The sequence below is a fragment of the Chryseobacterium sp. GP-SGM7 genome (assembly GCF_049166575.1).
Taxonomy (GTDB): Bacteria; Bacteroidota; Bacteroidia; order Flavobacteriales; family Weeksellaceae; genus Chryseobacterium.
The window spans coordinates 173015-288357 of the sequence record NZ_JBMHFF010000001.1 but is presented as its reverse complement, the minus strand read 5'-3'; the positions used below and the strand labels follow the sequence as shown (position 1 = coordinate 288357).

The window sequence follows — 115343 nt, the reverse complement described above, 5'->3', positions numbered from 1 at the left end:
GAGACAGGTGATGTTTTTTTTGCTTGGTTTGCTCCTGAATTTGTTACTACTGAGGGGCCTTTTCGTTTTAAAGGGTTGTCTGGGCTTATTCTTGAAGTTTACAACAAAAATAAAACAATAGAGATTAGTGCAATAGAAATAAAGAAGAGCTCAGAAGAAATAAAAAAAATTCCATATTTCAGATTAGTGAAGATAGAGAATAAAAGTAAATTCTTAAAAGCAAGGAAAGATTTTATGGAGAACCCCTATATTTATATGGGAGAGATGCAAGTTTTAGATTCTAATGGAAATAATATAACAAGAAAGAAGATGGAGAGGTTTACAAAAGAAAATGTTTTTTTAAATTAAATATATAACTAATCACTTAAATTTTTATTATGAAAAAAGTAGCAATTTTATGTACTTTGATGTTTGCGTCATTCTCGTTTGCTAACGAAAGTGTTTCAACAAAAAATAGTTTTTACACAACTGTAACATCTAACAACTCTTCGCAATATGAAGTAAAATTAAAAAATGGCGATATTATTAGGGTAACTGTGACCGCTGAATTTACTTCAAGAGGAAGATGGAGAGTAGAATTTGTAAATGCTTGTGGAGATTTTATTAATGTGGGTTTCTCATCCGATTACGCTGATGGTACTCCTGAATTTATTAATGATTTAGCAAATGTTGTAAACGCTAACTACGAGTGTTAAAATTTTAAAACATTCATAAAAAATTAAATCGTCCAAACATGGGCGATTTAATTTTTGTTATTTTATATATAATTTGCTTCAGATTTTCTAAATGATAAATTTATATAACCGAATTGCTAATAATTTCAATAATTTATTTTAACTGATCTTATGCCTTATTTGTATATTACCCAATGATAAAATATTGCACAAAAATTATCTACTATACATATGAATAGCCTTTTCTCACCGGGAAAGCTGATGCTTACTTCAGAATATTTCGCTGTAGATGGGGCTCTTGTCTTGGCGGTACCCACAAAGCTAGGACAAGAGTTTTTTTTTGAAGAAAAACCAGACGGAAAATCGATTGTTTCCTGGGAAGCTTATCATCAGAATAAATTATGGTTAAAAGCGGTCATCGATTATAAAAATTGGCAGATTCTGGAAACCAATATCACTTCAAGCGCAGAGTTTATTCTTAAAACGCTCAAAAACGTTCAGAATCTTTCTGAAATTAAATTTAAAAATTCTTATTCTTATCATTTAAAAACCAACCTTCAGTTTCCTGCAGATTATGGTTTGGGAAGCAGCTCTACTTTGATGAACAATCTCGCAGAATGGTCTCATATTGATCCCTTTCAGTTAAATTCAATAAGTTTGGGCGGAAGTGGATATGATATTGCTGTCGCTCATGCTAAATCGGCGGTCTTGTTTCAAAACAAACCCGAAATACATTTTGAAAAGGTAGACTTTAATCCGAAATTTAAAAATGAACTGATTTTCATCCACTTAAATCAGAAGCAGGATAGTAGAGAAGGAATCAATCTTTATAAGTCTAAAATAAAGTCTCAAAAATTAATCGATGAATTTTCTGATCTCACAAAAAATATTTTATTGTGTGATGAATTAGATAAATTTTCTGATTTATTTGTGATACATGAGCAAATAATTTCAGATTTTATTGGGATTCCGACAGTTAAATCAATTTATTTTGAAGATTGTGTAAAATTTGTTAAAAGTTTAGGTGCGTGGGGCGGAGATTTTGTAATGAGTGCAAAATTTGAGGGGTTTGAAGACTATTTTTGGGGCAAAGGTTTTCATACTATTTATGAATGGAGTGATTTAATAGACTGTTAATCAATGCATTAAAAGGTCTATTTTTTATTTGTCATTTTCGCTTATATGTTTATATTTATTGAAGTTTAACAAATAGTTAATATTACTATTGTTATGCCAACAAAAAGAAACAGAAAATATAAGTAAAATGAAAAACGTTAAAATCATCCAGGATTTACAAAAATTAGGGATTAAAGGAGATTACGAATTAATTTATAATCCTTCTTATGAAGAATTATATCAAGCGGAAATGTCGCCTGAAAATCAGGGTTTTGAAAAAGCTGAATTAACAGAATCTGGCGCAGTATCTGTAAAAACAGGAATTTTTACAGGCCGCTCTCCTAAAGACAGGTATATTGTAGAGGATGATATTACTAAAAATACTATTTTCTGGGATGGTAAAGTAAATTTACCTACAACACCCGAAATTTTCGAATCTTGTAAAGATTTAGTTTTAAATCAACTTTCAGATGCCAAAAAAATATATGTTGTCGATACATTTTGCGGTGCCAATGATGATACAAGACTTAAAGTAAGATTTATCGTGGAAGTTGCGTGGCAGGCTCATTTCGTTACAAATATGTTCATCCGTCCTTCTCATTTCGATTTAGAAAACTACGGAGAGCCGGATTTCACTGTAATCAACGGTTCAAAAACAACAAACCCGAATTGGGAAGAGCAGGAATTGAATTCTGAGAACTTCGTAATGTTCAACCTTACTGAAAAACTTCAGATTATCGGCGGAACCTGGTACGGTGGAGAAATGAAAAAAGGAATGTTTGCGATCATGAATTATTACCTTCCGCTGAAAGGTATGGCATCAATGCACTGTTCTGCAAACGTAGGTGAAGAAGGAGATGTAGCATTATTCTTCGGACTTTCGGGAACAGGAAAAACAACTTTATCTGCAGATCCTAAAAGATATTTAATTGGTGACGATGAGCACGGTTGGGATAACAACGGAGTTTTCAATTATGAAGGTGGATGTTACGCTAAAGTAATTGATTTGTCAGCAGAAAAAGAACCGGATATTTTCAGAGCAATAAAAAGAGATGCACTTCTTGAAAATGTTATGGTAAATGACGGAATCGCTGATTATACAGACGGTTCAATTACAGAAAACACCAGAGTTTCTTATCCTATCTATCATATCAACAAAATTGTTTTACCTTCAAAAGCAGGTCACGCAAGCAAGATTGTTTATCTTTCTGCTGATGCGTTTGGAGTGTTGCCTCCGGTTTCAATCTTAGATGAAGATCAGGCTCAATACCATTTCCTTTGCGGATACACTTCGAAATTAGCAGGTACTGAAAGAGGAATTACTGCTCCTGAACCATCATTTTCTCCAGCTTTTGGTGAAGCATTTCTTACCTTACACCCGACAATGTACTCGAAAACATTAATCGGGAAAATGAAAGAGCACGGTGCTAAAGCTTATCTCGTAAATACAGGTTGGAACGGTACAGGAAAAAGAATTTCTTTAAAAGATACAAGAGCTATTATTGATTCTATCATCGACGGATCTATTGAAAATGCTGAAAAAACTATAATTCCGGTGATGAATTTAGAGATTCCAACTTCATTGCCAAATGTCTCTGAAGGTATTTTAGACCCGAGAAATACTTACAGCGACGTTGCAGAATGGGAAGAAAAAGCAAAAGATCTTGCTTCAAAATACATCAAAAACTTCGAGCAGTACTGCGGTAATGACGAAGCTAAAAAGCTGATTGCTTCTGGTCCTCAATTGCAGGAACAGACCATTTAGAAATAGTGAAGAGCCTCATCAATTGATGAGGCTTTTTTTATTTGAATTATTATCTGCTTTTATTATTATTTCCAAAAGAATTTCTGTTAAATCTGCAGAAAACTAACTAAAACTCAGAACAGCCAACCGATATCCATCCATTCCAAAACCAGATAATACTGAATCAGTATTAGCGGCTGTTACAGATTTTTGTCTAAATTCTTCACGCTTATAAATATTGCTGATATGAACTTCCACTTTTGGTTTCTGAATATTCTTTAAACAATCTGCAATGGCATAAGAATAATGGGTGAAAGCTCCGGGGTTGATTACCAAAGCATCAAAATCATCTTTCTGAAGACGATTAATTATTTCCCCCTCTATATTTGACTGATAATATAAAATTTCATGCAAAAAAAATTCAGATTTTATTTCCTCTAAATAATCTTCCATAGAAATTGTTCCGTAAATTTCAGGTTCTCTTGTTCCCAAAAGATTGAGATTTGGGCCGTTTATAATTAAAACTTTCATACAGTAAAAATAATGATATTTATTATAAACGAATTTATGATCACTTCAAAATCTTTCACTAAATTATAGTCTCATTTCGGCTCATAAAAACATGAATAAACATATTGAAAACAAGCTCATCGACAAGAATACCAAACCCACAAGTATGAGGATTTTGGTATATGATTTACTGACATCCCAGGAAGCAGCATTATCATTATCTGAAATTGAAAATAATTTTGAAAATGCAGATCGAACAACCATTTACAGAACTTTAAAAACCTTTGAGGAAAAAGGAATTGTTCACAGTATTCAAGAAAATACAACCACAAAATATAAGCTTTGTCATGATGGCTGCGATGAAAATACACACAAAGATTGGCATCTTCATTTTTACTGCAAGATCTGTAAACAGACAACTTGCCGGGAAAATATTTCCTTTCCGGAAAATATTCAGACTGATTTCAGGATTGATGAGATAAGATTTTTTGCAAAAGGAATCTGTGAGAATTGCCTTGAAAGTTTGCAATAGCATTGCATTTGATTAAGGCTTACATTCGAATAAAATTTTAAATTATGAAAGAAAATCTCAGTAAAAAGCCAAATAACGAGCATAATCATAACGAACACAATCATGAGCATTCACATGATGTGAAAGATCAATCTGTCTTCCGGATGTTTTTGCCGGCGGTAATCTCTTTTTCAATATTATTGTTTGGAATTGTTTTCGATAATTTTATAGAAAACACTTGGTTTAATGGCTGGGTTCGTTTTGTCTGGTATTTAATCGCCTATATTCCCGTTGGTTTGCCTGTTTTGAAGGAAGCTTACGAAAGTATAGTTCATGGTGATATTTTTTCCGAATTTTTTCTGATGGGAATTGCCACTATCGGAGCTTTTGTTATCGGCGAATATCCTGAAGGAGTTGCTGTTATGCTTTTTTATTCGGTGGGAGAAGTTTTTCAGGCAATGGCAGTTACGAAAGCCCAGTCAAATATTAAATCTCTTTTAGATCAGCGTCCGGATGAAGTGACAGTTTTAGAAAATGGGCAACCCAGAGTTGTAAAAGCGGTCAATGCAAAAGTTGATGATATTATTCAGCTTAAATCAGGCGAAAAATTAGGTTTGGATGGCAAATTATTATCTGAAAAAGCATCATTCAATACTTCAGCTTTAACAGGAGAAAGCAAGCCCGATACGAAAATAAAAGGTGAAACCGTTTTAGCGGGAATGATTAATCTTAATTCAGTAAGCCAGGTAAAAGTTACAGCAACATATAAAGACAGCAAACTGAGTAAAATACTGGAACTCGTTCAGAATGCAACTGCTCAAAAAGCTCCTACCGAATTGTTTATCAGAAAATTTGCAAAAGTTTACACACCAATTGTTGTATTTCTGGCAATAGGAATAACCTTCTTACCGTACTTTTTCGTTGAAGGATATGAGTTTAAAAATTGGTTATACAGGGCATTGGTTTTTCTGGTAATTTCTTGTCCTTGTGCACTGGTTATTTCTATTCCGTTGGGATATTTTGGAGGAATCGGAGCCGGAAGCCGAAACGGAATCTTAATCAAAGGAAGCAATTTCTTAGATATTCTTGCCAACATTCAAAATGTGGTAATGGATAAAACCGGGACAATGACGGAAGGTGTTTTTAAAGTTCAGGAAGTTCTTTTTAACAATGATTTTAATAAAGATGAAATTTTACAATGGATTAATGTTCTGGAGAGTAAAACCACTCATCCTATTGCAACTGCCATTCATGATTTCGTTGGTGAAATTGATCATTCCATACAGCTGGAAAATGTAGAAGAAATTGCCGGACAAGGTTTAAAAGCAGAAATCAACGGAAAAGAATTGCTCGTAGGAAATCTGAAATTAATGAAGAATTTCAATATCTCTTATGATTTAAATACTGAAAATATTGTTTACACATTAATAGCAATTGCTGTTGACAAAAAGTTTGTTGGATATCTTACCATTGCAGATTCAATTAAAGAAGATGCACAGCAAACGATCAGTAAACTTAAATCATTAAATGTAAAAACCACCATGCTTAGCGGTGACAAAAGTTCTGTTGTTGACTTTGTTGCTGAAAATTTGCAGATAGAGAATGCATTTGGAGATCTGCTTCCCGAAGATAAAGTAAATAAAGTAAAAGAAATAAAAGCTAAAAATCAATCTGTGGCTTTTGTTGGCGATGGAATTAATGATGCTCCTGTTGTAGCTCTCAGTGATGTGGGAATTGCAATGGGCGGATTAGGTAGTGACGCCACGATTGAAACCGCAGATATTGTTATTCAGGATGATAAGCCGATAAAAATTCCAATGGCAATCAATATAGGAAAGCAGACCAAGAAAATTGTCTGGCAGAATATTACTTTGGCATTTGTTGTAAAAGCAGTTGTATTAATTCTCGGAGCAGGAGGTTTGGCAACAATGTGGGAGGCTGTTTTTGCTGATGTCGGTGTCGCTCTGTTGGCAATTCTAAATGCTGTGAGAATCCAGAGAATGAAGTTTTGATGAGGCTGGATGATGGAAGCTGGATGTTGGAAGTCGACAATCAGACTACAAGTTTCTAATAATTTCTATCAAAAGGAATGGGCTTTAGCCCATCTTTCAGTTTTAAAATATTTTCAGCCTTTAGCCAAAATCTGTTTCCCACAGATTACTCAGGTTTTCACAGATGATTGTGTGAAAATAGAGTAATTAATTCGTGTAAATTAGTGCGATTAATGGCTTGTATATAAGACATATTAAAAAATCTGTGTAAATCCGTGCGATCTGTGGGAAAAGCAATTCCAACTGACTTTCATCATAATTAAGCTCCAAATCAAATTTGTACACTATATTTGTACTAAAGATTTGATATTTGAAATTTTTCATGTCCTTTTTCATCATTTTTACCATTGCAATTCGTCCTGTTTTGCCAATGTTAAATTATATGATCAATTATGATTACATTGTGAAAAACCTTTGCGAGAACAGAAAAGTTATAGAGTCTGATTGTAAAGGAAAGTGTTTTGTAAAAAAAGAGTTGGCAAAAACAGAGAAGGAATCTAATAATGCTCAGAATATTAAAATCGCTGGTTTAGATCTTTTCTTATCTCATGAAATCTTGTCTTTTTCAAATATCGGTAAAGCTGATTTAAAGTCAGAAAAACCCAAATCAAATCAAATTCAATTACATTCTTCAGAATATTTTTCCAGAATATTCCACCCTCCTTTAGTTTAATTTATTTAACCTGAAACTTTAGTTTTGATTTTTATCAAGGCTTATATTTATATTGATTAAACTTAATTTTAAATTCTATTTAATGAAATCTAAAGTTATCTTAACAGCATTATTGTCTGTTTCATTATTCGCCTGTGCGCAGGAAACACCTAAAGTAAAGCATAAAAAGAAAAATACTACTACAAAAACAACTGTTCAAAAAGTAAAGTTTGCGAATGCTGTAGACCCGATTTGTAATATGCCAACTGAATCCGACATGAAAGATACGGCAGTCTATAAAAATAAAACGTACGGTTTTTGCAGTAGCTACTGTAAGGATGAATTTAAGAAAAATCCTGAAAAATATGCCCAGAAATAAAAAGCCAAACAATACGAAAAGTAAAATCATCATTCCGATTGTTGTCATTGCTTTGTTGTTTTTCGGAATAGGTTTTGGGATGAGTTATTTTAAAAACAGTCTTTATACGGTAATGAAGGTTCCGGATTTTAAGCTGACCAATCAGAATAATAAAAAAATTACCAATAAAGATTTGCTTGGAAAGGTGTATTTAGTAGAATTTTTCTTCAGTAAATGTCCCACGATTTGTCCCGTAATGAATACGAATATGAGGTTTATTGAAGATAAAATTAATAATCCTGATTTTGGAATTGTTTCCATCAGCATCGATCCTGAAAATGATACGCCTGAATTACTGAAACAACATGCAGAGAGAATAGGGGCAAAATCTCCGAACTGGCATTTTCTGACAGGCGACAGAGACTATATAGGAAATCTAGCCGATAAATTTGATATTTATGTAGGAGATAAAGAAGATGAAAGCGAAAATCTTAATCATAGCGGGATGATAGCTTTAGTTGATCAGGAGGGAAACATCCGTTGTCGATACAATAAAGAAAATATGCCTATTCTTTATTATTCAGGATTGAATTATGAAGATAAGGAAGGAAAAATTCCTAAATTGAACGGAAAATTTCATCCCGACAGAGAAATTTTGATTGAGGATATCAGGAAACTGTTGAAGTAAGGCAGGAAGTCTGAAGCTGGGTGTTGGAAGCCATAACAGATCAAAAACTTCCATCTTCCATCAAAAGAATCAAATATTCAACCATATAAATAAAAAATTATGAAAATTTTTAAAGTAGCTGCATTTACCGCAGTTTTTGCAGCGCAGTTTGCGTTTGCCCAGTTTAAGCAAACTCCTTTGCCATATGCTTACAATGCACTTGAAGGAAATATTGATGCCCAAACAATGGAAATTCATTATTCAAAACATGCTGCAGCGTATGTTTCTAATCTGAACAAAGCCATTGCCGGAACTCCACAGGAAAAATTTACTTTATTCCAGATTTTATCTAAAGCAGGAACTTTACCAATGGCGGTAAGAAATAACGCAGGCGGTCATTATAACCATGAACTCTTTTGGACGGTTTTAACACCGCAAAAAGATACAAAACCTTCTGCTAATTTAACAAAAGCAATCAACGATGCTTTCGGAAGCATGGATGCTTTTAAAGAAAAAATGAGCAAAGCAGGAGCAGACCGTTTTGGTTCGGGATGGGCGTGGCTTTCTGTAGATAAAAACGGTAAATTGTTTGTTTCTTCAACGCCAAACCAAGACAATCCTTTGATGGATGTTGTGGAAGAAAAAGGAACTCCAATCTTTGGAATCGATGTCTGGGAACACGCTTATTACCTGAAATATCAGAACAAAAGAGCCGATTATTTAACTGCTATCTGGAATGTAACCAACTGGAAGGAAATCAGCAGAAGATACGATGAAGCGATAAGCAAAAAATAATCTTTTGAATTTAATTTGCAGCATATTTCTTACCTTTTTTACGGTTTTCAGGCCTCTGATTCCGTTGGTAGAATATGCTGTAAATTATCAATACATCAGCGAAGAACTCTGTGTCAACAGGAAAAATATTACCCTAAACTGCAACGGAAAATGTTATTTGGCCAAAGAATTATCCAAAACGACTGATACAGATTCTTCACCTTTACACAAAACAAAAAATTCGGGGCAAAAACTGCTCGATATTTATATCCTTCCCGAAATTACAACAGTAATAATCACCGAGAAATCACTTTTCTCTCCCTTTAGTTTTCTATATAAAACAGACTACTCGTTTCTGTTTTTAAAACACATTTTCAGACCACCGGTTTTTAAAGTTATTTTCTAAATCTTGTTTTAACTGGAAGAGTTTTCACCATTAATTTTAAGCATAGTTGTCATCCGCAAGATTCTCAACTCATATTTGTACTGAATGAATTTTAAGTTTCGCTTAAATTTCTGAGGAATGATAAAGTTGCTTTTTTATGCAGTGCAAACTCTATAGTTTAAAGAGTTGAGTGTTCTAGCATTCAAACATTAATTCAATTTTAAAAAATTTCAACTTAAAAAATCAACAATGAAAATTTATAAATTTTTATCATTATTCTTTATTGCCTTTATTTTTCTCACTTTTACATCATGTAGAAACAATGATGAAGTCGATTCATCAGAATCAAACGGTAAACTTCAGCTCAAATTTGAAAACGGATTCAATAATCTCGGAAATATTGTTCTTAATCAAACGGTTCAAACTTCTTCCGGCGGACAAAAACATCAGTTTTCAACTTTAAAATATATTATCAGCAACATCAGTTTAATCGATGAAAACGGAAACGAATTCAAATACCACGAAAATAATCCAGACAAAGGTGCTTTCATTATCAATCAGGAAAATGCAATTGCAGGAATTGTGTATTTTAATTTAGATGATATTCCGAAAAATAATTATAAAAAAATAAGATTCGGATTGGGAATCAGTCAGAAAGCTTATTTACTCGGACAAAACGGACAAGCGGAATTCTGGGATAAAGCCAAAAAAGAAAGCCTTACCTGGTCTTGGGCTGCAGGTTATATTTTCATAAAATTAGAAGGGAAATACGGTACAAATTCTACCAGTACAGAATTTATGAATCACACCGGAAACATGGGAAATGTAACGGCAAATAATACTCCGGATTTATATCGTGAGGTGACTTTAGACCTTCCTACCACTGCAAGAGTTTCTGCATCTACCCAACCTTCCGTTCATATTTTAGCAGATTTGAATCAGTACTTAAGTGGAGAAACAGCTTTAAGCCTTTCTACGGTTAATGATATGGCGATGGGTTCGAATCAGCATTTGGTAAATGTGACGAATAATTTAATGAAAATGTTTAAAGTAGACCACGTTCACAATGATTAAACAAATTATTAAAACCGGTTTTATTTTAACTGTTTTTCTGAATTTCACATCGTGTTCCGATGATGTTATTCAACCTTTGGAAAAAGACGAAGCGGTTAATCTTCAATTCCCATCTTACTTCCCTGAAATGACTTTTGACAAATCAGAAAATCCCATCACAAAAAATGGCGTGGAACTCGGAAGAAAATTATTTTATGAAGGCAGGCTTTCCAGAAATAATACGATTTCATGTGGCTTCTGCCATATTCAGGAAAATGCGTTTACCCATCATGGTCATATTGTAAGCCACGGAATTGATGACACATTAGGGATCAGAAATGCTCCACCAATTCAGAACATGATTTTTCTGAAGCGGTATATGTGGGACGGTGTCATTCATAATTTAAATGAGCAACCGATTATTCCGATTACGGATGCTAATGAAATGGATAGTTCTATGCCTGAAGCAATTGCCAAGCTCCGCAAAGACGATTTGTACAAAAAATTATTTAAACAAGCTTTTGGCGATGAAAATATGACCGGAGAAAGAGTTTTGAAAGCATTGTCTCAGTTTATGGCAACTTTAATTTCTGCAGACTCAAAATATGACCGTTTTAAACAGGGAAATGAGCATCTAAACTCTGAAGAATTACTGGGAATGGCCTTATTTCAACAAAAATGTGCCTCTTGTCACAGCGGAGAATTATTTACCGACGAAAGTTTCAGAAACACAGGAATGTATTACAATACGCAGTTCAAAGATGCCGGAAGATATCGGGTAACACTTAACCAAAACGATTGGATGAAATTCAGAGTTCCTGGCTTGAGAAATGTAGAATATACCGCACCTTATATGCATGATGGAAGATTTTATACTTTGGATGCAGTGCTTAATTTCTATTCTGATAATGTGGAAGATAATCCCAATCTTGATCCACAGCTGAAGCAGAATAATCATATCGGAATTTCAATGAACAGCCAGGAAAAGCAATTCATCATTCAGTTTCTGAAGACCCTATCCGATAAAAACTTTATTACTAATCCCAAATTTGCAGAATAATTTTAATTAGAATGAGGAAAGTAATTTTTATCATTAGCCTGATTTCGCTCAATAGTTTTCAGGCTAAAACAATCAGCGACAGTTTATATATATCCAATAATTATTATAATCGAATTTTATTTAATGAATGTGATGCTTGCGGATGTGCTGCAGGCAATGGATCGTCAGGTTTTGAATCTCTCCTGAATCCACAATTTGTAGGAATTAAATATTTTGCCCAACATTACAAGGCGAAAGAAAATTTATTTGTAAATGATTTTACGCAGGATCAATATTTTAATACGATCCAAATTTGGACTAAAATCCCTTTGACCAATAAATTGAGTGTCTATGGAAGTTTACCATTTCATTTTCATGAGAAAAAAACTTTACAGGGCGACATCAATATCAACGGAATCGGAGATTTTAATCTAATGGGAATTTATAAATTAATCAATTCAAAAGACAAAATTCATGAACTGAATGGAGGAGTAGGCATAAAAGTTCCGCTCGGAAAATTTGATGAAAAAGGAATTTCCGGTGTCAATCCGGGTTTTCAGTTGGGAACAGGAAGCTGGGATTATCAGGCTGTTTTGAACTACAGATTTCAAAAAAATAGATTGGCGATTCTTTTTAACACTGATTATACTATTAAAACTGAAAACAAAAAACATTATCAGTTCGGTAATCAATGGAATTATTCGGCAACCGGATTCTATCAAATTTTTAGAAATGAAAAATCTAATATTTCTGCAAAAGCAGGTTTTCAGGGTGAAGCTTATGGCCAAAATCGGCAATACGGAGAAGATCTTCCCAAAACTGCAGGTAGTGCCTTGTACGGAAAAATAGGTTTTGAAGTTTCTTATAAAAAAATAAGTTTAGGAACAGAGTTAATGCTTCCAACTTACACCAATTTAGCAGGTGGAGATATTGAAGCGAAATCCAGATTAGGTATTTTCCTGAATTTTGGAATCTAAAAATTAATCTTTGTCAGGGTTTTAAACTTTGACAAAGATTGGATCAATCACAAAACCTGGGGAGAATTGTTGAAAGTTTTTAACTTTTCTTCATGTCTCAAGATCAAGAATTATTAAAACTGTTACTTCCCGAATATTTAGTGGCGTATTTCGATTTCGTAAAATCTGAAGAAAAAGAAGGACTTCTTCATCTTTACTTTGAAGAAAAAAACAGTGTTCCTAAAGAGTTTTCCTCATTAAATCTTCAATCGAAAGGATTTCACGAAGAAATTGCCGTTGATGATTTTCCGCTTCGTGGCAAAGCCGTAAAACTCAACATTAAGCGTAGAAGATGGACGGATATGAAGTCTGGAAATATTGTTCAACGAGATTGGAATCTCATCGCTAAAGGCACTCGCATGACACAGGATTTTGCAGAGTTCTTAAAAAAAATCAGCCGATACTAAAGCGCTTCCTTTGGAAATCATTGGCGAGATGTATGGTGTCAACGGAAAGAAATTTCGCAGACAGTACAAAAAATCCCTCAGTGAATTTAAAGACTGGAACCAGAAATCCCATGCCGAAGATTACATTTTATACCCCGCAAACTGCCTCTCACAACTCTCTTTAGACGAAGTAGCCTTGTCTCAGGGCGAACTTTACACCGTGCTTACATCCAAGCATGCCAAGGGCAGGAAAGGCAGTATTGTTGCCGTCATTAAAGGAACAAGAAGCGAAGATGTTATTGATAAACTCTTAAAAATAAGCAGAAAATTAAGGCAAAAGGTAAAGGAGGTTACCTTGGATATGGCGGGCTCTATGAAGCTTATTGCCAAGCGGTGTTTTCCCAATGCCGTGCAGGTTGTCGACCGTTTCCATGTACAAAAACTAGCCATCGAAGCTGTTCAGGAATTAAGAATCAAACATCGTTGGGCAGCCATAGACAAGGAAAATGAAGCATTAAAAACCGCAAAAGAAACCAAAGCAAGAGCGAAAATCGAAATCTTTGAAAATGGCGATACCCAAAAACAACTTTTAGCCAGAAGCCGATATTTGCTCTACAAAAGCAGAGAAAAATGGACTGAAAACCAATCTGCCAGAGCCAAAATTTTATTTTCTCAATATCCGGACTTGGAAAAAGCTTACAACTTATCGGATAATCTCAGGAAAATTTACAACCAAAACATGACAAAGTCTGTAGCCATGCTCAAATTGGCTCGTTGGTTTAAAGACGTAGAAGAATCCGGTTTTAAATCATTTTCTATACTCAAAAATACTATTATGAATCATTATAATGATATCCTTAACTATTTTGAACAAAGAAGTACCAATGCCTCTGCAGAAAGCTTTAACGCTAAAATCAAAAACTTCAGAATGCAACTTCGAGGAGTAAGGGACAAATCATTTTTCTTATTCAGATTGTCAAAACTTTTTGCTTAGTCCCCAGATTTTGTTACTGATCCCAAAGATTTTTTAATACAATTAACAACAAAAAAGTCATTGAAATTAATCAATGACTTTCGTAGCCCGTAGGGGAGTCGAACCCCTCTTACCAGGATGAAAACCTGAGGTCCTAACCGATAGACGAACGGGCCATCTACCAATCTGCAAATGAATTTACAGGGTTAACTTTTTTGTTTTTATAAGTTTCAACTCTTATTTAATTATCCGGTTAGTAATAATTAAAATTTTGTAGCCCGTAGGGGAGTCGAACCCCTCTTACCAGGATGAAAACCTGAGGTCCTAACCGATAGACGAACGGGCCTACTATATAATTACGCTAATTTATTAACGTGCTTAGTTAATTTACTTTTCAAGTTAGCTGCTTTATTCTTGTGAATAATGTTTTTCTTAGCTAATTTGTCTAACAATGCGATAACTTTAGGCAATTGCTCAGTAGCTGCTGCTTTGTTTTCTTCGTTTCTTAAAACTTTCAGAGCTGTTCTAGCAGTCTTGTGATAGTATCTGTTACGAACTTTTCTAACTTCGTTTTGTCTTATTCTTTTAAGTGCTGATTTATGATTAGCCATATCGTTTTAAATGTGAGTGCAAATTTATATACTTTTTTGTTACCCACCAAATTTATTTTTAATTTATTTAAAATATTTTTAGTTTTCTTCTGAAAGGTACTTTTTAAGCTTATCTAAGGCCAGTTGTACTTTATTATTTTCAGTTTCTTTCTCCATTTTATGGATGATGTTTTCCAACATAATTATTGCATTGTTCCATTCTCCAGTAGAATTAGAAAAAGTAAGTCCGTCAATGGTGACTTCAAAAAAACTTCTTTCTCCGTTCCTGTAAAGTTTGAAACTAATTTTATCATCCTTGCCTGTAATCCCTTCCGTACTAGTTTTTAAATCATAACTTTTAGGGTTAGAGCGAATCTTATTAAAAAGCAATTGTGCTTCTTGAATTTTTAAATTCGGCATGATATAAAATTTGGTAGCTTTATAAGGACTGTATTATCTACAATTGAAATAAATGTAGATGTTTATCAGTTTTTATCCTGTCGACTGATGTTTCAGTCATCTAAACTTTTGCAAAAGTAATATTTTTCAGATGTTAAACAAAATCAAAATTTAAATTTAAACAAAATATTATATAATTACTTGAAAATCTTTTTAATTACATTTCCTATTTCCATAAAATCATCATGATTTCCTACTGATCTTTTCTCCGAATTGGCACTGTCAAACTCTGAAAAAGGGAAAATTAATAGATAATTTTTGTCATGCAGATACTTGTTCATCAATTCAGGAATCAATCTCATTTGTGGAATATAAGATTTCATTCCTCTTTTTGCCATAAAAACAATTAAAGCTTCATTGTCTTTCAGCTGGGTTGCTGTTTTTTCACCATCTTTCCAGGTGTTCATGATGATAAATTCGGCTTCGATATTGGCTTTTTTAATGATTTTCTGTAATATGTCCAAAATCTGTTCAGTAGCATAGAAAGTAATTGTAGCTCCCGAATTTCTCGCCATATTCCAGACTCTCAACAATGCATGAAAAAATCCTGCTTCTTTATGGGCATTTCCCGGAATCATTACTGCATATCTTTTTATAGTAGATAAAGGCTGCGCCGCATGATACACCAAAACATTTACATCATCGCTCTGTAAATATCCGTTGTAAAGATTGTAGGCAAAGGAAGGAGAAAAGCCTTTTTCATCTTCTAATCCGATAATTAAATCGGTGATATTCTGTTCTTTAATGACATTGTTTACGCCATTTACAACATCATTGTCGTACCTTTTTAAAGATTGAATCTTCACGTCAGCCGCGGCAGCCGCATCCGTAGCTTGGTGCAAAAGTTTTTCAGCATTTTTTACGGAAGATTCATTTTTATCTGCATTAATCACATTTAAGGCAAATAAGTTTTCTGTATTTGAATGGGCTTTAATTAAAATCCCAAGATTGACCATTCTGTCCACTGTCGCTTCATAATTTAAAGCTAAGAGAATATTTTCCTGTTCGTGACTGTTTCCGGAAACGGTTTCCTCATTATCCTGCTCTGCAATTTTCTGCGCGCTTGCCATTGAAATAAATGATGAAATGGTACATGAAATAAGAATTAATAAGATACTTCCGTTTAAAACATGTTCATTTAATAATCTGATCGGTTCTCCGGTTTCTGTTTCTGAAAGAATAATGTTGTAACCAACCATCACGGTAGCCAATGTGGCAGCTGCAGAGGCAGAACTGAGTCCGAACACAAGTTTGCCTTCTTCTTTGGTGAACTTAAAGGTTTTTTGTGCAATCACAGCAGAAATGTATTTTCCACCGATAGAAGCTACAAGCATAATTGAAGCAACTTTTATGGTTTCAAAACTCTTGAAGAATACTTTGAAATCAATAAGCATACCTACACTAATTAGGAAAAATGGGATAAAAATAGCATTTCCTACAAATTCTACACGGTTCATTAAAGAAGAAGTATGAGGAATGAGTCTATTTAAAGCTAGTCCGGCAAAGAAAGCTCCAATTATTGCTTCTACTCCTGCTAATTCAGCTAAGACTGCTGCAAAATAAATCATTACAAGCACAAAAATATATTGAGAAATCCTATCATTGATTTTTTTGAAAAACCAACGACCTATTAGCGGGAAGATCATGAGAACAACCAATCCGAAAACCAAAAAAGAGATAGATAGTTTCACCCAAAAGGAAACTCCTACATCTCCTTGAACCATTCCTACAACAACGGCTAAAACCAATAATGTAGCAACGTCAGTAATCATTGTTCCTCCAACGGTAATATTTACGGCTTGATTTTTTGCAATTCCCAACTTGCTGATAAGGGGATAGGTTATTAATGTTTGAGACGAAAAAAGACTTGCGAAAAGAACTGACGTAAGCACGGAAAAATCGAGAATGTAAAAAGCGCCGCAGTACCCTAGAATAAAAGGGAAGATAAAGGCATAGCCTCCATAGCCTAAACTTTTCCATTTATTTCTCTTGAAATCTCCCATATCGATTTCTAAACCGGCGAGAAACATGATATAAAGCAGCCCGGTAGTTCCTGTCACTACAATGCTGCTGTCTCTTGCTAAAACATTAAATCCGTTTGGTCCGATGACGGCTCCCGCAATAATTAATCCCAATAAATGCGGAACTTTGATTTTGTTGAGTAAAAGTGGGGCTGCCAAAATAATGATGAGCACCAAAAGAAACTTCAGTACCGGATCTTCGATGGGAAGACTCAGGTTGTGTATGCTTAGTAATGTCATTTGTGTCTATTTTTTAGAACGTACTAATTCTACGGAGAATTTCGCCATACAGTTATCAACGGCGATGGTTCTTATGCCTTTCATTTTTGTATCTGAAATGTCGTTCAGCAGAACATTCATGTCAACCTTCTTTTTTGCAGTGGAATCTGTTTTAAAATTAAGCTTGATTTCATTGTTTTCAAACTTTCCGGAATATAATCGTACTAAATTGTTATTGTTGATGATTTTGGAGAATAACTGTAGCGAATCACTGTCAAATTCCCAGGTATCGGTTCGTTGATCGCCGACAACATAATCGCTGCAGTTAGATTCTGTGCAGATGACTTTTCCAGTCCACGAGCCGGTAATTTCATCGGGCCATTTTACGATTTTTATGGAATCTGAATGTTGCAGAGCAAAAATACTGTCTCGCATTTTTATAAGCGAGTTGTACTCGGCTTCTTTCACTGCGAATGATTTTTCTTTATCTAATAATTGTTTTTCTCTTTGTTCTAAGTCGTTTGCCTTGTCTTTATTGTCGCAGTTTACGAGTAATAATAAGAGGAAAATGAAGAGTACAGGATTTTTCATAAATATAAGTTGTTCCCTAAATATAAGGAAAACTTACTGATAAAACCTAATTTTCCCGCATAGAAAAGAAGTCTTAACAATTAATGAAAAATAAAATCGTGATTGAATCTAGTTGGAATAATCTTTTAAAAGCTGCCTGTAACTCATTAGAATTGTTGATTTTGAAATAAAGCCAATAAACTGATTTTTCTCGTTTACAACAGGCAAATTCCAGACTCCGGTGTCATCAAATATTTTAAGAATTTCCAAAGGTTGATTTTCGGGATGAATAATCGCAACAGGAGTTTTCATCATTTGAATCAAATTAGCCGAAACTTCATCATTTGAAAACAAGTAAGGTCGAATGTCATCTAATGTTAAAACTCCTTTCAATGTTTTGTCTTCATTGACGACGGCGAAAATATTTTTACTTCCGCTTTTCACCAAATCAAAAAGTTCTGTGACAGGAGCATTGATGGAAATGGTCTGTGAATATTTATCGATAAAATCTTCCGTTTTCAGAGAAAATAATAAATTTTCATCATGCTTATTGGTGAAGATTTTTCCCTGGTCTGCCAAAGATTTTAATTCCGGGGAAATAGGAGAGAACCATTTAGCAATCAGATAAGACATGATAGAAACGATCATCAAAGGAATAAATAAATCATACCCAAAACTGGATTCCGCAATCAGGAAAATGGCTGTTAAAGGCGCATACATTACGCCGCTCATCGTTCCCGCCATTCCGACTAAAACCAGATTCGTCATGGGAACGTTTTCAAAACCCAGTTGCTGACAAATGATGGCAAATAAATATCCAACGGTACCTCCGGCAAAAAGAGAAGGTGCAAAATTACCTCCATTTCCCCCGCTGAAAATGGTGAAAGAAGTTGCAAACGCTTTCAGTAAAAGAACTAAAACCAGGAAAATAATGATTGTAAAATTCTTAATCTCAAAATATCTGAATAAGCTGTTTTCTATGATGAAATGTGTGTTTCCGTTGGTAAAAGCTTTTACGGTATCATATCCTTCCCCGAATAATGGTGGAAAAAGTACGCAAAGCAGCGATAAAACGGCTCCGCCAAACATTGCTTTTCGAAGTCGGGAAAATTTTAAATTTTTAATAAAATGTTCGACTTTCTGAGAAATTACAACAAAATATCTTGCATACAAACCACTGAAAATCCCCAAAATCAAATAATAAGGAACATTAAAATAATTAAAAGCTTCTCTCGTATAAAATCTGAAAAGTACCTCTTCCTGCAGTAAAATTCTAGAAAGTAAGCTTCCACAAACCGCAGCCACAACCAAAGGGATGAAATCTGTAAAAACCACTCCTGTCAATAAAATTTCGAAAGCAAACATAATTCCTGCGATTGGTGCGTTAAAAGCTGATGCAATTCCGGCCGTTGCTCCTGCAGCCAACAAAAGGGTTCTTTCTTTATAAGTTAAACGGTACGTTTGTGCGTAATTGGAACCAATGGCAGCTCCGGTTACAGCAATCGGACTTTCCAGACCCGCAGAACCTCCCAAACTTACGGTAATTGCACTTTGGATAATCTGAGAATACATTTTTACGGAAGAAACGATGCTCGAATTTTGGGCAATTTCATATAAAATGGCACCAATTCCCTTTCTGTCCTGTCCTTTAAATATGCTTAAAACAACCAGTGTGGTGAGAACAATTCCTAAAAACGGAAATATAATGTAAAATAAAATCTGATATTCAAAATGTACTTTCGTTGTGATGAAATTATGAATCGTATGAACCAGAGTTTTTAAAATAACACCCGCCAAACCTGCAGTACAGCCCACAAGAATTCCCGAAAGCACAAGAAATTGATTTCGGCTCAGACGGTTGTTTAGCCAGTGAAGGATAAGTTCGTAGCTTCGTGCTTTTTCCAGGCCGTACTTTTGAAAGTCTCTTTTAAACTTCAGAAAGCTCAGAAACTTTTTTTTATTATGAATGTTCACTTGCTTAGATTTTGAAAGTGATTTGAAATAAGAAGAATGGCAAATTTAGTGAATATTTTTCCGTGACGTTACGTTTTGCAATTTAATATGATAAAATGGAAAAAAGCTCTCTGAAACAGAGAGCTTTTAAGTAGTCTATAGGTTAAATAATAGGCTAATTTTCTTTGCTCAAAGAATTTTGAGTTGGCACATATAACAAGTATTTGTTGATTTTAGCTTCTTTTACTTGATATTCTCCCCATACACGTTTTGTCGAAATTTCGTAGATGTGCCTTTTTGATTGTGATCTTTTGTTTATTGATGATTTGTTTTCAGAAGATTTCAAATTTAACAAGGGTATGAATGTATCTGCTCAAAACAATGTATTTATTTACAATAAATTAAACATACTATTGGGCTTGAAGTTTGGAAAAACAAAATTGAAACAAGATTAAGATGTAACCCGTCAAGTTTTGTCGCTACTCGTATCTACATTTGGCTCATAATAATTAAAATTCACTGTTATGATGCAAAGATTAGAGTATGTGTTGAGCAGGAATCTCGACAATCCTTACGGGAAAAGAAGTGTATTCTTTGAAACATTTGTTGTTCCTCCCGAAGATTTCGGTAAAATCCCAGAAACGAATGAAACAGAAGGAATTAAATATACTTTTATATTGTGTAAAAGTGGAGTTGAAGTATTTTACAGATACGAGAAAGATAATATTGAAGATAAAGAGTTTAAGGTCTTTTATGAAGAAGATACACTTGAAAAAAGCAATTTCTTTGGTACAGCTTGCCGTGTGAAAATGGGTAAAGGTGCAAAAGATTTCTTCAAAAGAATATCAAACATTGACCAAAATGTAAATTTCAGAGGTACTTTGCATGATTATACTGTCAATGGTTTTGATAATCTAATAAAGGTATTGGCAAATGAGAAAAGAATAGATGAGACAATTCTAAAAGGAGCAATTTATTTGGAGGTTGCAGAACAAAGCAAACTCAATGAAGCCTTTAAAAAGGTTTTTTCTTTAAATAATCAATTGGCTGATTGGCTTAGAGGAGGTATCGAAACTGTTGAAACTTGGAAATTTACGGAAGAAAATTATGATTACGAGAAGTATTTTGTATTACCTATGTACAGTACATATCAAAATAAATTTGGTACAAGTGGATTTCAGAAACAAGAAGCAAAATATAAGCCCATCATTCATGTTCCTATTTCTGCCAGAGAATACAAAACTATGCAGAATGCTTCTGAAATAGCAAGTGAAGGATTTAACAAGCTCAAAGATTTTGTAGATTATTTTGATGAAATCTCACTAGCAATAGTTTCAACTGTTGTTAAAGCAACCCCAACAATAGCAGACGATATTTTCTTTGCTGTAGTCTTCTATTTAAAGAATTTCATAGAAGATAATATCCCTGAAAGTATTAAAAATGTATATAATAAACTCAAATCATTCTTTACGGATGTTTTAAATGTCATTTCTGGGATTGGAGCGTTTATAGGAGAAAAAATAAATCAGGAAGTAGCAAAAATCAATGCTTTTTTATGTGGATTAATTAACGGTCTTATTTCATTGGCTCAAACAGTAATTATGTTATTAGCAATGATTACTGACAACCTTCCTTTTTTAGATATGGAGAAATTAAGCCCCATAGAACTTACAAAACATCAAGAAAAGTTAGAGTTTATTGAAGATTTTGAAGATTTATTTGCTGAAAACTCAAAAGAGTTTCTTAGTGGGATTAAAAATATTTTTAGCAAAGGTAAAATTTGGAAAGAGATTTCACAATTTACTGACATGCTAAAAAAGAAATTTTCAGAGCTTAATGACTATTTTTGGGCATACTTTGTAGGTGCTATTGCTTTTGAACTTATTTTGGATGCTATTATTGCCTATTTTACAGGAGGCGCATCTCTTGCTGGAAAAATCTCTGAAAAAATAGCACAGGCAGCAGGTAAAATTAGCAGAGTATCTCAAAAATCAGCAAAATTAGGAAAAGCGATAAATTTTTCTAAAAACATAGGTAAGAAAATTGGTAATTCATTGGCAGACCTGTGGAAATGGTTAAAAAAGGAATTTTTAGAATTAGTAGAAGCAGTAAAAAGTGGGAATTTAGGTAATTATTTGAAGAAAAAATTCTATGAATTAACAGATGATGTAGAAGGATTGCGTAAATTGGCTTTTGGAAGGTGGCTCAGTAAATTTGATAAAGGTTTTTTCAATCATTTAGACGGAGAATTTAATACAAGTTTGCTTGAACGTATGCAACCTTCTGGGTTTAAATATCTTGATGAATTTTTGGTTTCGCAAGGAGGGCATAGAGGTTCGGCTATTCTTGACGGAATTATTGATGTAGAGAAAATATTAGACCCTGAAGGAGTTTATTCTATGACACAATTGGCAGATGATGTACCTTTTAAAGCTAAAATCAGCATTAAATACAAAGATGGTTATTTGGTAAAAAATGCTGAATCATCCATGTTTCCCAAAAATTGGGATCTTAAAAGAATACAGGAGGAAATAGCATATGTGTATGAAAATACTGTAGCGAAAGGAAAGGGACAGCTACCAAGAAATCCCAATCATAAATTCAATCAATTTCAGTCGGAATCAACAGTCGGATTTGATATTTTGATTGAAGTTGATGATGCAGGAAATATTATGAATGCATATCCGAAAATTAATTAATATTAAATCAATCCTTATGAAATATAATTTTAAAACATTTCAAATCTCTAAATCAAAATATTTTAATATTGAAATTCAAGAAGAAAAATATTATGTCCTTAACAATTTTAGAGATTCAAGTTGGACTCCACAAAAAATTCAAAGTTTAACTGATGGTGTAGAGCAAAGCAAAGACAAAGAACCTGACGAGTCTTTTGATTGGCAAAATGAAGATGTTTTCTTCCGAAGCAATAAATATGGAGTTTTCTTCGTAGACCTTATGAAACAAAGGGCAGGAGAAAAGTCTAAAAAGCAGGATTTAGATTTAGAACATAATGTTTTTATTAAGTTTTTACAAGACTTTAAAAAATTTGTAGAGGAAAATAGTTGATACATTTGAGTAATAACAAGTAATTTTTAGTTTATTCTTAACATAAAGAGACAGTCTTAATCAAAAGCAGTCTCTTTTTGGTTTCCGAAATTTATAAATCTTGAAGCTGTTAAGTTGTAAAAAACAAAAGTTAAAGAAAGGAAATAAAAATTTTAATGAACAAAAAAAGATTTTTGAAATTCGCTCTGTACAAAGCGTGTAGAGGCGTTCTTTTAAAATTCGTGGAGATACCGTTGACTTTTGTAATAAAAAAATCCCTGAACCTTGTATTGATCAGGGATTGAATCATGTAGTTTGGTAGTCTATAGGAGAATCGAACTCCTGTTGCAAGGATGAAAACCTTGAGTCCTGACCACTAGACGAATAGACCAAATTTTGAGTTTGCAAAAGTATTAATAAACTTTTAAAATTCAAAATTACAGAGTCTATTTAAAATTTTTCTGAATAACGGTGTTTTTTATTCCTTTGCCTTCCAGTTCTTTCTGAAGTTTTACGGCATCTTCCAGGGTGTAAACTTTTCCGTACGTGTAATAGAACATTCCGTTTGATTTGTTTCTCTCTACATCTTTTAATGTCTGAAGAATAAACGAATTGCTGCTCAATTTATCTTTTCCTACATACACTTCGATGTTGTAATATCCAATACTCAGTTTCTGATTTGGCATGAATCCTACTGCGTAAGAATTTCTGAAACCAGCATCTTTGGCAGTTTTCAGGTTAATGTCTTTTACAGACGCCATATTGGTAACTCCATAATAGTATTTGTACAATCCGTTTTCTTTAATGGGTAAAATATAGTTTAAACCTCTCAATTCGGGATCTCCATCGTTGTATTTTACAGGCATTGTCATCAGTAAGATTCTGAAATCATTTTTCAAAGCAACTTCTGCAGGTTTTTCCGGCTCAGCTTTTTTAACAATAAGAGGCGTTCCTGCTTTTCTGTCAACCGCTTTTTTATAGTCAATAATAGCTTTATAAATATTTTCGGCGGTTTCTTCCTGTCCTTTTTCAGAATTTAAGAAGGCTGCATCGTCATAGTTATTTACAAATCCTGTTTCAATTAAAACTGAAGGCATTGCACTTCTTCTTAAAATGTGAAGGTTTTCCTGTTTTACACCTCTCGAAAAACGTCCGCTCTTTTCGAAATTTCCTTCCACGAAGCTTCCGACAATTAAGCTGTTCTCAAGGTATTTACTTTGCTGAAGTTTTAAGGCGATTAAAGATTCGGGGGAAGAAGCATCATAAGAAGCAAAGGTTTCTTTATCTTTTTCATCCAGATAAATTACGCTGTTTTCCTGCTTAGCGACTTCAAGATTTTCTCTGTTCTGAGCCGGCCCCTGTACGAATGTTTCCGTTCCTCTTGCTGTTGCAGATCTGCTTGGCGAAGAATTGACGTGCACTGAAATAAATAAATCTGCTTTACTTCGGTTTGCCGTATTTGTTCTGTCGGTTAATGAAGGGTATTCATCAATTTTTCTGGTATAGATTACTTTAAAATCTTTATTTTTTTCAAGCATCGCTCCCAATTTAAGAACAATTCCCAAAGTAACGTACTTCTCCTGAACGAGACCGAGATCCGGATAATTTCGGTTGGCTCCGTTGTCGCTTCCTCCGTGTCCTGCATCCAAAACGACCGTGAATTTTTTTTGAGCGAAGATAAATGTGGAAGAGAATATAAGGAGAAATGCTAAAATTGTTTTAAAATTTAGTTTGTACATCTTACAGTTTTAAAAATTATATTAATTTTGAGCCAAATTATACAGAATAAAATTGGACAAAACCGTCTTCAAAAATATATTACAAATTTTAATTATCCTAATTTTTAACAGTTTTTTAGCACAGGAAAGTCCTAAAAGACCAATTAAAGCTACGATAATTAATGATACCATTTCCAAAAAGGATACCACAGTTGCAGCAAAAGAATCTCTGGAGGATGTTTTAGATTACAAAGCTGATGATATTCGCAGAGATGTACCGAAAAAAATGATTTATCTGAACAAAAATGCTCAGGTAAAATATCAGGATATGCAGATTGATGCAGATTATATCTCCATCGATGAAGAGCGAAATATTTTTTTTGCCCGCGGAAAGCTGGATTCTCTAGGGAAAGTATTTGAGTGGGCTCAGGTAAATCAGGGTGGCAAAAAGTATGAAGTAGAAAGTTTTAGCTACAATACTAAAACCAGAGAGGCAATCGCTTACAATGCAAGAACAGAAGAAAGTGAAGGTTTAATTGTAGCCGACAAAACCAAAAAGTACAATGATTCTGTTTTTGTAATGCGACACGCAGAATTTACGACAGATACTTATTACATCGATAAGAAAGATAAAAGACCCGATTATCACCTATTGGCATCTTATATTAAAATGCAGAAAGGAAAGGAGAGTTCAACTTTAATTGTTGGTCCTGCGCAAATGTATATTGAAGATGTTCCCACACCTTTGGTAATGCCGTTTGCGATTTTACCTTTTTCAAGTAAAAGATCTGCAGGTATTTTGATTCCGAGTTTTGGGGAAAGAGAAGACGTTGGTTTCTTTCTGAACGGAATTGGTTATTATCAACCAATTGGAGAGCATTTTGATATGAAAGTTCTTGCAGACATTTATACAAAAGGAAGCTGGAATTTACGACCGGAAGTAAATTATCTTAAAAAATACAGATATACAGGTAATTTTTCAGCCGATATTGGAACTACGATTCGTGGAATTAAGGGTTTAAGCAATTATTCAAAAACAGGAACCTACAGAATTGCCTGGAGACACACTCAGGATGCAAAAGCAAACCCATTTCTTACGTTTTCGGCTTCAGTGGATATGACGAGCCAGACATTCTATAACAATACGGTAAACAATAATTATATTTTGGATCAGAGTGTATTGAGAACACAACAAAACTCAACGCTTGCATTGACTAAAAGATTTTTAAGGCTTCCTGCAACGATTACAAGTACGGCTTCATATTCTCAGAATTTTGCAGATGGAAGTGCAAGTTTGCGTTTGCCTCAAATGAACATTGCGATTAATCAGTTTTATTTATTTAAATCTAAAACCGGCGTAAGATCTGGATTGCTGGAAAATATTACCGTTAATACAGGTTTGAATTTAACCAATTCCGTAGTTGCTAAATCTAATGAATTGTTCACCAATGCAATGTGGGATAAATTGCAGACCGGCTTGAAAAATAATATTGCATTAGGAACCAACACCACGTTTGCAAAGTTTTTTACTTTTAGTTTAGGAGCAACAATTGATAATGCTTTAACGACCAAAACGCTTACCAAATATTATGATCCGATCATCAATATTGAGGTAGATCAGTTTAATAAGAAAATAGCAGGTTACAGTACTTTTTCTACTACAGCAAGTGTGCAGACTCAGCTTTATGGGCAGACAAATTTCAAAAAAGGATCCGCAATTGAAGCAATAAGACACATGGTTACACCAAGTATTGGTTTCACGTATTCACCGGATTTTGGAGGTTCTCAGTTTGGTTACACCCGAAATTATTATAATGCGAATGGTGCTTTAACTCCGTATTCTATTTTCGATCAGGGAATTGTAGGAACACCTTCTACAGGAATGGTCGGTGCATTAAGTTACAGCATCGGAAATAACGTCGAGATGAAAGTAAGGTCTAAAAGCGATTCTACCGGTGTGAAAAAAATGAAATTGTTTGAATCTTTGAACATAAGCGGAAACTACAATTTTGCGGCAAAAGACCATCCCTGGTCAATTATTTCTGTGAACGGACAATCTTCTTTTTTTGATAATAAACTAAGCGTAAATACGAGTTTAACGATTGATCCTTACAAAATTCTGTTTGCTCCGGGTTCTGATACAGGAATCAGAACTGAAGATTTTGGTTCTTTCAGTGTACAGGGTTTCAATATGCAGGTTTCTTACCCCTTAAGCAATGAATTATTTGGTGAGAAAAAAGATTACGCCAAAACTTATTCGCAAAAAGGAGAGATTCGAAATGAAAATTATTTCTTCGATGATGATAATTACGCCCGTTTCGAACAGGCCTGGACGTTAAATGTTAATGCAAATTACCAATACTCCCGAAATCTCTCCAGAACAGCCACCAAAATGGCTTCGATCGGTTTAGACGGAAGTCTTAAACTAACTCCTTACTGGAATATCAACGGAAGTACGCATTACGATATGGTTTCAAAAGAATTGGCATATACAAGAATTGGTTTCTCCAGAGATCAGCGAAGTTTTACGATCAATTTTAACTGGGTTCCTTTCGGGCAGTACAAAGTGTATGATTTCTTTATCGGAATTAAAGCCAATATTCTGAGTGATGCATTGAAATATAAAGACAGAAGTTTTACTCAGCCTAATGCTCCTTTCTAAAGTCATATTGATTTTACAATTTAAATTTTATCTTTGCACCCAAAGTAAATAAATCTATACATGAAAAAAATAATCAACACAGTAAATGCTCCTGCGGCAATCGGACCCTATTCTCAGGCAAATCTTGCAAACGGTGTTCTGTATATCTCAGGACAAATCCCTGTAGATCCTGCAACAGGTAAGTTGGTAGAAGGGATAGAAAAAGAAACGCATCAGGTAATGAAAAATCTCGAAGCAATTCTTACAGAAGCCGGGATGACATTTAAAAATGTTGTAAAAGCGAGTATTTTCCTTAAAAGTATGGATGATTTTGCAGTAATGAATGATATTTACGCATCTTATCTTGATGCAGAAAGCTTCCCGGCTCGTGAAACAGTACAGGTTTCTTGTTTGCCAAAGAATGTGGATATCGAAATTTCTATGATTGCACACCAGGATTAATGAGTTTCATAAGAAATACATTTGCTGTTTTGGTAGGTCTTGCTATTGCGGGTCTTATTATTACCCTTGGTATAAGAGCATTTCCTAAATGGGTTACTTTTGAAGCATTCGCTCCTTTTGAGCATTGGCAGAAATTTTTAGAAAGCATGAGAAACAACGATGCGTTCTTCGGGTTTTTGCTGTTTATTTCAGGACTAGGAACTACAGTTGGAGGTGTTGTTACCGCCATAATTGTAAAATATGCTAAAGTAGCTTATGCCATTCTTATTGGTTTCATCATGTTGTTTATTGCAATGCTTGATGTTATTATTCTTCCTTATCATCCTACATTTTATAAAATTTCAATTTTCCTGGTCTTTTTTCCGTTTGCATGGATGGGCGGGAAGATCGTTGAGGTAATTTATGAAAGAAAGAAAAAGAAAAGAATTGCTGAGAAAATGAATAGGAAATAAAATTTCATTTCAAAGAATAAAAAACGCTGCAGAGTTGCAGCGTTTTTCATTTGTTTCAATTACTATTAAGGCATTTTAAATCCTCTTGTATAATTTCTACCGTAGTCGTCCATATATTTTATCTGAACAGTTCCTGAGAATTTACCTAAGATATTTTCTACATCTTTTTGAGAATTCACCGGTTTTCCGTTTATATCTGTAATAATGTAATTATCAACAATTCCGGCTTTAGCCATTTCGCTTCCTTCGATAACATTTTTGGCAACGATTCCGCTGGTAAGACCGTAATAAGATTTAGTTCTGTCATCCAGGCTCTGGAATTCTGCTCCAATTTTTTCGGTGACGCTTAGGTCAGCTTTTGTTCTTGCCGAAGTTCCGCCTTTCTGATCTTTTAAGGTTACAGTTGTAGTTGTTTCTTTACCATTTCTAGAATAGGTTAGCTGTACTTTATCTCCCGGTCTTTTGCTTCCGATTGATATGGATAAGTCTGCAAAATCTGTAATATCTGTACCATCTACTTTCGTAATGATGTCGCCAATTTTAAGACCTGCATCTTCAGCGCCGCTACTCGTGGAGAATCCTGTAACGTAAACTCCGGATCCTGCTTTAAGATTTGTTTTTTTATCTTTATTGTATGCTGCAACCAGTTGATCATTTGATAAATCGATAGAAGTTACCCCCAAGAAACCTCTCTGTACGATACCAAATTTCTTAATATCTTCAATGATTTTTCTTGCCAAATTTGCAGGAACGGCAAAACCATATCCTTGATAATATCCGTTTGTAGAAGAAATTGCAGAATTAATTCCAATTAAATCTCCGTTTACATTCACCAAAGCTCCTCCGGAGTTTCCTGGATTAATCGCTGCATCAGTCTGTATAAAACTTTCAATCGGATTGGTGGCTTTTCCTTGACCGCTCAAAATTCCGATTCCTCTTCCTTTGGCAGAAATAATTCCCGCTGTTACTGTTGAATTTAATCCAAGTGGATTACCCACTGCTAAAACCCATTGTCCTACTTCAACATTATCAGAATTCGCAAAGTTCAAATATGGCAATCCTTTTTCTTCAATTTTTAGCAGAGAAATATCTGTATTGGGATCAGTTCCTACCAAAGTTGCGATGTAAGATTTTTTATTGCTTAAAACTACTTCAAGCTTATTGGCTCCTGCCACAACGTGATTGTTTGAAATAATATATCCGTCCGGCGAAATAATTACCCCTGAACCTAAACCAGAAGGCATATTGTCCGGTGCTTGTTGCTGTTGTCTTTGCTGACCTCTGTCTCCGAAAGGATTTCCAAAGAAATGTTCAAATAAATCCTGTTCTGATGCTCTGCTTGTCGCTCTGTTTTGATAATTTTTAATCGTCACCACTGCCGGAACAGTTGTTTTTGATGCTTTTACGAAATCGTCACCCACATTTGCGGTATTCATGCCTACAAAAGATGCATTGTTCGATTTTGTAAAATACGATTGGTCTCCGCTGTTAGAATCGTGACCTAAGTATTGTTGTACGCCGACCGTTGTTGCCCCTGAAAGCACTCCAACTACGGCAAATGGTAATAGTTTTTTAAATGTACTCTTCATTGTATGTCTTCTTTGTTTGTTTAATTGTTGTTTTTTTATCTTACACAAATTTAATGCTAAATAAGTATGTAAATAATCTTAAGTGTTTCATTTTTAACTAAAATTTAACGACAATTATGCCATTTTATAGTTTATGTAATAATTTTACGCGTAGTTTAACACTGCTTAAAAAATTATTAAAGACAAAATGTCATAGTTATAGATTGTAGAAAGTGCCAAAAGGTTAAATGTCTTCCTAAAAGAACTGTCAAAATGTGTTTGATGTCATGCGAAAGTCATTTTAAAATTTACTTATCTTTGCAAAAAATATTTTCTCACTTAAAACGTTTATAGCATGCAACTGTATAACACCTTAAGCGCAGAAGAAAGAGCTCAACTTATTGATGAAGCCGGTAAGGAACGTCTTACATTGTCTTTCTATGCGTATGCCAATCTTTCAGACCCCCAAAAATTTCGTAACGATTTATTTATAGCCTGGAATGCACTTGATGCACTTGGCCGTATTTATGTTGCCAAAGAAGGAATTAATGCTCAAATGAGTATTCCCGCAGAAAATTTCGAAGCTTTCCGTGAAACTTTAGAAGTTTATGATTTTATGAAAGGCATTCGTTTAAATGTGGCAGTAGAGCAGGATAATCACTCTTTTTTAAAATTAACAATAAAAGTTAGAAATAAAATTGTTGCCGATGGTTTAAATGACGAAACCTTTGATGTTACCAATAAAGGAGTTCATTTAAAAGCCCGGGAATTCAATAATATGTTGGAAGATCCCAATACGATCGTAGTAGACTTCAGAAATCATTATGAAAGTGAAGTGGGGCATTTTGAAGGAGCAATTACTCCCGATGTAGAAAACTTCAGAGAAAGTTTACCGATTATCAACGAACAATTACAGGATTTTAAAGAAGATAAAAATCTATTGATGTATTGCACAGGCGGAATCCGTTGTGAAAAAGCAAGCGCTTACTTTAAACATCAGGGTTTTAAAAATGTTTTCCAGCTGGAAGGCGGAATTATTGAATATACCCGTCAAATTAAAGAAGAAAATATTGAAAGTAAATTCATCGGGAAAAACTTCGTATTCGATCATCGTTTAGGAGAGAGAATTACAGACGATATTATCTCAAAATGCCATCAGTGCGGAAAACCTTGCGATAATCATACAAACTGCGCAAACGATGCTTGTCATCTTTTGTTTATCCAATGTGATGATTGTAAAGCCGCAATGGAAAATACGTGTTCTACGGAATGTTTAGAAATCATACATTTGCCTGTTGAAGAGCAATTGAGATTAAGAAAAGGTTTACAGGTAGGAAATAAAGTTTTCCGAAAAGGTAAATCTGATGCTTTGACATTTAAAAAATCAGGAGATGCATCAACTCAGACTTTGGCAAAAGCTGAAACGAAAGATATCCGTCAGAAAATTAAGATTAAAAAAGTTTTGGTTGGAAAAGTTGAACATTATTACACAAAATCTAAAATCGGGCAGTTTTTAATTGAAAATAAAGAACTTTCTGTTGGTGATAAAGTTGTAATTTCTGGACCTACAACCGGAGAACAGGAATTTGTAATTACTGAGCTTCATGTAAACGGAACTACCGTTGAGACGGCAAAAATCGGTGATCAGATTACTTTTGAGATTCCTTTCAGAGTACGTTTGTCAGATAAAATGTATAAAATTCTTTAGAATTAAAATATATTCAGGTAAATTGGATTTATTTACCCTCAAAATTACAAAGTTGCGTTTCTCAGGAGCGCAACTTTTTTTAAATTTGAAAATGAAAAAATCTGAAATCAGAAAATTATATCTGCAAAAACGAAATACTTTATCATCCGATGAGGTTTTTTCGCTTTCAGAAAAGATTTTTAAAAATTTCATCGATTATTTTAAACCAATTTCCGGGCAGAAAGTACATATTTTTATTCCGATTGAAAAGTTTAACGAAATACGAACTCAGCTTTTTATAGACTATTTTTTAAGCCGAAAAATTCAGGTTTTTGTTCCTAAAATTATTGACACAAAATTGATTTCGGTCGAAATTTTTACAGATTCAAAATTTGAAGTAAATAATTGGGGAATTTCTGAACCAATTTCTAATGAAAATTCCGAAACAGCAGATTTTGATTATGTGATCACTCCGTTATTATATTGCGATTTTAAAGGAAACAGGGTAGGTTACGGAAAAGGTTTTTACGATCATTTCTTTGAAAATGTTTCTGAAAAAACAAAAAAAATCGGAGTTAATTATTTTAACCCCGAATTTATAATTGATGATATTTGGGAAAATGATATTCCCTTAGATTATCTGGTTACACCAACAGATGTGGTGTCTTTTTTAGGTTTAGAATAAATGCTGAGAAAATAAAACTTAAACTCTTTCTTTTCTTTTGAAATTAAAGTATAGCGTGCATTTCTTTCAAAAGTTCCGATGGGCTTATTTTTATTGTCGAAATATTCTACATTGAATTTAGCAAGATCCAATGTATCCTGATTCTGTACTTCCTTGTAAACCTGCAGATTATTAACCTTAACTGTTTTTACTTTTAAACTGTCTAATTCTCTAAACAAAGGCTTAAGCGTTAAACTATCAGGATTATGGAAATATCCCTGCATTTGGGAGTAAATTGTATTGTCAATCTCTGTGTTTTTATTTCCTGAAAGATAGAGCGTAGAAAGTTCGAGTAATTGCTGTACTTTCTGAGTGGTGATGTCTTTTATGACTTGAGCACTGTCCATCTGCACAGCCGGATATGACTTTGTATTGTTGCTGGTTCTTAATTTTTCAAGATCACTTACGGTAGGTTCTTCTTTTTTCACGCAAGAAGTCAATAAGCCCATCAATAGGATGAAAATCCCAAGTTTATTTATTGTTTTCATGGGTCGATATTTTGAATTTAATTGATACTATTTTGCCTTTTTCTTTTTTCATTTCAATTACGTTAAGATTTTTTAAGGCAGTAGTCGGTGTGGTTACTAGAGTTATGTATTTTTGTTTGTCGAGTGATTCTAACCCGTAAATGTCGCTGTCATAAACCTGGGTAATAACGGCTTCATTGCTGATAAGATTTTCTAATTGTTTTCTTTTTTGTTTAATTAACTCCTCAGAATTTTCTCCGTTGATATCTTTCATAGAGAAATAATAAAGAGCCATCTTATAATCATCAGGTTTTAGCTCAATAGTTTCATCTTCAGGAGCATTTTCGAGATTTCTGTTTACCTCCAGATTCTCATAAACTGCAGAGCTGATCTTCATCTTCAGTGCTTTATCTCTGGAAGAGTAGATAAAAGGTTGCCCCGGCTTTATTCTGTATAATATAGGAGATTCATTTTCTTTGATAACTTTTATTTCAATATCACTTTGTACACCGAGATTTCTGTCTGCATCCGTAAAATGATAGGTGTACGTTTTCTGGAAAATTTCGTCTTTAAAACCTAAAAGTCCCAGCAAAATAACAAAAACTGAAGTTGCAGCAATCCAGGCAGCTCTTTGAAAGCTCTTTTTTGTGGGCTTTTGCTGTGCTTTTTCACTGGTTTTTAGATTTATTGTTTTTTGTTCAATGGTTTGATTTTCAGTATCTATTATTTGTAAAACAGAATTTTCTTCTGCATCAGATTCTTGTTTTTTAGGTTGTTCCTCCGTTGTATGTAAATTTAAAGCACTCGAAACCGTTTTTTCAAGTGCTTTCATTTCTTCATCATTCAGATCTCTGTCATCCGTCAATAATTCTCCTGCAAAAAGATGGTTCTTTTTAAAGTCATACCATGAATCATAACCTGCATAGATACTCAATAAATTAAGCATATCAATACGAGGTAATTTGGAAACCGGAGAGGATTTGAAATAAGTGTAAAAAGACTTTTCACTGATGTTGCCTTTCGCTTTTTTTCTAAGGTCTTCCTGGAAATATATAATATCTATTCCCTTCCATTTTGAAATTTCATCATAGGAAGGGTTGTATTCTTTCAGATATTGAGCTTGAACGTCCTTTTTGAGTTGCTCAAAATGTAAGATGTCTAAATCGGTCACTCTTTAAAAAAGTAGTTAAAATGTTGATTATCAGATTTGTTTATTTGTAAAACGATTTTACAAAGTTATTACAATTATTTTTCATAAACAAATTTTACTTCTGCTATACCTTTGTCTTGTTCAAATAACCGAACAGAGAAAAAGATTTAAAAAACAATATTAACAAATTAAATTTAATTTATTATGAAAAAGTCATTATTCGTAGCTGCTATCGCTGCAATCTCTTTAGTTGCTTGTAAGAAAGGTGAACCTACAACTTCAACTGATTCTTTAGAAGTTAAAGAAGATTCTACAGTTAACGCTATCGATTCTACTAAAAACGCTGCTGTTGATTCTATCAAAACTAACGCTGCTGTAGCTGTTGATTCAGTAAAAGCTGACGCTAAAGTTGCTAAAGAAGAAATCAAAGGAGAAGTTAAGAAAGAAGAGGCTAAGCACTAATCAGCTCTGACTTAAGATAAAAGAACCGTTTCACTCAGTGAGACGGTTTTTTTATGTTTAAAACTTTGAATATTTTTAAGACTTTTTAAGACTTTTTCTGCTTCAGTGTTTCATAGCAGGTAATCGCAACGGCATTGCTCAGGTTTAAAGAGTCTATGCTTCCGCTCATTGGGATCAAAGTATTTTTTCCTTTTTCATACCAAAAATCACTTAACCCGGAATGTTCGGTTCCAAATATTACTGCTGAACGTTTTTTGAAATCTCTTTTATAGAGATCTTCAGACGTTTCATCCATTATCGTTGTGTATATATTAAATTCATTTTTCTGTAAGAATTCATAAACATCTTTATTTTCTGCCTGAAAAACGGACATACCAAAAAGGCAACCTACACTTGATCGTATTACATTTGGATTATAAAAATCTGTTTTTCCGTCTGCAACAATTAAAGCATCAATTCCAAATGCTTCACAGCTTCTCAAGATTGCTCCTAAATTTCCGGGTTTTTCAACGCCCTCTACAATGATTATCGTAGAGTCTTTTTCAGGGGTAAAATCATTTAAACCTGATTCTTTGGTTTTGTAAACTCCGATTATTCCTTCTGAGGTTTCGCGATAGGCAATTTTTTCATAAACTTTTTCGCTGACCAAATGTGTTTTCTCTTCCGGAAGTTTTCCTTTGAAAATATTTTCACAGATATAAAACTCAAGCGGCTGAAAATGATATTTCTGTGCTCTTTCGTTCTCCTGCTGTCCTTCCACAACAAAAACACCCGATTTTTTTCGAAAACGGTTATCGGTAAGAAGTTTTGTAATGTGTTTTATCTTTTCGTTCTGGAAACTCTCGATAATCATGATTGATGAGTAATAAGTGATAATTGATGCAAAAATAATTGTTAAAAATCATTTATCAATCATAAATCATCATTTATACCATTTGTAAGACCTTGCGGAAGTTCTTTTTTATTTTTAATTCCTAGTGATTTTAGTTTCTGAGTTTGGGAAATAAGGTTGTCGTTTCCGGTTGAGAGCTGTTTAAATGCATCATTGTAAACGTTTTTTGCCTGATCAATATTTTTGCCTACTTTCTCAAGATTTTCTACGAAACCTGCAAATTTATCATATAATTTAGCGCCACGTTCTGCAATTTCCAGCGAATTTCTGTTTTGGTATTCTCTTTTCCAAAGATCGGCAATCAATTTCAGAGAAGTAATCAGGTTACTTGGGTTTAACAGTAAAATTCTTCTGTCATAAGCAAAATTCCAAAGATTTTGATCGGCTTGCATTGCTGCGATATAAGCAGGTTCGCTCGGAATAAACATCATTACAAAATCCAGAGATTTTCCGTAATCGTCGTACGCTTTTTGACTGAGTTGATTGATGTGATTTTTTATAGAAGATAAATGCTGATTGATTTTTATCTGATAAATTTCAGGATCGGTCTCATCCACTAATTCCGTAAATGCAGTTAAAGAAACTTTAGAATCAACAATTACATTTCTTTCATCAGGATATTTTACCACTGCATCCGGACGCATTTTTTTACCCGAAAATTCGGAAAATAAAGCTTTGTTGTTTTCATCTTTAAGTTCGTGTTCCAGAAAATATTCTCTTCCCTTTACCAATCCGGATTTTTCCAGAATACTTTCGAGGATCATCTCGCCCCAATTTCCCTGTGTTTTGCTTTCGCCTTTTAATGCTTTCGTCAGTCTTTTGGCATCTTCTGATATTTGTTGATTTAATAAAGCGAGTTCTTTCACTCTTTCGCCCAAAGAAAAACGTTCTTTATTTTCCTTTTCATAAGCTTCATTCACACGGTTTTTAAGATCAGTAATTTTTTCTTGAAAAGGTTCTAAAATATTTTTGAGGTTGTTTTGATTTAAGGCGGTGAATTTTTCAGTTTTTTCTTCTAAAATTTTATTGGCTAAATTTTCGAACTGTAATTTTCCTTCTTCCTGAATTTTTTTTAATTCGTCTTTCTGGGCTTTTAAAAAACTGTTTTCAGCGGAAACTTTGGCAAATTCATTTTTTAAATCATTCAAAAGATCAGATTGCTGAAGATTGTTTTCTTTTTCAAGTTTGATATTGTGTTCTAAATCCTGGATTTTGAGATTCAGATTTTCTAAATCTGCATTGGATTTGATGTTTAAATGATTTAATTCGTCATAAGAATTTCTGGAAACTGAGGATGATTTGAGATATAAATAAATCAAAACAGAACCTAAAATTCCTCCAATAAGACAACCAATGATCAGATAAGTGATTTCCATTTTTCAAAAATACAAAACGATGAATAGTTTTAGAAATTTTTTTCTCAAAGAAACCTCACAGGTTTTGAAAACCTGTGAGGCTCAAAAATTAAATAATAACTATATTGTTTTCGTCTTTTCTAAAATCTCAATATTTTTCACGACATCATTGCTTTCGCATTTCTTCAATTCTTTTGCTAAAGCTGATGAAAGTAATTTCGGATTTAAAATCTGTGAAGCAACTTTCGCTGCGGCGTAATCTACAATATTGATCACTGAATCTTTTAAGAAATTTGGTGTATTTGATGAAATAACTGCGGTTGCCCACGAAGTATCTCTCGCTTTTGAAATCGCAAAATCCAATATTGCATTGTCTTTTCCGTTGGAAAGTTGGTCAATGAGATTGACGGGATAACAGATTTTATTTAAGGAATCCTGAACATTTTGATTGATCGACGAAATCACAGAATTGATTCTTTCAAAATCAGTTTTCAACGGATTGATTTTTCGGTAAGGCATAATCGATGCAGCGGAAATTCCCAGATCTAAATTGATATGTGCATTCATCCCAAGAAAAATATGCTGAAGAATCAAAAGGTTTTTATTTTTTGTCGCTTCAAATGCTAAATACCACGAATTGCTGCATTTTTTACCTTTAGAATAATTTTCCCATGCATTGAGATAGCGGCTTGCAAAAGCAATATCAAGCAAAATCATTCTTGGGTTGTCTTCAAATTTTTTCTGCTGAATTCCTTTCAAAACCTGAGCAGTCATAATTCTGTAAGTACACGCAAAATATCCTACCGGACTTTGGTTTGCTTTGCTCCAGGCGATTATTTCGTCTAATTTTTTCAGAACTTCTTCGATGGTTTTCATTTGGTTTAGTTTTAAATTAAAGATAAGAAAACCTTACAGATCGCGAGGTTAAATTTTTGGAACTGGATATTTGAAATTAAATCCGGATAAATTTCTTAAATCTTCAAACTCCTGAAAAATATGAGTGTCATCTAAATCTCCAATAAAAACGCTTCTTTTACCAAATCCAAAATACCATTCGTCCGTCTTAGTGAGTTGAACGAATTTATCATTTTCTTTTTCTTCGGAATAAAAGTTCTTTTTAAGAGATTCCCAGTACAAAGTGTAATCGCCTATGGAACTTTCAACATGAAACTGAGCATTTTCAAAATCAATATTTCTAAGAATATTTTCTATTTTTAATATGAATCTATTCCAATCATCTAAGTCTAAACCAAAATATTTATATGTTGCTGCAAAACCGAAAATATGATTTTCATAATAATAAGGTATTTCGGAGTCGCCCAGACTAAACATATTTGTATTAATGAATGGGTAGCTTTCATCTTTTCCAATATCACGTATGAAATTAGCTGACTTTTCATAGTCTCTGTCAATTTTTATATATCCATAAATAGAAGTGTACTCATGCATCTTTCAATAATTTCTAAGGGTTTTCTTTTGCAATTTCATCATGATGTTTTAAATACAAAGGTAAAGCTGCAGAACCGTACCAAGAGAAAATTTCATAATTGAAAATTCCGGCAGCAACAGCGGGGTCGGTCTTTACCCAGGTTTCGGCTTCTTCTTTTGATTTGGTATTAAAAATAAACATTCCGCGATAATCACGCTGATTTTTTTCTAAAAAAGGACCGGCAACTGTAATTTTTCCTTCTTTGGCAAGTTTACCGATGTTTTCCATATGGCCTTTCATCAGTTCTGCTTTTTTTCTTGATCATCAATTTTTACAGTTCCGGATGTGAGCATGACGATAACATAAGGTTTCATTCCGTATTTGTCTGCGCCTAAAGAATCGGCCAATTTTTGGTTGAAAGAAAGCTTAGAATTTGAAGAAACTCCATCTTTTCCAGATTTGCCGTTTTGCGCTTTTGTTTGTATCGAGCAGGAAATTAAAGTAAAGATAACTCCGCTAATCAGAAATAAATTTTTCATTTTTATTATATGTTTTTAGTCTTTGATTCTTAAAAATTCTTTTGCCAATTCGATCATTTTAGGATCGCCGGTGTATTTTCCGTGTTCATCGGAAAGTTTTACCGTAGGAATCCATTCTTTGTTTATAGCCTGTACGCCGATTAATTTCATTACGATATTCATCGGTTTTAAACCTACGTCATTGGTTAAATTAGTTCCTATTCCAAATGAAACACCTATTTTTCCTTTGCAATAATTAGTGATTTCTTCTACTTTTTCAAGATTTAAAGCATCAGAAAAAATAATGTATTTGAATAAAGGATTTATTCCGTGACGTTGATAATGCGCAATTGTTTTGTCTGCAAATTCCAGAGGATCACCACTGTCATGACGCACTCCGTCAAACAGCTTTGCGAATTTCTTATCAAACTGCTGAAAGAAAACGTCTGTGGTGTAAGTGTCGGAAAGTGCCACTCCAAGATCTCCGCGATAGACATCGACCCAATGTTCAAGGGCTAATTCGTTTGCCATTTTAAATCCAAATTCTGCTCCGTGAAACATAAACCATTCATGAGCGTGTGTTCCGATTGGTTTCACATTATATTTCATTGCAAAATGTACATTGGAACTTCCTATAAAAGTAGAATCTTTTTTCTGCGTCAAAGCTTCCATCACAAGATTTTGTACTTTGTGGGAATGTCTTCTTCGGGTTCCAAATTCTGCGAAAGTAACGCCTAATTTATTTAAAGAGTCAGCTTTTTCGAGTGTTTTGGCCATCACGATTTCGTTGGAATCTCTTTCCATGTGATTCATTTCGTAATGAAGTTCGCTTATTAATGCCAATAACGGAACTTCCCAAAGAATCGTTCTGTACCAAAGTCCTTCTACGGTAACAGAAAGATCGTTGCCGGTCTGTACAATTTTCACTTCAGACGGATCATAATGATAACCTTCGAGAAAATCTAAATAAGGCAAATCTAAATACGGACAGGTTTTAGCTAAAAACTTTTTCTCATCTTTGGTAAGTTTCAGTTCTGCCATTTTGTTGACAATTTCTTTTAAAGCATGATCGAAGCCTTCCGGAAAATGATGTTTTCCGCGGTTAATAAATTCGTATTTTACAGTTTGACTTGGAAACAATTTTACCACTGCATTCTGCATGGTAATTTTATAGAAATCGTTATCGAGAATAGAATTGGGCGTAATATTTTTCATGATTGTGTAATTTTAACACAAATTTAATTATTTAAAAATAAAAATCGTCTAAATGTAAGACGATTTTTACAATAATATAAATTTTCGAAGTGGTATTATTATTTGCCAAGGTAAGAATTGTACATCCAGACTTCTTTTTCCTGTTCGGTAATATAATCGCTCATCTGAGAGTTGGTTCCTTCGTCTCCGGCTTTTTCCGTAATGTCTAAAAGTTCTCTTTGTAAATCGATAACTATTTTGAAAGAATTTAAAATAATTTCAACGCTTTTGTTTCCGTCGCTTACTTCTTTGCTTTCTTTAATTGTAGAAACCGTTAAATAATCTGAGTAATTGTGAGCAGGAGTTGCGCCAAGTGTAAGAATTCTTTCGGCAATTTCGTCAATTTTCAAAACTAAACTGTTATAAAGTTCTTCGAATTTCGGGTGTAATGTGAAGAATTGCTCTCCTTTAATATTCCAGTGAGATCCTCTTGTGTTTTGATAAAATACAGAGTAATTGGCTAATAATAGATTTAGTTTTTCAGAAATGTTTTTGCAATCGGCTTCGTCTAGACCGATAATGTTTGCATTTTTCATAAGTTTATTTATTTGCGTTTTTAGAGGAAATATTGTGCCACAAAGATGATTGTTGTGATAGAAGTTGGCTATAGTAAGTTTTTGAAATTCGTCTGAATAAGATTTCTTATTATTGTGAAAAAATAAACTGATAGCAATGTTTAAGTACAAAGTTTTGGCGGTCTTAGTAGTAATCATCTATTTTATACAGCCTTTTTTCTTTTCAAATGGTGGAATTGGAGCCGATAGTCTTTCGTATTTTGGTATTGCTGCTGATTTGCCAAATCCTGAAACCAATCTTTTTCCTTTGGGTTATCCTGTGATGTTGAGAATTGTTTTTGCTATTTTCGGAGATTGGTTTTGGGCGAGTAGAATTCTTAGCCTGCTTTTTATAGTTACTATTTTAAGTTTTTCATATTTTAAAAAGTTTTATTTCAGAGAAACGGTTTTATTATTTACGGGGAAGACCTGTTTTTTTGTTTTTTCAGGAGCAATTTCTGAAGCTCCGTTTTTATTTTTCTTTTATTTTCTTTTTTACTTTTTGCATCAATTGTTTTCTGAAGAAAAAAAAGCTTATCAAAATGCAATATATGCTTCTGTAATGCTGATTTTTATGTTTTGGGTAAGATATTCCGGTATTTATATATATGCATCAATATTAGTTTTCTTTTTGTTGATGTTTTTTGAGCTGAAAACCAAAGTGTATTTCAAACCTTTCATGTTGTTTGTGTTTTTATCCGGATTTGGAATTGGTTCGTATTTGCTGTTTAATTATTTGCATTTCGGAAGTTTTACAGGTGAGAATTTACGAGGTGGTCCGATGGGAAGATCTTCAATATTTATAGTAAGGAGTATTTTGGGTGTAACCAATGTGGTGGATCCTTTTATTGGGATTAAGCCGGCTTCAAATAGTTTTTTAAGTATAGGATTTCAAGTTTTAGTATTTCTGTTAGATGTTGGTCTGTTCGTTTATATGTGTAAATTTTTCAGAAAGGCTAAAAATGATTCAAACTCTTATTTTCATGTACTGTTGTGGATTATGACATTTATATATTCAATAGCTCTGTTGGGTTCGGGTTGGTTTCAACAGATAGAAGAAATGAATGTAAGGATGTTAGCTGCTGCTAATTTTGCCTTGTTTTTCTCATTTCTCATTTTGTATTTTAAATATTCAATATCAGATAAATGGATTTGGAGATTCGGATGCTTCTTCTTTTTATTTCTTGCTGCTTATAATATTAAGGATGCCAGTAATTTTCTGCAAAATAAAAGTAAAATTGAACCTCAAATGTTACGTTTCGCTGGTAAGAAGTATTTGTTTAATGATGAAAAAAATAAAATCACCACTACAACTTACCATATTCCTGTAATAAATAAATCTTTCAAGTACATTCATACAGGAAAGCAGGTGGGAAGCATTAAAGAAAATATAATTGGATCTGTAAACCCAAAAATTAAATGGTTGATGGAAGACACGGTAAAAGATAAATCTAAAGTTTTATACACCTCTGAAATAAATTTTCCTACGCAATAATTTCTTCAGAAAATAATTAAATGAGAACATAAGTTTCTGTGAATTAATTTTTAATAATGTAAATAATTTATTTGCAACTACTTGTCAATTAAAAAATTATTACTACTTTTGCACCCTAAAATAAAAGCAATTAAATGCCTACTATTCAACAATTAGTTAGAAAAGGAAGAGTCGCACTTACCAAGAAGAGTAAATCGGCTGCCCTTGATTCTTGTCCACAAAGACGAGGTGTATGTACGAGAGTATATACTACCACACCTAAGAAACCTAACTCTGCACTTAGAAAAGTTGCAAGGGTAAGACTTTCAAACGGTAAAGAAGTTAACGCCTATATCCCAGGTGAAGGACATAATCTTCAAGAGCACTCGATAGTATTGGTACGCGGGGGGAGAGTAAAAGATTTACCAGGAGTAAGATACCACATCGTAAGAGGTGCGTTGGATACTGCTGGAGTAAGCGGAAGAACACAGAGAAGATCTAAGTACGGAGCTAAGAGACCTAAGCCAGGTCAAGCTGCAGCTGCACCGGCTAAAGGAAAGAAAAAATAATCATTAAATAAGGTACAGAAACAATGAGAAAGACAAAAGCGAAAAAAAGACCGTTGTTACCAGATCCAAAGTTTAATGATCAATTGGTAACTAGATTCGTAAACAACTTGATGCTTGATGGTAAAAAGTCAATCGCATTCAAAATATTTTACGATGCATTAGACATCGTAGAAACTAAAAAAGGAGAAACTGAAAAAACTGCACTGGAAATCTGGAAAGATGCATTAACAAATGTTATGCCTCACGTAGAAGTACGTTCTAGAAGAGTAGGTGGAGCTAACTTTCAGATTCCTATGCCAATCAGAGCGGATAGAAAAATTTCTATGGCAATGAAATGGTTAATTAGCTACTCTAAAAAGAGAAATGATAAGTCTATGGCTTTGAAATTAGCTAACGAAGTTGTAGCGGCTTCTAGAGAAGAAGGTGCTGCTTACAAAAAGAAGAGTGATACTCACAAAATGGCGGAAGCTAACAAAGCGTTTTCACACTTTAAATTCTAATCTGAAATGGGTAGAGATCTTAAATTTACAAGAAATATTGGTATTGCTGCGCACATTGATGCCGGTAAAACAACCACTACAGAAAGAATTTTATTCTATACAGGGGTAAACCACAAAATTGGTGAAGTTCACGATGGTGCTTCTACAATGGACTGGATGGAGCAGGAAGCTGAAAGAGGTATTACAATTACTTCTGCTGCAACTACTTGTTCTTGGAACTTCCCTACAGACCAGGGAAAACCTGTTGCTGAAACTAAACCTTACCATTTCAACATCATCGATACACCGGGACACGTTGACTTCACTGTAGAAGTAAACAGATCTTTGAGAGTATTGGATGGTTTGGTATTCCTTTTCTCTGCAGTAGACGGAGTAGAGCCTCAGTCTGAAACAAACTGGAGACTTGCTGACAACTATAAAGTTGCTAGAATGGGATTCGTAAACAAAATGGACCGTCAAGGTGCTGACTTCCTTAACGTGGTAAACCAGGTTAAGACAATGTTGGGATCAAACGCAGTTCCAATCGTTTTACCAATCGGTGCTGAAGAAGATTTCAAAGGTGTAGTAGATTTAATTAAAAACAGAGCGATCGTTTGGGACGAAGCTGGGCAAGGTGCTACTTTCGAGGTAGTTCCAATTCCGGAAGACATGAAAGCTGAAGTTCTGGAATACAGAGAGAAATTAGTTGAAGCTGTTGCTGATTATGATGATACTTTGATGGAGAAATTCTTCGAAGATCCGGATTCAATCTCAGAAGAAGAAATCAACGAAGCTCTTAGAAAAGCTACTATTGATCTTTCTATTATCCCAATGACTTGTGGTTCTTCATTTAAGAATAAAGGAGTACAGTTTATGTTGGATGCAGTATGTAAATACTTGCCTTCTCCATTGGATAAAGACGATATCAAAGGTACAGACCCAAGAACAGATCTTGATATTACAAGAAAACCATCTGTAGATGAGCCTTTCGCAGCATTAGCATTTAAGATTGCTACCGATCCTTTCGTAGGAAGATTGGCATTCTTCAGAGCATACTCTGGAAGACTAGATGCAGGTTCTTATATCTTGAACACTCGTTCAGGTGATAAAGAAAGAATCTCAAGAATCTATCAGATGCACGCTAACAAACAAAATCCTGTAGAATATATTGAAGCAGGAGATATTGGTGCAGCTGTAGGTTTCAAATCTATCAAAACCGGTGATACAATGTGTGACGAGAAAAACCCAATCGTTTTAGAATCGATGGTTTTCCCAGATCCTGTAATTGGTATCGCTGTAGAACCTAAAACAAAAGCTGACCAGGATAAAATGGGTAATGCTCTGGCTAAATTAGCTGAAGAAGATCCTACGTTCCAGGTTAAAACTGACGAAGCTTCTGGACAGACGATTATCTCAGGAATGGGTGAACTTCACCTTGATATTCTTGTAGATCGTATGAAGAGAGAATTCAAAGTTGAAGTAAACCAGGGACAGCCTCAGGTAGAATACAAAGAAAACTTAACAAGAGTTGCTCAACACAGAGAAGTTTACAAAAAACAATCTGGTGGTAAAGGTAAATTTGCTGATATTGTATTTGAATTAGGGCCTGCTGACGAAGGTAAAGTTGGTTTAGAATTCATCAATGAGATCAAAGGTGGTAACGTTCCTAGAGAATTTGTTCCTGCCATTGAAAAAGGCTTTAAAGCTGCAATGAAAAACGGTCCTTTGGCTGGTTTCGAAGTTGAAGGTATTAAAGTTACTCTTAAAGACGGATCTTTCCACGCGGTGGATTCTGATGCTCTTTCTTTCGAATTAGCTGCAAAATTAGGATTCAAAGAAGCGGGACGTGCTGCTAAGCCAGTAATTATGGAGCCTATTATGAAACTGGAAGTTGTAACTCCGGAAGAATATATGGGTAACATTATTGGTGACCTTAACAAGAGAAGAGGTACAATTAGTGGACAAGAAGAAAAGAACGGTGCCGTTGTAATCAAAGGTTCAGTTCCATTGTCTGAAATGTTTGGTTATGTAACGACTCTAAGAACACTTTCATCAGGAAGAGCTACTTCTTCTATGGAATTAGAGAAATATCAGGCTACTCCTCAAAACGTTGCTGAAGATATCATTGCTAAAGCAAAAGGTTAATTTTTTAAAGTACAAGAAATGTCACAAAGAATCAGAATAAAATTAAAATCTTACGATTACAACTTGGTAGACAAGTCTGCTGAGAAAATCGTAAAAACGGTAAAGGCTACTGGTGCTGTTGTAAACGGGCCAATTCCATTGCCTACGAACAAGAGAATCTTCACAGTATTGAGATCTCCGCACGTAAACAAGAAAGCAAGAGAGCAGTTCCAATTATCAGCTCACAAGAGATTGATGGATATCTACTCTTCTTCTTCTAAAACTGTTGATGCTCTAATGAAATTAGAACTTCCTTCAGGAGTTGACGTTGAAATTAAAGTGTGATAAAACTGCTGGAAGATGAAAGTCTGATGACAGAAGCTTTTAGCAACACCTTAAATATAAATCCCTTTTCGAAAGAAGAGGGATTTTTTTTGTTTTTTTAAGTTAAATTTAAAAGAATAGGATATTAGTTAATTCAAATAGTATTGATAATTTTGATTAAAATTTAGATATGAAAAAACTGATTCTTCTATTGTTTCCCTTGTTTTTCTCTGCTCAGACACATCGATTCATTTATCAGTATCATTATAAATTAGATTCAACAGCAACAGAATTGGCTTCTGAAAATATGATTTTGGATATTAATCCCGATAATATTAAATTTTACCCCTATTCGTATGCTGAAACCGATTCTTTAAATATGATTCGTGGTCAGAGAAGATCAAGATGGGATGATCATCTTCCAGCAATTATCAGAAAAAAAGATTCTTTTGAAAATACTTCTTTGATTTTACTTAATGATTTATTTTCTTTAAAAACAACCGACAAAATGACCTGGAAACTCTTGAATGATACAAAAATTGATGGTCAATACAAATTACAAAAGGCAACGACCACTTTCGGCGGAAGAAACTGGATTGCGTGGTTTTCTAAAGACGTTAATTTGAATGAAGGTCCATATAAATTCAGAGGACTTCCCGGATTGATTTTCGAAATTGAAGATGAAAAGAAAAATTTCATTTTTAAACTCGTAAAAAGCATGAAATTTCCCAAGACTTATGAAACTCATTTTCTTGAAATTTTTGCTGGAAAAAAACCGATTTTTGTTTCTGAAAAAATCATTGCTAAAAAACAGTTAGAGCTTTACAACAATCCTTTGCATGATATTGCAGAATCATTTAAGTCTAATACCAATCCCGAAAATACATTTTATGTAATGGGAGTCCAGATAAAAAGTTTAGACCAGATAAAAGGAATGTCTGATGAAAGAAGAAAAACAATGCTTAAAGAAAATAACCCTATCGAGATTGATAAAGGAGTTAAATATCCTGTAAAATAACTTTATTGAATTTGTTTAAATAAACTTTCGTAATCATTTTCATACTTTTTGCGGAGACGGTGTTTCGCCTTTTTTACAGCATCTAAAGTAACACCCAAAAGACGCGATATTTCCGTATTATTCATATTTAGTTTGGTTAGAATGATGATTCGCATATTAGAATCAGTAAGATCCGGATGTTGACCAATGAGTTCTTTATATTGTTCCGGATATCTTTGTATGAAGGCATTTCTGAAATTTTTCCAGTTTTCATCAGTCATCAAGTGAGATTCTAATAGTTTTTGTAACTCACCCGATTTTTCTTCGAGCTCAGAAAAAGACGAATTTTTCACTTTCTCCATTTCTTTTTCAAGTTCTTCGATTTGTTTATTTTTTTCGGCAAGGTAAATCTGATAAGAATGAATGGTTTTATGAGTTGTATTCAGCTTATTTTCAGATTTTATTTTATCGACTAAAAGACTCAGAACTTTCGTTTCGTACTCGCTTTTTTTACTTTTCATTTTGTGACGGTAAGAGCGAATAACGAAAATAATGGTTAAAATAAGAAGAAAACAGACAACTATGGCTGCAATTTTCATGTAAGACTCTTTCTCCTGTTTTGCCTGTTCCATCTGAACTTTTAGCTGAAGCTGTTTTTTTTGAGATTCCCAGCCAACTTTTAAAATTGTTTCTTTTCCGTCATAATCTTTAAGAGAATCTTTCAGTTGTTCGAGTCGTCTTCTTGCATGAAGCTCTGTTTTTTCATCGCCTTTCATTTCGGCAATTTTCAAAATCATTTCGTTAATCCCAAATTCTGAACTTCTGAAATAAGATTTAGACTGAGAATAATGTTTAGCTTCTTCAAGATATTTTTCAGCAGTTTTAAGGTTACCTATTTCAAAATAAACTTTACTCAAAACCGTTAAAGCATACATTGTATTCTGATTATTTTCATTTTTCTCAGAAATTTCAATGTCTTTTTCTAAAAGTGAAATTGCTTTTTTATAATTTTTCTTTCTGAATTCAATTTCAGCTAAGCTTCCTAAGGCTTTGGCGTAACGTACTTCATCGCCACTTTTTTCAGCAATTCGTAAAGTCTGTTCGAAGTAATTTTTAGCTTCTGATAATTTATTCGTTTTTGCACTGCAATGTCCTAAAGTGTTCAGAATACTTGCCAGCTCGCTGCTGTTTGGTTCAGCATATTTTTCAGCTTTCTTCAAATACTCCTCAGCTTTGGCAAATTCATCGGTTGTAGTGAGAAAATAAGCAATCTTTTTATAGGTTTCACTGATTTGAATTATATTTTCATCTTCTGTTTTATCTAAATTTTTAATACAAAACATAAAAAGAGGAAAAGACTTTTCATACTTCCGGTAAGTATAGAAGTAAAACGCATAATGCAGTGAAGCCCAGATTTCAAGATCAATTCTTTTCTGCGATCGAGAATCGGCTATTGCTTTTTCAAAAAGATGATTGGTGGTGAAGTTGAGCTGGTCTCTTTTTTCTGCGGTTTTCAATGCTGCAAAAACACTGGTTACAATTTCTTTTACTTTCTGGTTCTTTAAAGTATTTTTTCGGGTATAATGATCAATAAAATCAGAAAAATCTTTTGTTGTTTTATTCTTAAAATCAGGATACCGACGCGCAATTTCATCAATTATTTTTTTGTCAGACAGTGAATGATCTGACCTAAAGAAAATCTGTGCACTGAAACATGCACTAAAGAAAATGAGAGCTAAAAATGATAAAAATTTCACCATAGATTTTAATTTTCACGATGAGTTTTTTTTAAATCTTTTTATTAAAGCGTTATATTCTACAGAAATAGAGAGTCTATGTGCAGAATTTTAAATTGTAAGTTATTGATAAATAATTTTTTATAAATTGTCCACTGTGTTGTCCACCCCTGGATTTTGTTTTTTTTATCATATAACCTTTATTTTTGATTAGTCTTACACGTAATGAGATAATCTTTGAGAGATTAAATTTAATAAATGATTTTTTAAAGAAAAAATTTAAGGAAACGAAATGTCTAGTAATCGATAAAAACTAATAACCATATTTTTTATTTTAAGCATAAAGTTTCTGGATGATGAAAGTTATTATGAGCACTTATCTTAATGGGTAAGTGTTTTTTTGTATTTTTAATTAAAAAATAAATGTCTACATCAGATAAAAGTGTTTTTGAAAAATTTGCCAATTGGGCAACAAAATTTACGGGTAGTTCTTATGCTTTTTTGGGAGCGGTTGCAATTGTTGTAATTTGGGGAGTTTCCGGGCCTGTTTTTAATTATTCCGAAACCTGGCAATTGGTTATCAATACGGGAACTACCATCATTACTTTTCTCATGGTTTTCCTTATTCAAAAATCTCAGAATAAAGATTCAAAAGCGATTCAGATAAAACTGAATGAATTGATTGCCGCTAACGAAAAAGCCAGTAACAGAATCGTAGATATTGAAGATCTCACAGAAAAGGAGCTTGATCAATTACACTGTTACTATGAAAAATTGTCTGATTTCGCTGAAGATGATGAAGATATTCATGCCTCTCATTCAATTGATGCAGCAAAAAGAAATCAGGATTATAAGCATGAATCTTTTAAAAAAAGACACCAAGATTGGCTGCAAAAACAAAAAAAGGAATCCACTTGATTCCTTTTTTTGTTAAAATTTTATCTCTTCATAAAGTAATCGAAATAACTGCAGCTTCCCAAAAGTGTTCTCGCTGTTTCGGTATTTGAAAACTGAGACTTCAGTTGGGTAAAGTAGGTTCTGTATTTTTGATTTTTCAGATCACCCATTTGTTTTTCATAGCTGTCATTTTTCTCAGACCATTTCGGATCGGAGTAATCGATGTTGATTTGATGTTTTGCTTCGTACTGATAATATTTTCCCTGCTCTGCACTTGCCATTTGGAACAAAACTCTCGCTTTCTGTTCTCTGTCGGTCGAAAGATCATATGCTTTTTTGTAATAATTAATTGCCAAATCAAAATTATCCGGTTCTATGAAAGTGGTATTTGTAAAATCTTTATAATAATATTGAAAAGGATTTTGTCTTTCCGTTGACCAGAAATCGTATTTCCCACCGTTGCTGTTGTCAACATCCATCACGAAAAGCTGTCTGTAATAACCGAGAATTGAAGTGTTGTATAAAACATTACCAATAAGTTGATTGGCTTGTGCGGCTTTTGTATCTTTTCCTGTTCCTATTTTTTTAAGCTGAACGAGTGCATCGGCTAGTTCCATTTTATTCATTTTGGTTTTGATGAAAGGAAATGCAGAATAATCTTCCGCTTTCATACTTTCGGCATCAGAACTCTGGAAACTTTCCCAATTGTTGTGTCCGAAAACAAGACTCGGAATATTGTTGTAACCATCATAGTTTTCACCATTGTAAACCAGTTTTTCATATTTCCCGGTTTCAGGATTGTACGTTTCATAATTATCTCTCGGAATTCCTGAGAATTTTAGTGCTTTTTGATAATAAGATTTAGCTTTATCAAAATCGGCCAGTCTCATTGCTCTGTCGCCATAAATGTCGGCAAAGAATGCATCAATGTTTCCTACATCATCTAGATTTTTGGCAATAATTTGTTGCTCGAATCGCGTTTTGTCAGGCTTTCTGTAAAACTCTTCCACGCTTTTTACCAAGCTTGAGTTTGGGTTGTACTGTAAATCTGAAAGCTTATTGTTCATCAGGAAAGATTTTCCATCTTCACCTTGAAGAAAATAACGGTTTGCCAAAACATCTTTCAGAAAATCTGCAGTTGAAGGAGCTTCACCATAATAATCATAGTCATTAATTTCTGTGCTGTCTTTTTTTACCGGTGTTTTTTCAATAAAGTATTCGGCATAATCTTTCATTAAGTGGTCTTCATATTCAGCATCAATTTTCGGCTGCGAAACAATATCATTTAAAACTTTCATTCTCTTGATTTCCTCAAGATATTCAGGGTTATTGGTTTTTATATCTGATAAAATATCGCTGCTTTTTTTATAATCTTTTTTAAGAAATTTTAAATAAGCATCGGCAATCTGCCAATATTCGTCTTTAGACTTTTCTTTCGTTTTGGCAGTGAATTTTTCAAGATCATCAATGAAATCTTTTTGATTTTGATCTTCAGACCAGTAATAAGAATTGTTTTTTACAAAAGTTGGTATTCTGTCCGGGTTTTCGAAGAGTTCATCATTACTTTGTTCAGATTTTGAATCGGTTTTGCCAGATTTCTTTCCGCCAAAAAGATTTTTGAAAAAAAGAACAATTTTTTGCCAGAAACTCAGCTCCTCTTTCTTTACTTCTGTTTTTGTGGCGGTAGAATTGTTATCTTTTTGATCTGAATTTTTATTTGAATCTTTTGAAGCGTAATAATAAGTCGGAAGATAATTTCTTTCCAGTTCATTAATACTTCTTGCAGCCATCACTTTCAGGATTTCAGAATCAGGATCGATGTCGTACATCTTTTCCATCATAGTAATCGGGTTGGTAAAATCTTCATATCCTAAAAGAAAATACGCCATATTTTTCTCTTCATTCGTTCCTGCTCTCTTCATAATATTGTTGAAAGAAGCCGAATCTGAAAGTTTCATCGAGACAAAAGAAGATTCTTTACAGCTTTTAGAATTCATAAAAACCTGAAAAAAATTCCAGTTGGCCTCATTTCCCATTTGAAGTCCTCTTTGAGCTCCCGCCAATTGATCGAGCGCCATATAATAAGGTGCACCTTTCAATTTGATGGGCTGTACATATGTTTTGAAAGCCTGAACTGCAGCATCATAATTTCTCGTGTAATGATTAAATCTTACTAACTGATAACCGTATCGCTGTTTGATCTCAGGATTTTTTGCGGCGTTATATAATGAAGTAAGTGCAGAAATAGTTTTGTTGTAATCTAATTTCGTTGCGTTTTTATCATTTTCGTTTTCTCTGTAATAAAAAGAATCTGCACCTTCTACAAAATTAATTCTCATATAAGGTTCAAGATATTTTGCTTCAATTAAATAATCAACAGCTTCACGATATTTAGCATAGAAACCAGTTCCCAATTTGTTTAAAAACTGATTATTTGGTGTTCCTTTTTTTAATTCGTTTAAGTCATTTAGGCTTATTTTGTTTACCAGATAATTAGTCTCAGTATAACTCAATTGATTTCCAAAAAACTTTCTCCAGTCTTCAATATTCTCATCAGGAATCTGTGAAGGTTTATAATTGGTGTAAAACCGGTCTGAGTAATTATGTAAAAATGGAAGATAAGATTTGTCTTTTATAATGCTTTGCGTAAAAAGATTAAAGTAATCATGATCAGGATCAGACCATGCGCAAGCTTCTGTTTTGGTAAAGAGAAGCGATGCGACAGCAAAGCTTAAGATATACTTTTTCATATTGATTTAGGTGTTTTTTCCGGCTCTCACGATCTGCACATATTTTATTTATCTTTAATAATAATTTATCTGTGTAAATTCTTGAGATCCGTAGGATTTATAGATTGTAGTTTTAGCATCAAAAATTTCTGCCCTCTACAAATTTACTATCTAATTGATAATATATAATGGTATAAGGACCAATTTTTTTATTTAAAAACTGAATGACATTTTCCAGCTGTTCTGCAGATATTTCTTCAATTTTTATTGTAAAACCTTTATTCAGGAAATTCCCGAAGTAAAAGCCGTCTTTCAAAATTTTAACTTTATTCTCGGAAATCTTTTTGAAATCAGGATTATTTAAATCTTTTGTCGAAAGTGCATTGATGAGTTTGTGTTTTCCCAAATGGTTGGTCACGATTCCCCACGAATAAATCGGAAGAGCGACTTCAATTTTTCGGATCGGATAATCTTCCAGTTTTGATAAGTAACTCTTCAGAATATTAAAATCTAAAATTGAATTCTTATCTGAGTTTTCTAATGGCGAAGAAGTGGAATAGCACATTAAGTAAACTTTTTCAACGGGCGGAATTCCCATTAAAATTTTATCTTTCACCTGATGAAGTCTTAAAGTGCAGGTGATTTCTTTTCCGGAAATCTTTTTTAATTGTTTTAAAAACTCAAAATAATCATTCTTCGTTCCTACGGTCCAGTCACAATCTATTTGAATTTCTTTATTGACTTTTAAACCGTATTCTTTAATTTCTTTTTGAATTTGAGCGTTCACTTTTTCAGCCAGAAAAATAATTTCTTCTTTTTGAATGTTCTGGAAACTACGATTGGTAATAAAAATAGTCGGAACGATTTTTTTATCTGTTTCAAAATTTTTGTCTTTCGTAATGACAGCAATCGGTTCAAATTTCCCATTAATTTTGTCTACATCAAAAAATCGGGTGTATAAAAATGGACTACCTGATTGATCTAATGCTTTCTTCTCAACAGAATTGAGATTAAGATTGGTTTTCCAGTAATAAAATGTGTGAAGCTGTTTTTCTTTTTTATTACAAGAAATTAAAAGGAAAGCTAAAACTGCATAAAAAAAAATGGGTAATGATTTTTTTCTGAATAGCATATTTTTGTTTTCAAAAGTAATAAAAAATAGCAGACTTTAATTAACATGAAAAAATAAATCAACATGTGTTGAAAAAAAAATTTGTTATTCCGATTTTTATTTTTAATTTTATCACACATTAAAGATTAATACATTTTATTTTATGAAAAAACTATTTTTTATTGCAGCTTTTAGTGCTGTAGGAATGCTTAGCGCAAAAGATAACCGAAAAGATGTTTGTGATTATCAAGATGTATGTGCTGACAAAGTACAGTATACATTAATGAGTGCTAAACTCCCGGCGCACGATTGGCTTGAGGTTGAAACTTGGTGTGGAAAAGTTTTTTATCTGGATAATAATCACTATTCCAGTTTTGAGCAAATTGCAGCAGATGCAAATTATTTCACAGACCAGCAATGTGGGCCATATCCAGGTTAAGATTTACTATCGTATAGTCAATCTGAATTTGTTGATAATGTTAACGTAAATTAGCAATACTGTTTGTATAAACAGTATTGCTTGTTATTAGGTGATATATAAAAATTTGTTATGAAAAATATTTTTCTCATTTTGATTTTTTCATTTTTTCAATTAAATGGTCAAATTAAATTTAAGTCAGACTTTTCTATTAAAAATACGCCTCTTCAAACTAAAGAATTAGGCAAAAGCACTACTAATATTTATTACAAAGTTAAATTTAGTAATGACAGTAAGTCGACCAGTAAAAGGGAAACGGTTTGCTTGCTTCAGGTTGGTAAAAATATTTCAAAATTTTTTGATTATAATCAATTGAGATATGATTCTATAGTTCAAAAATATAATCACAAAGATTTTTTAGGAGCCGCGGAAGTTGAAGAATTATTAAAAATCAGAGTTGTTTGGTCAAATGTGATTGTAAAAAAAGATGATACTCTTACTGTACAGGACAGATTCAAAAACCTTTATCAATATGATGAGCTAAAACCCGATTTTAATTGGAAGCTGGAAGAAGGTTCGAAAAAAATCTTAGATTATAATTGTAAAAAAGCAACCCTTGAGTATGGCGGAAGGATTTATACTGCTTGGTACACGAAAGATATCCCCATCAATAATGGTCCTTATAAATTTGAAGGTCTGCCCGGTTTGATATTAGAGATGTCTGATTCTAAAAATGATTTCGTTTTTGAAGCGGTTGGAATTAATAACAAGCCTTTACCTATTTATATACGTAATGATGATAAAATCTTTTTAGTATCTAAAGAGAAATTTAGAAGCATAGAAGTAAGTTATTATGAGAATCCTGCTTTTTTCCATGGAAAGGCATTTGATGCAGATGGTAAAGAGCTGTATAAGAATTCTAATAAATTACCTTATAATCTGATAGAGCTTAAATAATAAGATATGATATTAAATTAAGAAAATCTCCATTCGTCAGATTGGGGATTTTTAAATTTTAATTACATGAGGAATATATATTCTAAACCTGTTGTGTATTTACAAATTTGTTTACTTCCGTAAGTGAAACGCCTTTGTTTATCTTTAAAAAGCTTTTTTGATTTAAATTCTTTGTTTTTCCTTTGCGATAAAATAAACGCAAGGTTAAACGAAAGAAACTCCAAAACTATGCTGAAATAAAGTAAAACAAGGGCACTTCGTTTATCAAAGAAATACAAGTGATTGATTTTTAGTTTATTTAACATTTTCCCCTTAAATGCACAACAGGTATTCTAATATTGATTTCTCTTTTCTGGTGAGTTTATTGGTGTTAAGAAAGTCAAAATGTGCATTTCCTTTTTTTTATATCTAAAATTACAGGAAGGAAAAAAATGAGCTCTCATATTCCTTTTTGCTCGAAATTAAAAAATTATTTAAAAGAAATTTAATCAAAAAGTGATGCCCATTTGCTAAATGATTAAAAATCAAAATATTTTGCAGTAAATATTTGTCAAATTAAATTTTATTCATACATTTGCACACTCATTTTAGGGGAGGAATATGCCCAATTCAAACTTGGTAATTATTTGAGAACCCGAAAAATGAAAGTGAATACAAGAAAATTTTATAACATATTATATAAATAATGTCAGGTATTATTGGAAAAAAAATTGGGATGACTTCTCTGTTTGACGAAAACGGCAAAAATATGCCGTGTACCGTTATTCAGGCAGGTCCTTGCTCAGTTTTACAGGTCAGAACCATTGAAAAGGACGGGTACAAATCTGTTCAGTTAGGTTTCGATGACAAGAGTGAAAAGAACGTTGGTAAAGCGTTAGCTGGTCATTTTAAAAAGGCTGGTTCAACTCCTAAAGCTAAGTTGGTAGAATTCTACAGAGAGTTCGTAGACGAAGTGAAAGTAGGAGAAGAAGTAAAAGTTGATTTATTCGCTGAAGGTGAATTTGTTGACGTAACAGGAACTTCAAAAGGTAAAGGTTTCCAGGGTGTTGTTAAAAGACACGGATTTGGAGGTGTAATGCAAGCTACTCACGGTCAGCACAACAGATTAAGAGCTCCGGGTTCAATCGGTGCGGGATCAGATCCTTCTAGAGTATTCAAGGGGATGAGAATGGCAGGTAGAATGGGAGGTAAGCAGGTAACTGTACAAAACCTTCAGGTATTAAAAGTGGATCAAGAACAAAATCTTTTAGTAGTAAAAGGTGCTGTTCCGGGAGCTAAAAATTCTTATGTAATTATCAGAAAATGGAACTAGTAATATTAAATACATCAGGAAAAGAAACCGGAAAAAAAGTAACTCTAGACGAAACAGTATTCGGAATTGAGCCAAATAAGCACGCGGTTTACTTAGAAGTAAAACAATATCTTGCTGCACAGCGTCAAGGTACTCATAAATCAAAAGAAAGAAGCGAAATTACTGCTTCTACTAAAAAACTTAAGAAGCAAAAAGGATCTGGTTCTGCTAGATACGGTGATATTAAATCTCCTACATTCAGAGGTGGAGGTAGAGTATTCGGTCCTAAGCCAAGAGACTACAGATTCAAATTGAACAAAGCTCTTAAGAGATTAGCTAAAAAATCTGTTCTTTCTCAGAAAATGAGAGACAACAGTATCAGAATTGTTGAAGGATTGAGCATTGCTGCTCCTAAAACTAAAGATTTCGTCACTATCTTAAATGCATTGGCATTGAGCGATAAGAAATCTTTATTCATTCTTCCTGAAACAAACAAGAATGTGTATTTATCTTCAAGAAACTTACCTAAGACTAAAGTGATGAAATTCAACGAAATTTCTTCTTATGACTTAATTAATGCAGGTGAGATCGTTTTCTTAGAAGGTGCAGTTGAAAAATTCCAGGAAAATTTAAAGAAATAAATCATGTCACTAATTATTAAACCAGTTATTTCAGAAAAAGCAAACTATCTTACAGATTTAAGAGGTGCTTATTCTTTCTTAGTACAACCTAAGGCGAATAAAATCCAGATTAAAAATGCAATTGAGCAAGCTTATGGTGTAAAAGTAGCAGACGTTAGAACAATGATTTATGCTCCTAAAGTTTCTTCGAAATACACTAAAAAAGGTCTTCAAGTAGGAAAGACAAACAAATTGAAAAAGGCGGTTATCACTCTTGCTGAAGGAGAAGTAATCGACATCTTTGCTGTAAATTAATTATTAATTATAAATAATAGTAATGTCTGTTAGAAAATTAAAACCTATCACCCCAGGACAGAGATTCAGAATTGTAAATAATTTTGAGGAAATTACTACCAACAAACCAGAGAAATCTCTTACAGTTGGTATTAAAAAGTCAGGTGGACGTAACCAAACTGGTAAAATGACCATGCGTTACACCGGAGGTGGACACAAAAAGAAATACAGAATTATCGACTTCAAAAGAAACAAGCATGATGTTGAAGCAACGGTAAAAACTGTAGAATACGATCCAAACAGAACTGCTTTCATCGCTTTAGTTGAATACGCAGACGGAGAGAAGAGATATATCATCGCTCCAAACGGAATCAAAGTTGACCAAAAAATTATTTCAGGTGAAAGCGTAGAGCCTAATGTAGGTAACGCAATGAAATTGAAAAATATTCCTTTGGGTACTGTAATTTCTTGTGTTGAAATGAAGCCTGGCCAAGGTGCTATTTTAGCAAGAAGTGCTGGTTCTTCAGCTCAATTGACTTCAAGAGACGGAAAATATGCAATCATCAAGTTGCCTTCAGGAGAATCTAGAATGATCCTTACTGAATGTTTCGCAATGATTGGATCTGTTTCTAACTCTGACCACCAGTTAACTGTGTCAGGTAAAGCTGGTAGAAGCAGATGGTTAGGTAGAAGACCAAGAACAAGACCGGTAGTAATGAACCCTGTAGATCACCCAATGGGAGGTGGTGAAGGACGTTCTTCTGGAGGTCACCCAAGATCTAGAAACGGTATGCCGTCTAAAGGGTATAAAACTAGAAAGAAAAACAAAGTGTCTAACCGTTACATCGTATCTAAAAGAAAATAATTATGGCAAGATCACTTAAAAAAGGACCATTCATTCATCATACTTTAGATAAGAAGGTTCAGGCAAATGTGGAAGCTGGTAAAAAAACAGTTATCAAAACTTGGTCTAGAGCATCGATGATCTCTCCGGACTTCGTAGGACAAACTATTGCTGTACACAACGGGAAATCTTTTATCCCGGTTTATGTTACAGAAAACATGGTAGGTCACAAGTTAGGCGAATTTTCTCCAACAAGATCTTTCAGAGGTCATGGTGGTAACAAAAACAAAGGTAGCAGATAATCATGGGATCAAGAAAAAGAGAAAGTGCATTAGCACGTAAATTAACAAATCAAGATGTAGCGAAAGCGTTACACAATGATTGCCCGTCTTCTCCAAGAAAAATGAGATTAGTAGCTGATATCATCAGAGGAGTAGAAGTAGATAAAGCTTTAAGCATTCTAAAATATTCAAAAAAAGACGCGTCAAACAAATTGGAGAAAGTATTACTTTCTGCAATGGCAAACTGGCAGTCTAAAAACGAAGGTGCTGATATTGAAGAAGCAAACCTTATCGTTAAAGAAATTTTTGTAGACAGTGCAAGACAATTGAAGAGACTAAGACCAGCTCCACAAGGTAGAGGGTACAGAATCAGAAAAAGATCAAACCACATTACACTAATCTTAGGTACAAAAGAAAATTAATTCAAGGTATGGGACAGAAGACAAATCCAATTGGTAACAGATTAGGTATCATCAGAGGATGGGATTCTAACTGGTTTGGCGGTAAAAACTACGGTGATAGAATCGCTGAAGATTACAAAATCAGAAGATACCTTGAAGCAAGATTATCTAAAGGTGGAATTTCAAAAATTTATATTGAAAGAACACTTAAATTAGTAACTGTAACAATCACTACTGCTAGACCGGGATTAATCATCGGTAAAGGAGGTCAGGAAGTTGACAAGTTGAAAGAAGAATTGAAGAAACTTACAAAAAAGGATATTCAAATCAACATCTTCGAAATCAAAAGACCTGAGCTTGATGCAGTATTAGTTGCAGACAGTATCGCTAAGCAAATCGAAAACAGAATCTCTTACAGAAGAGCTGTAAAGATGGCTATCGCTTCTACAATGAGAATGGGGGCTGAAGGTATCAAAGTTCAAATCTCTGGTAGATTGAACGGTGCTGAAATGGCAAGATCTGAGTCTTTCAAAGACGGAAGAATCCCATTGTCTACTTTCAGAGCAGACATCGATTATCATATCGGTGAAGCTTTAACTCAATACGGTAAATTAGGAGTAAAAGTTTGGATCATGAAAGGAGAAGTTTACGGTAAGAGAGATCTTATGCCATTAGTAGGACAACAGAAGAAAGGTGGTCCTTCAGGTGGTGGAAACAGAGATCGTGAAAGAGGAGGAGACAGAGATAACAGAAGACCTTCAAGAGATAAAAAAAATAATTAATAAAATTTTAGAGGATAGTTTTTAAATGACCGTTACTTTTTTAAAATCTAAATTCTAAAATCTAAAATTTAAAATTATGTTACAACCAAAAAGAACCAAATTCCGTAGAGTTCATAAGATGAAAATGAAGGGGATTGCTCAGAGAGGTAATCAACTTGCTTATGGAACTTTCGGAATCAAAGCTAACGAAGGTGCTTGGATCACTGCAAGACAAATCGAAGCTGCTCGTATCGCTGCGACAAGATATATGAAGAGAGAAGGTCAGCTATGGATCAAAATATTCCCGGATAAGCCTATTACTAAAAAACCAGCCGAAGTAAGGATGGGTAAAGGTAAAGGTGCTGTAGAATATTGGGTAGCTGTAGTGAAACCAGGTAAAATTATGTTCGAAATCGGAGGCGTATCTTACGAAATCGCTAAAGAAGCATTAAGACTTGCTGCACAGAAATTACCAGTTACGACTAAATTTGTAGTTGCTAACGATTTTGTTAAACCTCTTTAATCTCTGAATACAATGAAACAAGCTGAAATTAAAAATCTAAGCGCGGAAGATGTTCAAGCTAAATTGACTGAAGCTAAAGCTCAATTTTCAAAAATGAAATTGGCTCACAAAATCAGCCCACTTGAAAACCCGATCCAAATCAGAGATTTGAGAAAGACAATCGCAAGATTAAACACTGAGTTAACTAACAAACAATAATATTCCTTTTTACAATGGATAGAAATTTAAGAAAAGAAAGAATCGGAGTGGTTTCCAGTAATAAAATGGAAAAAACTATTGTTGTTAGCGAAACTACGAGAGTAAAACACCCGATGTACGGTAAATTCGTTTTGAAAACGAAAAAATATACGGCACACGACGAAAACAACGAATGCAACGAAGGAGATACAGTTTTAATTTCTGAAACTAGACCTTTGAGCAAGAGTAAGAGATGGAGATTAGTAAGAATCATTGAAAAAGCTAAGTAATCATGTTACAAACAGAATCAAGATTAAAAGTTGCTGATAACACAGGTGCTAAAGAAGTATTGGTTATCAGAGTTCTGGGAGGAACCAGAAGAAGATATGCTTCAGTTGGTGATAAAATCGTAGTTACTATTAAAGATTCTACACCATCAGGAAACGCAAAAAAAGGTCAGGTATCTAAAGCAGTTGTAGTAAGAACTAAAAAAGCAGTGAGAAGAAAAGATGGTTCATACATCAAATTCGAAGACAATGCTTGTGTATTACTAAACGCTGGAGGAGAAATGAGAGGAACACGTGTTTTCGGACCGGTTGCTCGTGAGTTGAGAGACAAAGAATATATGAAAATCATTTCATTAGCTCCTGAAGTACTTTAATTTTTAAAATTTTTAAAAGAAAATGTCAAAGTTAAAAATAAAAAGAGGAGATAACGTAATCGTAACTACAGGTAAGCAAGGTCTTAAAGGTAGCACAGGTGAAGTTATTGAAGTGATCAAAAAAGAAGGAAGAGATCCTAGAGTAATCGTTGCAGGACTTAACATCGTTAAAAAACACGTTAAGCCTTCAGCTTCAAATCCTCAAGGAGGAATTACTGAAAAGGAAGCTTCTATCCATATCTCAAACGTAGCTTTAGTTGGTAAAGACGGAAAAGCAATCAAAATCGGTTACAAAATCGAAGGAGATAAGAAAGTAAGAATCAACAAAAAAACGGGTGAAACTTTATAATTAAATAACACATGGAATTTATAGCAAGACCCAAAAAAGCATATAAAGAAACAATTGTTCCAGCAATGATGGAAGAATTTGGTTACAAATCAGTAATGCAGGTACCAAGACTTGAGAAAATTATTTTATCTCAAGGTTTAGGAGACGCTACTGCTGATAAAAAAATCATCGATTATGCTGTAGAAGAACTTACAAATATCACCGGTCAAAAGGCTGTTGGTACGATCTCTAAGAAAGATGAAGCTGCTTTCAAATTAAGAAAAGGTATGCCTGTAGGTGCTAAGGTAACTCTTAGAGCAAACAAAATGTACGAATTCTTAGACAGACTTACAGCTTCTGCTTTGCCACGTATCAGAGATTTTTCTGGTATCAAAGCAGACGGTTTTGACGGTAGAGGAAACTATAACTTAGGTATTACTGAGCAGATTATCTTCCCTGAGATCGTAATCGACAAAGTAAAGAAAATCCAGGGGATGGACATTACTTTCGTTACTACTGCGAAAACAGATAAAGAAGCGAAATCATTATTAACTCACTTCGGTTTACCGTTCAAAAAGAACTAAGAAATGGCTAAAGAATCAATGAAAGCGCGTGAGCGCAAAAGAGAAGCTACTGTAGCTAAATACGCTGAAAAAAGAAAAGCTTTAAAAGAAGCAGGTGATTATGAAGGACTTCAAAAATTACCGAAAAATGCTTCTCCTGTAAGATTACACAACAGATGTAAATTAACAGGTAGACCAAGAGGATACATGAGAACGTTTGGTATTTCCAGAGTAACTTTCAGAGAAATGGCAAACAACGGTCTTATCCCGGGAGTTAAAAAAGCAAGCTGGTAATTTTAATTACTCATTAAAAAAATCGGGACAATTAAGTTGTCGGGAAACTAAAGAAATAAATATCAGACCTAAGATTTTCTGAAGTCTGATATTTTAATCTTCAAGTCTCTTCAATACTGATTGTTCTTTAACCAATAATTTAAAACAAAGAAATGGTAACAGATCCAATTTCAGATTTCCTGACTAGAGTAAGGAACGCACAAAGCGCAGGCCACAAAGTGGTGGAAATTCCTGCATCGAAAATCAAAAAGGAGATTACAAAGATTTTATTTGATCAAGGGTATATCTTAAACTACAAGTTTGAAGATAGCGCTGTTCAAGGAAACATCAAAATCGCTTTGAAGTACGACAAGCAAACTAACAAACCAGCTATTAAATCTATCCAAAGAGCTTCTAGACCAGGTTTGAGACAGTACAAAGGTTCAGGTGAACTTCCAAGAGTACTGAACGGTTTGGGTATTTCTATCATCTCTACTTCTAAAGGAGTAATGACTGACAAGAAAGCTAGAGAAGAAAAAGTAGGCGGTGAAGTAATCTGCTATGTTTATTAATTTTTAATCAAAGGAAAATGTCAAGAATTGGTAAAGCAATTATAACAATTCCCGCTGGTATTACAGTTTCTGAAAAAGAAGGTGTAGTTACAGTAAAAGGTCCTAAAGGAGAACTTTCTCAGGAGCTTACAGAAGGAATTACTATTGAGCAAAATGACGGTCAGTTAACTGTTAACAGACCATCTGATGCTAAACAACACAGAGCACTTCACGGATTATACAGAGCGTTGATCGCAAATATGATCCTTGGTGTAAATACAGGTTTCGAAAAGAAACTGGAATTAGTAGGGGTAGGATACAGAGCTTCTCACACAGGTCAAAAACTTGAGTTGGCTTTAGGATTCTCTCACGGTATCGTTTTAGAACTTCCAAACGAAGTGAAAGTTGATACATTGACTGAAAAAGGTAAAAACCCAATTATTACTTTAACGTCTCATGATAACCAACTTCTAGGGATGGTAGCTGCAAAGATCAGATCTTTCAGAAAACCTGAACCTTACAAAGGAAAAGGTGTGAAATTCGTAGGAGAAATTGTTAGACGTAAAGCTGGTAAATCTGCTTAATAAAATTTAAGAAAATGGCACTAAGTAAATTAGAAAAAAGAATAAGAATCAAAAGAAGAGTAAGAGGAAAAATCTCTGGATCTGCTGATTTGCCAAGATTATCTGTATACAAGAGTAATAAGGAAATTTACGCTCAGTTAATCAACGATAAAGACGGAAAAACTTTAGCTTCAGCTTCTTCCAGAGAGAAAGGAGCAGATGCTAACGGAACAAAAAGTGAAGTTTCTGCTGCTGTAGGTAAAGCAATCGCTGCTAAAGCTCTTGCTGCAGGAATTGAAAATATTGTATTTGACAGAAACGGATTCGTTTACCACGGTAGAGTGAAAGCTTTAGCGGACGGAGCGAGAGAAGGAGGACTTAAATTCTAATCATTAAATTTCGGAAATATGTTAGGACTAGATAATATAGAAAGAGTAAAACCGGGAGGATTAGAACTTAAAGATCGTCTCGTTGCTGTAAATAGAGTAACAAAAGTAACCAAAGGAGGTAGAGCTTTCGGATTTTCTGCAATTGTTGTTGTAGGAGACGAAGCTGGAACTATCGGTTTTGGTTTAGGAAAATCTAAGGAAGTTGCTTCTGCTATCGCTAAAGCGGTAGAAGACGCTAAGAAAAACTTAGTAAAAGTTCCTGTAATGAACCATACAATTCCTCACCAGACTTCAGCTAGATACGGTGGTGCAGATATCTTCTTGAGACCTGCTTCTCACGGTACAGGGCTTATCGCAGGTGGTGCGGTAAGAGCGGTACTTGAGTCTGCTGGTGTTCACGATATCCTTTCAAAATCTAAAGGATCTTCAAACCCTCACAATGTGGTAAAGGCAACTTTCAAAGCATTGTTAGACATCAGAAGACCAGAAGAAATTGCAAGAATGAGAGGAGTTTCTCTAACTAAAGTGTTTAACGGTTAATAAATAAACAATGGCAACAATTAAAGTAAAGCAAGTAAGAAGCGCTATTGGTAGAACAAAAACCCAAAAGAGAACGCTTGAAGCATTAGGATTTAAGAAACTTCACCAAGTTATCGAGCACGAAGCTACACCTTCTATTTTAGGAATGATAGCTGCAGTGAGCCACTTACTTGAAGTTCAAAAATAATTTTTAAAATAATTTTAAAATGAATTTAAACAACATAAAGCCTGCTGCAGGTTCTACATTTAGTTCAAAAAGAATTGGTAGAGGACAAGGTAGTGGAAAAGGAGGTACTTCTACAAAAGGTCATAAAGGTCAAAAAGCTAGAGCTGGTTATTCTCAGAAAATCGGTTTCGAAGGTGGACAGATGCCTTTACAAAGAAGACTACCTAAGTTTGGTTTCAAAAACGTAAACAGAAAAGAATTTAGAGCGATCAACTTAGATGATATCCAAATTTTAATTGAAAATAAATCTGTAACAGGAGATATTACAAAAGAAGTTTTGGTACAATACGGTTTAGCTACTAAAAACGAATTAGTGAAAATTATGGGTAGAGGAGAATTGAAATCTGCGGTTTCAATTACAGCTGACAAATTCACTAAATCTGCTCAGGAGCTTATTGCTAAAGCAGGTGGTCAAGCAATTACTTTATAATAATTACTAATGAAAGAATTTATACAAACCCTCAAAAATATTTGGAGACTTAAAGAACTTAGAGATAAAATTCTCTTTACTTTGGGTATTATCCTTGTGTATAGATTCGCATCTTTCATCTCACTTCCCGCAATTAACCTTGCAGAAGTAGGTGATCTCTTAGAGCATTATAAAAATCAAGGCGGTAACAAGCAAGGAGCAGGTCTCCTTGGCTTGCTTTCGTCATTTACAGGAGGAGCTTTCAGCCACGCTTCTGTAATGGCGTTAGGGATTATGCCTTACATTTCAGCTTCTATTATTGTTCAGTTGATGGGGATGGCTATCCCTTATCTTCAGAAACTTCAAAAAGACGGAGAATCTGGTAGAAATACATTGAATCAAATTACTAGATGGTTAACAATCGGAGTTTGTCTTGTACAGGCACCGTCTTATTTAACTTCTATTACTCAGTTGTTCTTACCTTACGCTCAGTTCCAGTCTGCATATTTTGTAGATCCTAATTCAATTATGTTCTGGTTGCCAAGTATTGTAATCTTGGTGGCAGGTTCTGTATTTGCAATGTGGTTAGGTGAAAAAATTACCGATAAAGGTATTGGAAATGGTATTTCTATCCTTATTATGGTAGGTATTTTATCTAGATTACCAGAAGCATTCGTACAGGAAATCGCAGTACAAAACGGAAAAGGAGGATTGGGTTCAATCATGATTCTTGTTGAAGTAATATTCTGGATGTTGGTAGTTCTTTTAGCAGTAGTATTATCTGTTGCGGTAAGGAAAATTCCTATTCAGTATGTAAGCAGAGCTCAGGCAAGAGGAGGTGTAAATAAAAATCTTATGCAGGGAGCAAGACAGTGGATTCCATTAAAAGTAAACGCAGCTGGTGTAATGCCGATTATCTTTGCTCAGGCATTGATGTTTGTACCTGGTTTACTGACAAAATTTGATGAGTCTAATACTTTTCTTGCTGGTTTCAAAAATGTTTTCAGCTGGCAATACAATGTATTGTTTGCATTACTGATTATTATCTTTTCATTTTTCTATACCGCAATTACAATTCCGGTAAACCAAATGGCCGATGATTTAAAGAGAAACGGAGGTTTGGTACCTAAAGTAAGACCCGGTAAGGAGACTGCTGATTATTTGGATGATATTTTATCAAAAATTACCTTGCCAGGTGCAATATTTTTATCTATCTTTGCAGTCCTTCCGGCAATAGTGCATGGAAGTCTTGTTCAGACAGATGCGTTCGCCCTATTTTTCGGGGGAACTTCATTGCTAATTATGGTTGGGGTAGTATTAGATACGGTTCAACAGATTAACACTTATCTGCTGAATCATCATTATGATGGCTTAATGCAGTCTAAATTATCAAGATCGACTGGATATTAATTTATGGCAAAACAGAAACATATCGAGCAGGATGGCGTTATTACGGAAGCACTTTCGAATGCGCAGTTCCGTGTAGAGCTGGAAAATGGGCATATTCTTATTGCTCATATCTCTGGTAAAATGCGTATGCATTATATTAAACTATTACCTGGTGATAAGGTAAAATTAGAAATGTCTCCTTACGATCTTTCGAAGGGGAGAATTACATTTAGATATTAAACAAATGCCAAATGGAATCTTCTGATCTCCATTTGGCTATTGTTAAAAATAATATAAATATTTCAAATGAAAGTTAGAGCATCAATTAAAAAAAGAAGTGCTGATTGCAAAATCGTACGCAGAAAAGGCGTTCTATTTGTAATCAACAAGAAAAACCCAAAATTTAAACAAAGACAAGGCTAAATTATGGCGAGAATTTCAGGTATTGATTTACCAAAAAACAAAAGAGGTGTTATCGGTTTAACTTATATCTACGGAGTTGGAAGAAGTACATCTTCTGAAATCCTTAAGGCTGCCGGTATCAGCGAAGACAAGAAAGTCAACGAATGGAATGACGATGAATTGGCTGCAATCAGAACGTATATCTCAGAGAACATTAAAGTGGAAGGAGAGCTTAGATCTGAAGTGCAATTGAACATTAAGAGATTAATGGACATAGGATGCCAACGAGGAATACGTCACAGACTAGGACTACCTTTAAGAGGCCAGAGAACGAAAAACAACTCTAGAACCCGTAAAGGAAAGAGAAAAACAGTTGCTAACAAGAAAAAAGCAAGTAAATAATCGTTAGGAATTATGGCAAAACAAACTAAAGTAGTTAAAAAAAGAAAAGTAAAAGTTGAAGCTATTGGTGAAGCGCATATTCAGGCTTCTTTCAATAACATCATCATTTCTTTAACAAATAAAAGCGGAGAAGTTATCTCTTGGGCATCTGCCGGTAAAATGGGTTTCAGAGGTTCTAAAAAGAACACTCCTTTTGCTGCTCAAATGGCAGCAGAAAATTGCTCTACTGTAGCTCACGAAGCTGGTCTTAGAAGAGTAAAGGTGTATGTGAAAGGTCCTGGTGCAGGTAGAGAATCTGCTATCAGAACTATTCACAATTCAGGTATCGAAGTAAGCGAAATTATCGATGTTACTCCAATGCCACACAATGGATGTAGACCACCGAAAAGAAGAAGAGTTTAATTTTTAGAATTTACCCATTATGGCAAGATATATTGGACCTAAAACTAAGATTGCTAGAAAGTTTGGTGCTGCAATCTACGGAGATGATAAAAACTTCGAGAAAAGAAAAAACCAACCGCCAGGACAACACGGTCCTAACAAAAGAAGAGGAGCAAAGAAATCTGAATATGCTGTCCAGTTGATGGAAAAGCAGAAAGCTAAATATACTTACGGTATTTTAGAAAGACAATTTGCTAACTTATTCGAAAAAGCACACAGAAGTAAAGGTGTAACTGGTGAAGTTCTATTACAGCTTTGCGAATCAAGATTGGATAACGTTGTTTACAGATTGGGTTTTGCTAAAACAAGATCTGGAGCAAGACAGTTAACTTCTCACAGACACATCACTGTGAATGGTGAGATTCTTAACATTCCATCTTATTTAGTAAAAGCTGGTGATGTAATCGCTGTAAGAGAAAAATCTAAGTCTCTTGAAGTAGTCGCTGATGCTTTGGCATCAAAAGCAAACTATGAGTGGTTACAATTCAACGACGAGAAAAAAGAAGGTACCTTCATTTCTGCTCCTGAAAGAATCCAAATTCCGGAAGACATCAAGGAACAGCTTATCGTCGAACTTTACTCTAAATAATTTTTTAATCAATTTTTTGCTCAACCCAACAATATGGCAATTTTACAATTCATAAAACCCGATAAAGTAATTCTACTTAACTCTGATGAATTTAAAGGTCAATTCGAATTTCGTCCTTTAGAACCAGGTTTCGGGCTTACAATCGGTAATGCTTTGAGAAGAGTGTTACTTTCTTCTCTGGAAGGATACGCTATTTCATCTATCAAAATAGAAGGTGTAGAGCACGAATTTTCAACTATCCCAGGAGTAATAGAAGACGTTACCGAAATTATTCTTAACCTTAAGCAGGTAAGACTTAAAGCTACAGCAGAAAACCAGGCTTCAGAGCAGGTTATTGCTAAAGTTTCTGGTCAAACTATAATTACTGCTGGAGATTTAGGAAAGTCTATTAACGGATTTGAAATCTTGAATCCAGATTTAATGATCTGTAACCTAAACTCTGATGTTACTTTTGAAATTACGTTCAACATAGAAAAGGGAAGAGGGTATGTGCCTTCTGAACAAAACAAGTCAAACAATGCTCCTGTAGGAACTATTGCTATCGACTCTATCTTTACGCCGATCAAAAAAGTACAATATAGTATTGAAAATTACCGTGTAGAGCAAAAAACAGACTACGAAAAACTTGTATTAGATATAGAAACAGATGGCTCAATCAGCCCTCAGAACGCTTTAACAGAAGCTTCTAAGATATTAATTTATCACTTCATGTTATTCTCTGATGAGAGAATCACCTTGGAGACTGAAGCGGTGAAAGCATCTATCCAGTACGATGAAGAAACACTTCACACAAGACAACTACTAAAGTCTAAATTAGCAGATATGGATCTTTCTGTAAGAGCCTTAAACTGTCTGAAAGCAGCTGAAGTAGAAACTCTGGGCGAGCTTGTTTCTTACAGTAAGTCTGATTTGATGAAATTCAGAAATTTTGGTAAAAAATCTTTGACAGAACTAGAAGAATTGGTGCATTCAAAAGGTCTTAACTTCGGTTTCGACGTTGCAAAATATAAATTAGACGCTGATAATTAAATAATAATGAGACACGGTAAAAAATTCAATCACTTAGGAAGAACGTCTTCGCACAGAAGCGCTTTACTTTCTAATATGGCTTGTTCTCTAATTGAGCATAAAAGAATCAACACTACTGTAGCTAAAGCGAAAGCTTTAAGAGTATATGTTGAACCTTTATTAACAAAGGCAAAAGAAGATACTACACACAATAGAAGAATTGTTTTTGCATATCTTCAAAGTAAAGAAGCAGTTACTGAACTTTTCAGAACAGTAGCTCCTAAAATCGCAGAAAGAAACGGTGGATATACAAGAATCATCAAGACTGGCTTCAGACAAGGTGATGCTGCAGACATGGCTCTTATCGAGCTAGTTGATTTCAACGAACTTTACAATCCTAATGCTGAGGAGAAAAAGACGACAAGAAGAAGTAGAAGGTCTACTACTGCAAAAGTAGCTGTTGAAGCAGCTCCTGTAGCAGAAGAAAAAGTTGAAGAAGCTAAAGCTGAATCAACAGATTCTACTGAAGAAAAAGCTGGAGAATAATATTCTTACAGATATATAAAAAAACCGCTCGGACTTCTGAGCGGTTTTTTGTTTGACGAATTTTCAGTAATCTGAATTTTACAATAATTTTTGATTGTAGATTTATTGTATTCAAATAATTGTTATATACCACAATTATTAGCAAAAATTCATAATAAAATCGCGAAGGATTTTATATTTGCTTCAGCTTTATTTATTAGTTTTGAAATAATTAATAATGCTACTACGAAAAATCTTAAAAACTTTTGATAAATGAATTGAAGAATTTAGATGGAGAGTATGGCACAATCATCATGTTAGCATCTATCAATGAATAAATATTTTCTTTTTTTCTTTTTCTTAATCCAATATTCTTATTCTCAGGAGTATAGGGTTATATATGATTTTAATTACAAATTAGATTCATTAAAAAATTATAGTGAAAATATTGAGATGGTTCTTGATATACAAAAAGATTACTCAAAATTTTATTATAAAAAGTTAATCAAGTTGGATTCCTTGGTAAGAAGTAGAGCTATTATTTCATACGGCTTTCCTATACAACAAGTTGTGAAAAGAAAAACGGGCTTGTTTGTAAACGAAAATTTTGTGAATGTAGCAGATAAATATTATAATTATCCTACTACAGATGATATCCACTGGGAAATATTATCAGACACAAAATTATCAGATAATCATAAGTTACAAAAAGCAGAAGCTAAATGGGGAGGACGAAAATGGATAGCCTGGTTTTCTACTGAAATACCCGTTTCAGAAGGTCCTTACAAATTTAGAGGACTGCCGGGATTAATATTTGAAGTAAAGGATTCTAAAGATAATTTTAATTATAAACTAGTTTCTATAAATAAAAGTTTATCAGAATATGATACTTCCAATATTGTTGAAACTAATTTAGGAATGAATCCAATATCGATTACATTAAAACAATTTCAAAAAATATTAATTAATAATTATAATAATCCATTCAGTGAATATTATGCAATGAAAGAAGGAACTTGGGGATTAACTATATTTGATAAACACATTAGTAGTTTGGAAGGACTCAAAAGTATTAAAAAAGATTATCAGCTTCAAATAGCGAAAAATTATAATCCTATAGAATTAGATAAGGCTGTCAAATATAAATAAGAGTAAGATCTTAAATTACTTTTTGATTTTGTACCGATTTACAAATGTTCTCATTGAAAAGGATAATGTGGTCAAAAATAGTTGGTGTTTTTTCTAAAATAATTCGTAATATTTAACGGTTGATTGGAAAAGGAAGTAAGCAATGCTGAGGAATAATTGAGATAAAGCGAATGCTTTACGAAGATTACGAACGCAGTTCTTTACCAAAAATACGATCAGCGCTGTAAACAATAGTTTAGAGGATGGCTTTTGCCATCCATTTTTTGCAAATTATTGGAAGAGCTCTATGGCTTAAAAAAACCTTTTACGACTTTATATTTTTATAAAAAAGATACCATTGGATAAACTTTTTCTTCGAAAAGTAAGTCCCATCTATTAGCAAAAAACTTCCTTGTTCTGGCTGTAACAGAGCTTGGGAGCGTTTTCAAGCATCACATTAAAATACCGCTGAAGAGTACTTACCGAATATCCTGATTCTGCTGAAATCTGCTCATAAGTCTGCTTTCCGACAATCCATTTTCTGAACCAAATTTCTTTGTTTTTCAGGCTTACAGATTTATTCTCTGAAGTAAAATAAATGCCGCAATTCTTACATTTAAAACGACGCTTACCGTTTTGCTTTCCCCAAGAAATTAACAACTATTTTTGACTGCCTCATGTTTTCATTGATATAGTCACCAATTTTATAGCACCAAACTAAGGCAATCATTACGATCATGAATAGTTTTTCGAGTCTCTTTTGATCTGTGACGTGTGTGTTTTCTACATTAAATCCACTATTTTTAAAAGCCATGAAAAACATTTCAACCTGCCATAAAGCGTTGTATCCGGCTCATAAAACTCTTTACTAAAGCATTGCCGTCGAAACATTGGCTAATGGCAAATAATCGACTGTTTTCACTTTGCATAAACCAATAATCGTCATGGAGATGAGTTGAAACTGTGCTTTGTTAACTTTTGTTGAAAAATTTTGCTTTAAAACTTAACATAAATCTGTATTTTTTATAACCTTGACTGGTATTTTTGTGCTTAGTTGAATTCCTAGAAAATATATTATAAGTTACTGAATACCATTAATTTATCCTAATAGAATCTAATTTACTTACTGATTGTAAAAGATTTATATTTTTGGCATGTATTAAACAGCTTTTGTTAAAAGATGAAAAAGCGGGAGAATAATATTTTTATGATTGTATTTTTTCTGTTTTAATGAATTCCGCAAGATTTTTTATTGCAGTATCATGGATTCTCACAAAAGTATTTTTTTTGTTCCAGACATAACCCGCCAAAACTGCACAGATTTTCCTTTTTACATCAGGATTTTCCGGTTGATGGAAGAATAATTCCTGAAGATTCCCGGTGTACCATTCTTTTACATAGGTTGTAAAAACGCCAACTCCATATAAAATATAATCGGCAAATTCGGTCTGCCAATCGACCTTTTCACCATTTAATTGTTTTATTGCAAGCTTTGCTGCGGTCATTCCGCCTTCGGTGGCAAAAGCCATTCCCGAAGAGAAAACCGGATCCAGAAATTCTGATGCGTTTCCTGTTAAAGCAAATCCGTCACCGTATAATTTTTTTACTGAGCACGAATAATCTTTCAAATGTTTTGGTTCAAATAAAAATTCTACATCCCCGAAACGTTTTACATAATAATCAGAAAGAGAAATTGCTTTTCGCAGAGCTTCTGCGGTGTCTCCGTTTTCAGATAGTTTATCAATATATTCAGTCGGGCCAACAATTCCTACGCTTGTATTTCCGTTAGAAAAAGGAATCACCCAAAGCCAGACTTCTGTTTCAATAATGTCAAATGAAATTAAAGTTCCTTCCTCACCTTCCTCACGATTTATATCTTCCAAATGAGCAAAAATTGCAGAGTGTGGAGACAATTTTGAAGGCTTTTCTAAATCTAAAAGTCTCGGTAAGACTCTTCCGTAACCGCTGGAATCAATCACAAATTTTGCATGAATTTCCTTAGTTTTTCCGTCTTTATTTTTTACCGTTGTGACAGAGTCTGTTCCATTAAATTCAATTCCTATTACTTCAGTTTCAAATTCAAGATCAATGCCTTTATTAATAACTTCCTGAGCCAAAGTATTATCAAAATCTGCTCTCGGAACCTGCCAAGTCCAGTTCCAGCCTTCTCCGAATTTGTTGCTGAAATCAAAAATGCAAACCTCATTTCCTCTCATAAACCGGGCTCCCAATTTCTTTTCAAAGCCCATTTTATCCAAAGCGGGAAACAACCCTGCCTCATCAAAATGATCCATCACTCTTGGAATTAAACTTTCGCCTACTACAAGTCGTGGAAATTTTGTTTTTTCAACCACTTTCACGTTGATATTGTTCTTCTTTAAATAAGCAGAAGAGACGCATCCGGAAGGTCCAGCTCCAATTACCAAAACATCAACAATTTCTTTGTCCATTTGTTTAATAAAACTTTTTATCTTTGCGCAAAATTAGTGACAATTAATTATATCTTACAAAATTATCTCTTATTACTTTAATTAATGAAAATAAATAAATTTTTAGAACTGAAAGATTTTCAGAGAATTATTATCGAAAACGAAAGCATAGAATTAGACCCTTCACTTCTCGAGAGGGTGAATGAGAGTTTTTCTTTTCTTAAAGAATTTTCAAGAAATAAAGTAATTTATGGAGTCAATACAGGTTTCGGACCGATGGCTCAATTCAAAATAAGTGACGAAGATACGCATCAGTTACAATATAATTTGATCAGAAGCCACTCTTCAGGTATCGGAAATCCGCTTCCGGCAGATGAGGTGAAAGCTTGTATGTTGGCAAGATTAAACACCTTGTCATTAGGAAATTCAGGCGTTCATGAATCTGTTGTAAATTTACTTAGAGAATTAATAAACAGAGATGTTACACCGCTTATTTTTGAACACGGTGGCGTTGGTGCAAGTGGAGATCTGGTTCAGTTGGCACATTTGGCTTTAGTCTTAATTGGAGAAGGAGAAGTTTTCTATAAAGGCGAAAGAAAGTCTACAAAAGAAGTTTTCGAATCGGAAGGTTTAGAACCAATTCAGGTTGAAATTCGGGAAGGTTTAGCTTTAATGAACGGAACTTCGGTGATGTCAGGAATTGGAATTGTTAATGCTTATAAAGCCAATCAGTTAACCGAAATATCCATTAAATTATCTTGTGCAATTAACGAGATTGTTCAGGCTTACGATGATCATTTGTCTGAAGCTTTAAATGGAACAAAACTTCACATCGGACAGCAGAAAATTGCTGAAAAGATGAGAAATCATTTGTCCGACAGTAAGTTAATCAGAAAAAGAGCCGATCATTTATATACTCATTTTGAAGAGCAGGAAAAGGTTTTTAAAGAAAAAGTTCAGGAATATTATTCTATAAGATGTGTTCCCCAGATTTTAGGACCTGTACTAGACACTTTAAATTTCACTGAAAAAGTTTTGGAAAACGAAATCAATTCAGCAAACGATAATCCAATTATTAACGTTGAAGACAAACATGTTTACCACGGCGGAAATTTCCACGGAGATTATATTTCTCTGGAAATGGACAAACTGAAAATTGTGGTTACAAAACTAACAATGCTCGCTGAAAGACAGTTGAACTATCTTTTAAACTCAAAAATCAACGAAATTTTGCCGCCATTTGTGAATTTAGGTAAATTAGGGTTTAATTTTGGGATGCAGGGCGTTCAGTTTACGGCAACTTCTACAACAGCAGAGAGTCAGATGCTGTCGAATCCGATGTACGTTCACAGTATTCCGAATAATAATGATAATCAGGATATTGTGAGTATGGGAACGAATGCTGCCGTAATTTGCAGAAAAGTAATCGAAAATGCTTTTGAAGTTCTGTCGATTGAAGCGATTACAATTGTTCAGGCGATTGAATATCTTGGTTTTCAGGATAAAATTTCATCAAAAACAAAAGAATTGTATGATGAAATAAGAAAGATTATTCCTGCGTTTTCTGATGATATGATTATGTATCCGTACATTCAGAATGTAAAAGATTATTTGAAGAAATAATTTGTAACCAACCCGAAGGGTTCAATATCAATAGCTGTAGGTGAAACCTATGAGAAACAAAAGTTGGAAATGAAAATCAGAACCCTAAATGGATTCAACAATTTAACGTAAAACTAAACACATGAAATGTGCAATCATAACAGGAGGTTCACGAGGAATCGGGAGAGCGATCTGTATAAAACTGGCTGAAGAAAAAAAATATCATATTTTAATTAATTATACTTCAAACGAGGCTGCGGCAAAGGAAACTTTAGCTAAAGTTGAAGAATCGGGCTCTACAGGAGAAATTCTGAAATTTGATGTAGGAAATGCTGGAGAAACTCAAAAAGTTTTAAACGAATGGCAGGAAAATAATCCAAAATCTATCGTTGAGGTGATTGTCAACAATGCCGGAATCACAAGAGACGGATTATTCATGTGGATGCCGAGTGAAGACTGGAACTCGGTGATTAATACGAGTTTAAATGGTTTTTATAATGTTACCAATTTCTTCATTCAGAAATTATTAAGAAATAAATACGGCAGAATCATCAATATGGTTTCGGTTTCAGGAGTAAAAGGAACGGCTGGACAAACCAATTATTCAGCCGCAAAAGGCGCTTTGGTTGGTGCTACAAAATCTTTGGCTCAGGAAGTTGCTAAAAGAAATATTACGGTAAATGCGGTTGCTCCGGGCTTTATCAAAACAGATATGACAAAGGAATTTAACGAAGATGAACTGAAGGCGATGATTCCCGCAAACCGATTTGGTGAAGCGGAAGAAGTGGCAGATTTGGTCGCATTTTTAGCCTCAAAAAAATCTTCGTACATCACAGGAGAAATTATTAATATTAACGGAGGAATTTATTCGTAAAAAATGTACCAATTTATCAATCTAACAATTTACCAATCATTAAAATTGTTACATTGTTAGATTGATACATTGTTAAATTTGAAAAAATGGAAAATAGGGTAGTCATTACCGGAATGGGAATTTATTCCTGCATCGGAACTTCTTTGGAGGAAGTGAAAGAATCCCTGTATCAAGGTAAATCCGGGATTGTTTTAGACGAAAACAGAAAAGAATTTGGTTTCAGATCCGGGTTAACAGGAGTTGTCCCAAAACCTGATTTGAAAAACTTTCTCAACAGAAGACAGCGTGTAAGCATGGGTGAAGAAAGCGAGTATGCTTACATTGCAACATTGGATGCTTTAAAGCAAGCCAATATCGATCAGGAATTTTTAGACCATAACGAGGTCGGAATTTTATATGGAAACGACAGTGTTTCTCAGGCCGTCGTAGAATCTATCGATATTGCGAGAGAAAAAAAAGATACAACATTGATGGGTTCAGGAGCGATTTTTAAATCGATGAATTCCACAGTGACCATGAATTTGTCTACGATCTTTAAATTAAGGGGAATTAATTTAACCATCAGCGCAGCCTGTGCAAGCGGTTCTCATTCTTTGGGACTGGCTTATATGATGATTAAAAACGGATTTCAGGATATGATTGTTTGCGGTGGTGCTCAGGAAACCAATAAATATTCGATGGCAAGTTTCGACGGGTTGGGCGTTTTTTCAGTAAGAGAAAATGAGCCGCAGAAAGCTTCAAGACCCTTTGATTCTGAAAGAGACGGCTTAATTCCGAGCGGTGGTGCTGCCTCTTTGATTGTTGAAAGTTTAGAATCAGCGCAGAAAAGAGGAGCAAATATTATTGCAGAAATCGTTGGCTACGGATTTTCTTCCAACGGCGGACATATTTCTACACCAAACGTCGACGGTCCGGCTTTGGCAATGAATAGAGCTTTGAAACAATCAGGATTTCAGGCAAAAGATATCGATTATATCAATGCTCATGCAACTTCCACTCCAATTGGTGACGCCAATGAAGCAAAGGCAATTCACGAGATTTTCGGAAGTGAAGTTCCTGTGAGTTCTACAAAATCAATGACCGGCCACGAATGTTGGATGGCAGGAGCAAGCGAGGTCATCTATTCAATTCTGATGATGCAGAACGATTTTGTTGCTCCAAATATCAATTTAGAAAACCCGGATGAAGAAGCAAAAATGATAAATCTTATTGCTGAGACAAAAAATCAAAAAATTGACGTATTTTTGTCGAATTCTTTTGGGTTTGGCGGAACCAATTCTGCATTAATTGTTAAAAGATTTGAGTAAAAAAATGGAAAGAGAGAAGATTATTACAATAGTTAATGATTTTTTGATAAACGAATTTGAAGTTGATGGTGACGACATCAGCAACGATGCAAATTTTAAAGCAACTCTGGGCTTAGACAGCTTAGATTATATTGACATGGTGGTCGTGATAGAATCTAATTTCGGAGTAAAATTAGGCGAAGCAGACTTTAAAAATATCATCACTTTTGATGATTTCTATTCAACAATCGAAAATAAAATTTCAGAAAAAAGCGTATAATTTTTATTTTAAATTTTAAGCCTTTGCTGAGTGAAACGTCTTTGCGAACGAAAATATTTTCAATTATTTTAAAAAAATCTTAGTGGACTTTGCGTTAAAACCAAGCTAATTTATGAACAAGTGGAAAGGTAAATCCAAAGGCACCATTCTGGGGTATCAGATTTTCGTCTGGTGCATTAGAAATATCGGAATCCGAAGCTCATATTTTGTACTATATTTCGTTGCTTTCTACTATTTTTTATTCGAAAAAAACAGCAACAAATACTATTGTTATTACTTTCATAAAAGGCTCCGATACGGTTTTTGGAAAACAAAAATTTCCCTTTTTAAAAGCTACTTCACTTTCGGGCAGACACTAATTGATAAAACAGCGATTTCAGCAGGTTTAAGACAAAAATACACCTACGAATTCGACGGAATAGAAAACCTCCGTAATCTTTTAGCTGAAAAAAAAGGCGGTGTTCTTATCAGTGCCCATATCGGAAATTTTGAAATTGCCGAACATTTTTTCGCCGACATTGATTTCGATTGTCAGATTAATTTAATTACAACAGATCAGGAAGTTACTGTCATCAAAGAATATCTCGAAAGCGTTTCCGTAAAGGCAACCAACATGAAATTCATATATGTAAAAGACGATATGTCGCATATTTTTGAAATTAATAAAGCTTTGTCTAAAAACGAACTTATCTGTTTCACTGGCGACCGTTATTTCGAAGGCTCAAAATTTCTTGAGGCAAATTTGTTGGGAAAAAGTGCAAAATTTCCGGCCGGACCTTTCATGATTGCTTCCAGGTTGGGCGTTCCGGTGGTTTATGTGTATGTGATGAAAGAAAAAAATCTTCATTATCATTTGTACGCAAGAGTAGCTCAAAATATCAAAAAGCGAGATGCACAGGGACTTTTAAACTCCTATACTCAAAATCTTGAATCAATGATTAAAAAATATCCGCTTCAGTGGTTCAATTACTTCGATTTCTGGGATGATGTAGATTAATTTTTAAATCATTATTTGGGCAGCTGTATCCGCCTTCCGTTCCCGCTTTTTTTGCTCGTCGTGCCTCCTCACAAAAAGAGCTCCACTCAAGTCGGGCTGCGAGAGATTCAATCTTTCAAGAGTCAAGTAAAAAGTATAAGAATCAAGAGAAAAAATCCGTGGTTTAATCTGTGGGAAATAAATTTAATTTGTCATTCATCAAACCTCACAGGTTTCTAAAACCTGTGAGGTTTAGTAGCGTAAGTATTAATCAATCCAAAATTTAATAAAAGAGAAAAAAATGGCAACCAATATCTTTGAGTGAAATCGAAGATCATACTCGGGCAAACGGTTTTGAGAACAGGAAATGTTTCTAATCAATTCAAAAAAATCTTGGCGAACCTTGTGATTAAATCTAGAAAATTTATAGAAAACGTTTAATAAACTTTTGTACCTTTTGCCATTAAAACTATAATCAGAATTTGAAAAAAAACTACGACATATTGGTTATCGGCAGCGGCCTCGGAGGACTCGTTTCTGCATTAATTCTGGCGAAAGAGGGCTTAAAAGTCTGTGTTTTAGAAAAAAGCAACCAATATGGCGGAAATCTTCAGACCTTTTCAAGAGATAAGCTCATCTTCGATACGGGAGTTCACTACATTGGCGGACTTTCGGATGGACAAAATCTTAATCATTTTTTTTCTTATCTGGAAATTATGAATGACCTTGAGCTTCAGAAAATGGAAGTCGACGGCTATGATAAAATCACATTCGGAGACGATTCTACAGAATATCCTCATGCACAGGGCTACAAAAATTTTGTCGACCAGTTGGTGAAGTTTTTTCCTGATGAACGACAGAATTTAGAAACCTATTGCCAGGAAATTCAGGAGATTTGCAATTATTTCCCAAGATATAATGTGGTTGGAAAAAATAATTACAGCGAAGAAATTTTACATTTAAATACCAAAAGATTCATCGAATCCATCACTTCAAACAAAAAATTGCAGACCGTTTTATTAGGTTCAAATTTTTTGTACGCCGGAGATTCTGAGAATACGCCGTTTTATGTTCATGCTTTGACTGTGAATTCTTACATCCAAAGTGCTTACAAATGTGTAAAAGGCGGAAGCCAGATTTCTAAATTGCTCATTAAGAAATTGAGAGAATATGGAGCTGATGTTTTTAAGCATTCAGAAGTCTCAGAAATGATTTTTGATGAAAAAGAAATTTTAAGAGGAGTGAAAACATCTTCCGGCAAAGAATTTTTCGCGAATCTATTCATTTCAAATATTGAAATTCGTTCAATGATGAAGTTGATCGGAGAAAAAAAAATGAAAAAATCTTTTGTCAACAGGATTTTAAGTTGGCAACCAGTTTCATCATGTTTCAGTGTTTATTTAGTTTTAAAACCAAACGAAATTCAAAATTTCAATTACAATATTTATCATTATTCTTCAAAAGATTTGGTTTGGAGCGCTTTTAAATACGAAAAAGAACACTGGCCAGAAACATATATGCTTTCTTCAACTCCTTCGAAACAAAACGCAGAATTTGCAGAAAGCTTAACGGCGATTTCCTATATGAGTTTTGAAGAGGTGAAAGAATGGGAAAGTACCTTTAATACAATTGCAGATGAGCATGAAAGAGGGAAGTTATATGCACAGTTTAAGCTTGAAAAGGCAGAAAAAATGATTGATGCTTTAGAAAAGAAATTTCCTGATCTGAGAGCTTCAATCAAAAATATTTACACTTCTTCACCGCTTTCTTATCGTGATTATATCGGTAGTTTCGAAGGAAATATGTATGGCTATTCTAAAACCTCTGAAAATCCGCTGAAAACGATGGTTTCTCCACGTACGAAAATTAACAATCTTTTTCTTACCGGTCAATCGGTCAATATGCATGGGATTTTGGGCTGTACAATTGGTGCTTTCAATACCTGTGCAGAAATTTTGGGCAAAGAATTAATCGATGAGCGTTTGACTAAAGTTTTAAATAAACAATGATGAGAAATAGATTGGTGCTTTATTTAATTTTAATTTTAAATCTGATTTCCTGTGGTGTAAGAAAATCAATAAAGTATCTTCCTGATGTACAAGAATATTCTTTGGAAATTCCAAAGGTTCAGAAGATCAATGATTCTACATTTAGTTTTAATGAAAATTATTTAACGAAGAATAAACAAAAGCTTTGGGAATTGTATATCAAAGGAAATCCTTTACAGCTGGGTTATAATAATGGTGCTTTAACGCAAAGTTTAATGCAGAAACAGGAAGAAATTTTCTTTTCAAAAGTTGAAGGTTTTGTTCCGACGAAGTTTAAACAGAATCTTTTGAGAGGTTTTCTGAAATGGTACAACCGTAAAATGTACCTGAACGTTCGTGATGATTTTCAGGCTGAGTTGTACGGATTATCTCAATATTCATCAAATAAATACAATTTTATTGCGCCAAAATTTCGACGAACTCTATATTTGCACGGAGCTCACGATATTGGTCATGCTATGCAGGATCTGATGATGGTGGGCTGCACTTCTTTGGCAGTTTGGAACGAAAATTCGGAAGACGGAAATCTGTTGATCGGAAGAAATTTTGATTTTTATGTAGGTGATGATTTTGCCAAAAATAAATTAGTTGAATTTGTAGAGCCGGAAAATGGAATTCCTTATTTGTCTGTAAGTTGGCCCGGAATGATTGGGGTGGTTTCAGGGATGAATAAAGAAGGGATTTCTGTAACAATTAATGCAGGTAAATCTAAAATTCCGATGACGGCAAAAACACCGATTTCTTTGGTGACAAGAGAGATTCTTCAGTATGCAAAAAACATCGATGAAGCGATCGCAATTGCCAGAAAACGAAAAGTTTTTGTCTCCGAATCTATTATGGTTGGAAGCGCAAACGATAAAAAAGCGGTAATAATTGAAGTCTCACCTAAAAATTTCGGTGTTTATGATGCTGTCAATTCAAGCAGAGTATTCTGTACAAATCATTTTCAGTCAGATGTTTATAAAGATGATAAAAAAAACCAAAAACATATTTTAGAAAGCCATTCAGAGTATCGATTTGAAAAACTTCAGGAGCTTTTAACCCAAAATAAAAAACTTAATCCTGAGAAAATGGCTGCTGTTCTACGGGATAAATCTGGTTTGAAAGATGAAAAAATTGGCTATGGGAATGAGAAAGCAATAAATCAACTTTTAGCCCATCATGCGGTGATTTTTTCGCCTGAAAAGAAATTGGTTTGGGTTTCTTCGAATCCGTATCAATTAGGTGAATTTGTGTGTTATGATTTAAATGAAATTTTTTCTGATAAAAGATTAAAAAATGGCAAATTCGCAAACTCTAGTTTGAATATTGCCAAAGATTCTTTTTCCGACTCAAAAGAATATCAAGATTATGAAGAATTCAAATTGGCCAATGAGAATTTCAAAATTGCAACTGAAGGAAATGATCATTTTTTGACGGAGGATTTTATCGTGCATTATCAATCTTTAAATCCTGATTACTGGCTGGTTTATTATCAGGCGGGAAAATATTATTTTAAACAAAAAAAATATTCTAAAGCTAAAATTGAATTTGAAAAAGCTTTGACAAAGGAAGTTACAACAGTTCCCGATAAAGAAAGTGTGAAAAAGTATCTGGAAAAAACAAACAAGCACTTGAAAAATCCTAAATATTGAATTAAAAATATATATGCAAGGCTAAAAATTAAAGTTTATTTTTTTGTAAAATATACGTTATTGCCAGTATTTTATTGAATATTGTTTTGTTATTTACTTATTTTATTGAATTATTTTGGTTGGAATTATTTATTTTATGTGAAATTGTTTGGGAGTGAGCGATTTAAATAATTATATTCGTTTTTCCTAAACTAATGATTTAATGAAAAATATATATATTTTAATTTTATCTTCTTTTTTACTGCTTACTTCCTGTAAAACTGACGAAAAAATTGAGACTGTCGAAGCCGAAAGCCCGTTTGTAAATTTTAATATTAACGCTGTTCCTTACGCAAAACTTTCAACGTATTCTTTTTTTACAGGAGATTTAAAAAACCTGAATCCTTCAAAAAAAGTTATTCCTTATGAACCGGCAAGTTCACTTTTTACCGATTATGCTCTGAAAAAAAGATTTATTTGGATGCCCGAATCGACCAAAGCAACATATGATTCGGATGATAAATCCTTAAATTTTCCTGTAGGAACGGTCTTAATTAAAAACTTTTACTATAATACTATTCAGCCCAATAATTCCACGAAAATTATTGAGACCAGATTGATGATAAAAAAAGCAAGCGGTTGGATATTTGCAGAATATTTGTGGAATGATGACCAGACTGAAGCAAATTTGGTAACGGGAACAGATTTTACAAGTGGAAGTTCAAAAAATATTACATTTAAGAAAAGTAATAACGATGTGATTACCACTGCTTACAGAATTCCTTCTGAATCTGAATGTTATGCTTGCCATAAGCTGGATAATCAACCTGTTCCGATCGGTGTAAAACCTCAAAATCTTAATGTTTCATATAATTATCCCAACGGAATAAAAAATCAATTGCAGAAACTTGTAGATGAAGGTTATCTTCAGAGTTATCCTGCGAATATTGTTTCTACCGTTGATTACAGAGATACAAGTAAACCTCTAGATATTAGATTGCGCTCTTATGTAGATATTAATTGTGCGCATTGTCATCAGCAAAATGCACGTTGTGATTACAGAGCAATACGACTGAGTTTTAATAAAACTACTAATCTTGCAAATATGGGAGTTTGTGTAATCGCAGATGAGCCAATAGATCAATCTTTAGAAAAAATTATTACTCCGGGAAATCATAATAAGTCTGTTATGAATTACAGACTGAATTCTACGGATGAAAGTATGAGAATGCCTTTATTAGGAAGAACTGTAGTGCATGATGAAGGAATAGAACTTTTAAAACAGTGGATTAATTCTTTGAATCAAAACTGTCCATAAAAATAAAACCAAACTAATAAATAATCATGAAAAAATCACTATCCTTTTTTGTTATATTCTTCAGTATAGCATGGGGAAATGCTCAATTATCTTGTGCTGCAGCAGTGAATCTTACCCTTGGAACGCATACCGCTCCTTCAGTTTCAGGTTCGCCAATTTCAACAGCCTGCACACTAGGAACTTCAGGAAATGCAGCTTTATGGTATAAATATACCGCGACTCAAAATGGTAATATTACAGTTTCAACAGCTTTGGCAGGACAGAATGTAGATACCCGAGTTATAGTTTTTACAGGGAATTGCGGAACTCAAACCTGCGTTGCAGCGAATGATGACTTTTCAGGATATGCCTCTCAGGTAACTTTTTCCGCAACCACGGGAACTACATATTATATAACTTTTGATAATAAATGGACGAGTTCTGGCTTTAATTTTTCTATTGCCGAAACGACTGCTTTACCAAGCAGGTTATCATTTACACAACAATATGTAAATGCTCCGGGAACTTACAATCATTGTGTGGTAGATATGAACGGCGATTATTTGGATGATATTGTGTCGGTAGTAACTGCGACTCAAATTGTGATTGCTTATCAACAACCCGGAGGTACTTTCAATGAAGTTTCTTATACCATTCCCAATACCATAGTTCTGCCGTATTGGAGTATTGCGGCCGGAGATTATGACAATAATGGTTTCAACGATCTTATGTATGGTTCGGGAAGCGGAATTGCTTTTGTAAAAGCCAATGCAACGGGAACAGGTTTTACTTCAGACAGAAAACCTCAATCTTTTCTTACACAGCGTACAAATTTTGTAGATATTAATAAAGATGGAAAGCTCGATGCTTTTGTTTGTGATGATAATGCTCCCAACAGATTTTATATGAATGACGGAACAAATATGAATCACAATCAGGGCGGAATGGGAGATTTTCCTTCCGGTGGAAATTATGGCTCTATCTGGATTGACTATGATAATGATGGAGACATGGATTTGTTTATTGCTAAATGTAGCGGCGGCGGTTCCGGACCCGGTGGAAATATTGATGAGCTTCACCGAAATAATGGTGATGGAACATTTACAAATGTAGCAGCAACAGCAAATATGGCAAATCCTGTTCAGACCTGGTCTTCAGCTTGGGGGGATTTTAATAATGATGGCTGGATGGATGCTGTTGTCGGCATGAATTCTACAGCAAACGGATACAGCAAAGTGATGAAAAATAACGGTAACGGAACTTTTACGGATGTTTCGGTAGGGTCGGGTTACGATACTTCAAATAATTTGAGCAGAGAATATGTAGCATATGATTTCGATAACGACGGATTTTTGGATATTTTAGGAGCCGGAAATAATATTATGTTTGGTGACGGAACCTTTAAATTCATTCCGAATGCAACACCATACAATTTAAATTATAACAACAGACCTGTAGGAGATCTTAATAATGACGGTTTTCTTGATATTCAGAATGGGAATACCATTATGCTGAATGCCGGAAATACCAATAAATGGCTTAAAGTAACCTTACAGGGAACTCAAAGTAACAGAAACGGAATTGGCGCAAGAGTTGAAATTTACGGAACTTGGGGAAAACAGATCCGAGATGTACAAAGTGGAGTAGGATTCAGAAATATGAATACGTTAAATACTCATTTCGGGATTGGTCAGGCAACAGCAATTACAAAAGTAGTGATAAAATGGCCTTCAGGTTTGGTAGATACTATTAATAATGTAACTCCAAATACAACGCTTCATGTTGTGGAGGGAACTTTTTTAGGAACCAAAGATGTTGAGAGTATTCAAGATTTGTTTACGGTTTATCCAAATCCTGTTGTTGATGTTATAAATTTTAAATCTAATAAAAATTTTATTCCTGTTGAAGCAAAAGTTTATGAGCTGAGTGGAAGAATGGTTTTACAGACAAAAATCGACAGAGAATCTTTTTCTGTTCAACAACTGAATTCAGGAAATTATTTATTAATTTTAACTGACAAAAATGGGAAAACATACTCTCAGAAAATAATTAAAAAATAAGATTTCAATCATAAACCTAAATTAAGTATGCAAAGTCGAAAGGCTTTGCATTTTTTTGTTTTAACGAAATCAGTTTTTCTCAGGATTCACCCTATTCAAAAATAAATAGGTCGCAATGCCTGAAATTAATGACATTGATGTCGCCAAAATTAAACTTCCAATGACGTACTGCAGAACATTGTTTTTTACCAAATCAAAATTCCATTCCTGATTAAAGATGTCACCATCTCCCGAAACGAATGGCGAACCGAGAAACAGGGAAGCAACGATGATGAACGGTATAAATGGTGGCAAACTGACGTTGGATGCGATAAATGCCAGAACTTTATTCAGCTTGAAAACGACGGATAACGAAATTACAAGCAAGGTGTGATATCCTCCGAAAGGCAAAAATCCTACAAAGACGCCCATCGCAATAGAGAATGCTTTCACTCGATTGGTGCCCTCGCTCTCTAAAATGTCTTCTTTGATGAATTTTTTGAAACTCTTTTTTCTGAAATTAAGAATAAAATTTCTAGGAATGATATAAACCAAAGCAATAAACACCAAAATCGTATTCAAAATACTTATTCTCGTGAAATCTTTAAAAGGTCTGAAGTGCGAAACTCTTTCCGTAGGATCGTACAAAACTTTTATCGGAATATTTTTTACTGGAACGTGTCTCCACGCTGTACGTACAATAATTTCAATTTCAAATTCAAATTTCGGAGTAAAATATTTTTTTGGAATTTTATGTAAAGGATATAACCGATAACCGGATTGTGTATCTTCCAGTTTAATTCCTGTTTCAAACCAAAACCAGAAATTAGAAAAACGGTTTCCAAAACTGCTTTTCTTGGGAATTCCGTCTTGCGACATATTCCGGTTTCCGATCAATAATACATCTTCATTTTCATTTAGTAAAGCTTCAACAAAAACAGGAATATCATCGGGATAATGCTGTCCGTCAGAATCGATAGTGATTGCATAATTAAAGCCCAGATCTTTTGCTTTTCGGAATCCTATTTTCAAACCATTCCCTTTTCCTTTATTTTCGGGAAGATGTAAAACAGTAATTTGGGTATAATTTTTAAGAATTTCTGAAGTCGAATCGGTAGAGCCGTCATTAATAACAATAATATTTTCGGTGTAATCTAAAACACCGTCAATCACTCTCTTAAGTGTCTTTTCATTGTTATAAGTCGGAATTAAAACACAAATTTTCCTTTCAGAAATTGCATTTTGTACTTCAGAAAGCGTCATTAGATTATCTTAAAGAATTTTTTTCTGCAGCATTCATCGTTTTAGATTGTGCTGCAAATTTTCTGATATAAGTTTTTAATGCTGCATTTTGCCTGCCGTAATTATCAATAATAAACATTTTATCTTCTTTAAGATTTTTAGAATAGCCTACAATCTTCGGGATATTTTCCTGAACACTCATTCTGATTAACCTCAATTCAATATTGTTCGGATTGGTTTTAATAACGTTTTCCAGATTTGTTGCGCCAGATTTCACAAACGATTTTCTTTTATTTTTTTCAGTGGTAACTTTTGCTTCCAAGATTTCTGCAGCCGCTTTATAACCAGTAATAATCGGATCAGATGAAGATTTTTTATCGGCAACTTCAATAAAGTTTTTTGCTCCTTCATTTGATGAATTGGCTTTAGAATAAGCATTTCTCAAAGCTTCCAGATCAGAAGACTGAAAAAATAAAAACAGTCCGGCAAAGAATGATACTATAAGTTTCATTTTATATTTTAGTATAATTAACTGACATTTTCAATGCAATAGTCTCGCCAAATGAAGTTACATTTTTTACTTTAACTTCTGTTTCGTTTTCTGCAATATCAAGAATCATTGTTAATTCAGGCGTTTCAAAAGGATTGATAATCGCCATGAACTTTACGTTTGATGCTGTTTTTAAAAATAATTTTCTGCCGATAAATTCCTCAGCAAGTTCTTTGATAATCTGCATCATACAAACTCCCGGAGTAACAGGATTTCCAGGAAAGTGTCCTTTGAAAATATCATGATCCCTGTTTAACAGAATATTTGCCGAAAAACTTCCGCTATCTGCTTTTTCGTAAGATTGTAAAGTATAAAAATCTGTAAGTATAGTTTGCATTTTATTCTGTTTCGGTAATTAGAAATAATTTGATGTTGATTTTAAAATCTTTATGTTGAATTTCAATCGTTTCTGCAAAAGTAGGTTTTTTAGCCTCAAATATAAAATCGATTTTTTCTCTGTTGTTTTTTGTGTAGATAATTTGTTCTAATAGATTATTTTCTTTATTAAAACTTAGGTAATATCCACTTTTGTCAGTTTCAGAATGAAATATTTTTATTGAATCATTATCAAAACTTTCATGGACAGGATATTTTTGTTTTAAAAGCTTCTGAAAGTCATTTTTTAAAAAGTTAATGACTATTTTTTTATCTAAATCCGGAAGAACATAATTAAGTTTAAAATCATTTTCTGAGATTTCAAAATCTATTAATTTATTTCCAAAATCAGAAGTCATAACAACACGATGCGTTGTTTCATTGATTTTTTTTAGAATTAAAATTCCGCTTACATGGTTTTTATAAATATCCATCTGACATTTATAAATATAGTCTTCATTGGAAGAAAAATATAAATTTTCAACTGTTTTTTCAGTATTCGGAACAGATTTTACGTTGGTTATCTGATAACTTTTACAGGAAACCAACAATAAGAAGATAAGACTATAAACTGAATTCTGAAGCAGCGATCGGCGCATTAATCTTTGTATTTTTAAAAACAATATTCGTTGTATCACCGGAAGCTTCCGTCATATTGACCTGAGAAACCGTCGACTGACCTTTTGGAAAACTTAATTCGATCTGCTTTATATATTTCAATAATTGAGCTGATTTGGGAGTGAATTTTGCGATATTTGAAGTTGCATTTTTTAAATAAACCACGGAAAATTCGGGATCGCTGAACATTTGTCCGTTCGAACTTCCGACAATCAGTTTATTAATTTTCTCAAAAGTTTTACTTTTTGCGTCAACAGAAGATTTTTTCCCCTGATCGTTGATGAAAATTTTATTGTCTCTGAAAACAATGCTGTACTGATAAGGTTTTGTGTATTTCCAGCTTAACATATTGGGCGATTTTAAAGACATTTTTCCCTGAGTGACAATGTTTTTATCTAAAAAATCCATCTTCTTGATTTGTGTAAAATCACTTTGCAAGGTTTTTATTTCTTTTGTTTCTGAGGATACTTTGGTGACAAATGCTTTTGATTCTGCGCTCGTCATTGCTGTATTTTGTGCAGAAATGAAGCTGGAGAATACTAGAAATGTTATGAAAGCTGTATTTTTAAACATTAGTTTTTTGATTTAATGATTGAATCAATCGTGAAAGTCGAGTACTTTTCACACTCCAAAAATAACAATAATTCGACCAAAACATTGTAGGTTTTTTCTGAAGTATCGTGAAGCAGAATAATGCTTCCTTTTTTTAATTTTTTTGTGACTCTTTTTAATATTTTCTGTTCGTTGTCAATTACGGTGTCCAGCGAACGAACATTCCAGCCGATGCTTTTTTTGTTGGTTTTTTTGATCGCTTTTGCAATATTCGGATTTGTTACGCCAAAAGGAGGACGATACAAATTGGTTTTTAGATTTCCAATATTCATCATTGCTTCATCACACTTTTCAATTTCCTCAACCATTTTAGAAGCTGATAAAAATCCTGTATTGTTCGAATGAGAAAGGGTATGATTTCCGATCGTGTGACCTTCCGCAATAATTCTTTGAAACGTTTCCGGATATTTTTCAATCTGTTTTCCAATGCAGAAAAAAGTTCCTTTAATATTTTTTTCTTTTAATAGATCTAAAAATTTTGGTGTAAATTCAGTAGGCCCGTCATCAAAAGTCAGAGCGACTTCTTTGATTTTCGTTCTTTTATGAGTAATGCTGTTGACAAAAAATCCTAGCTGAATATCAAAAGAACCCCAAACCATAACCGCAGAAAACATAAAAAAACAAAACAAATACACCCAAAAAGTCCCATGAAACGCATAAATAAAAACGTTATAGAAAAGATAAAATAGGATAAATGGATAATGTTTCATCTTTTTAAATTTTTGGTGTTAAAATATTCTGTTTCCTTTAACGGAATCTTTGTCATTCAGAGCGAAACGAAGTGTAGCGTGGAATCTATACAATGTTAAAATCTGTATCGAGATTCCTGCGGAATGACAAACACACTGTTTACTTTGCTGAGTGAAGCGCCTTTGCAAACGAAAAACATTTTCAAGAATTTAAAAAAAATTTGCGCTCTTTGCGTTAAAACAATTCAATAATTAAGCTTGTTCCAACAAAACCAAGCTATGATCTTTTCCGCCAAGATGATTATACAAAAGAATATTTTTAATTTCTTCTCTTTTCATATTATTAATCTTCATCACTTCAGGAATTTCTTGATTTTTAAGAATATGACAAGCCATAAATGTAGAAAAACCACTTGCTGTATTGAACTCTCCGCTCAAATGTTTGTAGTACAACAATGTGGAGTTTTCAAATAAGCACATTGATTTTTTATAATAAACATCAGATTTTGCATCTCCGCTGAAACCTAAAATTACAACATCAATATCATTTGTTTTCAAATTATTTTTAGCTAAGAAATCTTCAATAAATTGTTGAGTTCCATTTAAATCTAATCTGTTAATGATTTGAATATCTTTCAATTGAGCGTAAGAATTTTCAGTTTTACCTTTTCCTAATACAAAAAAACTGGCACCTTCTCCCCAAATCGCACCATCTGTTGTTGAATTCAAATAGTCAACAGGAAGATTTTCTTCTTTTTTAATGGTTTTGTTTAATTTGTACAATTCCATTGTTCGGTCGGTTTGCTCATCCGTTGAACCGATCAAAATGTTGTCTGCTTCGCCATCGAGAATCTGTAATTTTGCATCAAGCATCGAAAACTCCAAAGACGAAGAAGTATTCACATACGTAAAGTTATAACCATGACATTGTAAACCTAAAGCGATTTGTCCCGCAACCGTGTTGTGTGTAGACTGAATAAAAAACGTCGGAGTCAAAAACTCTTCATTATTATCCAAAACATTTTTCAAGAATTTTTCAGAATCCTGAGAACAGCCTATTCCTGTTCCGACAATAATGGCATCAGGTTTTTCAATTCCTGCTTCTTTTAAAGCGTAATTTGAAGCTACTGAACTCATTTTTACGGTTTTAGACATTCTTCTGATCATGGCAGGTGGAATGAATTCTTTATAAACCGGTTCGATAGCTTTTAAAACTTGTGGCGAATTTTCGGGCTTAAGATTTTGGAAAAATTTTTCATTTAAAGTGTCCTGAACTGAGATACAGGCTGCACTGTTGATGTAAACTGTACTCATGATTTTGAGAAAATTAAAGTTGAACAATTTCCTCCAAAACCAAACGAATTGGAAAGAACGTGGTTAATATTTTTCTCTTTGAGATCTGTTACAGGCATTAAATCAAATTCTTCCATCTTTTTTTTAAAGTTCAGATTTGGGAATATAAGACTGTTTTGAATCGCCAATAATGAATATACCGCTTCAATTCCCGCTGCTGCAGCCAAAGTATGACCTGTAAAAGCCTTTGTTGAACTAAATTCAGGAACTTTGTTTTCACCAAAAATCCGAATCATTGCAATTCCTTCCGACAAATCATTATTCGGAGTTGCCGTTCCATGAACATTGATGTAATCAATATTTTCTTTATCTAATCCCGAAACTTTCAAAGCTTTTTCCATTGCTAAATAAGCACCTTGCCCGTTTTCCGAAGATGCAGTTTGGTGATGCGCATCATTGGCATTTCCGTACCCTGAAAGATAACCGAGAACTTTTTTGTTCTCTTTTTTCACAACTTCATCAGATTCCAAAACGATGAAAGCGGCTGCTTCACCAAGATTAAGACCTTTTCTGTCGTTGTCGAAAGGCGTGTTGTAAGAATCCGTCAGAATCATCAACGTGTTGAAACCATTCAAAGTAAATTTTGAAAGAGAATCTGTTCCGCCGACAATTACACGATCTAAAACTCCGTTTTTAATCAGCTTTGCACCCATCATAATTGCATTCGCTGCAGACGAACAAGCCGTACTGATCGTAGAAACCATACCTTTTAGCCCCAAATAATCTGCAATTAATAATGATGAATTTCCCGCATCATGTGAGTCAATATATTTTTGCTTTTCAGGGAAGTCTTCATATGTGTAGAAATATTTTTCAGTGACATCCATTCCGCCAACACTTGTTGAGGAAATCAGTCCGGTTTTATATTCATTAATGTCCGAAATTTCGGCACTTTCTACGGCTTCTCTTGCAGCAATCATTCCTAATAAAGCGGTTCTTGTCGCATTATTTTCTTCATTTAGCTGAAGTTTTTCAACAAGTTCCTCATTAGATAATTTTATTTCTCCTGTTTTAATCTTTCCGGAGTGACGTGTTTCAAATAATTCTATGTCTGAAATACCGTGTTTTCCTGTCGTTAACGAAACAAAATTCTCTTCCACATTGTTTCCAATAGCGGAAATGATGCCCATTCCTGTAATTGCGATTTTTTGACCCATCTTTACAAATGTAATAATGCAGCAATGTAACAGTTTACCAATAATTGCCAGACTGTTACATTATTAGATTGGTAAATTAATTTATTTTGTTCTGTTCTCTTCAATGTATTTTGCCATCACTTCGATAGACTGGAAAATTTCTTTTCCTTTTTTAGGATCAGCCAGTTTTATTCCGTATTCTTTATCCAGAAGAACGATTAGTTCTAAAGCGTCAATAGAATCCAAGCCAAGACCTCCACCGAAAAGGGGATCTGTGTCTTTGATTTCTTCTATTGCAACGTCTTCAAGATTAAGAACTTCGATGATTTTGTTTTTTAATTCTAATTTTAAATCTTCCATACTTCTAATTTTAGCAATGTATCAATGTATCAGTTTACCAATTAAAGCTGAACATCATTTTTACATTGTTTTACTGTTATATTGTTTTATTACAAAGTGAGCAAATATACGAAAGCTTTATAACTTTCCTGATAGAGTTCTACCCATCCGCACAAGACTTTTTCGGCTTTTCCCGACTGTAAAATCTGTTCGGCATAATTGTTTAAAAATTCTTCATCAAATTCATCCAAGACAAAGAAAGCATTCTCTGTTTGCATCTTGTGTTTAATACTGATTTCTCCGACACAAATATTAGGTAAGGTGTAAACAAAAACAGCAGGACTTGGAAAATAATCTTCCTGAGAATTGATGCTTTGCTGATATTTAAAATCGGTGTCAAGGCTTGATGATTTATTGGCGAAAACCAAAGCTGTTTTGCTGTGATTGTTATTTTTTAGAATCATTTCAGAAGCTAAAAAAGCGAGTTTGCTCAAATTATCCATTTTATGAAATTTCGGATAATGTATATCTAAACTTTTATAAGCTTCTTTCGCAAACTCCGAAAAATGTTTGGTTTGAGTTTCAAAAATAATGTCGTTGTTGAGAATTATTTTTGAGTTTTCTATGATGCAAATATCTGTTTTCGTCATTGATGGTAAAAAGTTTAAGGCTTCTTTGTCGGATTTTGATGCGTGTTGAAAACAGAAAGTACAATGATTTTATAATCAATAATATCAAAAACGATGAGATATGGAAACTTTTGAATGAAAGCTTCTCTGTAATTTTTTTTAAGCTGAAAATGTTTCGGATGATTTTGAATTCTACGAAGATATTTTTCCAAATGAGTCATAAATTTTTCTCCCAAACCTTTTTTAGCATCTTCATAATAAATGTATGCTTCCAAAATTTCCAAACTGGCTTCTTCCTGTAAAATTAATTCATAAGTCATTTCAAAGCAGATTTTGCTTTTTCTTTAACTTCTTCCCAAGTGTAAGATTTGCTTGCTCCTGTTAAATATCTTTCTCGTCTTTCATTTATCTTATCATAATGCCAATCAGGAATTGTAGGATAATTGTCTTCCCGCTCCTCAACATCGATGATTCCGTTGATGATGCGCAAAATTCTCTCATCCGCAATATCTATATATTCGTGAATTCTTTTTCTGATTTCTAAAGTAGATTCCATATCTGAAACTTTATTTTTATAAAATTACAAAATTATTTTCAGCATTTTTCCAAAACAATTGCTGCATTACAACCTCCGAAACCAGAAGCTGTTTTTAAAATATATTTAATTTCAGACAATTGGTTTTCCTTAATAATGTTCAAAGATTGAGAAATTCCTGTTTCTTCGAAATTTTTTGATGGAATTAAGGTGTTATTCAAGGCTGATTCCATTGAAATAATGCTTTCCAGAAGTCCGGATGCGCCCAAACAATGTCCGTAATACGCTTTTAAACTATTTAAAGGAACATTCTGTAAATCCATTCGGTTGAAAGCGATGGCTTCCATTTCGTCGTTGTAAATTGTCGCCGTTCCGTGCGCGGAAATAAAATCAATTTGTTCTGATGAAACTTTTGCTTCCTTCATTGCGTTTTGAACGCTTAAAAATAATCCATCGCCCGTTCTTGACGGTCCGGAAATATGATTGGCGTCGTTAATTGCAGAATCACCTAAAACTTTAAACCTTAATTTTTCGTTTTCTGATGGAGTGGAAGTCACATAAACGGCTGCAGTTGCTTCTCCTAAATTAATTCCGTTGCGGTTTTTGTCGTAAGGTTTGCAAATTTCCGTTCCAATGGCCTGAAAAGAATTAAAACCCGAAATCACAAATTCAGAAATTTCATCTCCGGCAATTACAAAAGCATCTTTATATTTTCCTGCCTGAATCATATTTTTCCCAATGGAAATTGCCATCACTCCGGAAACACAGGCGTTAGAAACAACAATCGGTTTGGTTTTAAATCCAAAAAAATCAGCAACTTTTTGAGCTAAATTATAAAGGAAAACACTTTCAGGTAAAGCTTCCTGATTTTTTAATAAACTGATATTTCCTTTCGTTGTTGAGAGAATAAAAGCTGTTTCAGCTGAAATCTGATGTTTTTCCACTAAAGGTTTCAGACTCAATAAAAACAATTTTTCTAATCTTGTGAAATCCGAATTGTTGAAGTGTCTTGTAAATTCATATTCAAGCTTTTCATCATCAATTTTAGATACAAAAAAAGCTTCTTGATTATCGATGACTTTATGTAAAGCGACACCAGATTTTCCCTCTAAAAGTGCTTTCCAGTTTGATTCCAGATCAAAACCCAAAGGCGTGACACAGTTATAATCTGTGATGTAAATTTCCTTTATCATAAATCCATTTTATCTTTCCAAGCCTGAAAAAACTCTGGATTGTATAAACATAAATTATTATCAGAATCCAGAAAAACCTGAATTGTTTCTCCGCTGCAAACGAGTTGATTATTCTGATTAAAAATCTCGTATTTATAAATCAATTTTGCAGACACAGAGTTCACGAAAGTGGTTATGATATTGAATGTTTCCCCATACTTTAAAGGAAGGAAATGTTCGCAGGTGCTTTTCACAATCGGGGTTACATATCCAGCTTTCTGAATGTCAAGATACGTTAAACCGTGTTGTCTTCCGAAAGCTTCTCTTCCGTCCTCAAAATACACGATGTAATGTCCATGCCAAACAATTCCTAAAGGATCTGTCTCGTTGAATCTTACACGCACTTTTTCAGTACAAATTAAATCTTTAGACTGCATTTTGTTTTCTTTCGTAAAATAATGAGATCGCAACCATTGCTATGTAGAATAAAAATAAGAAAATCAGCTCTTCAGCGATTTCGCTAATGCCACTGTTTCTTAAAATAATGTCATAATATGCATTCAGCCCCCAATTCATCGGTGAAAATGCAGCCATTTTCTGCATAAATTCAGGCATTAGAAAAACAGGAACCCAAATTCCTCCAATTGCGGCCAAAACCACAACCGAAGTTGCACCAAATGGAGCAGACTGTTCCTGGGTTTTCGCTACAGTTCCTAATAAAACGCCGAATCCGATTGCGGCTAAACCTGCAAATAAAGTAACAATTATTAAATGAAACATTTTTCCTGTTACGTCGAATTGAGGTAAATTCATCAACGGGAAAAGCCAGATTCCAACAGCAACCATCAGCAAAAACTGAATAATACAGATGATTAAATACGTGAATGTTTTCCCTAAAATATGAATATAATAAGGCGTCGGACTTACACGAACTCTCACACTCGTTCCCTGACTTTTTTCCTTTACTAAATTGATCGATAAAGGAACTACAATAAAGAAGATCGCAAATAACGCCCAAGCCGGAACATTGTGCTGAACCGAATTTGGCAGAGCTTCTTCTTTCCCTTTGTTCGGAGTGATTTCTTTGAAAGTGATTAAACTTTTATTTTCAAGGTCTTCCGTTGTGCCAAGCTGTTCCTGGAAGGCTTTGTAGATTTTTTTATTCTCAATTTCAAAAACCATTTTGTTAATGGCATTCATCACCGAATTTTTGAAACCTGCGTTGGTTGCGGGATCAAAGTAGAGATGAATATCTTTTGTTTTTGAAGCTATAACTTTAGTTGCGGTAGAATCAGTTTCTAAACCAAACGAACTTACAATGGTCTGGACTTTAGAATCAATATTTGAATTTAAATCTTTTGATAAATTTTCAGGAATGACAATTGCCATTTGATAATCTCCTTTAAAAACCGCTTTTTCAGCTGATTTTTCATTGTAATCTGTTATTAATTCAAATGTTTTGCTGGTTTCCAGTTCTTTTTTGATGACTTTGGAAACTTCAGATTTGTCATTATCAATAAAAATAATCGGAATTTTTGAACCTTCCAGATTTTTAAATGTTGAATCCTGAATTAAAGTAATGGTGATAATCAACAGCAAAGGCATCAAAAATATAATGACAATCCCGCCTGAATCCCGTTTCAGTAATTGGATTTCCTTGATGAAACTTCTCCACAATTTATACAACATCCCTCAATTCTTTTCCGGTTAATGAAATGAAAACATCTTCAAGATTTTCCGCATTTGCAACATTCTTAATCAATTCTTCAGGCGTTCCAGTTGCATGAATTTTTCCGTGATCGATGATGGCAATTTGGGTACAGAATTCTTCTGCTTCCGATAAATGATGCGAAGTATAAATAATGCACGTTCCTTTCTTATTTAAATCTAAAAGATAATCGATAATCGCTTTTTTCGATTGTACATCAACGCCAACCGTTGGTTCGTCTAAAAATAAAACTTTCGGGTTGTGAAGTGTTCCTGCCAAAAGATTGCAACGACGTTTCATTCCACCTGAAAACTGTTCAACTTTTTTATTGGCAAATTTCGTCAGGCCCATCAATTCCAACGCTTCATCGATTTGTTGATGAAGATTTTTAGATTTTAAGCCATACAAACTTCCAAAAAATAAAAGGTTTTCTTTTGCTGTCAAAGTCGGGTAGAGCGCATATTCCTGTGGAACAACACCGATGATTTGTTTTAATTTTGTACTGTCTTTTTTAGGAGACAAGCCATTGATGGTAAAACTTCCTGAGGTTGGTTTAATCAAACCAGAAAGCATCGAAATCAAAGTGGTTTTTCCCGCTCCGTTTGGGCCGAGAATTCCGTAGATTTCGTTTTTATCGATGTTTAAAGAAATATCATTCACAGAAAAGTCTTCTGCATTTTTGTATTTCTTGTAAAGATTTTTTATTTCGATGATATTGTCCAAACTAAATCGCTTTTCTCAGTTTCTTATAAAAATCCTCTTCCAGATCAGCAATATGCAGCATCGATTTTGAAAGCTGATTATAAATGTCGCTTTTTGAATTTCTGTTTTTGTAAACCCTCGCAATATCCACTGCAAAATCTCTCCAAAGATCCCCGATTGTGGTAATTTCTTTTGATAATTCTTTCAGTTCATCATTTTTAAGTATTACTGAAGCTTCCTGTAAAAAAGCGCCGTAAATAAACCTGAAACCGCCACCTCCGGTTCCGATTTCTTCCTGCATTCTGATGAGTTGTCCGAGATAATGATTGGTCACTTTTGTGCCTTTTTTTTCGGCCCATTTCGGGATGCTTTTTGCTACCCAACGCATTGCTTTTACACCGATAATTGGTACTGGAGCCAGCATATTTTTGCAGGTGTCTTTAATTCCTTTTTTGATGGCTTCTTCAAGATTTACATTTTCCGGAATGTGAGTTGGGAAATACATATGACCTTTCGGAGCCAAAGCTCCTTTTGCGTAACGTACTTTTTCCAATTCAGCTTCGGTTAAAGTTGTTGCGAAATCCATCACAGGATCGCTGATCAGGAATTTTCCGTCTTCTTTTCCGTAAACTACGAGATTGTGAGCATTAAAATGAAATTTATATTCTTCAGGAAAATAGGTCAGGTTAAAAACGCCAACCTGTAGACCTGTCGGGATATTTTGTTCCAAATTTTTCTCTAATGCAACTTGTGCGTCTTTTGGATTTGAAAATTTTATTCTTTTAATTTTAATTCCCAGTCTTTTTGCAGCTTTGCTAAAAATCGCTCCGGGCATCGGTCTATAACTAAATCCCGGCGCAAAATTTACTTTCAGGAAAGGTAAATACACGAAAAATAATCCGGAACCTATGCCGAAAATCATTGGTTCGCTGAGTTTTAAACCTCGGTTAAGAAGTAAATTGGAGGCAACACCGTTTTCGCAGTGAGCGGTTTGATGGTGTTCAAAGTTAATTTGCATAATTATTTACCGTCGAAGTTTTTTAATTCATCTACCGAAATCCCGAATGCATCTGCATATTTTTTCAAAGTAGAGTCGCTGAGTTTTTTGAAAACATGGGGCTTGGAATGTCGTTTTACAGTCCATTGCCATTTGTCTACGTATGCTGCCAAAACCTGCAGATCCATTTTATTGAATTCCATAAAATAAACAATTGGGCTTACCAAATTTTTTGCAACGTTTTGTTTGGCTTCTTCAATCCTTTCGTAGATAAGTTCCATCGACTCGTCGAGTGCCGCTTTTTTGGCTTCCCATCCGATGCTTTGGGCAGTGGTATAATTGTTATTTTCGTCCGTCACATAAAGCATCTCTGTCATATTTGCTGACTGAAGATTGCTTTCGTCTTGTGGAATATCTTGCTTTTTCACTCGAAGAATTCTGTTAGTTTTAATCTTTATAATCTGCTAAAATAATAAAAATGCAGGACATAGTATAATGTCAATTGTACTGAATTTATTTGGGACTAATCACTTTTACATCATAAAAATGTTGAATTTGTGTCCGTCGGGATCGGCGAAAATAAAACCATAATAATTATCTCCGAATACTTCAGGATTTGAAATAAGTTTCCCTTTCGAATTTTTTATTTTTTCTGCCCAATGATCGACTTCTTCTTTGGTTTCTGCCGAAATAGTAAAAATGATTTCATTGTTTTTTTCTGAATCTGAAATCTCTAGTCCTAGATTTTTATGTAAAATTTCTTTTTTGAAAAAATGAATGACAAAATTGTTTTCTCCAAAGAGAAAGCTTGTCAGTTCATTTGATTTTCCATTAGATTTAAAACCTAATGAAGTGTAGAAATCTGTAGTGCATTCTAAGTCTTCTACACCAAAATTCGCCCAAATCATATTTGATTTCATAATTGAATATATTTTGATTGCTGATATGTTACCAGCAAACTTTATTCCCTATTAAAGTATAATGAAATTGTGATTGATTAACCGCAACTTTTGTAACAATTAATATTTTAATTCTACTTATCAATTTTAAAAATTAATTTTCACTATGAAAAAATTTTTTATTTCAGTTTCGCTTTTTTGCACAATCATCGCAATGGCACAGAAATTTGAAACACAAAAACAGACCGATGCTCAAGGTTACAGCTTCGAGACTGTGAAAAATGACCAATCGGGTGTAAGAATTTACACACTGAAAAACGGGTTGAAGGTTTATCTTGCTAAAAATGACGATGCACCTAGAATCCAGACCTATATTCCGGTAAGAACGGGGTCTAATAACGATCCGAGCGACAACACAGGTCTTGCTCATTACCTGGAGCACATGGTTTTTAAAGGAACTTCGCATTTGGGAACTCAGGATTGGGCGAAAGAAAAAGCTTTGTTGGCTCAGATTTCAGATCTTTACGAGCAGCATAAAGCAGAAAAAGATCCTGAAAAGAAAAAAGAATTGTATAAGAAAATCGATGAGGTTTCTCAGGAAGCTTCAAAATATGCAATTGCCAACGAATATGATAAAGCAATTTCTTCTTTGGGAGCAACAGGAACCAACGCTCATACTTGGTTAGACGAAACGGTTTATAAAAACAACATTCCTTCAAACGAGCTTGAAAAATGGCTTAAAGTAGAAAAAGAAAGGTTTTCTGAATTGGTTTTAAGACTTTTCCATACCGAATTGGAAGCTGTTTATGAAGAATTCAACAGAGCGCAGGATAACGACGGCCGTTTGGTAAATTATGCGTTAATGGATGCGCTTTTCCCAAAACATCCAAACGGTCAGCAAACAACAATCGGTACTTCAGAACACTTGAAGAGTCCATCCATGGAAGCAATTCACAAGTATTTTGATACCTATTATGTTCCAAATAACATGGCGGTTGTTTTGGTTGGAGATTTAGATTTCGACAAAACGATAAAATTAGTTGACCAATATTTTGGCTCATTCAAGTATAAAGAATTGCCAATGAAGAAAATGGTTTCGGAAGAACCAATGACTTCTATTGTGACAAGAACGGTAAAAAGTCCTTCTGCACCAAGAATGACAATGGCTTGGAGAACTGATTCAAACGGAACCGAAGAGGCAAGATTGGCAAGTATGGTGGGAGAAATCCTGAGCAACAGCGGTGATGCTGGTTTAATTGATCTTAATATCAATCAAAAACAAACTACGTTAGGAGCAGGAGCTTATGCAAATGCTTTAAAAACATACGGTTCATTCAATATGTATGTAACTCCAAAAGATGGACAGAGCTTTGATGATGCTAAAAAATTGCTTTTAGCTCAGATTGATTTAGTTAAAAAAGGTCAGTTCCCGGATTGGATGTTGAAAGCAATTGTGAATGATATGAAAGTTCAGCATATGAAAGCCTGGGAAACTGCAGATGGTTTGGCAACAACGCTTTACGGCAATTACATCAGTGGCAGAACCTGGGAACAGGAACTTGATGAAATCAATGAATATGAAAAAATCACTAAAGCTGATGTTGTAAAATTCGCAAACCATTTCTTTAAAGATAATTACGTGGTCATTTACAAGGAAAAAGGAGTAAACGATAAATTGGTTCGTGTACAAAACCCGGGAATTACACCAATTAAGCTTAACAGAGAAGCACAGTCACCTTTCCTTAAAGATATTTTAAGTAATAAACCTGCAGAAATTAAACCTCAGTTTATCGATTATAAAGCTGCAATTGCTACGACTCAGATAAAAGATAAAAAAGTAAGTTTTGTAAGTAATAAATACAATAAAGTGGCTCAGGTAAGTTATATTTTCCCATTCGGAACAGATAACGATAAAGAACTTTCTCTGGGTGTAAGTGTTTTGCAGTATTTAGGAACTGATAAATATACTCCGGAGCAATTGAAGGAAGAATTCTACAAATTAGGTATTTCAAACAGTTTCAGGACTTCAAATGACCAGACTTTTATTACTTTAACCGGTCTTGAAGGAAACATGAAAAAAGGAGTTGAATTACTAAACCACTGGTTGAAAAACGTAAAAGCGGATCAGGAAATTTACAACCAGACCGTAAAAACAATTCTTGAATCGAGAGATGTTGCCAAAAAAGATAAAACCAGAATTATGGCGGCACTTACCAACTATTCTAAGTACGGAAAGGATTCTAGAATGACCGATATTATTTCTAAAGAAAGACTGCAGAATATTAATGTAACAGAATTGATGTCTAAAATCAAAACGCTGAATAATTATCCTTACGAAGTTTTCTTGTACGGAGAAAGCCAGAAAGATCTTGAAAAAGCGGTAAAACAATTTATTACAGACGCAACTTTACAGCCTGCAAAAGCTAAAGAATATGCAGAACCTTCAACTGACGGTAAAGTGTATTTCACCAACTACGATATGGTACAAATGGAAATGGCGAAAGTAGCGAAAGGTAGCAATGTGAACTTGGCAAACTTCGGAAAAGCAAATGTTTTCAACGAATATTTTGGCAGAGGTTTGTCTTCAATCGTTTTTCAGGAGATCAGAGAAAGTAAATCTTTAGCTTATTCTGCGTATGTTTCCTTTGCAAATGCTTCAGAAAAAGATCATCCGAATTATGTTACGAATTATATCGGAACGCAGTCTAATAAATTGCCTTTGGCAGTAAATGCGATGAACGAACTGATGGCAGATTTTCCACAAATTCCTGCTCAGTTTGAAAACTCAAAAGGTTCGGCTTTAAAGCAAATTGCATCAAGCAGAATCAATAGAACGAATATCTTTTACAATCAGTTATCTCTTAAAAAACTGGGTGTTGATTACGATATCAGAAAAGATATTTACGCTGAAATTCAAACGTTGACATTGCCGCAACTGACGAGTTTCTACAACTCAGAAATTAAACCATTGAAGTATAATACTGCCATTATCGGGAAAAGAGAAAACCTGAATATGGAATCTATCAACAAAATGGGCGAATTTAAAGAAGTGACTTTAGAAGAAATCTTCGGATATTAATTTTCATTAATATAAATTGTTTGAAGTGAGGCAGAAATGTCTCACTTTTTTGTTTAAGATTGATATTGATCTATATAATGCTTAGAGGGTTTTTTCCTTTTTCCAGATCAAAATATACGATTTTACTGTAGTATATTACTTCCTCTTATACTTCAACTGCACCAAAAGATAAATTTCACCCTTTTCCAAATCATTGCACCAGGTTCTTTCAATAACCAAAGCGTTGTTGTACAATCCCAAATTTTCCATGTTTTCATAATATTCGAGTCTTTCCGAAGTTTGATATTTAAAAAATGAAATTAAATTTACCTTATCACCAACTTGGGGTGCAACGGGAAATTCTACAGATCTTTCAAAATCAAATTCAACATCGTAGGAATAGAATCTTACTTTTACACTCATAATTTTATTTTCATCAAATATATCGAGAATTTAATCAATAAAAAAAGCCAACTGTAAAAGTTGACTTCTGTATCTTAAAATTAAATTTTCAATTATTTTACTTCCTGAATAAATAAAGAAATTTCTGTACGAATCACCAGTTTTTCATCCAAAAAAGTTTCACAGAAAATCTGACAGATATTTTCGTATTTTGAAATTAATGAAGCTTTCGAGAAAATTTTATTTCCTGCTTCAGGCAAGCCGAAGATTTCAATTTTTTTAATGTTGGTAATAAATCCGATAACTTTCGTGTTTGATTCCGGGCTTGCAAAAAAACTTTGTCCGAGAATTGAAGATGAGGTTTGCGCAGAATGTTCAATCAAGCCGGCTTCGATAAACTGATTATTATGAACGAAAATATTATCAGACTTTATTTCAAAAGAAGTCACCACTTTTTCCGGAGTCAGCTCCAGAATGTAGTCTACCATCAACATCGGCTCACGATGAGGCAAAAAATGGTGAATGTTGATGAGGTTTTCTTCTTTTAATTCCATTAAATTATATTTTAACCAATTTTTTTGATTTACATTGGATCTTTTTACTTTTTCCTTGGCTCTTCAAATCTACTTTACCACAGTTTTCATTTGCGATTTTGCAATGACTTTATCGTTTAATTTAGTGACAATTTCTACTAAAGTTACGCCCATCATTTCATTCAGAATTGAAACTTCTGTTTTTAAAATGTCATTCACTTTAGGTAAATCATCTGCTTCAAAAGATTTTATTGCACCTATATAACCGGTTGGAGCTTCTTTGCCTAAAAGATAAAATTGGTAACCTGTATGGAGAGCTACACTCTGAGCCTGATGTTCAATCAAACCAGAAGCCTGAAAAACTCCGTTATGTACAAAAATATTGCTTTCCTGAATCGTAAAACCGGAAATCAGTTGGCTCTCATTGTATTCCGCCAGTTCGCTCACCATTACAAATGGAAATTTTTGCGGAATAAGGCTTTCTACAAAATTTTTGTCGGTTGTTGGTAAAGAAATTTCCATTAGCAAACCGTTAACAGGGCACAAGAATAAGCAAATCTTCCACTTTCAGGGATGCAAAGCATGATTCTCTCACCTTTTTTCAGTTTACCGGAATTCATAAGCTGTTCAACGGCAATAAAAATAGATCCGGCTCCAATATTTCCTACTTCTGAAAGATTGTAAAACCATTTTTCCCACGGGAAATCTAATCCTACATTGGCAAATTCTTCTTTCAGACCTTCTTTAAAATAGCCTGAAGAAATATGTGCTAAAACATGATCGATAGAATCGGGATCGAGATCATGTTTGGTGAAAGAAGCTCTTAAGCTTTCTGCCCCTTTTACGAGAATATATTGGTCAAGAAGTTTTGTATCTTGTTTTAGAGCAAAAATAGATTGGTTCAGCCATTCTTCAGCAGGATATTCTGCCCATGATTTTAAGCTGCCGTCTTCCTGCTTTTCACAACCTGAGTACATACAGGCTTCAATTTCGTGAGCGTAAGAATAAAAATCTATCCATTCGATTTTCAGGGAAGTTTCGTTTTCTCTTGGTTTGTTTTCCAGTAGAAACGCTCCGGCTCCGTCAGAAAGCATCCATCTCAGAAACTCTCTTTTGAAAGCCACAATTGGCCTTTCTTCCAGAAGTTTCAGGTTTTCTGCTTCATGATTAAATTTATCTGCGGTCATCCATGCAGACATTCTTTCAGAACCTACACAGACAGCATTCTCTTTTACGCCTGCTTTTACATTCAGAAATCCGTAATTCAGGGCATTCATTCCCGAATTACAAAGTCCGGTAGCGGTATTTATTTCTATAGATTTACCAATATTCAGCTCGCCATGCACCATAGATGAATGAGATGGCTGCACTTGGTCTGCAGAAGATGTTCCGCAGGAAAGCAGCTGCATATCTTCTTTTTTGAAGTTTTCATCAAAAAGACCTTCTACAGCATTTGCCGTAATCTGAGCGTTGGTGTGTGTAGATTTTCCGTTTTTATCTAAAGCGTAATATCTTGTAGTGATTTTGTTATTCCTTAGAATCAAAGCTCTTGCCTTAGATGGCTTATTATTTACCAAACCAAGATAGCTTTCCATTTCGTCATTAGAAACCGGCTCATTCGGCAAGTATGTTGAAGCTTTTGTTATAAATACGTCGTACATTTCTATTTTAAATTAATTCCTTGTAAATATTCTCTCTGTTTTTTTCTTTTGGTCCATAAAATAGGAGCAAGCAAGATATGAAAAATCAGCACAATTGGCGAAATAATCCAAATTGCTGCCATCAAATATACCTTGAAGAATTTTATGAGTGTTGGTCGCTTTTCTTTTTTACGAATAATAAGATTAGACCATATGGTGAAGATTTTATTCCCTACTTTTTCTACCCGTACTAAAAATGCTCTTATTTCTACGGCCCCGTTTTTTACCAGCTCGGGTTGCAGACTGGCGAGATCATTATTCTTAAAGTGATTTTCGATGATCTTACCATATTTTCCGGCACCGTTGATTTCTTCATCCGAAACTCCTGCTGCAGGAAGAATTCCTGATTTTTCTTTTTGTCCTGTTGTCATCCAGCGAAGAATTGTCAGTACACTGGTATAATTGTCTCTTCTGTCTACTAATGCAATATTTCCGACCAATTTAGCCTCGAAATTCTTCAGATAAACTTTAAGTTTTTCCTGAGAAAGCATCCACATATTTCTGGTTGCAGAAATGGTTACAACCGGTGTGTTTTTCAAAATCTTGTCTGCAAAACCACTTTTAAGGAAAGAAATAATAGGAATTGAAGGCGTTAAATACCAAACCTGATAACCAAAAAGGATCAGGTCAAACTTTGTATCAAGTACTTCTTCAGGCGGTGGAAGGATTTCACTGGGAATCTGTAGATAAGACTCAGGAAATGTGTTGAAAAAAACATCACTCGGCCACGGAAAAGGAAAATCTTTCTTTAGCTGAATGTTGTAGTAAGTTACATTGTATTCGTCTTTTTTATCTTCAAAAGGCTGCGCGATATTTTTTACAATATCTTCCAGCTGCCCTGTTTGAGTATAATAAAGTACAAGTATATTTTTTTGCATTAATATTTTTTATGGATTACAAAAATAAGATTTTCAAATTTATTATTCGTGTCTAAATACTTTTATTGATTCTGAATCAAACAATTGTTTAAAATCAGGTTTTTCAAAGCTTTGATTTTTAATATTCAGAAGAATAACTGTCTCCGGCAAAATGTCTATATCACTAAGATTAAAATTTTCATCAGAAACTAAAAGCACATCTGTTTTTTTATTGATTTGACTCTGATTTTCAATATAATAGATTTTTCTTTTTTTTGCAAGATAATTGTTTTTTGCAACCGACCTCTTTTCCGGATGGTTTATTAAACTGAAGATTTTTCTTCCGGCCTGTTGAAGGGTGAGTAAAATATCTTTCTGCCCGAAGTCATCTGCTACATGAAAAATTGTGGCATTTTTAGGAATATGCTTATTCAGTTCAAAATAAAAAGCTTTGTTTTGGATAAAATCTTCTTTTACGGGTTTCACCACTTCGTTTTCTTTATATAAATAACTCAAAAATAATTTATTTCTGAAATAATCAGCATCTTCAAGTTCACTTCTGAGTTTTGCAAATTCTTCACGGAAATAGGCATTAATCTGTTTCGTTCTTTCAGAATAATTTCCGCCAAAACTCAAATCATTTTTGCTAATTCTTTTGCCGACTTTTACCGTGATGCTTCCATCATAAATAATAAAATCTCCTTTCGGTAAAACTTCAGAATTTCCGTGAATATAGATGGGCAAAATGTCTAAGCCAAATTCTTCAGCCAAATAAAAAGCACCTTTGTGAAAACGTTTTATATCATTCGTGTAAGATCTTTCTGCTTCCGGAAAAACTACCAGAGAATAGCCCTGATCGATTTTTTCTTTTAATTTTTCTTTTCCGTTTTCGATGCCTTGTGAAACCGGGAAAAATCCTAAAGCTTTCACGAGTTTTCCAAAAATCGGGGAGTCATAAACCCAGTCATTAACGAGATAAACAATTTTATGCGTCGTCATCCCAATCGCCAAAGTGTCAAGAAAAGACGTGTGATTTGCAATGATTACCGCAGGTTTACTGAAGTCTTCATCCGGATTTGAAATGATTTTTTTCTTTACAAAAGGATTTCCGTAAAGAACAGATTTCATAAAATTGGCCAAAATTAATTTGATGATATCCAAAGTTTTCCCTTTAGAGTTTTTTACAAAAAAGCTTCCGAATGCTGAGAAAATCAACCCTCCCAAACCATAATAAAAAAACAGAATTACAGAATGTGAAAATAATCTCAAAGTAACAGGCGATAAACCTTTTTTTTGACGATTGATAACCAAAAATCTAAACCAGAACGGATATAAAGTTGAGGTAATAACGATTACGGAAAACATTCCGATCAAAGCGACTAACGCTAAAGAATGCAAAGCGGGATGTTTCGCAAAAATCAGGGAACCAATGGATAAAATCGTCGTGAAAACTGCCAAAATAATAGAAATTCTATACGTGGGAAGCTCATTTTTTCCTGTTGTATGTTCTTTTTGCATTGCTTTCGTAAGAAAAATACTGAAATCATCGCCGACTCCAAACACCAAAGTGCAGACAACGGTGCTGAAAATATTTAATTCCAAACCAAGAAAATACAAAATTCCCGCAGTGACAACGCCCGTCAAAACAATCGGAAACATCGTTAGAAGTGATAATTCAAAATTTCTGAAGAAAACGATAATGGTTAATATAATCGCTAAAAGAGAATAATTGATTAAAGTATTAAAATCTTTTTTCAGCAATCCTAAAAAGTTTTCATTCATCTGTTGGCGGTCGATTGCCAAAGCTTCATGTTTTTTTTCAACGTCTTTAATGAATGTGTTTCTTTTCTTTTCGTCAACTTTCACAACATTAGAAATCGTATAAAAACCGTTTTCCTTACTCAGAAATTCTGAAATCTGAAGCGCTTTTATTTTTTCGTAATCATTTAAACTTAAAGTTGAATAGGGTTTGTTCAGATTTTCATTGAACTGATCAAATGCGGAAGAGTTGAAACCAAATTTATTTCCGTTTTCAATTAATTCATCAATTGTCTGATTTTTTTTATTTTTATTCCAGAACAGATTCCATTTTTCGATCTTTTTTTGTTGATCATCCTTAGATAAAACTACATTGCCCAGTGAATTATAGCTCAGGATTTTGCCTTCCTTTTTTTCTTTTTCCAAAAACCGGCTCAATTGAGAGTTTCTTTCCAGGGCTTCATTTTCAGAATTACCGTAAGAGATGGTATAAATCGATTTTGAGGTAATGTCTGATAGTTTTTCAAGCTTGGCTTCACTTATTTTTAAATCTTTCGGAATGTAATTTAAATCACCAATATCTTCGTTAAAACCAACATGACGGAAACCAAAAAGACAGGCAATAATCATAATTGAACAGACAATAATCAAAGGTTTGTTTTTTTCGTAAGGATAATTCCCGATTTTATCGATGAAATTTTCGCTCAGGTTTTCTGATTTTGCTTTCGGATGATATAATTGCGGAACAATAATTAAAGCTGTAAATGAAGATAAAAAAACTGTAATTGCGGCAAATAAACCAAGGTCTTTCAACGCTTCTGAACGTACAAAAACCAGGCATAGAAATGAAACAGCCGTAGTTGCGCTACTTAAGATGATGGGTTGTGTAATTTCTTTGTATAGCTCTTCAATATTGTTGTTGTGCTTATAATGCGTAAGAATATGAAGCGCATAATCAATGGTAATACCAATAAGAATTGCACCAACGCTGAGTGAAATTGCCGAAATTTTATCTTTAAGAAAATATAAAATCATCAACGATATGAAAACCGCAAAAACAGTAGGTAAAAAGACAATCAACGGTGTGAAAAAATTCCTGAAATAATAGATCAGTAATATCAAAAGAACCGTCATTGAAATAATAACTGTATTTTGGATGTCTTTTTTGATTTGCTGGGCATTTGCAACCGCAATAACCGGTGAGCCAAAATAACTGATTTCTGTTTTTCCGCTGAAGGTTTTGTTGATTTCTTCTTTGATTTCATTTAACTGATCGACGAAAACTTCATTGTTTTTGGTGTCGTTGCTTTTGTTTTTCGGATCGATAAAAAGCAGAAGATTTTTTCCGTCTTTTGTGACGATGTAATTGTCTTCAAGCTTGAAGTCTTTGCTGATGTTTAAAGCATTCAGTTTTTTTATCCCTAAAAAAGTAATTCCGAGAGGATCTTTTTTGATGAATTCTTTTGTAACAAGACTTGTAGGAGAAACCAGTGAAACGTAATTGCTCTCAACTTGTTTTGCAATGCTGTCTTTGTTGATTTTCCTGTCAATTTCTTCATAATCATTCTCGTCCAGAAACAAAGGCAGATTCTGATTGACAAAATCGAAAGTTTCTGAAATTTCGTTATCGTTTACTTTCCCCTGAACAGAACCGATATATTTTTTTAAGGGTTCAATTTTATTTAAAAAAGTGTCTGCAGTTTCCGAAAGCTGAAATTGTTCATCTTTTGATTTGTTTTCAATAATGACGATGATTTTATCTGAAAAATTGAGTTGTTTCAGAACTTTTGCAGTTAAATCTGACTTTTCATTCTTCGGAATAATCTGGTTAATGTCTTCTTCAAAATTAATTTTTGAAGCAAAAAAAGCACAAATGAAAAGAATTTCCAAGGCTGCGGCGATGGAAATCAATCGGTTTTTAGAAATAAAATAATATAAATGGATGAAAAAGCGATGCATTGTCCTAATAAATCAAGTTGCAAATTTAAATTTTTAATGATTGCTTCAAAATAATAATGCGATAAGTTTTGTCTGAAAATCAATAAAATATTCATTATAAAATGAAAAAATCTTTTACTTTTGCAGAAGTTCCCATTCCGCTATTTTATTTTAGAATAGAAAATGATTAACAGCGTAATATGTTGAAAGCATTTGATGAAAAATTATCAGGATTCTTATTTGTAGTAATTTTGCCGTTTCTACTTTTATTCATGTCTTATGGTTTTGAATTTTTTTATTTAAGGTTTGGAATTTCTGAAGAATCTCTAATAATAAAAACGGCTTTTTTTACAACTTTGCCATTTGTTTTGATCACAATGCCTTTTGGGTATCAAGATTTAAAAAACTTTATATCTAAACGATGAGTTTACTGCATCCTTATTATTTAATTGCCATTATATATATGCTGTTTTTCAGTGTACAGGAAGTTTTTGGGAATAAGGTAGAGAAAAAATGGTTTTGGCTTCTTGCGGTTTATCTGATGATTGTTGCGGGTTTAAGAGATAATGTAGGTCCCGATTACGGAAGTTATATCATGGTCTATATTTATTCAGATACCAAAGAGTATTTTGATATTCTTTTAAAGGCACTGCATTTAGATACTACAGGGAATGTTGATATAGAATGGCTGTATGCTTTGATTAATAAAGTTTTATTAAATGTGTTCAATGCGCCTTTCTACGTTCTTACATTAATTATTGCGGTTTGTGCTATATTTTTTAAGGTAGAATATACGGATGATAATACTTTTTACCCTTTTACTTTTACTTTATTCATGTTTATACCCAATTTCTTTGTCGGAGAAAGTGGTCAGATAAGACAGAATTTAGGAACTTTCATTGTGTATTTTGCCATACGGTATATTAAAGAAAGAAAATTGCTGCTTTATCTTTTCTGGATGTTCATAGCTTCCGGTATACATAATGTTTGTTATCTTTTTATACCCATGTACTGGCTTGTAAGAGTAAACCTGAATAAATATACGATGTTGCTGTTAATTATTGCTTCTATATTTGCTTCGCCGTTTGAAGTTTACAGGATTTTTGGTGACTTTCTTGTCAATGTAAGTTCAGAAAGTACTCTGGTTGAGGGTTTTAACGGATATATGGATCAAAGTGTTGAAAGATTAAACGGGGGTATAGGAATTCCGGAAGGTATGATGCTGATTCTTACATTTTTCCTTTTCGCATTTGACGACAAAATGATGGAAAAATATCCTTATTATGAATACCATAAAGTATACGCTGTATTGGGTATTTGTATGTATTTTATTTTTAGAAATAACAGTATATTTTCGTCCCGGCTCGTAGGTGCATTTATTGGCTTTGCATATGTTATTATTCCGAACACAATGTATGTAGTTTCGGCAAATACCAAGAAAATGATCTACGCTTTTATCATTTCTCTTTTCCTCTTTAATTTTGTGGTATTTTCCAGCTTTAGAAATATAACGGCGGGAAGATTTGCAATAGATTTATACAAAAACTTCCTCCTGCCTTAATTCTGACTGTTTTTGATTCGATACTGGCGATTATTTCTGTCTTATTTCGCAATCTTTAATAAAAATTAATTTTCCAAAATGTATTTTCTATGCTTAAAATTGTAATTTTGTAATAGAATTACCCGAAATTAATTTTCATTCATATTACAATATGGTTGTACTTTATTTAAAATTATAGTTTTATTTATATTATTATTTTAGATATAGTGGTAGTATATTTGATTAAATGAAATTTAGTTTTGATCACAAAATTATATTATATGGAAAAGAAATACTTTTATAGTATTGTCGCCGCATTTTGCATGTTGCCGATGAATACTTATTCTAAAATGCCTAAAGTATTAAAAGCTGAATTGTCAAAATTTAAGGTAGAAAAAGATACTTTAGAAAAAGAAATACCTGATGCAGTTGCAAACCGTGTTGCGACAAAAGATTGGATGAAAGCTCCCAATAGCTATATTTTTGATCCGTCCCAAAATAACCAGGGGCTGTATATTCCTGTAAAAAAGGCATTTGTAATGTGGGAAGGATATAAATTTCTGGGCTATTCTCCTCTACCATCCGGTCAGATAACAGCAGATGTTTTATGGGAAGATACTCACGGATTAATAAAATCCGGAGATAATTATTCTTTAGAAATGCTTGGTTCAGGTCAAGATGCGAAAATAAAAGTCCCTGTTAATAAGTCGAAAGAGGGCAATGCTGTTATTGCTTTCAGGGTGAATGGTGAAATTTTTTGGTCGTGGCATATATGGGTGACAGATGACCCTACCAATGGTTCTTCTTACAAAAGTTTTGCAGGTGTGAAAAGGGAAAAAAGTGACGGTACTGTAGAAACTATTCCTGATGCTGAATGGAAATGGATGGATAGGAATCTAGGTGCAACAGGTAGTTCAATCACTGCAGATGACTGGAATAAAAACAGCGGTCTGCTATACCAATGGGGAAGGAAAGATCCCATTCCTTCACTGGTTCTCAGAGGAAATGATTTTTATGAAGTTTCAGGCTCTATCGGAAGAGTTCGGCATCGCGGAGCAAAAAATTTCACAAATGCCATTAATTTTGATAATCTCAGAAAATTCGTATTGCTTTCTAATGCTACTGTAGATAATAATATTCAGCTTTCTGTAAAAAACCCGTTAAGTCTTATCTACGTAAACAACAATGCCAATACTGGTCCTGCATATTATAACAATAATGCAAATCTCATGGTTAATTGGTTTGGTCAGACCAGTGCTTTAGCAAGCAATAGATTGACAGAGCTCAATTTATGGTCGGATAATGCAAAAGGTAGGGTGAATAATGATTATACAAGTGATGGAAGCAGTGCACCTTACAGAAATAAATCTTCTTTTGATCCTTGTCCGAACGGATGGAGGCTTCCTTCGATGTTGGTCGCAAATCAGGCATCGGGATCGTATGTAGATAATATCAGGATTGACTTTTCTCCGTTTGGAGTGAGAACCAACTTGGGGAAAAATACTTTTGAAGCCAATGGAAATCATATTATCAAACCTAACGATACCAATACAAATTCTTTTATGACAGGTTTCAGGGTGTTTCCGAATGTAGGTTTCGATTTATCAAATGCAGGTGGAAATAATATGGGTACATTTCCGGGAACAGGGCTTATCGCTATTAACGCACAAGGCGGTCAATATACTGATCAGCATCATGTTGCGTTGTGGACATCTACAATGACGCGTTTTTTCGATACAACGCCGGCTATTGAAGCACGTATGCTGTTTATGATTCCGGATAAATACCAAAATGATACTCCGGATTCTGCAAATCCTTCAATAAAAGGAAGGTATTGGTACAAACCGACAGCAGTAGCTAAAACCTCCGATGCGAATGCCTGCAGATGTATTAAAGATCCTCTGTACTTGCTGAATGATTATGATTTTCCTACAGAATTTATTACTACAGGAACAGAATATTCAGAAGGACTGAATAATCCTAATTCATATCAAATTGTAAAGATTGCGACCGATAGTTCTATTGAGATTCCTGTCATCAAAGCATTTTCTGTACAAAGTCAGATTTTAAATAATCCTGAGATACTAAATCCTGCCAATTTTAATGACTTAAAAGCAAATGTACTTTGGTCAACCAATAATTCATTAATAACATCAGTAAATATTTTAAATCCTTCACCCGGTTCTACAGCTGCTCTTTCAAACTCCAGAATCATCGTAAATATAGGAGCCAATCAAAGCGGAAATGCTGTTGTTACACTTCACAACGGAAGTATTACAAATCCTGTTTACTGGTCTTGGCATATTTGGGTTACAGATACTGCTGTAGAATCTAAAGTTTATGCCACCGAAGTACCCAATGCAGTTGCTACCAATTATCTTAATTATACTGCGAAAGGTGATATTCTGAAGACGGAGTTTATGGATAGAAACCTTGGTGCTACAGAAGCTTTTCCTGTGGTTGCAAATCCGGTTTCTCCAACCATTGAAGAATATGCCAAAATAAGAGCTTCTACAGGTCTGCAATATCAATGGGGAAGAAAAGATCCTATTCCTTCATTTCAATTTGCAGACCGATCTGCGTATGATATTTTCTTGGGAACGGCAAATGTAAACGGAACTGTTGGATATACAACACTGGCTTCCACAACATACAATAGCACATCTGGAAATTATATAATTCCTTATAATACCTATACAGATATTTCAAATGCTAATATTCTGGCAAGTGATAAAGTTGATGAAAAAGTAGCCAAAGTTCTGTCTTACTCTGTTAGAAATCCCTTGGTTTATATGATTCCTAGTAGTTTTTCTCCACATAACAGCACAGTTCCCAATTATACTAACGGAACAGATTGGCTTTTAAATGAACCCAATATTGCGCCTGAAAGATGGGGGAGAGGAGGCAGTAAATCTCCATTTGATCCATGTCCTGAAGGATGGAGAATTCCGGATCTCACAGAAGTGGCGATAATTACGAATAGAGATTTTGGTCTTTCTCCTTGGTATAAAAAAGACAAAAATGCAGCGACAAGCTACAATATGGTTAATGACTATTTGGGAACACCGGTCAAAAATACAAGCAATGCGAGTATCGGTTATATTTTCAATAATTCATCATATAATATCGGAAATTATCCTAATGCAGCATCCCGCGGATTTAGAAATGTAATAGCGAATCAAACTCCGGTAGGAACTTATACAACCAATAATTTTCAATTTAGCGGAATCTGGACTGCCGCTTTGAACTCAAATTATTTAGGAAGAGCAATCAATATGTTGTTAGATTCAGCATCAAATCCTAATCGAATGATTGCTTTACATGATAATAATGATCCATATTTCGGAATGAACTGCCGTTGCGCGAAAATAAAATATAATTCAAACGGGGACGAAGAAGGCCCAATTCCTGCGATTCCCGTAACTCCAGGATCAACTATAAAAGCTTCTAATGTCTTCACGAAAAAAGAATTGACAAACAAGGCAACTGAGAATAAAATTGCATTGTTTCCAAATCCTGTAAAAGATGCACTTTACATTAAAGCATCCGAACAGATAGATTACTATTATCAGATATATAATATGACAGGACAGATCGTAAAATCCGGAAAATTTGAAAATAACTTTGCGGATGTTTCAAATTTGGTTAACGGGATTTATTTAGTAAGGATTAATAATTCAGAGACTGTCGTTAAAATAATCAAAAAATAGGTCAGAACATAAAAAAAAGAATAGGCAGAAATGTTTATTCTTTTTTTTTTACTCATTGGATATCCACGATTTTAAATATTAAACCTGATATTCAGTGTTTTGTTGAGGATGTCTACAATTAATAATTTAGTTGTAATAGTAAGACAATGGTATAAAGGGATGATTTAAAAAGCGTTACTAAATCTATAAAGGATGCTCTCAAAATGCTAAATAAAATGTTTTAAACAATACATCTAATAAAAAATCTCTACTTTTGCAAAAATTTCAGTATGTCTAAAAATTTAGTAATCGTCGAGTCCCCCGCAAAAGCAAAAACCATTCAAAAGTATTTAGGTAACGATTTTGAAGTAAAATCAAGTTTCGGTCATATCCGTGATTTGCCTAAAAAAGGAATGGGGATTGATTTGGAGACATTCAGCCCCGATTACGAAGTTTCTGCCGACAAAAAGAAATTGGTAACAGAATTGAAAGCCTCTGTGAAAAAAGCCGACATGGTTTGGCTGGCTTCCGATGAGGACCGTGAAGGTGAAGCGATTGCATGGCATTTGGCAGAAGAATTAAAACTAAAGCCAGACAGCAGAAAAAGAATCGTTTTCCACGAGATTACTAAAAATGCTATCCTAAAAGCGATTGAAAATCCAAGAGATATCGATCAAAACTTGGTAAACGCACAACAGGCAAGAAGAGTTCTCGACAGAATCGTAGGATTCGAAATGTCTCCTGTACTCTGGAAAAAAGTAAAACCGGGATTATCTGCAGGAAGAGTGCAGTCGGTTGCAGTGAGATTGGTCGTAGAGAGAGAAAAAGAAATCCGACAGTTTACACCAAAAGCAAGTTTCAAACTGGATGGGATTTTCTTAAATAAAACATCTCAGGAAATTGCTGCAAAGCTTAAAAAAGATTTCGATAAAGAAGAAGACGCCGAGAAATTCTTAGAACTGGCAAAGACGGTTGAATTTAAAGTTTTAAATGTAGAAACAAAACCGGGAAGCCGTTCTGCATCTGCACCTTTTACCACTTCAACATTGCAGCAGGAAGCTTCTTCAAGATTGGGTTACAATGTGACCAATACGATGCGTCTTGCTCAGAGATTATACGAAGAAGGGTTCATTACATATATGAGAACCGACTCTGTGAATCTTTCTCAGGAAGCCATTGAAGGCGCAAAAAATCAAATCATTTCAGAATACGGGGCAGAATATTCTTCTCCGAGAAATTATACCACAAAGTCATCTTCTGCGCAGGAAGCACACGAGGCCATCCGTCCGACAGATTTCTCTGTTAAATCGATTGGTGATGTTCAGTTGAGCAAGCTGTATCAGTTAATTTACAGAAGAACACTGGCTTCTCAGATGGCAAATGCTAAAATTGAGAAAACGGTAATCGAAATAGGGAATGCAAAACTTCCGCAGCATTTTGAAGCGCAGGGTGAAGTAATTATTTTCGACGGTTTCCTGAAAGCTTACGGAATTGTAAAAACCGAAGATGAAGACGAAGAGAGCAACGAAAAACTACTTCCAAAAGTAACCGTTGGAGAAGTTTTAGACTATAAAAAAATTACCGCAACAGAAAAATTCACAAGACCAAGCGCGAGATATACCGAAGCAGGTTTGGTAAGAAAGCTTGAGGAACTGGGAATTGGTCGTCCTTCAACGTATGCACCGACCATTCAGACCATTCAGAACCGTGAATATGTTGATAAAAGAGAAATCGAGCCACAGACGAGAGAAGTGGTGAAGATGTCTTTGGTAAAAGATAAAATAAAAAAAGAAGTCCTTGACGAAAAATTTGGGGGCGACAAAAATAAATTCGTTCCTACCGATATTGGTGAAGTTGTAAACGATTTCCTTACCAATAACTTCAGTGAAATTCTTGATTTCGGATTTACCGCAAGAGTAGAAGAAAGTTTTGACGAAATTGCAAACGGCGGACAGAAGTGGAAAGAGATGATGACCGATTTCTACTCAAAATTCCATCCGAGAATTGCTGATGTGGAAGAAAACGCAGATCGTGCAAATGGAGAAAGACTTTTAGGAGTTGATCCGAAGACCGGTAAAAACGTTCACGCAAGAATCGGGAGATACGGTGCTATGATTCAGATTGGGGAGCAGGATGATGAAGAAAAACCAATTTTCGCATCTTTATTGGCAGGACAAAACATTGCAACCATCAATTTAGAGGATGCTTTAGAATTGTTCAAACTTCCATTTGAGTTAAATAATTTTGAAGATCAGACGGTTTCTGTAGGTGTGGGTAGGTTTGGTCCTTATGTAAAATGGGGCGAAACGTACATCAGTATTCCTAAAGGGGAAGACCCGCTTTCTGTAGACCAGAAACGTGCAGAAGAAATT

At 34.0% G+C, this 115343-nt stretch carries 124 protein-coding genes and 3 tRNA genes (2 of these 127 running past the window's edge); 76 read left to right on the top strand and 51 right to left on the bottom strand.

The features are described 5' to 3' along the window. From ACOOWA_RS01405 to pckA, 4 genes are all read left to right on the top strand, one after another. A protein-coding gene (locus ACOOWA_RS01405) for a GLPGLI family protein (RefSeq protein WP_421372746.1) crosses the window boundary here: on the top strand, nucleotides 1-348 show its final stretch. The gene continues 441 nt to the left of window position 1, outside the view; 348 of the gene's 789 nt are visible here — the last part of the coding sequence; its start codon lies beyond the left edge, outside the window; the stop codon is at nucleotides 346-348. 29 nt (nucleotides 349-377) lie between these two features. Further along, nucleotides 378-695, top strand: coding sequence for a hypothetical protein (locus tag ACOOWA_RS01400; RefSeq protein WP_421372745.1), 318 nt, complete (start codon nucleotides 378-380; stop codon nucleotides 693-695). A 210-nt stretch (nucleotides 696-905) separates the two neighbouring features. Next, on the top strand, nucleotides 906-1811 hold the full coding sequence (locus ACOOWA_RS01395) for a GYDIA family GHMP kinase (RefSeq protein WP_421372743.1): 906 nt from the start codon (nucleotides 906-908) through the stop codon (nucleotides 1809-1811). Nucleotides 1812-1938: 127 nt separating this feature from the next. Next, complete coding sequence (pckA, locus tag ACOOWA_RS01390) at nucleotides 1939-3555, top strand: phosphoenolpyruvate carboxykinase (ATP) (RefSeq protein WP_421372741.1); 1617 nt, start codon at nucleotides 1939-1941, stop codon at nucleotides 3553-3555. 102 nt (nucleotides 3556-3657) lie between these two features. Here pckA and ACOOWA_RS01385 read toward each other — a convergent pair whose 3' ends face one another. Further along, entirely contained in the window at nucleotides 3658-4065 is a 408-nt protein-coding gene (locus tag ACOOWA_RS01385) for a type II 3-dehydroquinate dehydratase (protein ID WP_421372740.1), read from the bottom strand. A 91-nt stretch (nucleotides 4066-4156) separates the two neighbouring features. Here ACOOWA_RS01385 and ACOOWA_RS01380 point away from each other — a divergent pair, with 91 nt between their 5' ends. The 13 genes from ACOOWA_RS01380 to ACOOWA_RS01320 all read left to right on the top strand — a co-directional run bounded on the left by ACOOWA_RS01380 (nucleotide 4157) and on the right by ACOOWA_RS01320 (nucleotide 13930). Beyond that, nucleotides 4157-4576 carry a Fur family transcriptional regulator gene (locus tag ACOOWA_RS01380; RefSeq protein ID WP_421372738.1) on the top strand — a complete coding sequence of 140 codons (420 nt, stop codon included), beginning with the start codon at nucleotides 4157-4159 and terminating at the stop codon, nucleotides 4574-4576. Between the two features lie 44 nt (nucleotides 4577-4620). Then, nucleotides 4621-6567 carry a heavy metal translocating P-type ATPase gene (locus ACOOWA_RS01375; protein ID WP_421372737.1) on the top strand — a complete coding sequence of 649 codons (1947 nt, stop codon included), beginning with the start codon at nucleotides 4621-4623 and terminating at the stop codon, nucleotides 6565-6567. A 9-nt stretch (nucleotides 6568-6576) separates the two neighbouring features. Beyond that, complete coding sequence (locus ACOOWA_RS01370; RefSeq protein WP_421372736.1) at nucleotides 6577-6753, top strand: hypothetical protein; 177 nt, start codon at nucleotides 6577-6579, stop codon at nucleotides 6751-6753. A 175-nt stretch (nucleotides 6754-6928) separates the two neighbouring features. Further along, nucleotides 6929-7279: a hypothetical protein gene (locus tag ACOOWA_RS01365; RefSeq protein ID WP_421372735.1), complete on the top strand. Its 351-nt coding sequence runs from the start codon at nucleotides 6929-6931 to the stop codon at nucleotides 7277-7279. A gap of 82 nt (nucleotides 7280-7361) precedes the next feature. Then, nucleotides 7362-7637, top strand: coding sequence for a YHS domain-containing protein (locus tag ACOOWA_RS01360; protein WP_421372734.1), 276 nt, complete (start codon nucleotides 7362-7364; stop codon nucleotides 7635-7637). Further along, the gene (locus tag ACOOWA_RS01355; RefSeq protein ID WP_421372733.1) at nucleotides 7624-8304 is read left to right on the top strand and encodes an SCO family protein; all 681 of its coding nucleotides are present in this window, start codon (nucleotides 7624-7626) and stop codon (nucleotides 8302-8304) included. Before ACOOWA_RS01360 ends, ACOOWA_RS01355 begins: the two co-directional genes overlap by 14 nt. A gap of 99 nt (nucleotides 8305-8403) precedes the next feature. After that, a complete protein-coding gene (locus tag ACOOWA_RS01350; RefSeq protein ID WP_421372732.1) occupies nucleotides 8404-9078 on the top strand; it encodes a superoxide dismutase in 675 nt (224 codons plus the stop codon). 4 nt (nucleotides 9079-9082) lie between these two features. Continuing rightward, complete coding sequence (locus tag ACOOWA_RS01345; RefSeq protein ID WP_421372731.1) at nucleotides 9083-9463, top strand: hypothetical protein; 381 nt, start codon at nucleotides 9083-9085, stop codon at nucleotides 9461-9463. Nucleotides 9464-9691: 228 nt separating this feature from the next. Continuing rightward, nucleotides 9692-10516 (top strand): MbnP family protein, encoded by an 825-nt coding sequence (locus ACOOWA_RS01340; RefSeq protein WP_421372730.1) that lies wholly within the window; start codon nucleotides 9692-9694, stop codon nucleotides 10514-10516. Beyond that, on the top strand, nucleotides 10509-11555 hold the full coding sequence (locus ACOOWA_RS01335) for a cytochrome-c peroxidase (protein ID WP_421372728.1): 1047 nt from the start codon (nucleotides 10509-10511) through the stop codon (nucleotides 11553-11555). Before ACOOWA_RS01340 ends, ACOOWA_RS01335 begins: the two co-directional genes overlap by 8 nt. Nucleotides 11556-11566: 11 nt before the next feature. After that, the gene (locus ACOOWA_RS01330) at nucleotides 11567-12511 is read left to right on the top strand and encodes a transporter (protein WP_421372727.1); all 945 of its coding nucleotides are present in this window, start codon (nucleotides 11567-11569) and stop codon (nucleotides 12509-12511) included. Between the two features lie 92 nt (nucleotides 12512-12603). Then, nucleotides 12604-12957 carry an ISAon1 family transposase N-terminal region protein gene (locus tag ACOOWA_RS01325; protein WP_421372726.1) on the top strand — a complete coding sequence of 118 codons (354 nt, stop codon included), beginning with the start codon at nucleotides 12604-12606 and terminating at the stop codon, nucleotides 12955-12957. A gap of 28 nt (nucleotides 12958-12985) precedes the next feature. After that, nucleotides 12986-13930 carry an ISAon1 family transposase gene (locus tag ACOOWA_RS01320; protein ID WP_421374626.1) on the top strand — a complete coding sequence of 315 codons (945 nt, stop codon included), beginning with the start codon at nucleotides 12986-12988 and terminating at the stop codon, nucleotides 13928-13930. A gap of 83 nt (nucleotides 13931-14013) precedes the next feature. On the opposite strand, the gene ACOOWA_RS01315 is transcribed toward ACOOWA_RS01320, so the two are convergent. From ACOOWA_RS01315 to ACOOWA_RS01285, 7 genes are all read right to left on the bottom strand, one after another. Next, nucleotides 14014-14085: transfer RNA gene (locus ACOOWA_RS01315), tRNA-Glu, on the bottom strand. Between the two features lie 98 nt (nucleotides 14086-14183). Beyond that, nucleotides 14184-14255 (bottom strand) — tRNA-Glu (locus tag ACOOWA_RS01310). 10 nt (nucleotides 14256-14265) lie between these two features. Continuing rightward, nucleotides 14266-14520: a 30S ribosomal protein S20 gene (gene rpsT, locus ACOOWA_RS01305; protein WP_048501176.1), complete on the bottom strand. Its 255-nt coding sequence runs from the start codon at nucleotides 14518-14520 to the stop codon at nucleotides 14266-14268. 78 nt (nucleotides 14521-14598) lie between these two features. After that, complete coding sequence (locus ACOOWA_RS01300) at nucleotides 14599-14919, bottom strand: hypothetical protein (RefSeq protein ID WP_421372725.1); 321 nt, start codon at nucleotides 14917-14919, stop codon at nucleotides 14599-14601. A gap of 176 nt (nucleotides 14920-15095) precedes the next feature. Next, a complete protein-coding gene (locus ACOOWA_RS01295) occupies nucleotides 15096-17219 on the bottom strand; it encodes a cation:proton antiporter (protein ID WP_421372724.1) in 2124 nt (707 codons plus the stop codon). Nucleotides 17220-17225: 6 nt separating this feature from the next. Further along, nucleotides 17226-17789: a hypothetical protein gene (locus ACOOWA_RS01290; RefSeq protein ID WP_421372723.1), complete on the bottom strand. Its 564-nt coding sequence runs from the start codon at nucleotides 17787-17789 to the stop codon at nucleotides 17226-17228. Nucleotides 17790-17897: 108 nt separating this feature from the next. Beyond that, on the bottom strand, nucleotides 17898-19742 hold the full coding sequence (locus tag ACOOWA_RS01285) for a chloride channel protein (protein ID WP_421372722.1): 1845 nt from the start codon (nucleotides 19740-19742) through the stop codon (nucleotides 17898-17900). 503 nt (nucleotides 19743-20245) lie between these two features. Between ACOOWA_RS01285 and ACOOWA_RS01280 the strand changes: the two genes are divergently transcribed. Both ACOOWA_RS01280 and ACOOWA_RS01275 read left to right on the top strand, forming a co-directional pair. Next, nucleotides 20246-22420 (top strand): EndoU domain-containing protein, encoded by a 2175-nt coding sequence (locus ACOOWA_RS01280; RefSeq protein WP_421372721.1) that lies wholly within the window; start codon nucleotides 20246-20248, stop codon nucleotides 22418-22420. A gap of 16 nt (nucleotides 22421-22436) precedes the next feature. Next, entirely contained in the window at nucleotides 22437-22790 is a 354-nt protein-coding gene (locus ACOOWA_RS01275; protein WP_421372720.1) for a hypothetical protein, read from the top strand. A gap of 295 nt (nucleotides 22791-23085) precedes the next feature. Here the strand turns inward: ACOOWA_RS01275 and ACOOWA_RS01270 are convergent. Beyond that, a tRNA-Glu gene (locus tag ACOOWA_RS01270) sits at nucleotides 23086-23160 on the bottom strand. Between the two features lie 55 nt (nucleotides 23161-23215). Beyond that, nucleotides 23216-24508 carry an N-acetylmuramoyl-L-alanine amidase family protein gene (locus tag ACOOWA_RS01265; protein ID WP_421372719.1) on the bottom strand — a complete coding sequence of 431 codons (1293 nt, stop codon included), beginning with the start codon at nucleotides 24506-24508 and terminating at the stop codon, nucleotides 23216-23218. Nucleotides 24509-24560: 52 nt separating this feature from the next. Here ACOOWA_RS01265 and ACOOWA_RS01260 point away from each other — a divergent pair, with 52 nt between their 5' ends. The 3 genes from ACOOWA_RS01260 to ACOOWA_RS01250 are packed head-to-tail and all read left to right on the top strand — an operon-like array spanning nucleotide 24561 to nucleotide 28042. After that, complete coding sequence (locus ACOOWA_RS01260) at nucleotides 24561-27149, top strand: putative LPS assembly protein LptD (RefSeq protein ID WP_421372717.1); 2589 nt, start codon at nucleotides 24561-24563, stop codon at nucleotides 27147-27149. Between the two features lie 60 nt (nucleotides 27150-27209). Continuing rightward, nucleotides 27210-27590, top strand: coding sequence for a RidA family protein (locus ACOOWA_RS01255; RefSeq protein ID WP_089754687.1), 381 nt, complete (start codon nucleotides 27210-27212; stop codon nucleotides 27588-27590). Then, nucleotides 27590-28042 (top strand): hypothetical protein, encoded by a 453-nt coding sequence (locus ACOOWA_RS01250; RefSeq protein WP_421372715.1) that lies wholly within the window; start codon nucleotides 27590-27592, stop codon nucleotides 28040-28042. Before ACOOWA_RS01255 ends, ACOOWA_RS01250 begins: the two co-directional genes overlap by 1 nt. 65 nt (nucleotides 28043-28107) lie before the next feature. On the opposite strand, the gene ACOOWA_RS01245 is transcribed toward ACOOWA_RS01250, so the two are convergent. Then, a complete protein-coding gene (locus ACOOWA_RS01245) occupies nucleotides 28108-29631 on the bottom strand; it encodes a trypsin-like peptidase domain-containing protein (RefSeq protein ID WP_421372714.1) in 1524 nt (507 codons plus the stop codon). A 334-nt stretch (nucleotides 29632-29965) separates the two neighbouring features. Here ACOOWA_RS01245 and ACOOWA_RS01240 point away from each other — a divergent pair, with 334 nt between their 5' ends. After that, nucleotides 29966-31318, top strand: a complete 1353-nt coding sequence (locus ACOOWA_RS01240) for a rhodanese-related sulfurtransferase (protein WP_421372712.1) — start codon at nucleotides 29966-29968, stop codon at nucleotides 31316-31318. A gap of 91 nt (nucleotides 31319-31409) precedes the next feature. Beyond that, the gene (locus tag ACOOWA_RS01235; RefSeq protein WP_421372710.1) at nucleotides 31410-31982 is read left to right on the top strand and encodes a 5-formyltetrahydrofolate cyclo-ligase; all 573 of its coding nucleotides are present in this window, start codon (nucleotides 31410-31412) and stop codon (nucleotides 31980-31982) included. Here ACOOWA_RS01235 and ACOOWA_RS01230 read toward each other — a convergent pair. Both ACOOWA_RS01230 and ACOOWA_RS01225 read right to left on the bottom strand, forming a co-directional pair. Beyond that, nucleotides 31934-32509: a hypothetical protein gene (locus ACOOWA_RS01230; protein ID WP_421372709.1), complete on the bottom strand. Its 576-nt coding sequence runs from the start codon at nucleotides 32507-32509 to the stop codon at nucleotides 31934-31936. The two genes, ACOOWA_RS01235 and ACOOWA_RS01230, sit on opposite strands and share 49 nt — an antisense overlap. Further along, on the bottom strand, nucleotides 32493-33659 hold the full coding sequence (locus tag ACOOWA_RS01225) for a hypothetical protein (RefSeq protein WP_421372708.1): 1167 nt from the start codon (nucleotides 33657-33659) through the stop codon (nucleotides 32493-32495). Before ACOOWA_RS01225 ends, ACOOWA_RS01230 begins: the two co-directional genes overlap by 17 nt. 183 nt (nucleotides 33660-33842) lie before the next feature. Here ACOOWA_RS01225 and ACOOWA_RS01220 point away from each other — a divergent pair, with 183 nt between their 5' ends. Then, on the top strand, nucleotides 33843-34100 hold the full coding sequence (locus ACOOWA_RS01220) for a hypothetical protein (protein WP_421372706.1): 258 nt from the start codon (nucleotides 33843-33845) through the stop codon (nucleotides 34098-34100). Between the two features lie 85 nt (nucleotides 34101-34185). Here the strand turns inward: ACOOWA_RS01220 and ACOOWA_RS01215 are convergent, their stop codons facing one another. The 8 genes from ACOOWA_RS01215 to ACOOWA_RS01180 form a co-directional block, all read right to left on the bottom strand. Then, a complete protein-coding gene (locus ACOOWA_RS01215; RefSeq protein ID WP_421372705.1) occupies nucleotides 34186-34953 on the bottom strand; it encodes a TrmH family RNA methyltransferase in 768 nt (255 codons plus the stop codon). 59 nt (nucleotides 34954-35012) lie between these two features. Beyond that, nucleotides 35013-36368 (bottom strand): DNA recombination protein RmuC, encoded by a 1356-nt coding sequence (gene rmuC, locus ACOOWA_RS01210; protein WP_421372704.1) that lies wholly within the window; start codon nucleotides 36366-36368, stop codon nucleotides 35013-35015. A 99-nt stretch (nucleotides 36369-36467) separates the two neighbouring features. Beyond that, nucleotides 36468-37223 (bottom strand): DUF5995 family protein, encoded by a 756-nt coding sequence (locus tag ACOOWA_RS01205; protein ID WP_421372703.1) that lies wholly within the window; start codon nucleotides 37221-37223, stop codon nucleotides 36468-36470. A 48-nt stretch (nucleotides 37224-37271) separates the two neighbouring features. Next, nucleotides 37272-37796 (bottom strand): hypothetical protein, encoded by a 525-nt coding sequence (locus ACOOWA_RS01200; RefSeq protein ID WP_421372702.1) that lies wholly within the window; start codon nucleotides 37794-37796, stop codon nucleotides 37272-37274. Between the two features lie 13 nt (nucleotides 37797-37809). Beyond that, the gene (locus ACOOWA_RS01195) at nucleotides 37810-38076 is read right to left on the bottom strand and encodes a YciI family protein (RefSeq protein WP_421372700.1); all 267 of its coding nucleotides are present in this window, start codon (nucleotides 38074-38076) and stop codon (nucleotides 37810-37812) included. Then, entirely contained in the window at nucleotides 38076-38315 is a 240-nt protein-coding gene (locus ACOOWA_RS01190; RefSeq protein ID WP_421372698.1) for a hypothetical protein, read from the bottom strand. The genes ACOOWA_RS01195 and ACOOWA_RS01190 overlap by 1 nt, the downstream gene beginning before the upstream one ends. Before the next feature lie 15 nt (nucleotides 38316-38330). Further along, a complete protein-coding gene (gene pncB / locus ACOOWA_RS01185) occupies nucleotides 38331-39509 on the bottom strand; it encodes a nicotinate phosphoribosyltransferase (RefSeq protein WP_421372697.1) in 1179 nt (392 codons plus the stop codon). 98 nt (nucleotides 39510-39607) lie between these two features. Further along, nucleotides 39608-40084 carry a Dps family protein gene (locus tag ACOOWA_RS01180; RefSeq protein WP_421372696.1) on the bottom strand — a complete coding sequence of 159 codons (477 nt, stop codon included), beginning with the start codon at nucleotides 40082-40084 and terminating at the stop codon, nucleotides 39608-39610. Between the two features lie 136 nt (nucleotides 40085-40220). On the opposite strand from ACOOWA_RS01180, the gene ACOOWA_RS01175 reads away from it, so the two are divergent. From ACOOWA_RS01175 to ACOOWA_RS01150, 6 genes are all read left to right on the top strand, one after another. Then, on the top strand, nucleotides 40221-41597 hold the full coding sequence (locus ACOOWA_RS01175) for a hypothetical protein (protein WP_421372695.1): 1377 nt from the start codon (nucleotides 40221-40223) through the stop codon (nucleotides 41595-41597). A 134-nt stretch (nucleotides 41598-41731) separates the two neighbouring features. Beyond that, nucleotides 41732-42145, top strand: a complete 414-nt coding sequence (rpsL, locus tag ACOOWA_RS01170; RefSeq protein WP_027383325.1) for a 30S ribosomal protein S12 — start codon at nucleotides 41732-41734, stop codon at nucleotides 42143-42145. 23 nt (nucleotides 42146-42168) lie between these two features. Beyond that, entirely contained in the window at nucleotides 42169-42645 is a 477-nt protein-coding gene (gene rpsG / locus ACOOWA_RS01165) for a 30S ribosomal protein S7 (RefSeq protein ID WP_027387226.1), read from the top strand. Nucleotides 42646-42651: 6 nt separating this feature from the next. Next, on the top strand, nucleotides 42652-44769 hold the full coding sequence (gene fusA / locus ACOOWA_RS01160) for an elongation factor G (RefSeq protein WP_421372694.1): 2118 nt from the start codon (nucleotides 42652-42654) through the stop codon (nucleotides 44767-44769). 18 nt (nucleotides 44770-44787) lie between these two features. After that, nucleotides 44788-45093: a 30S ribosomal protein S10 gene (gene rpsJ, locus ACOOWA_RS01155; RefSeq protein ID WP_002661363.1), complete on the top strand. Its 306-nt coding sequence runs from the start codon at nucleotides 44788-44790 to the stop codon at nucleotides 45091-45093. Between the two features lie 169 nt (nucleotides 45094-45262). Next, a complete protein-coding gene (locus tag ACOOWA_RS01150) occupies nucleotides 45263-46090 on the top strand; it encodes a GLPGLI family protein (RefSeq protein WP_421372693.1) in 828 nt (275 codons plus the stop codon). Between the two features lie 2 nt (nucleotides 46091-46092). Here ACOOWA_RS01150 and ACOOWA_RS01145 read toward each other — a convergent pair whose 3' ends face one another. Next, complete coding sequence (locus tag ACOOWA_RS01145; RefSeq protein ID WP_421372692.1) at nucleotides 46093-47829, bottom strand: tetratricopeptide repeat protein; 1737 nt, start codon at nucleotides 47827-47829, stop codon at nucleotides 46093-46095. Nucleotides 47830-48228: 399 nt separating this feature from the next. Here ACOOWA_RS01145 and ACOOWA_RS01140 point away from each other — a divergent pair, with 399 nt between their 5' ends. Beyond that, the gene (locus ACOOWA_RS01140) at nucleotides 48229-48723 is read left to right on the top strand and encodes a low affinity iron permease family protein (protein ID WP_421372688.1); all 495 of its coding nucleotides are present in this window, start codon (nucleotides 48229-48231) and stop codon (nucleotides 48721-48723) included. 20 nt (nucleotides 48724-48743) lie between these two features. Here ACOOWA_RS01140 and ACOOWA_RS01135 read toward each other — a convergent pair whose 3' ends face one another. After that, entirely contained in the window at nucleotides 48744-51452 is a 2709-nt protein-coding gene (locus tag ACOOWA_RS01135; RefSeq protein ID WP_421372686.1) for a hypothetical protein, read from the bottom strand. A 118-nt stretch (nucleotides 51453-51570) separates the two neighbouring features. Continuing rightward, nucleotides 51571-52563, bottom strand: coding sequence for a hypothetical protein (locus ACOOWA_RS01130; RefSeq protein WP_421372684.1), 993 nt, complete (start codon nucleotides 52561-52563; stop codon nucleotides 51571-51573). Between the two features lie 142 nt (nucleotides 52564-52705). On the opposite strand from ACOOWA_RS01130, the gene ACOOWA_RS01125 reads away from it, so the two are divergent. The 31 genes from ACOOWA_RS01125 to ACOOWA_RS00975 all read left to right on the top strand — a co-directional run bounded on the left by ACOOWA_RS01125 (nucleotide 52706) and on the right by ACOOWA_RS00975 (nucleotide 69517). Continuing rightward, the gene (locus tag ACOOWA_RS01125) at nucleotides 52706-52981 is read left to right on the top strand and encodes a hypothetical protein (RefSeq protein ID WP_421372682.1); all 276 of its coding nucleotides are present in this window, start codon (nucleotides 52706-52708) and stop codon (nucleotides 52979-52981) included. Between the two features lie 111 nt (nucleotides 52982-53092). Then, on the top strand, nucleotides 53093-53917 hold the full coding sequence (locus ACOOWA_RS01120) for a GLPGLI family protein (protein ID WP_421372679.1): 825 nt from the start codon (nucleotides 53093-53095) through the stop codon (nucleotides 53915-53917). 685 nt (nucleotides 53918-54602) lie between these two features. Next, a complete protein-coding gene (rplC, locus tag ACOOWA_RS01115) occupies nucleotides 54603-55229 on the top strand; it encodes a 50S ribosomal protein L3 (RefSeq protein WP_267266476.1) in 627 nt (208 codons plus the stop codon). Continuing rightward, complete coding sequence (gene rplD, locus ACOOWA_RS01110; protein ID WP_421372677.1) at nucleotides 55220-55849, top strand: 50S ribosomal protein L4; 630 nt, start codon at nucleotides 55220-55222, stop codon at nucleotides 55847-55849. Before rplC ends, rplD begins: the two co-directional genes overlap by 10 nt. Before the next feature lie 3 nt (nucleotides 55850-55852). Continuing rightward, nucleotides 55853-56143 (top strand): 50S ribosomal protein L23, encoded by a 291-nt coding sequence (rplW, locus tag ACOOWA_RS01105; protein WP_047442263.1) that lies wholly within the window; start codon nucleotides 55853-55855, stop codon nucleotides 56141-56143. A 22-nt stretch (nucleotides 56144-56165) separates the two neighbouring features. Then, a complete protein-coding gene (rplB, locus tag ACOOWA_RS01100) occupies nucleotides 56166-56987 on the top strand; it encodes a 50S ribosomal protein L2 (protein ID WP_421372675.1) in 822 nt (273 codons plus the stop codon). A 2-nt stretch (nucleotides 56988-56989) separates the two neighbouring features. After that, nucleotides 56990-57268 (top strand): 30S ribosomal protein S19, encoded by a 279-nt coding sequence (gene rpsS / locus ACOOWA_RS01095; RefSeq protein ID WP_267266473.1) that lies wholly within the window; start codon nucleotides 56990-56992, stop codon nucleotides 57266-57268. A gap of 2 nt (nucleotides 57269-57270) precedes the next feature. Further along, complete coding sequence (rplV, locus tag ACOOWA_RS01090) at nucleotides 57271-57669, top strand: 50S ribosomal protein L22 (RefSeq protein ID WP_267280717.1); 399 nt, start codon at nucleotides 57271-57273, stop codon at nucleotides 57667-57669. 8 nt (nucleotides 57670-57677) lie between these two features. Beyond that, entirely contained in the window at nucleotides 57678-58430 is a 753-nt protein-coding gene (gene rpsC / locus ACOOWA_RS01085) for a 30S ribosomal protein S3 (RefSeq protein WP_421372671.1), read from the top strand. A 76-nt stretch (nucleotides 58431-58506) separates the two neighbouring features. After that, the gene (rplP, locus tag ACOOWA_RS01080) at nucleotides 58507-58932 is read left to right on the top strand and encodes a 50S ribosomal protein L16 (protein ID WP_421372668.1); all 426 of its coding nucleotides are present in this window, start codon (nucleotides 58507-58509) and stop codon (nucleotides 58930-58932) included. 12 nt (nucleotides 58933-58944) lie between these two features. Continuing rightward, on the top strand, nucleotides 58945-59130 hold the full coding sequence (gene rpmC / locus ACOOWA_RS01075) for a 50S ribosomal protein L29 (protein ID WP_267266470.1): 186 nt from the start codon (nucleotides 58945-58947) through the stop codon (nucleotides 59128-59130). A 14-nt stretch (nucleotides 59131-59144) separates the two neighbouring features. After that, nucleotides 59145-59399, top strand: a complete 255-nt coding sequence (gene rpsQ, locus ACOOWA_RS01070; protein WP_034678021.1) for a 30S ribosomal protein S17 — start codon at nucleotides 59145-59147, stop codon at nucleotides 59397-59399. 2 nt (nucleotides 59400-59401) lie between these two features. Then, nucleotides 59402-59770 carry a 50S ribosomal protein L14 gene (gene rplN, locus ACOOWA_RS01065; protein ID WP_034684837.1) on the top strand — a complete coding sequence of 123 codons (369 nt, stop codon included), beginning with the start codon at nucleotides 59402-59404 and terminating at the stop codon, nucleotides 59768-59770. A gap of 22 nt (nucleotides 59771-59792) precedes the next feature. Further along, a complete protein-coding gene (gene rplX, locus ACOOWA_RS01060) occupies nucleotides 59793-60119 on the top strand; it encodes a 50S ribosomal protein L24 (protein ID WP_421372664.1) in 327 nt (108 codons plus the stop codon). A gap of 11 nt (nucleotides 60120-60130) precedes the next feature. Further along, the gene (rplE, locus tag ACOOWA_RS01055) at nucleotides 60131-60682 is read left to right on the top strand and encodes a 50S ribosomal protein L5 (RefSeq protein ID WP_421372662.1); all 552 of its coding nucleotides are present in this window, start codon (nucleotides 60131-60133) and stop codon (nucleotides 60680-60682) included. 3 nt (nucleotides 60683-60685) lie between these two features. Next, nucleotides 60686-60955 carry a 30S ribosomal protein S14 gene (gene rpsN / locus ACOOWA_RS01050; protein ID WP_047442254.1) on the top strand — a complete coding sequence of 90 codons (270 nt, stop codon included), beginning with the start codon at nucleotides 60686-60688 and terminating at the stop codon, nucleotides 60953-60955. A gap of 152 nt (nucleotides 60956-61107) precedes the next feature. Beyond that, nucleotides 61108-61506 (top strand): 30S ribosomal protein S8, encoded by a 399-nt coding sequence (gene rpsH, locus ACOOWA_RS01045; protein WP_421372659.1) that lies wholly within the window; start codon nucleotides 61108-61110, stop codon nucleotides 61504-61506. Between the two features lie 17 nt (nucleotides 61507-61523). Then, nucleotides 61524-62069: a 50S ribosomal protein L6 gene (gene rplF, locus ACOOWA_RS01040; protein WP_421372657.1), complete on the top strand. Its 546-nt coding sequence runs from the start codon at nucleotides 61524-61526 to the stop codon at nucleotides 62067-62069. 14 nt (nucleotides 62070-62083) lie between these two features. Continuing rightward, nucleotides 62084-62437, top strand: coding sequence for a 50S ribosomal protein L18 (rplR, locus tag ACOOWA_RS01035; protein ID WP_421372655.1), 354 nt, complete (start codon nucleotides 62084-62086; stop codon nucleotides 62435-62437). Nucleotides 62438-62455: 18 nt separating this feature from the next. Further along, the gene (gene rpsE / locus ACOOWA_RS01030; protein WP_027387203.1) at nucleotides 62456-62977 is read left to right on the top strand and encodes a 30S ribosomal protein S5; all 522 of its coding nucleotides are present in this window, start codon (nucleotides 62456-62458) and stop codon (nucleotides 62975-62977) included. 10 nt (nucleotides 62978-62987) lie between these two features. Then, on the top strand, nucleotides 62988-63164 hold the full coding sequence (gene rpmD, locus ACOOWA_RS01025) for a 50S ribosomal protein L30 (protein WP_047442249.1): 177 nt from the start codon (nucleotides 62988-62990) through the stop codon (nucleotides 63162-63164). Between the two features lie 19 nt (nucleotides 63165-63183). Next, complete coding sequence (gene rplO, locus ACOOWA_RS01020) at nucleotides 63184-63633, top strand: 50S ribosomal protein L15 (RefSeq protein WP_421372652.1); 450 nt, start codon at nucleotides 63184-63186, stop codon at nucleotides 63631-63633. A gap of 9 nt (nucleotides 63634-63642) precedes the next feature. Then, the gene (gene secY, locus ACOOWA_RS01015) at nucleotides 63643-65022 is read left to right on the top strand and encodes a preprotein translocase subunit SecY (RefSeq protein WP_421372650.1); all 1380 of its coding nucleotides are present in this window, start codon (nucleotides 63643-63645) and stop codon (nucleotides 65020-65022) included. Between the two features lie 3 nt (nucleotides 65023-65025). Continuing rightward, nucleotides 65026-65241, top strand: coding sequence for a translation initiation factor IF-1 (infA, locus tag ACOOWA_RS01010; RefSeq protein WP_027381317.1), 216 nt, complete (start codon nucleotides 65026-65028; stop codon nucleotides 65239-65241). Nucleotides 65242-65307: 66 nt separating this feature from the next. Continuing rightward, nucleotides 65308-65424, top strand: a complete 117-nt coding sequence (gene rpmJ, locus ACOOWA_RS01005) for a 50S ribosomal protein L36 (protein WP_007839480.1) — start codon at nucleotides 65308-65310, stop codon at nucleotides 65422-65424. A 3-nt stretch (nucleotides 65425-65427) separates the two neighbouring features. Further along, complete coding sequence (gene rpsM, locus ACOOWA_RS01000) at nucleotides 65428-65805, top strand: 30S ribosomal protein S13 (RefSeq protein WP_034678036.1); 378 nt, start codon at nucleotides 65428-65430, stop codon at nucleotides 65803-65805. A gap of 12 nt (nucleotides 65806-65817) precedes the next feature. Then, nucleotides 65818-66207: a 30S ribosomal protein S11 gene (gene rpsK, locus ACOOWA_RS00995; protein WP_066679832.1), complete on the top strand. Its 390-nt coding sequence runs from the start codon at nucleotides 65818-65820 to the stop codon at nucleotides 66205-66207. 19 nt (nucleotides 66208-66226) lie between these two features. Continuing rightward, entirely contained in the window at nucleotides 66227-66835 is a 609-nt protein-coding gene (rpsD, locus tag ACOOWA_RS00990; RefSeq protein WP_074230971.1) for a 30S ribosomal protein S4, read from the top strand. 33 nt (nucleotides 66836-66868) lie between these two features. Beyond that, nucleotides 66869-67864, top strand: coding sequence for a DNA-directed RNA polymerase subunit alpha (locus tag ACOOWA_RS00985; RefSeq protein ID WP_421372641.1), 996 nt, complete (start codon nucleotides 66869-66871; stop codon nucleotides 67862-67864). Nucleotides 67865-67870: 6 nt separating this feature from the next. Then, nucleotides 67871-68389, top strand: a complete 519-nt coding sequence (rplQ, locus tag ACOOWA_RS00980; protein WP_175620693.1) for a 50S ribosomal protein L17 — start codon at nucleotides 67871-67873, stop codon at nucleotides 68387-68389. A 309-nt stretch (nucleotides 68390-68698) separates the two neighbouring features. Beyond that, nucleotides 68699-69517, top strand: a complete 819-nt coding sequence (locus tag ACOOWA_RS00975; RefSeq protein ID WP_421372638.1) for a GLPGLI family protein — start codon at nucleotides 68699-68701, stop codon at nucleotides 69515-69517. A 375-nt stretch (nucleotides 69518-69892) separates the two neighbouring features. Here the strand turns inward: ACOOWA_RS00975 and ACOOWA_RS00970 are convergent, their stop codons facing one another. Beyond that, on the bottom strand, nucleotides 69893-70156 hold the full coding sequence (locus tag ACOOWA_RS00970) for a hypothetical protein (RefSeq protein ID WP_421372636.1): 264 nt from the start codon (nucleotides 70154-70156) through the stop codon (nucleotides 69893-69895). A gap of 545 nt (nucleotides 70157-70701) precedes the next feature. After that, on the bottom strand, nucleotides 70702-71946 hold the full coding sequence (locus ACOOWA_RS00965; protein WP_421372633.1) for an NAD(P)/FAD-dependent oxidoreductase: 1245 nt from the start codon (nucleotides 71944-71946) through the stop codon (nucleotides 70702-70704). Between the two features lie 84 nt (nucleotides 71947-72030). On the opposite strand from ACOOWA_RS00965, the gene ACOOWA_RS00960 reads away from it, so the two are divergent. From ACOOWA_RS00960 to ACOOWA_RS00920, 9 genes are all read left to right on the top strand, one after another. Beyond that, nucleotides 72031-73548 (top strand): HAL/PAL/TAL family ammonia-lyase, encoded by a 1518-nt coding sequence (locus tag ACOOWA_RS00960; RefSeq protein ID WP_421372631.1) that lies wholly within the window; start codon nucleotides 72031-72033, stop codon nucleotides 73546-73548. Between the two features lie 121 nt (nucleotides 73549-73669). Continuing rightward, a complete protein-coding gene (fabG, locus tag ACOOWA_RS00955) occupies nucleotides 73670-74401 on the top strand; it encodes a 3-oxoacyl-ACP reductase FabG (protein WP_421372628.1) in 732 nt (243 codons plus the stop codon). Nucleotides 74402-74487: 86 nt separating this feature from the next. Next, nucleotides 74488-75708 (top strand): beta-ketoacyl-[acyl-carrier-protein] synthase family protein, encoded by a 1221-nt coding sequence (locus tag ACOOWA_RS00950; protein WP_421372626.1) that lies wholly within the window; start codon nucleotides 74488-74490, stop codon nucleotides 75706-75708. 4 nt (nucleotides 75709-75712) lie between these two features. Beyond that, nucleotides 75713-75967 (top strand): acyl carrier protein, encoded by a 255-nt coding sequence (locus tag ACOOWA_RS00945; RefSeq protein WP_421372624.1) that lies wholly within the window; start codon nucleotides 75713-75715, stop codon nucleotides 75965-75967. A gap of 112 nt (nucleotides 75968-76079) precedes the next feature. Next, nucleotides 76080-76964 (top strand): lipid A biosynthesis acyltransferase, encoded by an 885-nt coding sequence (locus ACOOWA_RS00940; RefSeq protein WP_421372621.1) that lies wholly within the window; start codon nucleotides 76080-76082, stop codon nucleotides 76962-76964. Between the two features lie 461 nt (nucleotides 76965-77425). Next, nucleotides 77426-78952, top strand: a complete 1527-nt coding sequence (locus tag ACOOWA_RS00935) for a phytoene desaturase family protein (RefSeq protein ID WP_421372619.1) — start codon at nucleotides 77426-77428, stop codon at nucleotides 78950-78952. Continuing rightward, nucleotides 78952-80625, top strand: coding sequence for a C45 family autoproteolytic acyltransferase/hydolase (locus tag ACOOWA_RS00930; protein ID WP_421374625.1), 1674 nt, complete (start codon nucleotides 78952-78954; stop codon nucleotides 80623-80625). The genes ACOOWA_RS00935 and ACOOWA_RS00930 overlap by 1 nt, the downstream gene beginning before the upstream one ends. A gap of 202 nt (nucleotides 80626-80827) precedes the next feature. Further along, nucleotides 80828-81922 carry a hypothetical protein gene (locus ACOOWA_RS00925; RefSeq protein ID WP_421372617.1) on the top strand — a complete coding sequence of 365 codons (1095 nt, stop codon included), beginning with the start codon at nucleotides 80828-80830 and terminating at the stop codon, nucleotides 81920-81922. Between the two features lie 26 nt (nucleotides 81923-81948). Then, on the top strand, nucleotides 81949-83961 hold the full coding sequence (locus ACOOWA_RS00920) for an FG-GAP-like repeat-containing protein (protein ID WP_421372615.1): 2013 nt from the start codon (nucleotides 81949-81951) through the stop codon (nucleotides 83959-83961). Nucleotides 83962-84030: 69 nt separating this feature from the next. Here ACOOWA_RS00920 and ACOOWA_RS00915 read toward each other — a convergent pair whose 3' ends face one another. From ACOOWA_RS00915 to ACOOWA_RS00825, 19 genes are all read right to left on the bottom strand, one after another. Next, nucleotides 84031-85203, bottom strand: coding sequence for a DUF2062 domain-containing protein (locus ACOOWA_RS00915; RefSeq protein ID WP_421372613.1), 1173 nt, complete (start codon nucleotides 85201-85203; stop codon nucleotides 84031-84033). 4 nt (nucleotides 85204-85207) lie between these two features. Then, the gene (locus ACOOWA_RS00910) at nucleotides 85208-85693 is read right to left on the bottom strand and encodes a hypothetical protein (protein WP_421372611.1); all 486 of its coding nucleotides are present in this window, start codon (nucleotides 85691-85693) and stop codon (nucleotides 85208-85210) included. A gap of 1 nt (nucleotide 85694) precedes the next feature. Then, nucleotides 85695-86069, bottom strand: coding sequence for a 3-hydroxyacyl-ACP dehydratase (locus tag ACOOWA_RS00905; protein ID WP_421372609.1), 375 nt, complete (start codon nucleotides 86067-86069; stop codon nucleotides 85695-85697). A 1-nt stretch (nucleotide 86070) separates the two neighbouring features. Further along, complete coding sequence (locus tag ACOOWA_RS00900; RefSeq protein WP_421372607.1) at nucleotides 86071-86706, bottom strand: hypothetical protein; 636 nt, start codon at nucleotides 86704-86706, stop codon at nucleotides 86071-86073. Continuing rightward, nucleotides 86672-87298 carry a LolA family protein gene (locus ACOOWA_RS00895; protein WP_421372606.1) on the bottom strand — a complete coding sequence of 209 codons (627 nt, stop codon included), beginning with the start codon at nucleotides 87296-87298 and terminating at the stop codon, nucleotides 86672-86674. Before ACOOWA_RS00895 ends, ACOOWA_RS00900 begins: the two co-directional genes overlap by 35 nt. Beyond that, the gene (locus ACOOWA_RS00890) at nucleotides 87298-88047 is read right to left on the bottom strand and encodes a polysaccharide deacetylase family protein (RefSeq protein ID WP_421372604.1); all 750 of its coding nucleotides are present in this window, start codon (nucleotides 88045-88047) and stop codon (nucleotides 87298-87300) included. The genes ACOOWA_RS00895 and ACOOWA_RS00890 overlap by 1 nt, the downstream gene beginning before the upstream one ends. Nucleotides 88048-88278: 231 nt before the next feature. Continuing rightward, on the bottom strand, nucleotides 88279-89340 hold the full coding sequence (locus ACOOWA_RS00885; protein WP_421372602.1) for a beta-ketoacyl synthase N-terminal-like domain-containing protein: 1062 nt from the start codon (nucleotides 89338-89340) through the stop codon (nucleotides 88279-88281). Further along, nucleotides 89337-90536 (bottom strand): beta-ketoacyl-[acyl-carrier-protein] synthase family protein, encoded by a 1200-nt coding sequence (locus ACOOWA_RS00880; protein WP_421372600.1) that lies wholly within the window; start codon nucleotides 90534-90536, stop codon nucleotides 89337-89339. Before ACOOWA_RS00880 ends, ACOOWA_RS00885 begins: the two co-directional genes overlap by 4 nt. 81 nt (nucleotides 90537-90617) lie before the next feature. After that, nucleotides 90618-90875, bottom strand: coding sequence for a phosphopantetheine-binding protein (locus ACOOWA_RS00875; protein ID WP_421372597.1), 258 nt, complete (start codon nucleotides 90873-90875; stop codon nucleotides 90618-90620). 89 nt (nucleotides 90876-90964) lie between these two features. After that, nucleotides 90965-91504: a 3-oxoacyl-ACP synthase gene (locus tag ACOOWA_RS00870; protein ID WP_421372595.1), complete on the bottom strand. Its 540-nt coding sequence runs from the start codon at nucleotides 91502-91504 to the stop codon at nucleotides 90965-90967. Between the two features lie 14 nt (nucleotides 91505-91518). Continuing rightward, complete coding sequence (locus ACOOWA_RS00865) at nucleotides 91519-91803, bottom strand: type II toxin-antitoxin system RelE/ParE family toxin (protein ID WP_421372593.1); 285 nt, start codon at nucleotides 91801-91803, stop codon at nucleotides 91519-91521. Continuing rightward, nucleotides 91800-92039 carry an addiction module protein gene (locus ACOOWA_RS00860; RefSeq protein WP_421372591.1) on the bottom strand — a complete coding sequence of 80 codons (240 nt, stop codon included), beginning with the start codon at nucleotides 92037-92039 and terminating at the stop codon, nucleotides 91800-91802. Before ACOOWA_RS00860 ends, ACOOWA_RS00865 begins: the two co-directional genes overlap by 4 nt. 38 nt (nucleotides 92040-92077) lie before the next feature. Beyond that, entirely contained in the window at nucleotides 92078-93211 is a 1134-nt protein-coding gene (locus tag ACOOWA_RS00855) for a beta-ketoacyl synthase N-terminal-like domain-containing protein (protein ID WP_421372589.1), read from the bottom strand. Beyond that, nucleotides 93208-93627: an acyl-CoA thioesterase gene (locus ACOOWA_RS00850; protein ID WP_421372587.1), complete on the bottom strand. Its 420-nt coding sequence runs from the start codon at nucleotides 93625-93627 to the stop codon at nucleotides 93208-93210. Before ACOOWA_RS00850 ends, ACOOWA_RS00855 begins: the two co-directional genes overlap by 4 nt. Next, nucleotides 93617-94879 carry an ABC transporter permease gene (locus ACOOWA_RS00845; protein WP_421372585.1) on the bottom strand — a complete coding sequence of 421 codons (1263 nt, stop codon included), beginning with the start codon at nucleotides 94877-94879 and terminating at the stop codon, nucleotides 93617-93619. The genes ACOOWA_RS00850 and ACOOWA_RS00845 overlap by 11 nt, the downstream gene beginning before the upstream one ends. Next, a complete protein-coding gene (locus tag ACOOWA_RS00840) occupies nucleotides 94869-95621 on the bottom strand; it encodes an ABC transporter ATP-binding protein (protein ID WP_421372583.1) in 753 nt (250 codons plus the stop codon). Before ACOOWA_RS00840 ends, ACOOWA_RS00845 begins: the two co-directional genes overlap by 11 nt. Nucleotide 95622: 1 nt before the next feature. Then, nucleotides 95623-96618 carry a BtrH N-terminal domain-containing protein gene (locus ACOOWA_RS00835; protein WP_421372580.1) on the bottom strand — a complete coding sequence of 332 codons (996 nt, stop codon included), beginning with the start codon at nucleotides 96616-96618 and terminating at the stop codon, nucleotides 95623-95625. A 2-nt stretch (nucleotides 96619-96620) separates the two neighbouring features. Further along, nucleotides 96621-97025 (bottom strand): hypothetical protein, encoded by a 405-nt coding sequence (locus ACOOWA_RS00830; protein WP_421372578.1) that lies wholly within the window; start codon nucleotides 97023-97025, stop codon nucleotides 96621-96623. A 105-nt stretch (nucleotides 97026-97130) separates the two neighbouring features. Further along, nucleotides 97131-97517 (bottom strand): VOC family protein, encoded by a 387-nt coding sequence (locus ACOOWA_RS00825; protein WP_421372575.1) that lies wholly within the window; start codon nucleotides 97515-97517, stop codon nucleotides 97131-97133. Between the two features lie 145 nt (nucleotides 97518-97662). On the opposite strand from ACOOWA_RS00825, the gene ACOOWA_RS00820 reads away from it, so the two are divergent. Continuing rightward, entirely contained in the window at nucleotides 97663-100575 is a 2913-nt protein-coding gene (locus ACOOWA_RS00820; protein WP_421372573.1) for a M16 family metallopeptidase, read from the top strand. Nucleotides 100576-100710: 135 nt separating this feature from the next. Here ACOOWA_RS00820 and ACOOWA_RS00815 read toward each other — a convergent pair whose 3' ends face one another. The 6 genes from ACOOWA_RS00815 to ACOOWA_RS00790 form a co-directional block, all read right to left on the bottom strand. After that, the gene (locus ACOOWA_RS00815) at nucleotides 100711-100977 is read right to left on the bottom strand and encodes a hypothetical protein (RefSeq protein WP_421372571.1); all 267 of its coding nucleotides are present in this window, start codon (nucleotides 100975-100977) and stop codon (nucleotides 100711-100713) included. Between the two features lie 92 nt (nucleotides 100978-101069). Continuing rightward, nucleotides 101070-101510 carry an ABC transporter permease gene (locus ACOOWA_RS00810; RefSeq protein WP_421372569.1) on the bottom strand — a complete coding sequence of 147 codons (441 nt, stop codon included), beginning with the start codon at nucleotides 101508-101510 and terminating at the stop codon, nucleotides 101070-101072. Between the two features lie 69 nt (nucleotides 101511-101579). Then, a complete protein-coding gene (locus tag ACOOWA_RS00805) occupies nucleotides 101580-102011 on the bottom strand; it encodes a hypothetical protein (protein ID WP_421372567.1) in 432 nt (143 codons plus the stop codon). Continuing rightward, the gene (locus tag ACOOWA_RS00800) at nucleotides 102011-103150 is read right to left on the bottom strand and encodes a beta-ketoacyl-ACP synthase III (protein WP_421372565.1); all 1140 of its coding nucleotides are present in this window, start codon (nucleotides 103148-103150) and stop codon (nucleotides 102011-102013) included. The genes ACOOWA_RS00805 and ACOOWA_RS00800 overlap by 1 nt, the downstream gene beginning before the upstream one ends. A 2-nt stretch (nucleotides 103151-103152) precedes the next feature. Beyond that, nucleotides 103153-104067, bottom strand: a complete 915-nt coding sequence (locus ACOOWA_RS00795) for a dialkylrecorsinol condensing enzyme DarA (RefSeq protein WP_421372563.1) — start codon at nucleotides 104065-104067, stop codon at nucleotides 103153-103155. Nucleotides 104068-104109: 42 nt separating this feature from the next. Continuing rightward, nucleotides 104110-107715: an MMPL family transporter gene (locus ACOOWA_RS00790; protein WP_421372561.1), complete on the bottom strand. Its 3606-nt coding sequence runs from the start codon at nucleotides 107713-107715 to the stop codon at nucleotides 104110-104112. Between the two features lie 448 nt (nucleotides 107716-108163). Between ACOOWA_RS00790 and ACOOWA_RS00785 the strand changes: the two genes are divergently transcribed. From ACOOWA_RS00785 to topA, 3 genes are all read left to right on the top strand, one after another. Continuing rightward, nucleotides 108164-109303, top strand: a complete 1140-nt coding sequence (locus tag ACOOWA_RS00785) for an EpsG family protein (protein WP_421372559.1) — start codon at nucleotides 108164-108166, stop codon at nucleotides 109301-109303. Nucleotides 109304-109563: 260 nt separating this feature from the next. Further along, nucleotides 109564-112992 carry a T9SS type A sorting domain-containing protein gene (locus tag ACOOWA_RS00780; RefSeq protein ID WP_421372556.1) on the top strand — a complete coding sequence of 1143 codons (3429 nt, stop codon included), beginning with the start codon at nucleotides 109564-109566 and terminating at the stop codon, nucleotides 112990-112992. 269 nt (nucleotides 112993-113261) lie between these two features. Next, nucleotides 113262-115343 carry the 5' portion of a type I DNA topoisomerase gene (gene topA / locus ACOOWA_RS00775; RefSeq protein ID WP_421372554.1) on the top strand. It continues 489 nt past the right edge of the window, so only the first 2082 of its 2571 coding nucleotides appear in the window; the start codon lies at nucleotides 113262-113264; the stop codon falls past the right edge of the window.

Coding starts and splice junctions, on each gene's coding strand:
- ACOOWA_RS01175 (WP_421372695.1), top strand. CDS start 40,221: ATGTTTAAGTACAAAGTTTTGGCGGTCTTAGTAGTAATCATCTATTTT.
- ACOOWA_RS01235 (WP_421372710.1), top strand. CDS start 31,410: ATGAAAAAATCTGAAATCAGAAAATTATATCTGCAAAAACGAAATACT.
- infA (WP_027381317.1), top strand. CDS start 65,026: ATGGCAAAACAGAAACATATCGAGCAGGATGGCGTTATTACGGAAGCA.
- ACOOWA_RS00920 (WP_421372615.1), top strand. CDS start 81,949: ATGAAAAAATCACTATCCTTTTTTGTTATATTCTTCAGTATAGCATGG.
- ACOOWA_RS00895 (WP_421372606.1), bottom strand. CDS start 87,298: ATGTTTAAAAATACAGCTTTCATAACATTTCTAGTATTCTCCAGCTTC.
- rpmD (WP_047442249.1), top strand. CDS start 62,988: ATGGCAACAATTAAAGTAAAGCAAGTAAGAAGCGCTATTGGTAGAACA.
- ACOOWA_RS01335 (WP_421372728.1), top strand. CDS start 10,509: ATGATTAAACAAATTATTAAAACCGGTTTTATTTTAACTGTTTTTCTG.
- fabG (WP_421372628.1), top strand. CDS start 73,670: ATGAAATGTGCAATCATAACAGGAGGTTCACGAGGAATCGGGAGAGCG.
- pncB (WP_421372697.1), bottom strand. CDS start 39,509: ATGAAAAATATTACGCCCAATTCTATTCTCGATAACGATTTCTATAAA.
- rplV (WP_267280717.1), top strand. CDS start 57,271: ATGGGATCAAGAAAAAGAGAAAGTGCATTAGCACGTAAATTAACAAAT.
- ACOOWA_RS00975 (WP_421372638.1), top strand. CDS start 68,699: ATGAATAAATATTTTCTTTTTTTCTTTTTCTTAATCCAATATTCTTAT.
- ACOOWA_RS01400 (WP_421372745.1), top strand. CDS start 378: ATGAAAAAAGTAGCAATTTTATGTACTTTGATGTTTGCGTCATTCTCG.
- ACOOWA_RS00910 (WP_421372611.1), bottom strand. CDS start 85,693: ATGAAACTTATAGTATCATTCTTTGCCGGACTGTTTTTATTTTTTCAG.
- pckA (WP_421372741.1), top strand. CDS start 1,939: ATGAAAAACGTTAAAATCATCCAGGATTTACAAAAATTAGGGATTAAA.
- rplD (WP_421372677.1), top strand. CDS start 55,220: ATGGAACTAGTAATATTAAATACATCAGGAAAAGAAACCGGAAAAAAA.
- rpmJ (WP_007839480.1), top strand. CDS start 65,308: ATGAAAGTTAGAGCATCAATTAAAAAAAGAAGTGCTGATTGCAAAATC.
- ACOOWA_RS00825 (WP_421372575.1), bottom strand. CDS start 97,517: ATGAAATCAAATATGATTTGGGCGAATTTTGGTGTAGAAGACTTAGAA.
- rplN (WP_034684837.1), top strand. CDS start 59,402: ATGTTACAAACAGAATCAAGATTAAAAGTTGCTGATAACACAGGTGCT.
- rpsJ (WP_002661363.1), top strand. CDS start 44,788: ATGTCACAAAGAATCAGAATAAAATTAAAATCTTACGATTACAACTTG.
- ACOOWA_RS00985 (WP_421372641.1), top strand. CDS start 66,869: ATGGCAATTTTACAATTCATAAAACCCGATAAAGTAATTCTACTTAAC.
- ACOOWA_RS00960 (WP_421372631.1), top strand. CDS start 72,031: ATGAAAATAAATAAATTTTTAGAACTGAAAGATTTTCAGAGAATTATT.
- rpmC (WP_267266470.1), top strand. CDS start 58,945: ATGAAACAAGCTGAAATTAAAAATCTAAGCGCGGAAGATGTTCAAGCT.
- rpsS (WP_267266473.1), top strand. CDS start 56,990: ATGGCAAGATCACTTAAAAAAGGACCATTCATTCATCATACTTTAGAT.
- ACOOWA_RS00880 (WP_421372600.1), bottom strand. CDS start 90,536: ATGGGTCAAAAAATCGCAATTACAGGAATGGGCATCATTTCCGCTATT.
- ACOOWA_RS00795 (WP_421372563.1), bottom strand. CDS start 104,067: ATGCAAAAAAATATACTTGTACTTTATTATACTCAAACAGGGCAGCTG.
- ACOOWA_RS01215 (WP_421372705.1), bottom strand. CDS start 34,953: ATGATTATCGAGAGTTTCCAGAACGAAAAGATAAAACACATTACAAAA.
- ACOOWA_RS01325 (WP_421372726.1), top strand. CDS start 12,604: ATGTCTCAAGATCAAGAATTATTAAAACTGTTACTTCCCGAATATTTA.
- ACOOWA_RS01230 (WP_421372709.1), bottom strand. CDS start 32,509: ATGAAAACAATAAATAAACTTGGGATTTTCATCCTATTGATGGGCTTA.
- ACOOWA_RS00930 (WP_421374625.1), top strand. CDS start 78,952: ATGAGAAATAGATTGGTGCTTTATTTAATTTTAATTTTAAATCTGATT.
- ACOOWA_RS01360 (WP_421372734.1), top strand. CDS start 7,362: ATGAAATCTAAAGTTATCTTAACAGCATTATTGTCTGTTTCATTATTC.
- rpsT (WP_048501176.1), bottom strand. CDS start 14,520: ATGGCTAATCATAAATCAGCACTTAAAAGAATAAGACAAAACGAAGTT.
- rplX (WP_421372664.1), top strand. CDS start 59,793: ATGTCAAAGTTAAAAATAAAAAGAGGAGATAACGTAATCGTAACTACA.
- rpsL (WP_027383325.1), top strand. CDS start 41,732: ATGCCTACTATTCAACAATTAGTTAGAAAAGGAAGAGTCGCACTTACC.
- ACOOWA_RS01145 (WP_421372692.1), bottom strand. CDS start 47,829: ATGGTGAAATTTTTATCATTTTTAGCTCTCATTTTCTTTAGTGCATGT.
- ACOOWA_RS00885 (WP_421372602.1), bottom strand. CDS start 89,340: ATGAGTACAGTTTACATCAACAGTGCAGCCTGTATCTCAGTTCAGGAC.
- ACOOWA_RS01135 (WP_421372686.1), bottom strand. CDS start 51,452: ATGAAAAAGTATATCTTAAGCTTTGCTGTCGCATCGCTTCTCTTTACC.
- ACOOWA_RS01355 (WP_421372733.1), top strand. CDS start 7,624: ATGCCCAGAAATAAAAAGCCAAACAATACGAAAAGTAAAATCATCATT.
- ACOOWA_RS01365 (WP_421372735.1), top strand. CDS start 6,929: ATGTCCTTTTTCATCATTTTTACCATTGCAATTCGTCCTGTTTTGCCA.
- ACOOWA_RS01320 (WP_421374626.1), top strand. CDS start 12,986: ATGTATGGTGTCAACGGAAAGAAATTTCGCAGACAGTACAAAAAATCC.
- rplO (WP_421372652.1), top strand. CDS start 63,184: ATGAATTTAAACAACATAAAGCCTGCTGCAGGTTCTACATTTAGTTCA.
- rplE (WP_421372662.1), top strand. CDS start 60,131: ATGGAATTTATAGCAAGACCCAAAAAAGCATATAAAGAAACAATTGTT.
- ACOOWA_RS01300 (WP_421372725.1), bottom strand. CDS start 14,919: ATGCCGAATTTAAAAATTCAAGAAGCACAATTGCTTTTTAATAAGATT.
- ACOOWA_RS01180 (WP_421372696.1), bottom strand. CDS start 40,084: ATGAAAAATGCAAACATTATCGGTCTAGACGAAGCCGATTGCAAAAAC.
- ACOOWA_RS01195 (WP_421372700.1), bottom strand. CDS start 38,076: ATGAAAGGCCATATGGAAAACATCGGTAAACTTGCCAAAGAAGGAAAA.
- rpsM (WP_034678036.1), top strand. CDS start 65,428: ATGGCGAGAATTTCAGGTATTGATTTACCAAAAAACAAAAGAGGTGTT.
- rpsN (WP_047442254.1), top strand. CDS start 60,686: ATGGCTAAAGAATCAATGAAAGCGCGTGAGCGCAAAAGAGAAGCTACT.
- ACOOWA_RS00950 (WP_421372626.1), top strand. CDS start 74,488: ATGGAAAATAGGGTAGTCATTACCGGAATGGGAATTTATTCCTGCATC.
- secY (WP_421372650.1), top strand. CDS start 63,643: ATGAAAGAATTTATACAAACCCTCAAAAATATTTGGAGACTTAAAGAA.
- rpsK (WP_066679832.1), top strand. CDS start 65,818: ATGGCAAAACAAACTAAAGTAGTTAAAAAAAGAAAAGTAAAAGTTGAA.
- ACOOWA_RS01205 (WP_421372703.1), bottom strand. CDS start 37,223: ATGAAAACCATCGAAGAAGTTCTGAAAAAATTAGACGAAATAATCGCC.
- rpsC (WP_421372671.1), top strand. CDS start 57,678: ATGGGACAGAAGACAAATCCAATTGGTAACAGATTAGGTATCATCAGA.
- rpsG (WP_027387226.1), top strand. CDS start 42,169: ATGAGAAAGACAAAAGCGAAAAAAAGACCGTTGTTACCAGATCCAAAG.
- ACOOWA_RS00860 (WP_421372591.1), bottom strand. CDS start 92,039: ATGGAATCTACTTTAGAAATCAGAAAAAGAATTCACGAATATATAGAT.
- ACOOWA_RS01245 (WP_421372714.1), bottom strand. CDS start 29,631: ATGAAGAGTACATTTAAAAAACTATTACCATTTGCCGTAGTTGGAGTG.
- ACOOWA_RS00855 (WP_421372589.1), bottom strand. CDS start 93,211: ATGATAAAGGAAATTTACATCACAGATTATAACTGTGTCACGCCTTTG.
- ACOOWA_RS01290 (WP_421372723.1), bottom strand. CDS start 17,789: ATGAAAAATCCTGTACTCTTCATTTTCCTCTTATTATTACTCGTAAAC.
- ACOOWA_RS01395 (WP_421372743.1), top strand. CDS start 906: ATGAATAGCCTTTTCTCACCGGGAAAGCTGATGCTTACTTCAGAATAT.
- ACOOWA_RS00945 (WP_421372624.1), top strand. CDS start 75,713: ATGGAAAGAGAGAAGATTATTACAATAGTTAATGATTTTTTGATAAAC.
- rpsD (WP_074230971.1), top strand. CDS start 66,227: ATGGCAAGATATATTGGACCTAAAACTAAGATTGCTAGAAAGTTTGGT.
- rplB (WP_421372675.1), top strand. CDS start 56,166: ATGTCTGTTAGAAAATTAAAACCTATCACCCCAGGACAGAGATTCAGA.
- ACOOWA_RS01250 (WP_421372715.1), top strand. CDS start 27,590: ATGAGTTTCATAAGAAATACATTTGCTGTTTTGGTAGGTCTTGCTATT.
- ACOOWA_RS00850 (WP_421372587.1), bottom strand. CDS start 93,627: ATGCAGTCTAAAGATTTAATTTGTACTGAAAAAGTGCGTGTAAGATTC.
- ACOOWA_RS00875 (WP_421372597.1), bottom strand. CDS start 90,875: ATGGAAGATTTAAAATTAGAATTAAAAAACAAAATCATCGAAGTTCTT.
- ACOOWA_RS01350 (WP_421372732.1), top strand. CDS start 8,404: ATGAAAATTTTTAAAGTAGCTGCATTTACCGCAGTTTTTGCAGCGCAG.
- ACOOWA_RS01140 (WP_421372688.1), top strand. CDS start 48,229: ATGTCTACATCAGATAAAAGTGTTTTTGAAAAATTTGCCAATTGGGCA.
- rplQ (WP_175620693.1), top strand. CDS start 67,871: ATGAGACACGGTAAAAAATTCAATCACTTAGGAAGAACGTCTTCGCAC.
- ACOOWA_RS00780 (WP_421372556.1), top strand. CDS start 109,564: ATGGAAAAGAAATACTTTTATAGTATTGTCGCCGCATTTTGCATGTTG.
- ACOOWA_RS00915 (WP_421372613.1), bottom strand. CDS start 85,203: ATGACGCTTTCTGAAGTACAAAATGCAATTTCTGAAAGGAAAATTTGT.
- ACOOWA_RS00940 (WP_421372621.1), top strand. CDS start 76,080: ATGAACAAGTGGAAAGGTAAATCCAAAGGCACCATTCTGGGGTATCAG.
- ACOOWA_RS00965 (WP_421372633.1), bottom strand. CDS start 71,946: ATGGACAAAGAAATTGTTGATGTTTTGGTAATTGGAGCTGGACCTTCC.
- ACOOWA_RS00815 (WP_421372571.1), bottom strand. CDS start 100,977: ATGAGTGTAAAAGTAAGATTCTATTCCTACGATGTTGAATTTGATTTT.
- rplW (WP_047442263.1), top strand. CDS start 55,853: ATGTCACTAATTATTAAACCAGTTATTTCAGAAAAAGCAAACTATCTT.
- ACOOWA_RS01380 (WP_421372738.1), top strand. CDS start 4,157: ATGAATAAACATATTGAAAACAAGCTCATCGACAAGAATACCAAACCC.
- ACOOWA_RS00870 (WP_421372595.1), bottom strand. CDS start 91,504: ATGACGAAAACAGATATTTGCATCATAGAAAACTCAAAAATAATTCTC.
- ACOOWA_RS01150 (WP_421372693.1), top strand. CDS start 45,263: ATGAAAAAACTGATTCTTCTATTGTTTCCCTTGTTTTTCTCTGCTCAG.
- rpsQ (WP_034678021.1), top strand. CDS start 59,145: ATGGATAGAAATTTAAGAAAAGAAAGAATCGGAGTGGTTTCCAGTAAT.
- rplC (WP_267266476.1), top strand. CDS start 54,603: ATGTCAGGTATTATTGGAAAAAAAATTGGGATGACTTCTCTGTTTGAC.
- ACOOWA_RS00865 (WP_421372593.1), bottom strand. CDS start 91,803: ATGACTTATGAATTAATTTTACAGGAAGAAGCCAGTTTGGAAATTTTG.
- ACOOWA_RS00785 (WP_421372559.1), top strand. CDS start 108,164: ATGAGTTTACTGCATCCTTATTATTTAATTGCCATTATATATATGCTG.
- ACOOWA_RS01125 (WP_421372682.1), top strand. CDS start 52,706: ATGAAAAAACTATTTTTTATTGCAGCTTTTAGTGCTGTAGGAATGCTT.
- ACOOWA_RS00805 (WP_421372567.1), bottom strand. CDS start 102,011: ATGGAAATTTCTTTACCAACAACCGACAAAAATTTTGTAGAAAGCCTT.
- ACOOWA_RS01120 (WP_421372679.1), top strand. CDS start 53,093: ATGAAAAATATTTTTCTCATTTTGATTTTTTCATTTTTTCAATTAAAT.
- ACOOWA_RS01385 (WP_421372740.1), bottom strand. CDS start 4,065: ATGAAAGTTTTAATTATAAACGGCCCAAATCTCAATCTTTTGGGAACA.
- ACOOWA_RS01280 (WP_421372721.1), top strand. CDS start 20,246: ATGATGCAAAGATTAGAGTATGTGTTGAGCAGGAATCTCGACAATCCT.
- ACOOWA_RS01240 (WP_421372712.1), top strand. CDS start 29,966: ATGCAACTGTATAACACCTTAAGCGCAGAAGAAAGAGCTCAACTTATT.
- ACOOWA_RS00835 (WP_421372580.1), bottom strand. CDS start 96,618: ATGCAAATTAACTTTGAACACCATCAAACCGCTCACTGCGAAAACGGT.
- ACOOWA_RS01375 (WP_421372737.1), top strand. CDS start 4,621: ATGAAAGAAAATCTCAGTAAAAAGCCAAATAACGAGCATAATCATAAC.
- ACOOWA_RS01190 (WP_421372698.1), bottom strand. CDS start 38,315: ATGAAAAATTTATTTCTGATTAGCGGAGTTATCTTTACTTTAATTTCC.
- ACOOWA_RS00810 (WP_421372569.1), bottom strand. CDS start 101,510: ATGGAATTAAAAGAAGAAAACCTCATCAACATTCACCATTTTTTGCCT.
- ACOOWA_RS01370 (WP_421372736.1), top strand. CDS start 6,577: ATGATGGAAGCTGGATGTTGGAAGTCGACAATCAGACTACAAGTTTCT.
- ACOOWA_RS00845 (WP_421372585.1), bottom strand. CDS start 94,879: ATGTTGTATAAATTGTGGAGAAGTTTCATCAAGGAAATCCAATTACTG.
- ACOOWA_RS00890 (WP_421372604.1), bottom strand. CDS start 88,047: ATGAAACATTATCCATTTATCCTATTTTATCTTTTCTATAACGTTTTT.
- ACOOWA_RS00925 (WP_421372617.1), top strand. CDS start 80,828: ATGAAAAATATATATATTTTAATTTTATCTTCTTTTTTACTGCTTACT.
- ACOOWA_RS01130 (WP_421372684.1), bottom strand. CDS start 52,563: ATGCTATTCAGAAAAAAATCATTACCCATTTTTTTTTATGCAGTTTTA.
- ACOOWA_RS01255 (WP_089754687.1), top strand. CDS start 27,210: ATGAAAAAAATAATCAACACAGTAAATGCTCCTGCGGCAATCGGACCC.
- ACOOWA_RS01220 (WP_421372706.1), top strand. CDS start 33,843: ATGAAAAAGTCATTATTCGTAGCTGCTATCGCTGCAATCTCTTTAGTT.
- ACOOWA_RS00820 (WP_421372573.1), top strand. CDS start 97,663: ATGAAAAAATTTTTTATTTCAGTTTCGCTTTTTTGCACAATCATCGCA.
- rpsH (WP_421372659.1), top strand. CDS start 61,108: ATGGTAACAGATCCAATTTCAGATTTCCTGACTAGAGTAAGGAACGCA.
- ACOOWA_RS01295 (WP_421372724.1), bottom strand. CDS start 17,219: ATGACATTACTAAGCATACACAACCTGAGTCTTCCCATCGAAGATCCG.
- ACOOWA_RS01200 (WP_421372702.1), bottom strand. CDS start 37,796: ATGCATGAGTACACTTCTATTTATGGATATATAAAAATTGACAGAGAC.
- rpsE (WP_027387203.1), top strand. CDS start 62,456: ATGTTAGGACTAGATAATATAGAAAGAGTAAAACCGGGAGGATTAGAA.
- ACOOWA_RS01275 (WP_421372720.1), top strand. CDS start 22,437: ATGAAATATAATTTTAAAACATTTCAAATCTCTAAATCAAAATATTTT.
- rplF (WP_421372657.1), top strand. CDS start 61,524: ATGTCAAGAATTGGTAAAGCAATTATAACAATTCCCGCTGGTATTACA.
- ACOOWA_RS00905 (WP_421372609.1), bottom strand. CDS start 86,069: ATGCAAACTATACTTACAGATTTTTATACTTTACAATCTTACGAAAAA.
- rplP (WP_421372668.1), top strand. CDS start 58,507: ATGTTACAACCAAAAAGAACCAAATTCCGTAGAGTTCATAAGATGAAA.
- rmuC (WP_421372704.1), bottom strand. CDS start 36,368: ATGGAAATCACTTATCTGATCATTGGTTGTCTTATTGGAGGAATTTTA.
- ACOOWA_RS01340 (WP_421372730.1), top strand. CDS start 9,692: ATGAAAATTTATAAATTTTTATCATTATTCTTTATTGCCTTTATTTTT.
- fusA (WP_421372694.1), top strand. CDS start 42,652: ATGGGTAGAGATCTTAAATTTACAAGAAATATTGGTATTGCTGCGCAC.
- ACOOWA_RS00900 (WP_421372607.1), bottom strand. CDS start 86,706: ATGCGCCGATCGCTGCTTCAGAATTCAGTTTATAGTCTTATCTTCTTA.
- rplR (WP_421372655.1), top strand. CDS start 62,084: ATGGCACTAAGTAAATTAGAAAAAAGAATAAGAATCAAAAGAAGAGTA.
- ACOOWA_RS00800 (WP_421372565.1), bottom strand. CDS start 103,150: ATGTACGACGTATTTATAACAAAAGCTTCAACATACTTGCCGAATGAG.
- ACOOWA_RS01265 (WP_421372719.1), bottom strand. CDS start 24,508: ATGTACAAACTAAATTTTAAAACAATTTTAGCATTTCTCCTTATATTC.
- ACOOWA_RS01330 (WP_421372727.1), top strand. CDS start 11,567: ATGAGGAAAGTAATTTTTATCATTAGCCTGATTTCGCTCAATAGTTTT.